This window comes from Bacillus sp. BS3(2021) (assembly GCF_021043345.1).
Taxonomy (GTDB): domain Bacteria; phylum Bacillota; class Bacilli; order Bacillales; family Bacillaceae; genus Bacillus; species Bacillus paralicheniformis.
The window spans coordinates 1-115,343 of sequence record NZ_JAJNDM010000007.1; the positions used below are offsets into that span (position 1 = coordinate 1).

The 115,343-nt window shown below is 46.2% G+C and carries 105 protein-coding genes and 1 pseudogene (1 of these 106 running past the window's edge); 31 read left to right on the forward strand and 75 right to left on the reverse strand.

All coding sequences use genetic code 11. The annotated features are described in order from the left end of the window. Positions 1 to 101: 101 nt before the first annotated feature. The gene (locus LQ247_RS15725) at positions 102 to 1,295 is read right to left on the reverse strand and encodes a macrolide family glycosyltransferase (protein WP_145929900.1); all 1,194 of its coding nucleotides are present in this window, start codon (positions 1,293 to 1,295) and stop codon (positions 102 to 104) included. A gap of 107 nt (positions 1,296 to 1,402) precedes the next feature. Here LQ247_RS15725 and LQ247_RS15730 point away from each other — a divergent pair, with 107 nt between their 5' ends. After that, the gene (locus tag LQ247_RS15730; RefSeq protein WP_231006254.1) at positions 1,403 to 1,978 is read left to right on the forward strand and encodes a TetR/AcrR family transcriptional regulator; all 576 of its coding nucleotides are present in this window, start codon (positions 1,403 to 1,405) and stop codon (positions 1,976 to 1,978) included. A gap of 29 nt (positions 1,979 to 2,007) precedes the next feature. Here the strand turns inward: LQ247_RS15730 and LQ247_RS15735 are convergent, their stop codons facing one another. The 6 genes from LQ247_RS15735 to LQ247_RS15760 all read right to left on the reverse strand — a co-directional run bounded on the left by LQ247_RS15735 (position 2,008) and on the right by LQ247_RS15760 (position 6,792). After that, positions 2,008 to 2,733, reverse strand: coding sequence for a YfjL-like protein (locus LQ247_RS15735; RefSeq protein WP_025810228.1), 726 nt, complete (start codon positions 2,731 to 2,733; stop codon positions 2,008 to 2,010). A 1-nt stretch (position 2,734) separates the two neighbouring features. Beyond that, positions 2,735 to 3,301: a hypothetical protein gene (locus LQ247_RS15740; protein WP_231006255.1), complete on the reverse strand. Its 567-nt coding sequence runs from the start codon at positions 3,299 to 3,301 to the stop codon at positions 2,735 to 2,737. Beyond that, positions 3,288 to 3,782 carry an RNA polymerase sigma factor gene (locus LQ247_RS15745; RefSeq protein ID WP_035339189.1) on the reverse strand — a complete coding sequence of 165 codons (495 nt, stop codon included), beginning with the start codon at positions 3,780 to 3,782 and terminating at the stop codon, positions 3,288 to 3,290. The genes LQ247_RS15740 and LQ247_RS15745 overlap by 14 nt, the downstream gene beginning before the upstream one ends. 216 nt (positions 3,783 to 3,998) lie before the next feature. After that, positions 3,999 to 4,469 carry a DUF6884 domain-containing protein gene (locus tag LQ247_RS15750; RefSeq protein WP_231006321.1) on the reverse strand — a complete coding sequence of 157 codons (471 nt, stop codon included), beginning with the start codon at positions 4,467 to 4,469 and terminating at the stop codon, positions 3,999 to 4,001. A gap of 50 nt (positions 4,470 to 4,519) precedes the next feature. Further along, positions 4,520 to 5,926, reverse strand: coding sequence for a 23S rRNA (uracil(1939)-C(5))-methyltransferase RlmD (gene rlmD, locus LQ247_RS15755; RefSeq protein ID WP_206761258.1), 1,407 nt, complete (start codon positions 5,924 to 5,926; stop codon positions 4,520 to 4,522). Positions 5,927 to 5,928: 2 nt separating this feature from the next. Beyond that, the gene (locus LQ247_RS15760; RefSeq protein WP_105979166.1) at positions 5,929 to 6,792 is read right to left on the reverse strand and encodes a DNA-3-methyladenine glycosylase family protein; all 864 of its coding nucleotides are present in this window, start codon (positions 6,790 to 6,792) and stop codon (positions 5,929 to 5,931) included. Between the two features lie 134 nt (positions 6,793 to 6,926). Between LQ247_RS15760 and corA the strand changes: the two genes are divergently transcribed. After that, the gene (gene corA, locus LQ247_RS15765; RefSeq protein WP_023855875.1) at positions 6,927 to 7,889 is read left to right on the forward strand and encodes a magnesium/cobalt transporter CorA; all 963 of its coding nucleotides are present in this window, start codon (positions 6,927 to 6,929) and stop codon (positions 7,887 to 7,889) included. Between the two features lie 57 nt (positions 7,890 to 7,946). Next, on the forward strand, positions 7,947 to 8,543 hold the full coding sequence (locus LQ247_RS15770) for a hypothetical protein (protein WP_095293049.1): 597 nt from the start codon (positions 7,947 to 7,949) through the stop codon (positions 8,541 to 8,543). 178 nt (positions 8,544 to 8,721) lie between these two features. Here LQ247_RS15770 and LQ247_RS15775 read toward each other — a convergent pair whose 3' ends face one another. The 3 genes from LQ247_RS15775 to LQ247_RS15785 all read right to left on the reverse strand — a co-directional run bounded on the left by LQ247_RS15775 (position 8,722) and on the right by LQ247_RS15785 (position 11,086). After that, positions 8,722 to 9,825, reverse strand: a complete 1,104-nt coding sequence (locus tag LQ247_RS15775) for a glycerol dehydrogenase (protein WP_023855873.1) — start codon at positions 9,823 to 9,825, stop codon at positions 8,722 to 8,724. A 174-nt stretch (positions 9,826 to 9,999) separates the two neighbouring features. Beyond that, a complete protein-coding gene (gene pdaA / locus LQ247_RS15780) occupies positions 10,000 to 10,791 on the reverse strand; it encodes a delta-lactam-biosynthetic de-N-acetylase (protein ID WP_106071183.1) in 792 nt (263 codons plus the stop codon). Positions 10,792 to 10,900: 109 nt separating this feature from the next. Continuing rightward, positions 10,901 to 11,086 (reverse strand): SE1561 family protein, encoded by a 186-nt coding sequence (locus LQ247_RS15785; RefSeq protein ID WP_003179806.1) that lies wholly within the window; start codon positions 11,084 to 11,086, stop codon positions 10,901 to 10,903. A gap of 143 nt (positions 11,087 to 11,229) precedes the next feature. Here LQ247_RS15785 and yfkAB point away from each other — a divergent pair, with 143 nt between their 5' ends. Further along, positions 11,230 to 12,351, forward strand: a complete 1,122-nt coding sequence (gene yfkAB, locus LQ247_RS15790; RefSeq protein WP_020450574.1) for a radical SAM/CxCxxxxC motif protein YfkAB — start codon at positions 11,230 to 11,232, stop codon at positions 12,349 to 12,351. Positions 12,352 to 12,379: 28 nt separating this feature from the next. On the opposite strand, the gene LQ247_RS15795 is transcribed toward yfkAB, so the two are convergent. The 3 genes from LQ247_RS15795 to LQ247_RS15805 form a co-directional block, all read right to left on the reverse strand. After that, entirely contained in the window at positions 12,380 to 13,171 is a 792-nt protein-coding gene (locus tag LQ247_RS15795; RefSeq protein ID WP_020450573.1) for a YfkD famly protein, read from the reverse strand. 66 nt (positions 13,172 to 13,237) lie between these two features. After that, positions 13,238 to 14,293, reverse strand: coding sequence for a calcium/proton exchanger (cax, locus tag LQ247_RS15800; RefSeq protein ID WP_144497558.1), 1,056 nt, complete (start codon positions 14,291 to 14,293; stop codon positions 13,238 to 13,240). Between the two features lie 104 nt (positions 14,294 to 14,397). After that, the gene (locus LQ247_RS15805) at positions 14,398 to 14,778 is read right to left on the reverse strand and encodes an OsmC family protein (protein WP_020450571.1); all 381 of its coding nucleotides are present in this window, start codon (positions 14,776 to 14,778) and stop codon (positions 14,398 to 14,400) included. 100 nt (positions 14,779 to 14,878) lie between these two features. Between LQ247_RS15805 and LQ247_RS15810 the strand changes: the two genes are divergently transcribed. Beyond that, positions 14,879 to 16,057: an MFS transporter gene (locus LQ247_RS15810; RefSeq protein WP_020450570.1), complete on the forward strand. Its 1,179-nt coding sequence runs from the start codon at positions 14,879 to 14,881 to the stop codon at positions 16,055 to 16,057. A gap of 211 nt (positions 16,058 to 16,268) precedes the next feature. On the opposite strand, the gene LQ247_RS15815 is transcribed toward LQ247_RS15810, so the two are convergent. The 3 genes from LQ247_RS15815 to LQ247_RS15825 are packed head-to-tail and all read right to left on the reverse strand — an operon-like array spanning position 16,269 to position 17,924. Beyond that, the gene (locus LQ247_RS15815) at positions 16,269 to 17,084 is read right to left on the reverse strand and encodes a YihY/virulence factor BrkB family protein (protein WP_020450569.1); all 816 of its coding nucleotides are present in this window, start codon (positions 17,082 to 17,084) and stop codon (positions 16,269 to 16,271) included. Beyond that, entirely contained in the window at positions 17,081 to 17,431 is a 351-nt protein-coding gene (locus tag LQ247_RS15820) for a hypothetical protein (RefSeq protein WP_020450568.1), read from the reverse strand. Before LQ247_RS15820 ends, LQ247_RS15815 begins: the two co-directional genes overlap by 4 nt. A gap of 22 nt (positions 17,432 to 17,453) precedes the next feature. Next, positions 17,454 to 17,924: a low molecular weight protein-tyrosine-phosphatase gene (locus LQ247_RS15825; RefSeq protein WP_106071172.1), complete on the reverse strand. Its 471-nt coding sequence runs from the start codon at positions 17,922 to 17,924 to the stop codon at positions 17,454 to 17,456. Positions 17,925 to 18,107: 183 nt separating this feature from the next. On the opposite strand from LQ247_RS15825, the gene LQ247_RS15830 reads away from it, so the two are divergent. Further along, positions 18,108 to 19,466, forward strand: coding sequence for an alanine/glycine:cation symporter family protein (locus tag LQ247_RS15830; protein WP_023855866.1), 1,359 nt, complete (start codon positions 18,108 to 18,110; stop codon positions 19,464 to 19,466). Between the two features lie 91 nt (positions 19,467 to 19,557). After that, complete coding sequence (locus LQ247_RS15835; protein WP_020450565.1) at positions 19,558 to 19,773, forward strand: DUF1128 domain-containing protein; 216 nt, start codon at positions 19,558 to 19,560, stop codon at positions 19,771 to 19,773. Positions 19,774 to 19,811: 38 nt separating this feature from the next. Here LQ247_RS15835 and LQ247_RS15840 read toward each other — a convergent pair whose 3' ends face one another. Further along, complete coding sequence (locus LQ247_RS15840; RefSeq protein ID WP_020450564.1) at positions 19,812 to 20,327, reverse strand: type 1 glutamine amidotransferase domain-containing protein; 516 nt, start codon at positions 20,325 to 20,327, stop codon at positions 19,812 to 19,814. Between the two features lie 229 nt (positions 20,328 to 20,556). Between LQ247_RS15840 and LQ247_RS15845 the strand changes: the two genes are divergently transcribed. Further along, positions 20,557 to 24,894 (forward strand): multifunctional 2',3'-cyclic-nucleotide 2'-phosphodiesterase/3'-nucleotidase/5'-nucleotidase, encoded by a 4,338-nt coding sequence (locus LQ247_RS15845; protein ID WP_231006256.1) that lies wholly within the window; start codon positions 20,557 to 20,559, stop codon positions 24,892 to 24,894. A 41-nt stretch (positions 24,895 to 24,935) separates the two neighbouring features. Here the strand turns inward: LQ247_RS15845 and LQ247_RS15850 are convergent, their stop codons facing one another. Further along, positions 24,936 to 25,619, reverse strand: coding sequence for an NAD(P)H-dependent oxidoreductase (locus tag LQ247_RS15850; protein WP_020450562.1), 684 nt, complete (start codon positions 25,617 to 25,619; stop codon positions 24,936 to 24,938). A 130-nt stretch (positions 25,620 to 25,749) separates the two neighbouring features. Between LQ247_RS15850 and LQ247_RS15855 the strand changes: the two genes are divergently transcribed. Then, a complete protein-coding gene (locus tag LQ247_RS15855; protein WP_020450561.1) occupies positions 25,750 to 26,142 on the forward strand; it encodes a winged helix-turn-helix transcriptional regulator in 393 nt (130 codons plus the stop codon). Here the strand turns inward: LQ247_RS15855 and LQ247_RS15860 are convergent. The 5 genes from LQ247_RS15860 to LQ247_RS15880 form a co-directional block, all read right to left on the reverse strand. Next, the gene (locus tag LQ247_RS15860; protein ID WP_075755089.1) at positions 26,139 to 27,050 is read right to left on the reverse strand and encodes an alpha/beta hydrolase; all 912 of its coding nucleotides are present in this window, start codon (positions 27,048 to 27,050) and stop codon (positions 26,139 to 26,141) included. The genes LQ247_RS15855 and LQ247_RS15860 overlap by 4 nt on opposite strands. An 80-nt stretch (positions 27,051 to 27,130) precedes the next feature. After that, entirely contained in the window at positions 27,131 to 28,426 is a 1,296-nt protein-coding gene (locus LQ247_RS15865) for a nucleotide sugar dehydrogenase (protein WP_095293055.1), read from the reverse strand. Positions 28,427 to 28,511: 85 nt separating this feature from the next. Then, positions 28,512 to 29,576, reverse strand: coding sequence for a Gfo/Idh/MocA family protein (locus tag LQ247_RS22210; RefSeq protein WP_026580659.1), 1,065 nt, complete (start codon positions 29,574 to 29,576; stop codon positions 28,512 to 28,514). Continuing rightward, on the reverse strand, positions 29,573 to 30,682 hold the full coding sequence (locus LQ247_RS15875) for a DegT/DnrJ/EryC1/StrS family aminotransferase (protein WP_231006257.1): 1,110 nt from the start codon (positions 30,680 to 30,682) through the stop codon (positions 29,573 to 29,575). The genes LQ247_RS22210 and LQ247_RS15875 overlap by 4 nt, the downstream gene beginning before the upstream one ends. Positions 30,683 to 30,803: 121 nt before the next feature. After that, positions 30,804 to 31,886, reverse strand: a complete 1,083-nt coding sequence (locus tag LQ247_RS15880; RefSeq protein ID WP_031304956.1) for a glycosyltransferase — start codon at positions 31,884 to 31,886, stop codon at positions 30,804 to 30,806. A 193-nt stretch (positions 31,887 to 32,079) separates the two neighbouring features. Here LQ247_RS15880 and LQ247_RS15885 point away from each other — a divergent pair, with 193 nt between their 5' ends. The 5 genes from LQ247_RS15885 (at position 32,080) to LQ247_RS15905 (ending at position 38,539) form a co-directional block, all read left to right on the forward strand. Continuing rightward, a complete protein-coding gene (locus tag LQ247_RS15885) occupies positions 32,080 to 34,323 on the forward strand; it encodes a glycosyltransferase (protein ID WP_231006258.1) in 2,244 nt (747 codons plus the stop codon). Positions 34,324 to 34,476: 153 nt separating this feature from the next. After that, a complete protein-coding gene (locus LQ247_RS15890) occupies positions 34,477 to 35,850 on the forward strand; it encodes a glycosyltransferase (protein WP_231006259.1) in 1,374 nt (457 codons plus the stop codon). Positions 35,851 to 35,916: 66 nt separating this feature from the next. Next, positions 35,917 to 36,891, forward strand: coding sequence for an NAD-dependent epimerase/dehydratase family protein (locus LQ247_RS15895; protein ID WP_095293063.1), 975 nt, complete (start codon positions 35,917 to 35,919; stop codon positions 36,889 to 36,891). A gap of 17 nt (positions 36,892 to 36,908) precedes the next feature. After that, complete coding sequence (locus LQ247_RS15900) at positions 36,909 to 37,451, forward strand: acyltransferase (RefSeq protein ID WP_026580665.1); 543 nt, start codon at positions 36,909 to 36,911, stop codon at positions 37,449 to 37,451. Next, positions 37,448 to 38,539, forward strand: a complete 1,092-nt coding sequence (locus LQ247_RS15905) for a DegT/DnrJ/EryC1/StrS family aminotransferase (RefSeq protein ID WP_026580666.1) — start codon at positions 37,448 to 37,450, stop codon at positions 38,537 to 38,539. Before LQ247_RS15900 ends, LQ247_RS15905 begins: the two co-directional genes overlap by 4 nt. A gap of 178 nt (positions 38,540 to 38,717) precedes the next feature. Here LQ247_RS15905 and LQ247_RS15910 read toward each other — a convergent pair whose 3' ends face one another. From LQ247_RS15910 to LQ247_RS15940, 7 genes are all read right to left on the reverse strand, one after another. Further along, positions 38,718 to 40,958: an NTTRR-F1 domain gene (locus LQ247_RS15910; protein WP_231006260.1), complete on the reverse strand. Its 2,241-nt coding sequence runs from the start codon at positions 40,956 to 40,958 to the stop codon at positions 38,718 to 38,720. A 482-nt stretch (positions 40,959 to 41,440) separates the two neighbouring features. After that, positions 41,441 to 42,133 (reverse strand): N-acetyltransferase, encoded by a 693-nt coding sequence (locus tag LQ247_RS15915; RefSeq protein WP_023855753.1) that lies wholly within the window; start codon positions 42,131 to 42,133, stop codon positions 41,441 to 41,443. 105 nt (positions 42,134 to 42,238) lie between these two features. Then, positions 42,239 to 42,955, reverse strand: a complete 717-nt coding sequence (gene treR / locus LQ247_RS15920; protein WP_020450546.1) for a trehalose operon repressor — start codon at positions 42,953 to 42,955, stop codon at positions 42,239 to 42,241. A 21-nt stretch (positions 42,956 to 42,976) separates the two neighbouring features. Next, on the reverse strand, positions 42,977 to 44,665 hold the full coding sequence (treC, locus tag LQ247_RS15925) for an alpha,alpha-phosphotrehalase (RefSeq protein WP_020450545.1): 1,689 nt from the start codon (positions 44,663 to 44,665) through the stop codon (positions 42,977 to 42,979). A gap of 71 nt (positions 44,666 to 44,736) precedes the next feature. Next, complete coding sequence (gene treP / locus LQ247_RS15930; protein ID WP_039073274.1) at positions 44,737 to 46,149, reverse strand: PTS system trehalose-specific EIIBC component; 1,413 nt, start codon at positions 46,147 to 46,149, stop codon at positions 44,737 to 44,739. A gap of 188 nt (positions 46,150 to 46,337) precedes the next feature. Next, positions 46,338 to 47,750, reverse strand: a complete 1,413-nt coding sequence (locus LQ247_RS15935; protein WP_020450543.1) for an alanine/glycine:cation symporter family protein — start codon at positions 47,748 to 47,750, stop codon at positions 46,338 to 46,340. 70 nt (positions 47,751 to 47,820) lie between these two features. Continuing rightward, positions 47,821 to 48,198: a J-domain-containing protein gene (locus LQ247_RS15940; protein WP_020450542.1), complete on the reverse strand. Its 378-nt coding sequence runs from the start codon at positions 48,196 to 48,198 to the stop codon at positions 47,821 to 47,823. A 262-nt stretch (positions 48,199 to 48,460) separates the two neighbouring features. Here LQ247_RS15940 and LQ247_RS15945 point away from each other — a divergent pair, with 262 nt between their 5' ends. From LQ247_RS15945 to LQ247_RS15960, 4 genes are all read left to right on the forward strand, one after another. Next, complete coding sequence (locus LQ247_RS15945; RefSeq protein WP_035336953.1) at positions 48,461 to 50,422, forward strand: LTA synthase family protein; 1,962 nt, start codon at positions 48,461 to 48,463, stop codon at positions 50,420 to 50,422. A gap of 125 nt (positions 50,423 to 50,547) precedes the next feature. Then, positions 50,548 to 51,300: a type I methionyl aminopeptidase gene (map, locus tag LQ247_RS15950; RefSeq protein ID WP_035336955.1), complete on the forward strand. Its 753-nt coding sequence runs from the start codon at positions 50,548 to 50,550 to the stop codon at positions 51,298 to 51,300. 83 nt (positions 51,301 to 51,383) lie between these two features. Further along, positions 51,384 to 51,539 (forward strand): hypothetical protein, encoded by a 156-nt coding sequence (locus tag LQ247_RS15955; RefSeq protein ID WP_020450539.1) that lies wholly within the window; start codon positions 51,384 to 51,386, stop codon positions 51,537 to 51,539. A 130-nt stretch (positions 51,540 to 51,669) separates the two neighbouring features. Next, entirely contained in the window at positions 51,670 to 51,801 is a 132-nt protein-coding gene (locus LQ247_RS15960; protein WP_003179731.1) for a DUF2639 domain-containing protein, read from the forward strand. A gap of 40 nt (positions 51,802 to 51,841) precedes the next feature. Here LQ247_RS15960 and LQ247_RS15965 read toward each other — a convergent pair whose 3' ends face one another. Then, positions 51,842 to 52,492, reverse strand: coding sequence for an MOSC domain-containing protein (locus tag LQ247_RS15965; RefSeq protein WP_035336959.1), 651 nt, complete (start codon positions 52,490 to 52,492; stop codon positions 51,842 to 51,844). A gap of 111 nt (positions 52,493 to 52,603) precedes the next feature. On the opposite strand from LQ247_RS15965, the gene LQ247_RS15970 reads away from it, so the two are divergent. The 3 genes from LQ247_RS15970 (at position 52,604) to LQ247_RS15980 (ending at position 53,903) form a co-directional block, all read left to right on the forward strand. Next, positions 52,604 to 52,876, forward strand: coding sequence for an acylphosphatase (locus LQ247_RS15970; protein ID WP_020450537.1), 273 nt, complete (start codon positions 52,604 to 52,606; stop codon positions 52,874 to 52,876). Between the two features lie 107 nt (positions 52,877 to 52,983). After that, positions 52,984 to 53,268: an autorepressor SdpR family transcription factor gene (locus tag LQ247_RS15975; RefSeq protein ID WP_020450536.1), complete on the forward strand. Its 285-nt coding sequence runs from the start codon at positions 52,984 to 52,986 to the stop codon at positions 53,266 to 53,268. Next, positions 53,265 to 53,903 (forward strand): SdpI family protein, encoded by a 639-nt coding sequence (locus tag LQ247_RS15980; RefSeq protein WP_020450535.1) that lies wholly within the window; start codon positions 53,265 to 53,267, stop codon positions 53,901 to 53,903. The genes LQ247_RS15975 and LQ247_RS15980 overlap by 4 nt, the downstream gene beginning before the upstream one ends. 40 nt (positions 53,904 to 53,943) lie before the next feature. On the opposite strand, the gene LQ247_RS15985 is transcribed toward LQ247_RS15980, so the two are convergent. The 4 genes from LQ247_RS15985 to LQ247_RS16000 form a co-directional block, all read right to left on the reverse strand. Beyond that, entirely contained in the window at positions 53,944 to 54,978 is a 1,035-nt protein-coding gene (locus LQ247_RS15985; protein WP_231006261.1) for a glycosyl hydrolase family 18 protein, read from the reverse strand. Positions 54,979 to 54,993: 15 nt separating this feature from the next. Further along, complete coding sequence (locus LQ247_RS15990; protein WP_020450533.1) at positions 54,994 to 56,091, reverse strand: nitric oxide synthase oxygenase; 1,098 nt, start codon at positions 56,089 to 56,091, stop codon at positions 54,994 to 54,996. A gap of 128 nt (positions 56,092 to 56,219) precedes the next feature. Further along, positions 56,220 to 57,863, reverse strand: coding sequence for a M14 family metallopeptidase (locus LQ247_RS15995; RefSeq protein WP_231006263.1), 1,644 nt, complete (start codon positions 57,861 to 57,863; stop codon positions 56,220 to 56,222). A gap of 208 nt (positions 57,864 to 58,071) precedes the next feature. Further along, positions 58,072 to 58,866, reverse strand: coding sequence for an MBL fold metallo-hydrolase (locus tag LQ247_RS16000; RefSeq protein WP_026578896.1), 795 nt, complete (start codon positions 58,864 to 58,866; stop codon positions 58,072 to 58,074). A 104-nt stretch (positions 58,867 to 58,970) separates the two neighbouring features. Here LQ247_RS16000 and LQ247_RS16005 point away from each other — a divergent pair, with 104 nt between their 5' ends. Continuing rightward, a complete protein-coding gene (locus LQ247_RS16005; RefSeq protein WP_231006265.1) occupies positions 58,971 to 59,753 on the forward strand; it encodes an MBL fold metallo-hydrolase in 783 nt (260 codons plus the stop codon). A gap of 46 nt (positions 59,754 to 59,799) precedes the next feature. Here LQ247_RS16005 and LQ247_RS16010 read toward each other — a convergent pair whose 3' ends face one another. From LQ247_RS16010 to LQ247_RS16020, 3 genes are all read right to left on the reverse strand, one after another. Further along, positions 59,800 to 60,378, reverse strand: a complete 579-nt coding sequence (locus tag LQ247_RS16010) for a VanZ family protein (RefSeq protein WP_231006267.1) — start codon at positions 60,376 to 60,378, stop codon at positions 59,800 to 59,802. A gap of 148 nt (positions 60,379 to 60,526) precedes the next feature. Then, the gene (locus tag LQ247_RS16015; RefSeq protein ID WP_231006269.1) at positions 60,527 to 61,963 is read right to left on the reverse strand and encodes an anion permease; all 1,437 of its coding nucleotides are present in this window, start codon (positions 61,961 to 61,963) and stop codon (positions 60,527 to 60,529) included. 110 nt (positions 61,964 to 62,073) lie between these two features. Beyond that, complete coding sequence (locus LQ247_RS16020) at positions 62,074 to 62,421, reverse strand: general stress protein (RefSeq protein ID WP_026578903.1); 348 nt, start codon at positions 62,419 to 62,421, stop codon at positions 62,074 to 62,076. A gap of 195 nt (positions 62,422 to 62,616) precedes the next feature. Here LQ247_RS16020 and LQ247_RS16025 point away from each other — a divergent pair, with 195 nt between their 5' ends. Next, positions 62,617 to 63,000 (forward strand): DUF3212 family protein, encoded by a 384-nt coding sequence (locus LQ247_RS16025; protein WP_065644553.1) that lies wholly within the window; start codon positions 62,617 to 62,619, stop codon positions 62,998 to 63,000. Between the two features lie 56 nt (positions 63,001 to 63,056). Further along, positions 63,057 to 64,079, forward strand: a complete 1,023-nt coding sequence (locus tag LQ247_RS16030) for an NADP-dependent oxidoreductase (RefSeq protein WP_269146022.1) — start codon at positions 63,057 to 63,059, stop codon at positions 64,077 to 64,079. A gap of 43 nt (positions 64,080 to 64,122) precedes the next feature. Here LQ247_RS16030 and LQ247_RS16035 read toward each other — a convergent pair whose 3' ends face one another. Continuing rightward, positions 64,123 to 65,253 carry a DEAD/DEAH box helicase gene (locus LQ247_RS16035; RefSeq protein WP_197406989.1) on the reverse strand — a complete coding sequence of 377 codons (1,131 nt, stop codon included), beginning with the start codon at positions 65,251 to 65,253 and terminating at the stop codon, positions 64,123 to 64,125. A 137-nt stretch (positions 65,254 to 65,390) separates the two neighbouring features. On the opposite strand from LQ247_RS16035, the gene LQ247_RS16040 reads away from it, so the two are divergent. Next, positions 65,391 to 66,947, forward strand: a complete 1,557-nt coding sequence (locus LQ247_RS16040) for an ABC-F family ATP-binding cassette domain-containing protein (protein ID WP_231006271.1) — start codon at positions 65,391 to 65,393, stop codon at positions 66,945 to 66,947. A 221-nt stretch (positions 66,948 to 67,168) separates the two neighbouring features. Here LQ247_RS16040 and LQ247_RS16045 read toward each other — a convergent pair whose 3' ends face one another. After that, positions 67,169 to 68,353 carry an MFS transporter gene (locus tag LQ247_RS16045; RefSeq protein WP_231006272.1) on the reverse strand — a complete coding sequence of 395 codons (1,185 nt, stop codon included), beginning with the start codon at positions 68,351 to 68,353 and terminating at the stop codon, positions 67,169 to 67,171. A 59-nt stretch (positions 68,354 to 68,412) separates the two neighbouring features. Beyond that, entirely contained in the window at positions 68,413 to 68,835 is a 423-nt protein-coding gene (locus LQ247_RS16050; RefSeq protein WP_231006273.1) for a MerR family transcriptional regulator, read from the reverse strand. Positions 68,836 to 69,000: 165 nt separating this feature from the next. Here LQ247_RS16050 and LQ247_RS16055 point away from each other — a divergent pair, with 165 nt between their 5' ends. Beyond that, complete coding sequence (locus LQ247_RS16055) at positions 69,001 to 69,831, forward strand: ion transporter (protein ID WP_035336980.1); 831 nt, start codon at positions 69,001 to 69,003, stop codon at positions 69,829 to 69,831. Positions 69,832 to 69,868: 37 nt separating this feature from the next. On the opposite strand, the gene LQ247_RS16060 is transcribed toward LQ247_RS16055, so the two are convergent. The 9 genes from LQ247_RS16060 to LQ247_RS16100 all read right to left on the reverse strand — a co-directional run bounded on the left by LQ247_RS16060 (position 69,869) and on the right by LQ247_RS16100 (position 80,268). Next, the gene (locus tag LQ247_RS16060; protein ID WP_231006274.1) at positions 69,869 to 71,065 is read right to left on the reverse strand and encodes a cytochrome P450; all 1,197 of its coding nucleotides are present in this window, start codon (positions 71,063 to 71,065) and stop codon (positions 69,869 to 69,871) included. 17 nt (positions 71,066 to 71,082) lie between these two features. Beyond that, positions 71,083 to 72,084, reverse strand: coding sequence for a biotin synthase BioB (bioB, locus tag LQ247_RS16065; RefSeq protein ID WP_020450515.1), 1,002 nt, complete (start codon positions 72,082 to 72,084; stop codon positions 71,083 to 71,085). Then, the gene (gene bioD, locus LQ247_RS16070) at positions 72,081 to 72,788 is read right to left on the reverse strand and encodes a dethiobiotin synthase (protein WP_231006275.1); all 708 of its coding nucleotides are present in this window, start codon (positions 72,786 to 72,788) and stop codon (positions 72,081 to 72,083) included. Before bioD ends, bioB begins: the two co-directional genes overlap by 4 nt. Beyond that, positions 72,785 to 73,936, reverse strand: coding sequence for an 8-amino-7-oxononanoate synthase (bioF, locus tag LQ247_RS16075; protein ID WP_231006276.1), 1,152 nt, complete (start codon positions 73,934 to 73,936; stop codon positions 72,785 to 72,787). Before bioF ends, bioD begins: the two co-directional genes overlap by 4 nt. Further along, positions 73,926 to 75,272: an adenosylmethionine--8-amino-7-oxononanoate transaminase gene (gene bioA / locus LQ247_RS16080; RefSeq protein WP_079289553.1), complete on the reverse strand. Its 1,347-nt coding sequence runs from the start codon at positions 75,270 to 75,272 to the stop codon at positions 73,926 to 73,928. The genes bioF and bioA overlap by 11 nt, the downstream gene beginning before the upstream one ends. Beyond that, a complete protein-coding gene (bioW, locus tag LQ247_RS16085; protein WP_020450511.1) occupies positions 75,269 to 76,039 on the reverse strand; it encodes a 6-carboxyhexanoate--CoA ligase in 771 nt (256 codons plus the stop codon). The genes bioA and bioW overlap by 4 nt, the downstream gene beginning before the upstream one ends. A gap of 181 nt (positions 76,040 to 76,220) precedes the next feature. Continuing rightward, positions 76,221 to 77,423, reverse strand: coding sequence for a GTP-binding protein (locus tag LQ247_RS16090; protein ID WP_231006277.1), 1,203 nt, complete (start codon positions 77,421 to 77,423; stop codon positions 76,221 to 76,223). A gap of 65 nt (positions 77,424 to 77,488) precedes the next feature. Beyond that, a complete protein-coding gene (locus LQ247_RS16095; protein WP_231006278.1) occupies positions 77,489 to 79,162 on the reverse strand; it encodes a nucleoside recognition domain-containing protein in 1,674 nt (557 codons plus the stop codon). Beyond that, the gene (locus LQ247_RS16100; protein ID WP_231006280.1) at positions 79,156 to 80,268 is read right to left on the reverse strand and encodes an NAD(P)/FAD-dependent oxidoreductase; all 1,113 of its coding nucleotides are present in this window, start codon (positions 80,266 to 80,268) and stop codon (positions 79,156 to 79,158) included. Before LQ247_RS16100 ends, LQ247_RS16095 begins: the two co-directional genes overlap by 7 nt. Before the next feature lie 132 nt (positions 80,269 to 80,400). Here LQ247_RS16100 and folE2 point away from each other — a divergent pair, with 132 nt between their 5' ends. Continuing rightward, a complete protein-coding gene (gene folE2 / locus LQ247_RS16105; protein WP_231006281.1) occupies positions 80,401 to 81,303 on the forward strand; it encodes a GTP cyclohydrolase FolE2 in 903 nt (300 codons plus the stop codon). Positions 81,304 to 81,335: 32 nt separating this feature from the next. On the opposite strand, the gene LQ247_RS16110 is transcribed toward folE2, so the two are convergent. The 4 genes from LQ247_RS16110 to LQ247_RS16125 all read right to left on the reverse strand — a co-directional run bounded on the left by LQ247_RS16110 (position 81,336) and on the right by LQ247_RS16125 (position 85,716). Then, complete coding sequence (locus tag LQ247_RS16110; RefSeq protein WP_186440166.1) at positions 81,336 to 81,506, reverse strand: hypothetical protein; 171 nt, start codon at positions 81,504 to 81,506, stop codon at positions 81,336 to 81,338. Between the two features lie 58 nt (positions 81,507 to 81,564). Beyond that, positions 81,565 to 83,454, reverse strand: a complete 1,890-nt coding sequence (locus LQ247_RS16115) for an ABC-F family ATP-binding cassette domain-containing protein (protein WP_231006283.1) — start codon at positions 83,452 to 83,454, stop codon at positions 81,565 to 81,567. 84 nt (positions 83,455 to 83,538) lie between these two features. Further along, on the reverse strand, positions 83,539 to 84,963 hold the full coding sequence (locus LQ247_RS16120) for an SLC13 family permease (protein ID WP_023855784.1): 1,425 nt from the start codon (positions 84,961 to 84,963) through the stop codon (positions 83,539 to 83,541). A gap of 147 nt (positions 84,964 to 85,110) precedes the next feature. Next, positions 85,111 to 85,716, reverse strand: a complete 606-nt coding sequence (locus LQ247_RS16125; protein WP_020450502.1) for a TetR/AcrR family transcriptional regulator — start codon at positions 85,714 to 85,716, stop codon at positions 85,111 to 85,113. A 128-nt stretch (positions 85,717 to 85,844) separates the two neighbouring features. Here LQ247_RS16125 and cyoE point away from each other — a divergent pair, with 128 nt between their 5' ends. Next, positions 85,845 to 86,762, forward strand: coding sequence for a heme o synthase (gene cyoE, locus LQ247_RS16130; protein ID WP_023855785.1), 918 nt, complete (start codon positions 85,845 to 85,847; stop codon positions 86,760 to 86,762). A gap of 157 nt (positions 86,763 to 86,919) precedes the next feature. Here cyoE and LQ247_RS16135 read toward each other — a convergent pair whose 3' ends face one another. The 7 genes from LQ247_RS16135 to pdxR all read right to left on the reverse strand — a co-directional run bounded on the left by LQ247_RS16135 (position 86,920) and on the right by pdxR (position 93,345). Continuing rightward, positions 86,920 to 87,771 (reverse strand): methyl-accepting chemotaxis protein, encoded by an 852-nt coding sequence (locus LQ247_RS16135; protein ID WP_020450500.1) that lies wholly within the window; start codon positions 87,769 to 87,771, stop codon positions 86,920 to 86,922. Positions 87,772 to 87,787: 16 nt separating this feature from the next. Then, positions 87,788 to 89,245 (reverse strand): aldehyde dehydrogenase family protein, encoded by a 1,458-nt coding sequence (locus tag LQ247_RS16140; protein ID WP_095292924.1) that lies wholly within the window; start codon positions 89,243 to 89,245, stop codon positions 87,788 to 87,790. 159 nt (positions 89,246 to 89,404) lie between these two features. Further along, positions 89,405 to 89,719: a DUF2178 domain-containing protein gene (locus LQ247_RS16145; RefSeq protein ID WP_231006285.1), complete on the reverse strand. Its 315-nt coding sequence runs from the start codon at positions 89,717 to 89,719 to the stop codon at positions 89,405 to 89,407. After that, positions 89,712 to 89,921, reverse strand: coding sequence for a helix-turn-helix transcriptional regulator (locus LQ247_RS16150; RefSeq protein WP_095292928.1), 210 nt, complete (start codon positions 89,919 to 89,921; stop codon positions 89,712 to 89,714). Before LQ247_RS16150 ends, LQ247_RS16145 begins: the two co-directional genes overlap by 8 nt. 144 nt (positions 89,922 to 90,065) lie before the next feature. Continuing rightward, positions 90,066 to 90,785, reverse strand: coding sequence for a YebC/PmpR family DNA-binding transcriptional regulator (locus LQ247_RS16155; RefSeq protein ID WP_003179658.1), 720 nt, complete (start codon positions 90,783 to 90,785; stop codon positions 90,066 to 90,068). 119 nt (positions 90,786 to 90,904) lie between these two features. Further along, complete coding sequence (locus LQ247_RS16160) at positions 90,905 to 91,822, reverse strand: DMT family transporter (RefSeq protein WP_231006286.1); 918 nt, start codon at positions 91,820 to 91,822, stop codon at positions 90,905 to 90,907. 101 nt (positions 91,823 to 91,923) lie between these two features. Then, entirely contained in the window at positions 91,924 to 93,345 is a 1,422-nt protein-coding gene (gene pdxR, locus LQ247_RS16165) for a MocR-like pyridoxine biosynthesis transcription factor PdxR (protein ID WP_231006287.1), read from the reverse strand. Between the two features lie 137 nt (positions 93,346 to 93,482). Between pdxR and LQ247_RS16170 the strand changes: the two genes are divergently transcribed. Further along, positions 93,483 to 94,370 (forward strand): DMT family transporter, encoded by an 888-nt coding sequence (locus tag LQ247_RS16170; RefSeq protein ID WP_231006323.1) that lies wholly within the window; start codon positions 93,483 to 93,485, stop codon positions 94,368 to 94,370. Between the two features lie 392 nt (positions 94,371 to 94,762). On the opposite strand, the gene LQ247_RS16175 is transcribed toward LQ247_RS16170, so the two are convergent. The 12 genes and pseudogenes from LQ247_RS16175 to LQ247_RS16230 all read right to left on the reverse strand — a co-directional run bounded on the left by LQ247_RS16175 (position 94,763) and on the right by LQ247_RS16230 (position 111,460). Then, positions 94,763 to 95,521, reverse strand: a complete 759-nt coding sequence (locus LQ247_RS16175; RefSeq protein WP_149169543.1) for a class I SAM-dependent methyltransferase — start codon at positions 95,519 to 95,521, stop codon at positions 94,763 to 94,765. 161 nt (positions 95,522 to 95,682) lie between these two features. After that, entirely contained in the window at positions 95,683 to 95,805 is a 123-nt protein-coding gene (locus LQ247_RS16180; RefSeq protein WP_011197633.1) for a PhrK family phosphatase-inhibitory pheromone, read from the reverse strand. After that, positions 95,802 to 96,914, reverse strand: a complete 1,113-nt coding sequence (locus LQ247_RS16185; RefSeq protein WP_105979195.1) for a Rap family tetratricopeptide repeat protein — start codon at positions 96,912 to 96,914, stop codon at positions 95,802 to 95,804. The genes LQ247_RS16180 and LQ247_RS16185 overlap by 4 nt, the downstream gene beginning before the upstream one ends. Positions 96,915 to 97,162: 248 nt before the next feature. After that, on the reverse strand, positions 97,163 to 98,011 hold the full coding sequence (locus LQ247_RS16190; RefSeq protein WP_231006288.1) for a PRD domain-containing protein: 849 nt from the start codon (positions 98,009 to 98,011) through the stop codon (positions 97,163 to 97,165). A 29-nt stretch (positions 98,012 to 98,040) separates the two neighbouring features. Further along, positions 98,041 to 98,355 (reverse strand): annotated as a pseudogene (locus tag LQ247_RS16195) (family 1 glycosylhydrolase); the annotation flags it as partial. A gap of 405 nt (positions 98,356 to 98,760) precedes the next feature. Beyond that, positions 98,761 to 100,095, reverse strand: a complete 1,335-nt coding sequence (locus tag LQ247_RS16200; protein WP_231006289.1) for a DNA cytosine methyltransferase — start codon at positions 100,093 to 100,095, stop codon at positions 98,761 to 98,763. A gap of 12 nt (positions 100,096 to 100,107) precedes the next feature. Further along, the gene (gene drmC, locus LQ247_RS16205; RefSeq protein ID WP_231006290.1) at positions 100,108 to 100,830 is read right to left on the reverse strand and encodes a DISARM anti-phage system protein DrmC; all 723 of its coding nucleotides are present in this window, start codon (positions 100,828 to 100,830) and stop codon (positions 100,108 to 100,110) included. Beyond that, complete coding sequence (gene drmB / locus LQ247_RS16210) at positions 100,831 to 102,603, reverse strand: DISARM anti-phage system protein DrmB (RefSeq protein ID WP_269146024.1); 1,773 nt, start codon at positions 102,601 to 102,603, stop codon at positions 100,831 to 100,833. It lies immediately after the preceding gene. Next, positions 102,575 to 105,934: a DISARM system helicase DrmA gene (gene drmA / locus LQ247_RS16215; protein ID WP_231006292.1), complete on the reverse strand. Its 3,360-nt coding sequence runs from the start codon at positions 105,932 to 105,934 to the stop codon at positions 102,575 to 102,577. The genes drmB and drmA overlap by 29 nt, the downstream gene beginning before the upstream one ends. Before the next feature lie 4 nt (positions 105,935 to 105,938). Next, complete coding sequence (gene drmE / locus LQ247_RS16220) at positions 105,939 to 108,338, reverse strand: DISARM system-associated protein DrmE (protein WP_269146025.1); 2,400 nt, start codon at positions 108,336 to 108,338, stop codon at positions 105,939 to 105,941. Between the two features lie 779 nt (positions 108,339 to 109,117). Next, positions 109,118 to 110,497: a 23S rRNA (uracil(1939)-C(5))-methyltransferase RlmD gene (gene rlmD / locus LQ247_RS16225; RefSeq protein ID WP_231006293.1), complete on the reverse strand. Its 1,380-nt coding sequence runs from the start codon at positions 110,495 to 110,497 to the stop codon at positions 109,118 to 109,120. A gap of 48 nt (positions 110,498 to 110,545) precedes the next feature. Continuing rightward, on the reverse strand, positions 110,546 to 111,460 hold the full coding sequence (locus LQ247_RS16230) for a diacylglycerol kinase (protein ID WP_023855610.1): 915 nt from the start codon (positions 111,458 to 111,460) through the stop codon (positions 110,546 to 110,548). A gap of 199 nt (positions 111,461 to 111,659) precedes the next feature. Here LQ247_RS16230 and LQ247_RS16235 point away from each other — a divergent pair, with 199 nt between their 5' ends. Together LQ247_RS16235 and LQ247_RS16240 are read left to right on the forward strand one after the other, a co-directional pair. Further along, complete coding sequence (locus LQ247_RS16235) at positions 111,660 to 112,613, forward strand: nucleoside hydrolase (protein WP_025810350.1); 954 nt, start codon at positions 111,660 to 111,662, stop codon at positions 112,611 to 112,613. A 13-nt stretch (positions 112,614 to 112,626) separates the two neighbouring features. Further along, positions 112,627 to 113,169 carry a GNAT family N-acetyltransferase gene (locus tag LQ247_RS16240; RefSeq protein ID WP_095292948.1) on the forward strand — a complete coding sequence of 181 codons (543 nt, stop codon included), beginning with the start codon at positions 112,627 to 112,629 and terminating at the stop codon, positions 113,167 to 113,169. Positions 113,170 to 113,267: 98 nt separating this feature from the next. Here the strand turns inward: LQ247_RS16240 and LQ247_RS16245 are convergent, their stop codons facing one another. Beyond that, positions 113,268 to 113,468 (reverse strand): hypothetical protein, encoded by a 201-nt coding sequence (locus LQ247_RS16245; RefSeq protein ID WP_020450473.1) that lies wholly within the window; start codon positions 113,466 to 113,468, stop codon positions 113,268 to 113,270. A gap of 131 nt (positions 113,469 to 113,599) precedes the next feature. Beyond that, positions 113,600 to 115,343: the 3' portion of an efflux RND transporter permease subunit gene (locus LQ247_RS16250; protein WP_231006294.1), read on the reverse strand. It continues 1,415 nt past the right edge of the window; only the last 1,744 of its 3,159 coding nucleotides appear in the window; its start codon lies off the right edge, out of view; it ends in the stop codon at positions 113,600 to 113,602.

Genomic DNA, 115,343 nt, shown 5'->3' on the forward strand with positions numbered 1-115,343 from the left:
GCGAATGTTGGAATTCGTGAGCACCGACGCGCAGGCCTGACAACGAATGCGAGGGTTTGTCGACACGCTGAAGCCGCTTGGTAAAGCGGCTGGGCTTTCTATTAAGGCTGCAGCGATTTCCGCGCAGTATATTCATCAATGCGCGCTAATGCGTCTTTCATGTCCATGCAGTTGCTGAAGCTTTCATCAATTTTTTGAATACCTTCCTGATATTTTTCGTCAGTGAGTACTTGTTCTGCTGCATCTCTTAATCTTTCAGCATTGACCTCTTCTGTAAACAGCGGATATCCAGCATTCAGTTCTTTCAGGCGCTGGGCGATCATCGGCTGATCTTTATCATGCGGGAGCACGACCATCGGGACACGGTAATGAATGCCTTCATTGACGCTGTTCATGCCGCCGTGGGTGATGAACACATCGGCTTCTTTAAGCACTTCTAATTGCGGCACATATGGTGCAATGATAAAATGCTCCGGCACTTCTTTTATATCCGCGTAGTTTGACTTTTCGCCGGCGGCGATGACAACCTTGCCGTCGAAATCACGGAATGCATCGATGCACATATTGAAAAAATCCTCAGTTTTACCAAGTACGGTTCCCATTGAAATATAAATGACTTTCTCATTCTTTAACGATTCTATCGGAAAATCGGTCTTGTCCAGACGCTTCGGAAAACGCGGGCCGATAAACAGCACATCATCCCCAAAACGGTCGCTGTCAGGCTGAAAATACCGGCTTGTATACACAACCGTCAGCTCCGCCTGATTGCTCATAAACTGTCCTGTATGCCTAGGTGAGACGCCGTACTTTTCTTTCAGTTCACTAAGCATGTCTTCACATTCTTTATCCAATTGCAGCTCCGCACCTGAATCCGGATGCAGCGGCAGAATCTTCATATGTTCTTGTCCGAAGAGAAATGAAGCCGACGAAGCGATTCCCGGAATGTTCAAATAATCCCTGACCAATTCACCTGCACCGAATGTGTCATAATACACGGCATCGAACGAAATGCTTTTGGACAGCTCTTTTACAATGTCTAAAATATACAGCGAGGTTTTGAGATGAATTTTTAAAAATTCAAGAAGGCCGGACGGTGAATTCGGATCAATATGCGCGTTTCTCACCAGATCTTCGTATAAATGGACGGTAGCCCCGACGCCCTCCAGCCTGTCTTTATACTTTTCTGTTGAAAGATAGTGCACATTGTCGCCTCTGTCAGCAAATGCTTTGGTGATCCCTAATGTAGGATTGACATGCCCTTCCGCCGGAAAATTGACGATTAAAATATTTTTCATGATTAAAACTCCTTTTTATCCTTTTTGAAACGGGTTGACATCAATTCAGCGCCTGATTAGACTGGTGTTAGTTACTACTAACTATCATAAAATGGGGGTAAACACCTTTGCAAGAGACGAACGAACGGATCATATCTGCTGCTTTAGACTTAATGCAAAAATACGGTTTCAAGTCGGTGACGGTAAAGGATATCGCGCTCCATTCAGGCGTCAGCGAGATGACGGTCTATCGCCACTTCAACACAAAGCTCGGACTTTTGGAAGCGGCCGTTCAGCAATTTTCTTATATACCAGCCTTTCAGCGCGTATTTGAAAATGATATCACTTGGAACCTGGAGAATGACTTAACATTGATTGCAAAATCGTATTTGCTTCATATGGAAAAAAACAAGCCCCTCTACCTTATCGCTGTTCAAGACGGCGGAAGGATGACTGATCTTTTCGGTTCTCTGTTAAAGCATATGGAAGAACTCCTTCGTTATTTAACAGACTACTTTCAAACGATGCAGGACAAAAGCCTGATGAAAAAGGGAGATGCGGATTCACAGGCCTTCGCTTTTCTGTCATCTTTATACGGATACTTCTCTTCTGGCGCATTGGCTGACGGCCGGTTTCAAAAAGTCGCTAAAGACACTTATATTAAACAGATAACCGCCGCTTTCTGCGGCGGTTTGCACATCTGATCTAACCTTTCAGACTGAAGGATGGATCGCTACTCATTTAGCTCCTCAACATCCTTCAGCCTGGTATCCGTATTTTTTTCAAAGAAGGTGCTGTATTTGACATAGCCGGTCTCGTCGTCTTTGATATCTTCCCCCTCAAAAATGTTGGCATTAATCGTCACGCTTTCATAGTCGTATCTTTCTTCATTCAACAGGCGCTGAATCTTTTGCGCCGTTTTGTATACGTCTTTTCGGTCGGCATTTGCGGCATCAAGTAAAATATGAATCTCCATCGGCCGCTCTAAGCGGAGGCTTTTCTCCCATTTTGCGTCCTCTTTCAGCTTTCCTTTTAATACTTCCACATGCACGTCAACGTCTTTCAGATGGTTTATGTTTTTCGATAAAAACGTTTTGATTTCTTTTCCGGCTTCTTCTCCAAGCCGCTCCATCAGCGGTTCGTTGAGGTTCTCTTCATAGATACCGTCCGTGTGTACTTCTGGTTGAACAAACCCTCTCAAAGAAAACAGATAGGGATCTTTGCGCTTTTGATCGCCGGTATCCGTGACTTCAAATACATATTCGGAGAACTTGAAATTATAAAGCCCGCTGTCGATCCGCAAGTCTTTTTCAGGATAGCGGTCAGTCAAATAATGCTCAAGCGCCGTTTGAGACAGCTTCTTGCTTACGGGATTTCCGTTGAAGGCGTTATATGCGGCAAGCACAAAAGAAACGAGCAGCACGATCAATACGCTATACAAGATTTTCTTTTTCATCATATCAACTACTTTCTTTCAGCTTTAAGAACAGCCATCCGATCATCATCCCGGCCGCGGCGAAAAAACAGTGAATAACAGCAAGCATGAAAGCGCCAAAGACAGAATACAGCAGGTGCTCCACAACCCCTGTACCGTCGGCTGCATCCCAGCCGGCCAGAATATCCCCCATCCCCCAAATGAAAATCGGCGCAAAGGAGAGGAGAATCACAAGTTTCATATCCCGGTAAAACAAGTACACCGCAAGCCCAAGCACGGCGTACCACAAAATAAAGCCGAAGCTCTCATTTAACAGGGATGTGTGAATCGCGAGAAAAAACGAAATGGCTGTAAACATCAATTGGTACAAGGAGAGCTTCCGATTGATTTTTTTAAACATTTGACTTTCATGAACAGTCGATTCGATATGTTCCTTCGGAAGCTCGGCCTCCGTCATCTTCAAAAGCTTTTGAAGCTCTTCATCGTTTTCGGCCGCTTCCTCAATCCATTCAGCCGACTCTTTGCTTAACAGCCCCTCATGGTATAAAGGAAGCAAATCTTTGAATACACTGCGTTCCTTATCCTTCATCATAGCCCTCCATTTCTTGCTGTAGCTTGAGCTTTGCTCTGTGAAACCCGACCCTGGCATAGTTTTCGGTTTTGCCTGTGAGCATGCCGATTTCTTTAAATGATAATTCTCCGTAGATACGGAGGGTGACAATTTCCTTTGAAGCCTCATCAAGCCGGTTGATTTCCTCGAGAAGCCGCCGCTCTTTCTCGGTTTTCAGAAGGTGTTCTTCAGGAGATAAGCAAGCCGCTTCTTCATGCTGAAATATCATGTTTGTCCCGGCTTTTGACGCTCCTGAACGAAAGTGTTTTTTCAACACATTTTTAGCAATCGCAAACACCCATGTTTTGATTGTCGACTTTCCCGAAAATGTATGATAGCCTTTCACAGCCTGATAAAATACTTCCTGTGTTAAATCTTCCGCTGTTTCTTTATGAAATGTCTTAACGTAGAAAAAGGCATAAACGGAAGGCTGAATACTCTTGTAGACTTCCTCAAGCTTCATAAAGCCCCTCCCCGGCTGGGCTGCCGCTATTTTTCCATTCACTTATTAGTACCGCTGAACCTCTTTTTGTTACAAAAAATTGCATAAAAAAAGAGGCAAAAATGAATATTTCATTTTGCCTCCGGATATCCCAGCCGCCAAACAAATGCCTTCCAGATCATGCCCTGCCCTTATTTAGGCAAACCCGCCAGCGATTTTAAAAAACTCACTTTCTCTTCAGTTGTTTTCAGGTTCACTAAGCTCCCGGCCTTCATCGACAGCCCGCTTCAGCGCCTGCAGCATATAGCCGATTCCCCGATAGCCCGCCAGTGGGTAAGCGATCTGCTGGCGGCTGCCAAACACGTTCCTCAAAACAGGCCTGTATTTTTTCCCGCCGAGCATAACGATTTCGTCATAATCCATCAAGTTTTTCCGTTCACCTTGCGCCTTCAGCTCATCATCCGCCATAATCTCCGGGTGGTCCATCCCGAATGTGACATCATAGTTTTCAGGAACGATATCTTCCGGTTTTAAAAAACCGTGTTTTGCTGAAAGAATCACCCAATCCGCAAAAAACGTCTGCGCATATGCGCGGCACGCCCGATGAAACGGACTCAGATAGACATCCTTTGCGGCGGACGGGCCGATGCCCGGATCGACATCCCAGATTTTCTTCGCCCCGCACGGGATGATGCAGAGTCTTTTCATCATATGTCCCCCCTTTTGGTTCCGCTAAAAAACGCCTTTAAAAAGGCGTTTTATTTCAGCTTCAGCGATACGACCGATTCGACGTGCGCCGTCTGCGGAAACATATCGACAGGCTGAATGTATTCGACATGGTAATCCTTCGCTAAGTACTGCAAATCTTTCGCAAGTGTTGACGGATTGCATGAGACATAAACGAACCGCTTCGGCTTAACCTGCCTGATCGTATCAAGGAAGGTGCGGTCACAGCCAGTTCTTGGCGGATCGACGATGACGACGTCAGGCCTGAAGCCTTCTTTAGTCCATTTCGGCAGCCAGTGCTCCGCCGTTCCTGTGACATAACGCGCATTATCAATTCCGTGCTTTTTGGCATTTTGGTTGGCGTCATCGATCGATTCTTTGATAACGTCCATGCCGCGGATTTCTTTTGCTCCGTCGGCGATCCACATTCCGATTGTGCCGACGCCGCAGTAGGCATCGACGACTTTTTCGCGCCCGCTCAGTTTCGCCGCTTTTTTCACTTCGTCATACAGCTTGACCGTCTGGATCGGATTAAGCTGAAAAAAAGCGCGGGCGCTCAGCTCAAACGTAACCTCGCCGAGAAATTCCTGAATGACCATATTGCCGGCTAGGAGCCTTGTATCATCGCCGAAGATAACCGATGTCTTGGCTTTGTTGACGTTTTGAATCACGGATGTCACTTCAGGCAGACGCTTTTTGATTTCTTCTGCAATGAGCTCCTTGCGCGGCAGGTCTTCTTTTGACGTGACAATGACAACCTGCACTTCCCCCGTCTCAAAGCCGACCCTCGTCACGATCGTGCGGACGTCGCCCGTTCGCTTCCGTTCGTTGTAGACGGAAATGCCGAAGTCTTCAAGAATCTGCTTGACGGTTTGTGTCGTTTTGTTCGTCGCCGGATGCTGAACGATGCATTCCGTAATCGGGACAAGCCGGTGTGAGTCAAGGCCGTACAGCCCTGCTACCATCTTTCCATTTTTCGAAAGCCCGAGTTGAAACTGGCTTTTATTCCGGTAGTGCCACGGGTTTTCCATGCCGATCGTCGGCCTGATGTCCATTTTGCCGATGTCAAAACGGGTGTGCCGTTCGAGCGATTGAATGACGATGTCCCGTTTTCCTTTCAGCTGCTCTTCATAAGCCAGATGCTGGAGCTGGCAGCCCCCGCATTGCTCATAGATGATGCAGGGCGGCTTGACGCGGTGCTCTGAACGCTTGCGCACCTTTTTGACCCGCCCTTCGGAAAATTTCGGATGAACCTTTGTCGCCTCGACGACGACTTCTTCACCCGGCAGTGCGCCGGGGACGAAGACGACTTTTTTCTTGAAGTAGCCGACGCCTTCGCCATTGATGCCGAGGCGCTTGATCGTCAGCGGAAATTGCTGTCCGACTTTTAATTCTGCTGATGATCCTTTTTTGTCACGTTTCACTGATGTTCTCTCCATTTCTACTCAATGCTCCTCCATAAATACAAGGAAGCATAGCTTAAATAAGGGTGCCATTCTTTGCTCATTTCAAGCATTTGTTCTTTTGTCGGTTTATCGTTTAAGCCAAAATGGCGTTTGATGGCATTTTGGATGCCGATATCGGCGGCCGGAAACAGATTGGGACGGCCGAGTCCGAACAGCAGAACGTTTTGGACGGTCCACGGGCCGATGCCTCTTATTTTCACCAGCTTTTCCATAATATCTTCATCTGATAATTGATCAAGCTCATCAAGATTTAAACGGCCGTCTGCGATCATTCTTGATGTATCGATGACGTATTCAGCCTTCCGCATGCTGAACTGAAGTTCGCGCAAGTCGTTATAGTCGAGCTGTGCAATCGTTTCGGGAAGCGGATAAAACCAGACCCCGTCCTTTTGCTCTCCAAAAGTGTGAACGAACCGCTCTGTGAGCGTATAAGCAAAAGACAGATTAAGCTGCTGGTGGATAATGCATTTCATCAAGCAATGATACAAATGAAAATCGAGCACCAGCGGCGTTCCGGCATGCTCTGCGAAAATTGATGACAAGCTTGATTGTGAAAAGTGATCCAGTACAGGCTGAAGACTTTCCTCCCATCTGAAGATCCGTTTCACTTCTTTCATCATGGCGTCTCGATCGTCTGTACCGCTGACGGCAAACGCCGGGGCTTCGACAGTTCCCGTCGCCTGCACAGCGACAATCCGGGGCTCTTTGTTTTGATTGCGGAGCGGCAGCTTGACCTCCCTTTTGTCGAGGTTGACCGCATTGAGCGGATCAAGCGAAAGCCTGTCCAAGACGCGGTCAAAATGATACGGCGGTGATACGCTTACAGTTTCCTTCCACATCGCTTCCCATCCCTTTTTCTTCTTTGTCCACAGTATACCATGTTTCAAATTCTCTTAAAAAAGAACAACATTTTATTTTTTCACCGAATGAATCACAGGGCATCGCAGCATCCTATGGAAGCGGAGGGGTGCCGATGATTAAACATTTTGCGATGACAAAGGACGGAAAACTTTTATCTACCGACATCAAAGCAGAAAGGCTGACAGATCAAGATATTGAGTGGTACTGGACGGACTTCGATCAGCCTTCGGATGAAGAAGTCTCTTTACTCAAAAGTCAGTTTCACTTTCACCCTTTAGCAGTTGAGGACTGCGTTCATCATTTGCAGCGTCCGAAGCTTGATCAATACGAAGAATATCTTTTTTTCGTCATACACGCGTTGAATCAAAGGACGCTGGCGTCTGAAGAAGTTGACTTATTCGTTGGAAAAGATTTTATCGTCACATTTCACTTTCATCGTTCAGACGGTATTGAAAAAGTAAGAAGACAGCTTTCGGAAAACAGCGAGTTGTGGAAAAAAGGACCGAGCCATATCGCCTATATGGTCATGGATCAGCTTGTGGACGAATATTTCCCGATTCTTTACAAAATAGAAGACCGCCTCAATGAAATTGCTGAAAGCGACAGCAGAAAAACGTATGGAACGCTGATGAATGAAGTGTTTGATATCCGGAGCGACCTTCTAAAGCTTAGGAAAACAATCATTCCGATGCGGGATTTGCTTTACCGGATTTTAAACATTGAAATTTCAAAAGAAAACCGCGAACGAAAAGCGTATTACAGCGACATTTACGACCACCTCTTGAAGCTGACCGAAATCGTCGAAAACAACCGCGACATGACCGCCGATTTAAGGGACAGCTACCAGACGCTCAACTCCAACCGGATGAACGCCATTATGATGACGCTGACGATCGTCTCAACGATTTTTATTCCGCTCACCTTTATTGCCGGAGTGTACGGCATGAACTTTGACAACATGCCTGAACTGCATTGGCGCTACGGCTATTTTTTCATCCTCGTCATGATGGGAGCCGTTGTCGCCGGCATGATCTTCTGGTTCCGGCATAAAGGATGGTTTGACATTTTCAAGTAAAACCGGAAACCTTTTTCCTCTCTGTTCGACTATTTCTATAACTGAGGGGGGAAAGAAATGAAGGTACATACAGGGCTTGTTGGCATCTTCTTGATCGTTCTCGGCTTGTTGATTAGCGCCGAAAATCATCAAAGCGTGTCTGCTGCAGACGCGCTTTCGGACTTTTTCAGACTGCCTGTCCGCAATTTAGTGGTTCTGATCTGCATGTTGATGCTCATCATCGGCTTCATTATGGCGTGGCGCCATTATTATGGAGTACCGTGGATCCGCTTTAAGCTGTTTTTGTTTATTATCGGCATTTCAGTATTTTACCCGCTGGTCACAGAACAGCTGATGCTCTTTCAAAAATGGAATGCACAAGGCGATGATGCCGTGGAATATATGAAAAAGAGAAGCACTTGCAGCTATCAGAGCGATATGGAGGAAGGAAACATGGACTGTGAGGTGAAAGTGAACAATTACGGAAAAAAGACCGAACGCATCCAGCTCATCCCTGATATAACGAGCGAATTTGACTTTCAGCCGGAAGAGCTGGAACTGTCTCCGCATTCACAAGAGACGTACAGCGTCACCTTTAAGGCTCCGGGAAATGAGGATGTGTATGAATCAGGGATAGAAGAAGAGCCGAGGATGAAGGTTGAAGTGGTGAAATGAGCGACTTCACTCGAGTCAAGCAGCACGCTTTTGGGAACTTTTAAAAATATTACACGGAAGAGAAGGTTTAGAAGTAAAAGGTATACAGAAAAAACGAACTGCAAACAGCCGCTTCACAAACTAATAGACAAACCTCAAAGAAAAAAGCCGCTCCTTCACGGAAGCGGCTTTTCGTCTATTAATCGCGATAAGATTCTGCAATCGCGTTGGCGGCGACGATCGCATTGTAGACATCGTCAGGGGTGACTGGGAACGGCATGTTGCCCATTGTGTCGCCTTCTGCGCAAGCGCTTTGAGCGACTTGGCGCCATTCTTCTTCGATAAATTCGTCGACTCCGAGGTCTTTTAATGTCAACGGCAGACCGACGCCTTTGATAAAGTCAATGACGGTCTCCAGCTCTTCGGCCGGCGCGTTTTCAAGAACGAGCTGTGCCAAAAGGCCGAACGTGACTTTTTCGCCGTGCTGAGCTCTGTGCAGAGAAGGAACGGCTGTCATTCCATTGTGGATCGCATGTGCGGCGGCAAGACCGCCTGATTCGGCGCCGACGCCGCTTAAATAGATGGTCGCTTCAATTGTGTCTTCAACGGCGCGTGTAGAAACGCCATGCTTGATCGCCTGCATCGCTTTTACGCCGTTTTCCAATAGCGTATCATAGCACAGGCGGGCAAGTCCCAATCCAGTTGTTGAAGGCTTCATCAGCACGAGGTTGTCGCCGTTTGCTTTAAAGCAGGCGCGCGCTTCAAAATACGTCGCCAAGGCGTCTCCGATACCGGCTGCGAAAAAGCGCGGCGGCGCGGATGCCAAAATGTCAGAATCCGCGAGAACGACATCTGGGTTCGTCGGCAAAAACAGATATCGATCAAACGATCCGTCATGTTTATAAATGACAGCAAGGGCCGTACATGGAGCATCTGTTGAAGCAATTGTCGGGAAAATCACAACCGGCAGCTTCTCGTAATAAGCGGTGGCCTTTGCTGTATCAAGCGTTTTTCCCCCGCCGATCCCAACGATGATATTAGCGCCTGCATTGCGTGCAAGCTCCCGGTTACGATCGATTTCTTCCTGTGTGCATTCGTAATTGAATTTTTCAAAAACAGCTTGATTGCCGGCTTTCTGAATCGAATTCCCCGCTTCTTTTTGAGCGCGTTCCAAAATGAATTCATCGCAAATGATATATGCGTGATCACCATAATCTTCAATGTAATCGTTCAAGTTCTCAAGGAGTCGTTTTCCTGTAATAAATTTTTTAGGCGATGTGACTGATTTTACTAATTTTGACATGGTAATTCCCCCTTCACTATCAATGATATACCTATTTTCTTTTTAAATCTAGTAATATATGTATATAGAATGGATTTTTATTCTATGGAATTGACTAGGGGAAATAAAAGAGCCTGAACCATCAACTTTTCCGCTCAAAGCAAAAACCCCGTCTCAGCGTCCGGGGCATTTCTTTCAAAAGGGCTTTAGCATCATAGATTTTTCAAACATCAGGTCATCAAGGCTTTTAAATGTATAGCCTTCTTTTTTTAAGTCGGTGATCGCCTGATCAAGCGCTTCGGCATTGTCTTTCGAGACGGTGTGAAGCAAATAGACGGCGCCGGGATGGGCCTGTTTCATCATATTGTCGTACGCATAGCGCCACCCTTTTTGGGCATTGATTTTCCAATCGACAAAAGCAACAGACCAGAATACCGTTTGATAACCGAGCTTTTTCGTTTCTGCAAGCACCCGCTCGCTGAAAACGCCCCGAGGCGGCCTCAGGTAGAGGTTGTTTTTTTCGCCTGTGATTTTGTAAACCTCCTCATCGACCGATTCCAATTCCTCTTGTATCACGCGGCTTGTTTTCGTCGTGAGATCCGGATGGTGATAGGAATGATTCCCGATGATATGTCCTTCCTCGGCCATTCGCTTGATCAGCTCCGGCTGATCTTTGACAAAATGGCCCGTCACAAAAAAGGCAGCTTTGACGTTTTGTTTTTTCAGAACATCTAGCACCTTAGGGGTGTAGCCATTTTCATAGCCGTTATCAAAGGTCAGATAGATCGTTTTTTCCTTTGTGTTGCCCAAATAAAAGGCGTCGTACTGCTGCAAAAGGCTGTTCAGCTCTTGTCCCGCATCTGCCGGCCGATGGTTTTTGCTTTTTGAAAAGCCCCAATGGATCGCCTTGTTGGAAATCGCTTCAGCATTGCCGCTGAAGGCCAGCATCAGCAGGAATCCGCAGCATAAGGCAAAGAATCGTTTCATCATCTTCTCGCTCCCAGTTTTATTTTTTCTTATTGTGCAGAAGGGCTGAGCTTTTCATACCAAGCAACACTTGGAAAACAAAAAAACCGCGGCAAAGAATGCAGCGGTTTTATTTCCAGTCTTTTTTAAAGCGCTCGTATTTGGCTTCCAAGTCGTCGAGCATGCTGATCAGTCTGTCAATATCTTCAAGGTCGGTCGATTCCGGGTCTAAAGAATCGATGACTGACATAAACATATCCAATCTGTTTTTTAAATAATTGACTTGCTGTTCTTTGTCATGTACTGCGTTACCCATGATTCTCCTCCTTTTGTTCCTTTATCGTAGCCTATAAACGGCCTTTTTTCAATCATCCATGACTTGCACGCCTCAAGGATCAGGTCTAAAATGAATAGTTGGGCTATATTAGTATGTCCTATCATAAAGGAGTTAGATATGTCATGACAGAAAAAACGCAGGTTCGTCCGATTACCCCGGAATATGATCCGTGGGAAGCCTACATGGACGTTGACCAATATGGAGATATACAGCTGACGAACGTTGAATTTACGACGACGACTCTTTGCAATATGCGCTGCGAGCACTGCGCCGTCGGGTATACGCTCCAGACGAAGGACCCGGACGCGCTGCCCGTCAGCCTTCTGTTGAAACGGCTTGATGAGATTCCCCGCCTTCGTTCTTTAAGCATTACGGGCGGCGAGCCGATGCTTTCATTAAAATCCGTAAAGGAATATGTCGTTCCTTTATTAAAATACGCTCATGAACGCGGCGTGCGGACGCAGATCAACTCAAACTTGACGCTCGATATCGGGCGCTACGAGCTGATCATCCCCTACCTTGATGTGCTTCATATTTCCCACAACTGGGGAACAGTCGAAGACTTTGCAGAAATCGGCTTCGCCATGATGGATAAAAAGCCGACGTTTGCCCAGCGGGCGCGCTATTTCGAAAAAATGATCGAAAACAGCCGGACGCTTGTTGATGAAGGGGTTATGGTATCCGCCGAGACGATGCTCAACAAACGGACGCTTCCTCACATCGAGCATATTCACCGGCAAATTGTCGAAGACATGAAATGCCAGCGCCATGAGGTTCACCCGATGTATCCGAGCGATTTTGCAAGCGCGCTTGAATCTTTAAGCTTACAAGACATGAGGAAAGCGATCCACCGCCTTCTTGACATTCGCGACGAAAATACGTGGATGCTGTTCGGCACCCTGCCGTTTTACGCGTGCAGCCCTGATCCTGAAGACCACGCTCTTTTACAGCGGCTGCGCGAAGCGAAAAATGTCACGGTCAGAAACGACCCTGACGGCAGATCGCGCCTGAACGTCAATATTTTTGACGGCAATATCATCGTGACCGATTTCGGAGATACTCCGCCGCTCGGCAACATTCAAACCGACAGCCTGCCAAGCGCCTATGCAAAGTGGAGAAAAACAGAGCTTGCCAAGGAGCTCAACTGCCACTGCCCGCACGTCCGATGCCTCGGGCCGAATGTGCTCGTCAAAAACAGCTATTATCAAGATGTTGATTTTACTTCCAGAACAGCAAGAGTATGAAAAAGCAAGCCGCAAAAGGCTTGCTTTTTTATTTCGGCTGATGGCTGAGCTGAAAGCCGAATGTGAGGTGATCCTGTACAGGAATCCAGGCGCCGATTCCTTGCGAGGTGATATTTTTGACGACCAGCTTTCTTTTGTTGCCTTTTAATACAATGTACACTTCACCGTAGGTGACCTTCCCTTTTTCATTGACGGCAGGTGCATAGGCGTGTAAATTCCCCAGCTTTTTCGGCTGCACTTTATAAATCTGATCGCGTTTTGTGCCGGCGCCGACGACTGTTTCAAAGGCGAGCGGCAGCTTTGTTTTTTCCATGGCTTCAAGCATCATCATGTTTTTGACATCGTCCGCTTTCGGGACTTTCGCTGTTAAGCCGCCTTTGATTTTGCTCGTCTGTTCCTGGGAATACGTGAGTTCGGCAGGTGCTTTCCCGCCCCGGTTGTCAAAGCGGTTTGTGTTGATTTTGCGGTATTCCCAGTTCGCAACGGTTTCATTCGAGGTATACCCGAGCGCCCATCTGCCCAAATAGATCGTCGCTCTGTAGCCGATTGCCAGCGGTGTGCCGGAAATGCTTGACTCATTCAGCATTTTGATGAGATGCGGATTTTCAATCGCGATATCGGTTGTTTTCAGCAGCTCTTCGGCCAGTTCGCTCGGCTGCAGCCTCGGCTGATCCTGGGAGGCGTTAGGGTATGTGTTCTCTTTGGAAATATTCGTGACAGAGCTTGGAATCTTGATCGGCTTGGCTGCATCTGCTTCCTGTACAGCGAAAAAACTAAAGGATAAAAACGCAGTTAGCGTAAAACACAAAAGCTTTTTCATACTATCACTCTTTCTGTTTCTTTTCCCTTATTGTTTTCCGGATGCTCTCCGTTTATCCCAATTTTTTTAAAGAAGGAAAAAACCGATTCCCATGATGATATAAGCAGCCAGCAATGTCGCGCCCTCAAACCAGTTCGTATCCCCGTCGTTTGAAATGACGATCATCAAAAGGACGGCGGAAGCCATGGCGACGAGTTCCGGCAAGGTAAAGACGAGCGGCATGCTCACTGGAAAAAACAAAGAGCTGATCACAAGAACAGGTGCGACAAACATCGCGATCTGCAGCGTTGATCCGATCGCAATTTCAACTGCGACATCCATTTTGTCCTTATAGGCCATAATGACGGCGGAAGCATGCTCTGCCGCGTTTCCGACGATCGCGACAATGATGACCCCGATGAAAAGCTCCGACCAGCCGAATTGTTCGGCCACCGTATCAAATGTGTGGACGAGGTGCTCGGAAATGTAGGCAACGGCAACGGTCGCCAAAAATAAAATCAATGTTGCCCTCTTTCCCGACCATTCCGGTTCTTCATGCGATTCTTCCCGCTCATTTTGATTCGTCTGGTAAACCCCGCGGTGGCTGACAAGCTTGAAATAAAGCGCGGCCAGGTAAAGCAAAATCATGATGATGCTGATGCCGACGCTCATCGACAGCTTCCTCGGCTCTGTCATTTCGGCTGAAAATACTTCTGGGATGACGAAAGCGACAATCACCGCGAACATGAGCAAACCTGAATTGTGTCTCGCATCATACACGTTGAATTCCTGGCGCTTATATTTCAGGCCCCCGATGAAAAACGACAGGCCGGCGACCAGAAGAAGGTTGCCGAGGACAGATCCTGTCAGCGATGCGAGCACAATGCCGATCAGTCCTTCCCGCAACGCGAAGATCGAAATGATCAGCTCAACGGCGTTTCCGAACGTCGCATTTAAAAGGCCCCCGATCCTCGGACCCGCAATAATCGCAAGGCTTTCGGTGGCTCTTCCCATATAGCTTGCAAGCGCGATAATCGTCAGGCAGTATATGATGAACAATAAAACCTGCGGCCAATGCAACATGCTCCCTGCGACAGAAAGGGGAACTCCCGCAGCCATCATCCAAAAGAAAAAACGGCCCATTTTTCATTCCTCTTTTCTTTTTTGGTGTAGGTTATTTTTGTGCGAACTTTTCATTTTATATACGGCATACTGATCTATTCCGCATTGACGCAGGTTTTTAAACATCAGCGAATCTGAAATGTTTCGATGATCTTGATGCTGTTTTCAACAGATCTCACCATGGCACAATTTTTCATCGCTACTTTCAGCGCCTTTTGAATTTGTTCTGCACCGAGGTTTTCTCCCTTCAATATGAAGTGAAGATGGATGCTTTTGATGCGGCCCGCCTCTTCGGAAATGCGTTCTTCTTTTGTCTCGATGGTCATATCTTTCAGCTGTATCCTTTTCTTTTCCAATATGTTATGAAGAACGGTTCCGCTGCATGCCGCAATCGAAGCGGCCAGCAATTGATAAGGCCTGAATCCTGCTTCTTCATTGCCTGATATCTTAAGCTTTCCATATTCCAGATCAGCCTCAAAGCCGTTCTGATTCCACACGATTTCCATGATTCACACCTCTTTTGACAGAAAAAGAAAAATCGCCTTGCCTAAAAACTTGTGAAAGTTGTACGATCAAAGAAGGATTACGGATAAGGAGAATCGGCCGATGACTAGATTTCACTTTTTCATTCTCGTTTTGATTGTCAGTATATCAGGTTTTTCGCAAGGGATGCTCCTTCCGGTCATCTCTGTTATTTTCGAACAGGAAGGCCATTCGGCTGCGCTGAACGGTCTTCATGCGACAGGCCTCTACATCGGCGTCCTGATCGCTTCGCCGTTTATGGAAGCACCGCTTCGCAGGCTCGGTTTTAAACCGCTGATCGTCATCGGCGGGGTGATGGTGTGCGCGAGTTTGTTCGCCTTTGTTTTTATTCAGTCGTTTATCGTCTGGTTCTTTTTACGGCTCTTGATTGGAATCGGGGATCATATGCTGCACTTTTCAACGCAAACTTGGGTGACCACATTATCGTCTGAAAAAAACCGCGGCCGCAATATCTCTTTGTACGGCCTTTCGTTTGGTTTGGGATTTGCTGCCGGTCCTTTTTTAACGCCGCTTGTCAACATTGCCCCGTCATTGCCGTTTATCGTCTCAGGTGCATTCAGCCTGCTGGCGTGGCTGTTTATTTTTTGCCTTCAAAACGATTTTCCTGAGAAAAGCGGCTCTGAAAGCCGCAGCGATAACAGCTTGAAGCGCTTCGTTCAAGCCTTTCTGCTAGGATGGGTCGCGTTTTTGCCGACATTCGGCTACGGCTTTTTGGAAACCGCCCTGAACGGCAATTTTCCCGTCTACGCGCTCCGCTCGGGCATTTCCGTCGAAGGCCTATCAATTATTCTTCCGGCTTTTGCGATCGGAAGCATCGTCTTTCAGTATCCGCTCGGCGTGTTGAGCGACAAGTATGGAAGACGAAATGTGCTCCTTGTCATATTGGCTGTCGGGGCAGGCTGCTTCTTTGCGGCGGGCTTTTCCGATTCCGTCCCCTTGCTTGCGGCATGTTTTTTCATAGCCGGAATGGCTGTTGGATCAACTTTTTCACTCGGCATCAGCTTTATGGCCGACCTGCTTCCAAAACGCCTTCTCCCGGCCGGAAACTTGATGTGCGGAATCACCTTCAGCTTCGGAAGCATTTTCGGCCCGGTTGCCGGCGGCTGGTATATGCAGACATTTCATAACAGCAATCTGTTTTATTTGATTACAATCGTGATGGTGTTGATCTGGATCGGGGTGCTCTTTGGCAAAACGAAGAAAAACGGCGCTCTCGAACAATCTGAGGCGGCGCCAATGTAAAAAAGGCCGGCTGCTTACTATAGGCAGCCGGCCTTTTCGAAAACGTCAGGCAGTTTTAATGATATCCGTTTTGTCCGTTGGCGCTTCCGCTCGTTTTGTTTTTCGAACTTTGCTTTGAATTTTGTTTATTATGGCTGCCGCCTTTTTTCGTGTGTTTTGTCATGTTGATCCCTCCGCTTTTGAACTCATGAAACGTTCTTTTATAGATTGCTCATTTCCGCGGATTTTCTTCAGGAATGATTTTACGTTTATGTAAAAGGGCGTTGATCTCCCCTCCAAGAATAATCATCATTCCGCTTAAATAAAACCAGATCATCAGGACGATGATGCCGCCGAGGCTTCCGTATGTTGCGCTGTAGTTTGCAAATTCGCTGACGTAGTATGAAAACAGCATGCTGACGAGGATCCAGCCGGCTGTCGCTGCAACGGCTCCCGGAAGCACGAATTTAAATGACAGCCGCTTATTCGGGGCAAAAAAGTATAAAGCCGTAAAGACGATCAGCAGCACAAGCGGGCTGATTCCCCAGCGGAGCGCTGACCATGCCGCTAGAAACATTTCCGGCGTACCGTCCAGATTGGCGATGAAATGGCCGATGGCCCTCCCGAATACCGGAAGAAGAAGCGCGACCAATATGGTGAAAACCATCGCGGCGGTCAGGAGGAGTGATGTCAGCCGAACCATGATGAATGAGCGGTTTTCCTCCACTTCATAAGCATGATTAAAGGCCCTGACAATCGCGTTCAATCCGTTTGACGCAGACCAGAGCGCCGCGATGATCCCGAAAGAAAGCAGGCCCCTGTTTCCTGTATTGAGCGTCTCTTCAATAACGGACATCGTGTCTTCTGGAGCATACTGTTCAATCAGCCCGATGACATCGCCCGTTTTGACAGGCAGGTAGCCGATCAAAGTCAATAGGAAAATCATAAACGGAAACAGGGACAGCAGGAAAAAGTAGGCAAGTTCCGCCGATTTGCTCGGCCCTTCATGAAGGAAAAAACGCCAAGCCAGCTCTTTCAAAAAGCTCATTCTTTTTCCGGCTCCGTACGCCCTTTGGATTTAGCTGTGAAGTGATCCCTCGTTTCCTCGATCAGACCGATCACTTTTGGCGTCGTCTCTTTCAGTTCTTTCATCTGTTGATTTAAGAAGCTTAAATCGTCCGATATGGAAGCGGTCAGTTTTTTGGCTTCGTCCATTTTTTCTTTCACGCATTCGGTGAACATTCCGGGATTTGCGCGGTAAAGGCGGACTTTGTTTTTGCACGCGTCAAGCTTTGCGCCGCATGCTTCTCTGGTCGGTTTGTGCAGCAGTGACATAACCGCCCCGACCGAAGCGCCGAGGAGGATATTTCTGATGAAAACGCGGTCGTTTTTCATAAAAAATCTCTCCCTTCGTTTTTTATAAATTGTGTTCTTTTCGAATGTCCTTTAGCAATTCGCTGCATCCTTTCGCGACGAGTTCGTACACCTCATCAAAGTTCCCGGTGTAGTATGGATCAGGAACATCTGCCGTCTCACAATCCTCGACATAGTCGAGCAGCCTCCGGATGACGGCTTTGCTCCCGTAGCCGGCAAGGCTTCTCACATGGCCAGCGTTTTCGGCATCCATCGCGATGATATAATCGAACGCTTCCGGGTCTTTGTCGGTAATCTGCCTCGCGTAAAGGCCTTCGCAGCTTATCTTTTTTGCAGATAGCAGCGACCGTGTGCCTTCATGAGGCGGTTTTCCGACATGCCAGTTCCCTGTCCCCGCCGAATCGGCTTCAATTCGGTCCTCCAGTCCGCTTTTTTTGAGCATGTCGTTAAATACAGCTTCTGCCATCGGAGAGCGGCAAATATTGCCGAGGCAAACAAATAGCACTTTGATCATCAAACAAGAGCCTCCTCTATTCTTTCCCCACATTTCAGAAAGAAAAAACACTTTTGCTTTTATACTAAAGATTTTTTTGTTTTTTTCAACTTTGGGAAGAAAAGATGACAATGCTATTGACAAATCTAACAAACTTTCAGAATATTCTAGTTAGACACAAAATTAAAGGGGGATATTTCGCCTATGGATTTTATTTCACATATTGTAGATACAATGAACGGTTTTTTATGGGGACCTCCGCTTTTGATCCTCATTGTTGGAACAGGTATTTATTTGACTTTCAGGCTGGCTTTTTTGCAGATCAGACTTTTGCCTTACTCATTAAAGCTTGCCTTTTCAAGACGTCAGGATAAATCCTCCGAAGGCGATATTTCCCACTTTCAGGCGTTGATGACTGCCCTTGCCGCTACGGTCGGTACCGGGAATATCGTCGGTGTCGCCTCAGCGGTCATTGCCGGAGGGCCTGGCGCCGTGTTTTGGATGTGGCTCGCCGCCTTTTTCGGAATGGCCACGAAATATGCCGAAGCGGTGCTTGCTGTCAGATTCCGCGTGAAAGACAAAAACGGCGAAATGTCAGGCGGCCCGATGTATTATTTGGAACACGGCCTCAAGCAAAAGTGGCTTGGTGTGTTATTTGCCATATTCGGGGCGCTTGCCGCTTTCGGAATAGGCAATATGGTTCAGTCAAATTCTGTATCCGGAGTCATGAGCTCCACATTTTCCGTGCCTGCCTGGGTAACCGGAATCATTGTCACGATTTTTACAGCACTTGTCATTCTCGGTGGGATTAAAAGCATCGGCAAAGTCACCTCGCTGTTCGTGCCGATCATGGCTTTATTTTATGTCATCGCCGGGTTGATCATTCTTGTCACAAACTTTGAACTTGTCCCAGGCGCGGTCGGTTTAATTTTTTCTGACGCGTTTACCGGCCAGGCCGTGGCAGGAGGCGCGATCGGAACCGTGATCCGCTGGGGCGTGGCGCGGGGCGTATTTTCAAATGAAGCAGGGCTCGGCTCGGCGCCGATCGCGGCAGCCGCGGCAAAAACTGATATGCCGGCTCGCCAAGCACTTGTCTCTATGACCCAGGTTTTCATCGACACATTGATTGTCTGCTCGATTACGGGGATATCGATTGTCATGGGAAACATGTATCTGACAGAAAAAAACGATGCGCTGACATCGATGACATTCGCACATTTTCTCGGCCCTGCGGGATCGACAATCGTTGCGATCGGTCTGCTGCTGTTCGCTTATTCGACGATTTTGGGCTGGTCGTACTACGGAGAAAAATGCTTCACCTACCTGCTGAATGAAAAATATGCGATCGTCTACCGTGTCATCTTTGTGATCGCCGTCTTTTTCGGAGCGGTCTTTAAAAATGACTTTGTCTGGGCGCTCGCCGATATGCTGAACGGTCTGATGGCGATACCGAACCTGATTGGCCTGCTCGGTTTGACAGGGATTGTCATCTATGAGTCCAAACAGATCCTTGCCAAAATCAAAGCCGAAAAAGCGGAAAAGCAAAACAGCGTATCCGTTTAAGCCGGAGATGCTTTTTGACAGCCGTCCTTTTCTTCTCGCTTAATTCTGTTACAATAAAGACTACAAAATCAGTGAGAAAGGATGTGCCTTCTTGTCAGAGCAGAAAACAGCCGAGCTGAACAAAATGATCGAAGAGATCTCGCAAAAACTAAACATGCTGAACATCGGCGTCATCAAAGCTGAAGCCTTCAGCAATGAAAAGCTTGAAGATCTTGAATACCTGCACAAAATGGTGATGAAAAAGAAATCTTTCAGTCCGAGCGAAATGCAGGCAATCGCAGAGGAACTGGCTGCACTCCGAAAATAAACATAAAAAAGACCGGAAATCTATTCCGGTCTTTTTCATTAGCCGAGCAGCTTCAAAGATTCGCGTGTAAACGCAGGGATGTCGTCAGGCGTTCGGCTTGTAACAAGCTGGTTCTGGCAGACGACAACTTCCTCGTCCTTAAATTGAACCCCGGCGTTTTCCAAATCGACTTGAATCGATGTGTAGCCTGTTGCACTGCGTCCGTCCAGAGCCTTGGCGGTGATTAAAAGCTGCGGGCCGTGGCAGATCGCAAACACCGGTTTTTTGTCATCCATAAAGGATTTCGCAAACGATACGAAACGCTGGTCGGCTCTGAGAATATCCGGCGAAAATCCGCCCGGAATCAACAGCGCGTCAAAATCGGCCGGGCTGACTTCATCAATGGACGCATCTGTTTCCACTTGCGCCTCGCCTTGCTTGCCTTTCAGCGTTTTGCCTTTCTCTTTTTCAATAACCGTAAGCTGGTGCCCGGCGTCTTTGAACGCTTTCGCAGGCTCGGTATACTCCGAATCCTCAAAGTAATCTGTCAGAACAACTGCAATGTTTTTGCTCATATTGATCACCCTCCCAAAAGCTTCTGTCTACATAAATCCATTTCCCCCTGCCACACTAAATAAAACATCCGCACGTTCCTCGCGACAAAGTACCTAAGTCACCCGGCAGACAGGGACAGACTTTGGAATCATTTTCTGAGTGTTTACAATATTCGCAACGAAAGTTCTACAAAACTTTACAAAAAGTTCTTACAATAGAAATTGTTACTCTAATCTGAAAGGTGGAGAAATGGTGGGAATACAGAAAAGACGGTTTTCAAGGAAAAACATTCTCCGTATTCTGCTAACCTCAGTGATGATACTCAGTTTACTCATTCCAAACACCCAGACATATGCAGAAGAACCAAATGAACACCCGCTGATCAACCTCAGCATCCTGGGTACGACAGATATCCACGCCCATATCATGGACTATGACTACTATGCCGACAAAGAAACGGCAGAATTCGGACTGGCCCGCACGGCTCAGCTGATCGAAAAGCACCGGAGCCGGAATCCGAACACGATTCTTGTCGACAACGGCGACTTAATTCAAGGGAACCCTCTAGGGGAATATATCTTCAAACATGAACGTGAAGCAATTATCTCCGGAACGAAAACACACCCGATCATTGATGTCATGAACAAACTGCACTATGACGCCGGCACGCTCGGAAACCACGAATTCAACTATGGCCTTGAATTCCTTGACGGCACGATAAAAGGCGCCGAATTTCCCATCGTCAATGCCAATATAAAAACATCGGACGGAAAGAACAAATATACGCCATATCATATTGAAGAGCGGACGCTGACGGATGAAAGCGGCCAAAAGCACCAGCTTAAAGTCGGCTACATCGGCTTCGTTCCGCCGCAGATTTTAACATGGGATAAAAAGCATCTGGACGGCAAAATCACGGTGCAGGACATCACCGAATCAGCGAAACAAACGATTCCGAAAATGAAGCAGGAAGGCGCCGACGTGATCATTGCGATCGCCCACTCCGGAATTGAAAATGGCGAACAGGCGGCGGGAGCAGAAAACGCCGTATATGACCTGGCTCTCAAGACGGAAGGAATAGATGCGATCATCTCCGGACACCAGCACGGTCTGTTCCCCGGTACCGACTATCCAGGAAATGGCGTGATCGACAATCAAAAAGGAACGATCAACGGCATCCCTGTCGTCATGCCGAAAAACTGGGGCAGCCATTTAGGAATCATCGATATGCAGCTTGAACAGGACGGCAGCAAATGGACAGTGAAAGATGCCAGCGCAAAAACGGAAGCGATTGCCGGAAATGTGACGTCACGACACGAAACCGTCGTTTCCACGATTAAAGACACACACGAAAAAACGCTTGAATACGTCCGCGCGCCGGTTGGCCAAACGGAAGCTGATATTAACAGCTTTTTCGCACAAGTAAAAGACGATCCTTCGATTCAGATTGTCACAGACGCACAAAAATGGTATGCGGAAGATGTCATGAAGGGAACGGAATACGAAAACCTGCCGATTTTATCAGCGGGCGCGCCATTTAAAGCAGGAGGGCGTAACGGTGCTGATTATTATACAAACATTAAAGCAGGAAACCTTGCGATCAAAAACATCGGCGATTTGTATTTGTACGACAATACGCTCTATATCGTCAAGCTGACGGGAAGCGAAGTGAAGGACTGGATCGAAATGTCGGCCGGGCAGTTCAACCAGATCGACCCTTCAAAATCGGGTGAACAGGCGCTCCTCAACCCCGATTTCAGGTCGTATAATTTCGATGTCATTGACGGTGTGACCTACCAGATCGATGTCACACAACCGGCAAAATACAATGCGTCAGGCGGGGTGAAAAATCCGCAGGCCAACCGCGTCAAACAGTTGTCTTACAACGGAAAAGCCGTCCGCGACGATCAGGAATTCCTTGTGGTCACAAATAATTACCGCGCGTCCGGGGGCGGCGGATTCCCGCATCTGACGCAGGACAAAGTCGTTTATGCGGCGGCTGATGAAAACAGGCAGGTGCTCATGAACTACATCATGGAAAAGAAAACGGTCAATCCTGCCGCCGATAACAACTGGTCGATCGCTCCGATTAAAGGAGCCGATGTGACATTCGAATCTTCTCTCCTCGCCAAACCGTTTGCTGAAAAAGCGAAGGACATCGATTTTGTCAGAGAATCCGAAAACAGCGGATATGGCGTCTATAAGCTGAACTTTGAAGGTACAGAGCCTCCGGTTGATAATGGAAACTGGACGTTAACAGTCATGCACACGAACGACACGCACGCCCACCTTGATGAAGCGGCAAGGCGCGCTGCCAAAGTGAAAGAAATCCGCAGTGAAGCAGAAAACAATGTGCTGCTCGATGCCGGCGATGTCTTTTCCGGTGACTTGTATTTTACAAAATGGAACGGACTCGCCGATTTGAAGCTGATGAACATGATGGGCTATGACGCCATGACCTTCGGCAACCATGAATTTGATAAAGGGCCGAAAGTGCTCGCAGACTTTCTGAGCGGAAACAATGCGGCCGTCGATCCGTTAAACAGACACCAGCTGGAAAAGCCCGATTTTCCAATCGTCAGCTCCAATGTCGATGTATCAAAGGAGCCTCAGCTGCGAAGCTTTCAAAAAGAGCCTGCACTCTTAACAGCGGGAGAAAAGAAAGAAAGCGGCATCTATCCTTATATTCTGCTTGATGTAAACGGCGAGCAAGTCGGCGTATTCGGCCTGACGACGGAAGATACGTCATATACGTCAAGCCCCGGACCGAACATTGCGTTCCATGACGCTTATCTGTCAGCGGAGAAAACGGTCAAGGAACTGAAAGAAAAAGAAAAGGTCAACAAAATCATCGCCCTCACCCACCTCGGCTACAACCGGGATCTGGAGCTTGCCAAAAAAGTGAAGGGCATCGATTTGATTATCGGCGGGCATACGCATACACTCGTCGATCATTTAAAAGTGGTGGAGAGCGAAGAACCGACAATCGTCGCCCAAGTGAAAGACTACGGGCAGTTTTTAGGACGGGTCGATGTTGTGTTTGATGAGAAAGGCGTCGTTCAAACGGATCAATCAAGGTTCAATTTGATCGCGATTGACGGCAAAGTGGACGAAGATCCTCCAGCGAAAGAAGTGCTTGACGGCTTTAAAGAAGATATTGACGAACTGAAGAAGAAAAAAGTAGGCTATGCCGATGTCCCGCTTGACGGAAAACGCGAGCATGTCCGCTCAAAAGAAACCAACCTCGGCAATTTTATCGCGGACGGCATGCTGAAGAAAGCAAAACAAGCCGGCGGGGCTGACATCGCCATCACAAACGGCGGCGGAATCAGAAGCGGTATTGCCAAAGGCGACATCACACTCGGCGATGTGCTGACGGTCATGCCGTTCGGCAACACCCTTTATGCCGCTGATTTGACGGGTGCGCAAATCAAAGAAGCGCTTGAGCACGGGGTGAGCCAAGTCGAAGAAGGCGGAGGCGCGTTTCCGCATGTCGCGGGTTTATCCTTCACATTTACACTGAGCAAGCCAAAAGGTGAGCGCATCCTTGATGTGAACCTTGTCAATGACAAAGGGGATGCTGTTCCGCTCGATTTGGACAAAACCTACCGTGTGGCTACAAATAACTTCATGGGCGGCGGCGGAGACGGCTATTCCGTTTTTAAAGAAGCGAAAAACGGTGTCGATCTCGGTTTTACCGATTACGACATTTTTACAGAGCAGCTTGCCTTGTACGATTCTGTTTCACCGAACATCGAAAACAGAATCACAGAAGTGTTCCTTCCTGACCGTCAGACAGACGGCACTTGGACGCTTGCGGAAAAACCGTTCGAAACATACGCGAAAAACGCAAATCAGGTGATTGCTTATTTCCCTGACACAGAAAAAGACCACATCAAGCTGAATATGACAAAAGCACAGACTGACCTTGTCAAAGAAAGAATTGATGATCCAAGTATCACCCTGAAAAACGATCGCATTGCGATGCAGCTTCCAGCCGTTAATCTGGCAAGCGAAAAGACTAAAATCAGCATCAAAATCGCCAAGAATATCAAACAGGCGGTCACAAAGGTATATGATTTCAACATTCAGCAGAATGGAAAAACGGTCAGCACATTTAAAGAGCCTGTCGGACTGTTTTTCCAAGTCGAGGCTCCTGACAAACATTTGAGCGTCTATTATGTCGACCGCAAAAACAACAGCTTCACAAAAGTGACAAACGGCTATACGAAAGGCCGTACCGTTGCAGGCTATGTCGACCATTTCAGCGAGTATACCGTGATGAATGACAAAGATGCCGGGTCTCCTTCACTTCCGCCGGGTTCAGGCGATGATGACGGTCCGAATGGCGGCAGCGGCGGTCACCCCCCTGCTTCGCCCGGCGCCGGAAGCGGCGGAGACGGATCAGGCGGTCATGGCAGCGGCGGGTCAGATGACGGAAATGAACCTTCAGATGGTTCAAACGGCGGGTTTTTGCCTGACACCGCTTCAAACGCCTATCATTGGCTGATGCTCGGCCTGCTGCTGCTTATATCCGGAAGCGGTCTGTACCTTTACCAAAGGAAGCGGCGCAAACTCCAAATCTAAATAAAAAAGTGCGGTCTGCTAAAGGCAGAACCGCACTTTTTTTATTCAACCCATTTCACGATTTGATCAAGCGCCCGTCTCGTCTTCGGACGCGGTTCTTTCACGCGGTAACCGAAAGCGGCCATGACCGAGATGTCAAAGCGGCCGTCCTCCAACAATCCTTCTTTTTCAAGGATGTCGTGGACTTTGTCGTAATTAAAGCCTTCAATCGGGCAGGAGTCAATACCGATCAAGGCGGCCGCCGTCATCATGTTGGCAAGCGCGATGTACGTTTGCTTTGATACCCAGTCAAACATCGCTCTGTCGCTTTCGTACAAATGAAAATCGCCGTCTTGGAAACTTTTCAGAACGCCGTCTTCTTTCAGCATATTTTCAATGATGTCCTCCGGCATTTTTTTCACATGCTTTAACTGATCTGCAACATACCCGGAATCATGCCGCATTTCCTTAGCCGTGCGTCCGAGCAGCAAAACGAAATGGCTGGCTGTCGGCAGCTGTCCCTGTGCGCCCCATGAGACCTGGCGCAGTTTTTCACGCAGCTCTTTATTTTGGACGACGACGAACTTCCACGGCTCGAGGCCGACAGAGCTTGGCGACAGTCTGCCCGCTTCTAAAATGAACTGAAAATCCTCGTCTGATATCTTTCTGTCCGGATCAAACTCTTTTGTCGCGTGTCTAAATTGGAATGCGTCAAGAATCTCCTGCTTCTTGGATTGCTGTGTCATGTTCTGTTCTCTCCTTTTGTCTATAGTTTATATTCCTTTCTTAATTTCATTCTAATCATTATAATAGCAATAAGAAAGTACGCACATTTTTGTGGCATAGTATCATTTTTTATACTAAGGAGAGAGGAAAATGAACAAGAATCCGAAGGCATGCGAAACACCGGACGGTTATTCATGCCCGGTGGAAGCAACGATCGATATCATCGGCGGCAAATGGAAAAGCGTCATTCTGTATCATTTGATCGATGATAAAAAACGCTTTAATGAGCTGCGTCGTTTAATTCCCGCCGTGACACAGCGGATGCTGACCCTCCAGCTTCGCGAACTTGAGCGCGACGGCATCGTCTGCCGCACGATTTATAAGCAGGTTCCCCCGAAAGTCGAGTACAGTTTAACTGAGTTCGGCAAGACGCTGATTCCGATCATCAGTCAAATGATGAATTGGGGAGCTTCCTATGCCGGCAAAATCAAGGAAGCGCGCCAACGATCGGCTGCCGCTGAAATGCTGGAATCGCAAGGCTAATTGGCCGGCTCGATTTTCAAGAGAAAGTCTTTGATTCTGCTTAAGTATTCTTCAGGATCGTGGCGGAATCCGCCGACATGTCCCGCGCCTTCAATCAAATACAGTTTCTTTATCCCTTTTTTCCGGTCATACAGGCTTTTGGCCATTTCCGGCGGAACAAGCTGATCATTTGTGCCGTGGATGATAAACAGCGGCGTGTCTGACTGCTCAAGATTGCTGACCGGCGATATGTCGGCAAGGCTCCAGCCATGGCGCCGTTTGATCAGCCCGCTTGCCAACGGGATGAGAAACGGCACGGACAATTTGACGGCGGCTTTCAGCTGAAAGCGGCATAGCTCTGTTAAATCGCTGAAGCAGGAATCGGCAATACAAAACTTGATTCTCCTGTCCTGTTTCATCAGCTCGATGGCAGCCGCGGCTCCTAGCGATTCGCCAAGCACTCCGATCCAAAGGTCTTTGCCGAACCTGTTCTCAAGCTCGTCAGCCCACCTCGCCAAATCGTCCTTTTCGTAAAATCCGTAAGAAACGTGTGAACCGCCGCTCAATCCGTGGCACCTGCTGTCGCAAAGCAGAACATTGTAGCCGATGGACTGGAACAGCTCGACGTATTTATACCCTCCAAACAGCGACCACTTGATGCCGTGGGAAACGATGACGGCTTTCCTGCTCTTTTGAACGGGAAAAAGCAGCGCATGCAGCCGGCATCCATCCCCCGCCGTCAAAAACAGCTCTTCTTTGTCGTGTGACTCAAACACATCATCGATGATCTCGCCGTGTTTTAGTCCGCTGAAAAAGGTTTCTTCATATGTGCTCCTGTTCGGCATAACAAACAAATAGCTGACAATCAGACTGACGGCAAAAATACTGATCCCAATTCCAAAGACCATCAACAAAATTCCGATCCACACGGCCCTCACCCTTTACGTTCTTGTTTTAACTTATTGTATTCCGAACGGGTCTGGGCGTGAGTCGCGGAAAAAAATTGGCGTCAAGAGCACCCGTTTCCGAGCTGGATGACTTTCGCTTTTCCTGCTGCTTCTCTCAATACGCCTCTTGTATCAAATATCACGGTTGCATGGTTTAGTAACAGCTCTTTCGGAAGTGCGTCATGATCGGTCAAAACGACAACACAGTCGTACGCTTTCAGCATCTCTGAATCTATCGGCATGCTTGCCAGTTTTTTGCCGCTGAGGTCGAGTTCCGGAACGTGCGGATCATGGTAGGAAACATCAGCCCCCATGCCGATCAGCTTCTCTATAATATCAAGCGATTTTGATTCGCGGACATCCGCTATATTACGTTTATAGGTGACGCCATAGATTAAAATGCGGGCGTCTGTCGCCTTATCTTTCCCTGCCAGTTGCAAGGAACGCTCTGCGATATAGCGGACGATTCTATCATTTGTCGCTTCCGACAGCTCGATAAAGTCGCTCGATAAACCGCTTTGTTTCATGACAAACTGCAAATACAGCGGATCGACGGGGATGCAATGGCCGCCGATGCCGGGACCTGGATAAAACGCCGCAAAGCCGTACGGCTTCGTGCTTGCCGCCTCGATGACTTCCCATACATTCACCCCGAGCTTGTCGCATATCATCGCGAATTCATTAATGAATGAAATATTAATAAACCGGTACGTATTTTCCAGCAGCTTTGTCAGCTCCGCTGTTTCAGGCGATGTGACAGGCACAACCTCTTCATAAATGCCGCTGTATAATTGATGCACCTTTTCAAGGCATGCCTCCGTCGCGCCTCCCACTACCTTCGGCACGACTTCAATCGGAAATTGATTGCCCGGATCAACGCGTTCTGGAGAATAAGCCAAATAAAAATCCTTTCCGCATACAAGGCCGCTTTCTTCGAGGATCGGTTTGACGATGTCCCTTGTCGTACCCGGATATGTCGAGCTTTCCAACACAACGAGCTGCCCTTTTTTCAAGTGCCCTCCAATCGATTGCGCCGCTCTTTTCACATAAGTCAAATCAGGACCCGCATCATCATTCAGCGGCGTCGGTACGCAGATGATGACGGCATCCGCTTCGCCGATTAAACCGTAGTCCGAAACAGGACGAAAGAAACCGGTGCCTATTCCGTCCTGCACCGCTTGATCGTTGATATCTGAAATATAGCTGTTCCCTTTCCGTAATGCCTCGACTTTCTTTTTATCCAAATCAACACCGATAACCCGAATTCCTTTTGATATCAACAACATGGCCAAGGGCAGACCGACAAACCCCAAGCCGATGACCGCTATCGTTTCGTTATGCATTTCCTGTTTGCTCATTTATCAAATCGCCCCTTCTGTACATTCCTTTAATAAACTATGTTTTAAATCTTTTTTTGAAAGGGACGATCTACCAAATCAAAACCTATTTATTTTTCATATCAGATGTTTGAAACGAAGAAAGAGGCAGCTGCACCGGCTGCTTCTGCAGCACAGACTGGTAGATTCCAAAAATCGTTTCAATCGCCCTTTTCCCTTCATAGCCGTCAACCAATAGTGTGTCTTGGCGCTTGACGGCGCTTATAAAGTTTTGGTACATGGCGGTTTGTTCGCCGCCGAGATCAATCAGCTGCGCCGCTTCTTCAGCAGCATCCTTCTCCCCGTGGATATACCAGCGGCTGATCCGGTTTAATGCCGGGCCTTCCAATGAAATCGTTCCATGTTCTCCAAAAATCGAGAGAGAGCTTCCGATATTGTTTGGCTGTGTGACGATATTCGCTTCTACTACTCCTTTCGCCTGACTGGCAAACGTCAGAACACCGACAGCAACATCTTCCGTTTCTTTTGCTCCGGAACCGCCCAGTATATCTCCGTAAACGCCTTTTACATCACCTAAAAACCATTGCAGCAGATCGATCAGATGTATCCCTTGATTGACCAGCATCCCGCCGTCTTTTTCCCAGCTTCCCCGCCAGGTTGCCGCTTCATAATAAGCGGGTGACCTGTTTAAGCGAAGCGATACTGTGCCTAAGTAGATCCTTCCCAGTTTTCCTCTCTCAATCGTTTCCTTCAGTTTTTTCATGATCGGCCGGTGGCGCATCTGGTGGCAGACCATGAGCTTCAGCCCGTTCTGTTCCGCCAGTTCTATCAGCTCATCGGCATCCTGTAATGACAAGGTCATCGGTTTTTCGACGATGACGTGCTTGCCTGCCTGCAGCGCAGCTTTGGCCATTTCGGCGTGCAGTCCCGAAACCGCCGCAATAATGACCGCTTCTATTTTAGAATCTGAAAGAAGCGCTTGATACTGCTGATAACGGGTCATTCGGCTTTCATCTCCGGCGAAGGAAGCATAGTATTGTTCCGCCTCCTTCATCCGTTCTTCCTGCAAATCACTGACGGCCGACAACTTTGCATCACCGCACCCGGCCAGTGCTTGAAGATGTTTTCTTGACATATAGCCGCAGCCGATTAAACCGAAATGAACCGTCACTTTCCCCCTCCTCCTTTTTTCAGCAGCGCGGAAATAATTTGCTCTTGTTCCTCAGCGGCTAGAAAAGGATCCATCGGAATCGCGAAAAGGGTTTCGGACAAGGACTCGGCTATAGGGAAATCGCCTTTTTTGTACTGCAATGAAGAATAGACCGTTTGCAAATGAAGGCAGCAAGGATAATACACGCCTGAATGAATGTTCTGCTCTTTCAGCGATTGAATGAATTCGTCGCGGTCTTTCGCGCCGATACAATAGAGATGATAGATATGTGTGCGGTCTTCTTTCTCAGCCGGCAGTGTGAGATGCTCCGCCGTTTTCAAACCTTCCCTGTAGCGGCTGGCAACTTTTCTTCTTTGTTCATTCCAGCCGTCGATTTTCTCAAGAAGAATGAGCAAAGCAGCGGCATGTAATTCATCAAGACGGCTGTTGAAACCGATTTTGTCATGGAAGTATTTTTTGCTTGTGCCATGGGTTCTGAGTGTTCTTAATTGCCGGGCCGCATCCGGATCTGAAATCGTCACCATTCCCCCGTCTCCCAACGTTCCTAAGTTTTTTGTCGGGAAAAATGAAAAACAGGCGGCATCCCCGATGCTGCCGACAGGCCGCCCTTTATATGAAGCGCCGAACGCTTGGCAGGCATCCTCAATCACAAGCAGTCCGTGTTTTTTGGCAATCGCCATGATCTCGTCCATATCAGCCGGCTGTCCGAAAATGTGGACGGGAATGATCGCTTTAGTAGCAGGGGTGATCTTTTCTTCTATTTTTTTCGGATCAAGGTTGCAGGTTTCACGATCAACATCAGCAAACACCGGCTTAGCCCCCACCCTTGAGACAGCTTCGGCGGTCGCAAAAAAAGTGAACGGCGTCGTAATGACCTCATCCCCTTTGCCGATACCGAAAGCTTCGAGCGTCAGCACTAATGCATCCGTTCCGTTGGCGACCGCGACCGCTTCTTTTACACCAAGCTTTTCGGCTATTCTTTTCTCCAGCTCTTCAACCTTGGGCCCCAATATATATTGGCCGCTGTCCAACACATGCTCAAACTCTTGTAAAATATCTTGTTTTACCGTTTGAAACTGGCGTTTTAAATTGATTAACGGGATCATCTCTGTTCCTCCTCTAAAATCAAAAAGTTCCAAAATAAGTTATGATGCCTGCCGGTAATTTGGCACGGCTTGATTTTTTTCATAAAAAAAGACCTACTTGTTCAGTAAGTCTTGACCATGCTTATTTGTTAATGCCTAATTTCCCTTCCAGCAGCTGTTTGTTATGAAGGACGGATTTGTCATCGGGACGGTATTTTCTCGCCTCTTCATTGTGCTGATACGACTTTTCAAAGTCTCCTAAATTGTAGTAGCACACACACATTTGCAAGTGAGGGTACCAAGTGTAATATGCCGGATAGGTGAAGCTCCATTTATTCGAATCAGGCACCAGTGTTGTCGCCAGCTCATACCAGTAGATAGCGGCATTGTATTCCCGCCGCCGCTGAAAGTTATAGCCGATTCTTGAGCATGTTTCGGCACGAGGCGTTTTGGAAAATTCAAATGACTGGAAGAGCGATCTCAGCTCATTATCCAAGTCGCCGAGAAAGCGGTGGCAGTCGGCTTTGTTGATGCAGGCGTATACTTTGTCTTCAATCCATCCTTCTTTCATTTCAATGTTTTTATTGTAGCTTTCAATTGCTTTTTCGTAGTGTCTGTTTTCTCTTAATTCATTTCCGTAGTAAAAATAGTCGCGCGGGGTAAACGTGTCGCCGCGATCGATCTTCTTTTGGTAAATATTGAGGTTTCGTCCGACAGAGTGGCGGATTTTTTTATGCGTCACCGAGATATCGGCATTGATGATGTTCCCGAATACCTCCAAATATTGATGGCAGTCGCCTTTCCATTTAAAGTTTTTCTCCCTTTTCACCAGGCGGTTGCGGCGGTACCTTAATGTCACATTTCCGAATTCGTCAGTTCCCGCATCATAGTACATGGACACGGAATCAACGGAAGGATCAAGCGTTTCCTTCAACTCTTTTAATTTTTTCTGATCTTCCTCAAGCAACACATCGTCCGCATCCAGATAGAGAATATAATCCTTTGTGGCGTGTTTAAACGATTCATTGCGGGCAGCCGCAAAATCGCCGATCCATTCAAAGAAAAAGACGCGGTCTGTGTAGCGCTTCGCAATCTCTACGGTTTGATCTGTCGATCCCGTATCCACAATGTTAATTTCATCTACAATGTCTTTCACTGTATCAAGGCATCTCGCCAATACTTCTTCTTCATTTTTGACAATCATACATAGGCTGATTGTAACCAAAGCCTTCACTCCCTGAGACTCTTTTTTAAAATCTACCCATAAAATATGAACCAGCAGCTGATCGCGTTTGTGCCGCTGTCACTGTTTTAGCTTTTCAGGCTGTGCCATTTCCGAAGTATTTTTCATAGAACTTTCTTTTCTCGCTTGAATATAGATACTACTAGCGAAAATGTGTTTAACCAGGAGGTTTCAGATGGATAATGAATTGGAATATTTGCTAGACTCTGTTGGGCTTAGCTGGAGAGAAACCGAAATATCCCAACTGATATTTCAACACAAATGGCACGATGCTGCGCAGAAGCTGGAAGAGAGGCTGGAAGCCGCTCCCTTCGATCCCGGCTTACTGATAAGCGCTGCTTTTGTTTATGAAAAAAAGCAGCAGGTTCAGAGAGCGTCTGAATTATATGATGATGCCCTCCTGTTTGTCAGGCGCGAACATCAACATCGCCTCATGAAGGAGAAAGAAGACCTTTTCAAAAAAATGGTCAGGCGTCCAAAGATCATTTTTTTCGTCAAACCGGATTTAGACCGGTTTTTGAATGCTGTCGTTGAGCGCCTTTCCGGAACTTACCGGACCAAAAAAATCGCGGTTCATGATTTGAATCAAATCGACACTGGCATGCAATGGGCGGATATTTGCTGGTTTGAATGGTGCGATGATTTATTGATCCACGGGAGCAAAGTCCCTTCTGCAGCGGCCAAAACATTAATATGCAGGCTCCACAGCTATGAAGCATTTACTTTTTATATTAAAAAGGTATATTGGCAAGCGGTGGATCAAGTGATCTTTGACGGGGAACACATGCGGGAATATGTATTAGATCAAGTTAAATCGTTGAAAAAAGAGAAAACGGCCGTCGTTCCAAATGGAATCAAGTTAGACGAATACACCTTTCAGCAAAGGCAAAAAGGCTTTCATATCGCATATGTCGGCTATATCAACTATAAAAAAGGTCCGATGCTTTTGCTGCAGGCTTTCAAGGCACTGATTGACAAAGACCCAAGATACAAACTGTTCATCGCCGGGACGTTTCAGGACGCCCGCTATCAGTTGTACTTCAAGCAAATGATTGATGAACTCCGGCTGACTGACAGCGTCCAATTTGACGGATGGCAGGATGATATGAATCAATACTTGGAAGATAAGCATTACCTGATTTGCACGAGCCTTCTTGAAAGTCAGCATATGTCGGCCATGGAAGCGATGGCTAAAGGCATAAAACCGCTGATTCACAATTTTTACGGCGCAAAGACGATATACGATGAATCAGTTGTTTGGAATACAATAGATGAATTCGTGGCCATGATCACAAGCGGTGATTATACATCTCTCCATTATCGGTCGTTTATTGAAGAGCATTATTCATATGACCTGAGCATGCGCAAAATTGAAGAGATGATTTCAGGCTTTGCAAAGCAGTCAGAGTTGACGGTTATGCCAAATCCGCCGCTGATTACGGTAGGCATCATCAACTATAATTACAGTAATTTTATTGATGAATGCCTTCAATCCGTTTTAAATCAACTCTACCCTAATATCGACATTCTGATCGTTGACGACCACTCAACTGACGACTCGATGCAAAAAATCAGCAGCTATCAAAAAACGCATCCGCACATTCGAACGATATGCCACAGCGAAAATACAAAACTTCCTGATCTCGCTTTTAAGGAAATCTTCCAAGAGGCAAAAGGCGAATATGTTTTGCTTTTAAGCGCAGATGATTTCCTTCCGCACAATTTGGTGCTCCATGACTTTATGCAGTGCTTTTTTGGAGAAGAGGGATTAGATTATGTGTACGGGGACCTTTTGCTTGTTGATCAACACGGAAAAAATGCGGGGCTGTGGACGTATCAAGAGTATGGCGATGAGGAGCTGGTGAGGACTATTTTTCAAAGGGGCGGCTCAGGCATTGTCCCGATGGTGGGCATGTTTAAAGCATCTTATTATCAGCAAAAAGGCTTTACTTGGCTGGTTGATCCGCAAAAGCCGCTTGCAGGGGATGTGCTGAATTGTTTGGCCAACACGAAGCGCGGCTGGAAGCGCCGCTATTTAAGAAAACCTGTATTGTGCTACCGCCGCCATCAAAACAATATTTCCTACCAATTGCATAAAAGGATTCAATCGCTTGTGTACGTCATCGACTATATTGTGAAAGAATTTGACGAAAGCGTCTATTTTCCCCATATCAAATGGAAGGAGCTTGAGGAAAATCAAAGACAGTCCTTGAAATATTTCAGCATCGGAAAAACCTTTTGGAGAATGGCCCGGAGATACGCACAAAACGGATATACCCGGCATTTAGATCAAGACGCCAAAAAAGAATGCATTCAGCCGCTTCTGGATAAAATGGATGAATACTTCCAATTAAGCCTCGCTTCAGACAATCAGTATGAACGATATATGAAAAATATTAAAAAAATCCAGCTGATATAATGCCTTCCGCTCTGTGGAAGGTTTTTCTCTTATACTCTCGCACAAATACACAGTCATATAGATTCATTTATACGTATGATAGAGCGCACAAAGCGTTTTTATTCTGCCATTAAAAGGAGAAATTGAAAGCAGCGTGATCGATGGGAGGTCATCATGAAAGATTTCAAGTCAGACATCATTCATTGTCTGGAACAAAAAGATTGGAACAAAGCCATGAAGCGCTTAAAAGAGTGGGAAGCCGACGGCTCGCATAACGAGCCCGATTTTTATTTTCTTCAAGCCTCTCTTTCTGTCTATCTCGGCCATGACCATAACGCCTGGCTATGGCTCTGGAGGGGGCTTGACCTTTTTCCTGATAACAGATCTTTAAATCTGCTGATGGGAAAAGTGTGCCTGCGCACCGGAAGGGAAAAAGAGAGCGCGGCCTATCTTCAAAAAGGAGATGGAGCAGAAACCGAAAGCGGGCCAAAGCTTGATCTTCCTGTTCATGAAAAAACCGAGCCTCCGGCTGGGCAAATCCGCGTTTTGCAAGGCACAATGGAAATCGCCAACCAAATGAACACCTTGGCTAAAGGGCTCTCACAGCATGGCGCGCTTGCCCACACTTTAAATTACTATCCTTATTATTTAAATTACGCTGCCGACTACACCTGGTCATTGCTGAAAGAACGCAATACGCCCGCCATGAATGCGAAGCTGAGAAGGCTTGCCAGTGATCTCTTGCCATCCTATGATTTGTTCCATTTTCATTTTGGCACAAGCTTTACGCTGGACATGTCGGATTATCCCATTTTAAAACAGGCGGGTAAACCAATGATCATGCATCATTGGGGCAGCGATGTGAGGCTTTATTCAACATTGGCTAAAACAAATCCATACGCCGTTGTCAAAACGAAAAACGAAGCGCGAATTCGATATCACCTCAAACGAATTTCACAATATGTCCAGCACTGCATCGTCGCCGATATGGAACTTTACGAGTATGTAAAAGACTATTATGAGCATATCCACATGATTCCTACCATGATCCAGCTTGACCGCTATATTCCCGACTACAGATCAAATGAAAAACCGCTCATCGTTCATGCCCCCACCTCTCCAGGAATAAAAGGAACCCGCCATATCCTTAAGGCGGTGGAGTCTTTAAAAGAAAAATACGATTTTCATTTTCACCTAGTACGAGGGGTTTCTCATGAACAGGCAAAGAAAATCTATCAAAAGGCGGATTTGATCATTGATCAGCTTCATATCGGCAGCTATGGATTATTTGCCGTCGAATCGATGGCAATGGGGAAACCCGTTATCTGTTGGGTCAGTGATTTTATGAAGGAGCACTATCCTTCCGAACTGCCTCTCATAAGAGCAAATCCCGACAACATTACAGAAGTGATTGAAAATGTGCTGAAAAACCGGGATATGCTGCCGGAAATCGGCCAGAAAGGAAGAAAGTATGCAGAAGTTCATCATGATATGGTGAAAAACAGCAAAAAAATGCTGGCTGTTTATCAGACGCTACTTTCGGGATGATATTGAACACCTTTCGCGTCGCGGGATTTGTAATTCAAAAAAACGAAACAAGCAGGTGAACAATTGATGAGCGATATGACAGAGTTATCCGGCCAGCATATTTTCATAACTGGCGGAGCAGGCTTTATCGGATCCTCTTTAATAGGAAAACTGATAGAGCGCAACAGCGTCACCGTATACGACAATTTTTCAAGAGACTCCCTCCGGTATAAACCTTACCGGGACCATCCTCACTTGAAAGTGGTGCAGGGAGACATTTTAGATGTGAACACGCTTAAAAAGGCGATCCAGGGAGCCAGCCACATTGTCCACGCCGCCGGCATCGCAGGGATTGACACGGTCATTCAAAATCCCGTTAAAACGATGCAGGTCAACATGATCGGTTCAGCCAATCTGCTAGAAGCGGCTGCAGGTTTAACCGAATGCAAAAGGGTCGTTTGTTTCAGTACGAGTGAAGTGTTCGGCCAAATCGCTTTCAGAGCGCGCGAGACCAGTCATACTGTTTTAGGAGCTGTGGGAGAAGCTCGCTGGACATATGCTGTCAGCAAACTCGCCGAGGAACATATGGCATATGCCTATTTTAAAGAACTGGGGCTCCCGACCGTCACCGTCCGCCCTTTTAATGTTTATGGACCGGAACAAGTCGGGGAAGGCGCCATCAAAACGATGGTTCACAGAGCTCTGTTAGATGAGCCGATTTATATTCACGGCGACGGAACGCAAATCCGGGCCTGGTGTTATGTAGATGACATGATCGACGGAATATTGCGCTGTTTGACGATGAAAGAAGCCATCGGAGAGTCTTTCAACATCGGCAATGAACGGACTGTGATCACTGTATACGGATTGGCAAGCACGATTATCAGAGTTCTTGGATCAAAATCGCAAATCATCTTTGGAGAGAAAAAAGAAGCCGATATTGAACTTCGCATCCCTCAGGTCAATAAAGCAAAAGAAATGCTCGGTTTCAGCGCAAAAGTAGATCTGGAAGAAGGGATCACAAGAACAGCTGAAAGCATTCAAAAAAATTTGGATCAATAAGAAAGGAGGCGCTTTTGTTGAAACAATGGAAAAGCGAAGGAAAAGGTGAATTTACCCTTTCCCAGCTTGGAGGGTGCGGCGAAAATGTCGTTATTGAAGACGGAGTCCGCATTTTTCATCCGGAAAATATCTATATCGGAGATAACGTTTATATCGGCCATGACACGATTTTAAAAGGCTATTATAAGCATGACCTGATCATCGGCTCAAACAGCTGGATCGGTCAGCAATGTTTTATACACGGTGCCGGCGGGGTTACAATCGGAAAATTTGCGGGAATTGGTCCGAATGTCCGGATACACGCCGCCTACCATACCGATCCTGATATACCCGATAGTACCATTTTGTTTTCGCCGCTTACATTTGCTCCAATTCATATTGAAGAAAACTGCAACATCGGGATCGGTGCGTCTATTTTAGCAGGCGTTACGATAGGCGCCCACTCCAAAATCGGAGCAAATGCCGTCGTCAATCGTCATATTCCCCCGTACAGCATAGCGGTAGGCGTGCCGGCAAAGGTGATCAAAAACCGAAGGATGAAAGATGAGGAGCGCTCATGATCAGGTTGATTGAGCCGTATATTACGTTTGAAGAAGTGGAAGCAGAATTAAAAGAAATATTTTCCTCCGGCATGCTGACAAAAGGCCCTTATGTCAGAACATTTGCTGATCATATTAAACAGTATGTAAGTGCAAAGCATGCTTTTTTAACAACATCGGCTACAACGGCTTTATCGATGTGCCTTAAAAGCCTTAACGTCCAACCCGGAGACGAAGTGATCGTCTCAGACTTTTCGTTTCCCGCCACTGTCAATGTAATAGAAGATTTAGGTGCTAAGCCGATTTTTGCCGATGTTGATCTTGAAACATTTAACATGCTTCCAGAAGAGCTGGAAAGTCAAATCACGTCCCGGACAAAAGCCGTTCTTTTTGTAGATGCTCTTGGAAACCCGACAGGCATCACCAACATTAAACACATATGTAAAGAGTATAGCTTACCACTCGTGGATGATGCCGCGTGTGCGATCGGCAGCAGTGAATACGGCTGTAAATCTGGAAAAATTGCCGATCTCACCTGTTTCAGCTTTCACCCCAGAAAGCTGCTTACGACAGGCGAAGGCGGAGCAATTACAACCGACCGGGAAGAGTTGAAAGATTGGTTTTCAGTCAAGTTAAACCATGGCGCCGCTATCTCTGACGGCCAATTGGATTTTATGGATTTCGGCTACAACTACAGATTATCTGATATCCAAGCCGCTCTTGGAATCAAACAGCTCCAAAAACTAGATGACATCATTCATCGCAGAAACCTTCAGCAGAAAGCATATAGTGAACAGCTTGAACCCCTCGGATTCCAAAGTCAAAAAATCGGACCTGACGTTGTACACAATACACAATCCGCCGTTTTCAAAATTCCAAAAAACATCGTTCGCGACGAATTGATTCAATATTTGAGCGACTGCCATATAGAGTCGACTTTCGGCACCTATTGCTTAAGCGGCACTACCTATTACCGCCGCAAATACAGACAGATTAAACCCAATTCCATTTTTCTTGAACAAAATACGATCACCCTCCCCTGTCATGACCAAGTCAATGTGGAGCAGGTAGTCTCAGCCATTCAATCATTTAGCCAACGTAAAGTCTAATCAATCAAAAACATCCCTTTCACAAAATAGTGACAGGGATGTTTTTTTTATTCTTAGAAATAAGCAATAGAAAAAAGGCAGTAAACCATAGGTTTACTGCCCCCTGAATCATTCGCATAGCATTCCAGCGAAGTTCCGGAAAAACAAACGGAAAATATTTGCTAATAGTCGTTAAATATTAAGCGCCGGTTGGACCTGTTGGGCCGGTTGGACCTGTCGGGCCAGTTGGACCCGTCGGGCCAGTTGGACCTGTCGGGCCAGTTGGACCTGTCGGGCCAGTTGGACCTGTTGGGCCAGTTGGACCTGTCGGGCCAGTTGGACCTGTCGCTCCCGTTGCTCCGGTTGGACCTGTTGCTCCCGTCGGACCTGTTGGGCCGGTTGGACCTGTTGGACCTGTTGGACCTGTCGCTCCGGTTGGACCTGTTGGACCGGTTGCTCCTGTCGCTCCAGTTGCTCCGGTTGGACCGGTTGCTCCCGTTGCTCCGGTTGCCCCGGTTGCTCCCGTCGGACCTGTTGCTCCCGTCGGGCCGGTTGCTCCCGTTGGGCCGGTTGCTCCCGTTGCTCCGGTTGGGCCTGTCGGGCCGGTTGCTCCCGTTGCTCCGGTTGGGCCTGTCGGGCCGGTTGCTCCCGTTGGGCCGGTTGCTCCCGTTGCTCCGGTTGGGCCTGTCGGGCCGGTTGCTCCTGTCGCTCCCGTTGCTCCGGTTGCCCCGGTTGCTCCTGTCGGGCCAGTTGCTCCCGTCGGACCTGTTGGGCCTGTCGCTCCCGTTGCGCCTGTTGGACCGGTTGCTCCTGTCGGGCCGGTTGCTCCTGTCGCTCCCGTTGCTCCTGTCGCTCCCGTTGCTCCTGTCGGGCCGGTTGCTCCCGTCGGACCGGTTGCTCCTGTCGCTCCCGTTGCTCCCGTTGGGCCGGTTGCTCCTGTCGCTCCCGTCGGACCTGTTGGGCCTGTCGCTCCGGTTGCGCCTGTCGCTCCCGTTGCGCCTGTTGGACCGGTTGCTCCCGTCGGACCTGTTGGGCCGGTTGGACCTGTTGGACCTGTCGCTCCCGTTGCGCCGGTTGGACCTGTTGCTCCTGTCGGGCCGGTTGCTCCTGTCGCTCCCGTTGCTCCCGTCGGACCTGTTGGGCCTGTCGCTCCCGTTGCTCCCGTTGCGCCTGTCGCTCCCGTTGGACCTGTCGGGCCGGTTGCTCCCGTTGCGCCGGTTGCTCCCGTCGGACCGGTTGCTCCCGTTGCACCTGTCGGGCCGGTTGCTCCTGTCGGGCCGGTTGCTCCTGTCGCTCCCGTTGCTCCCGTCGGACCTGTTGCTCCTGTCGCTCCGGTTGCTCCTGTCGCTCCGGTTGCTCCTGTCGGACCTGTTGCTCCTGTCGCTCCGGTTGCTCCCGTCGGACCGGTTGCTCCTGTCGCTCCGGTTGCTCCTGTCGGACCTGTTGCGCCTGTCGCTCCGGTTGCTCCCGTCGGACCGGTTGCTCCTGTCGCTCCGGTTGCTCCTGTCGCTCCTGTCGCTCCGGTTGCGCCTGTCGCTCCGGTTGCGCCTGTCGCTCCCGTTGCTCCCGTCGGACCTGTTGGGCCGGTTGCGCCTGTTGGACCTGTTGCGCCTGTCGCTCCGGTTGCTCCCGTCGGACCTGTTGCGCCTGTCGCTCCGGTTGCTCCTGTCGGACCTGTTGCGCCTGTCGCTCCGGTTGCTCCCGTCGGACCTGTTGCGCCTGTCGCTCCGGTTGCGCCTGTCGCTCCGGTTGCTCCCGTCGGACCTGTTGCGCCTGTCGCTCCGGTTGCTCCTGTCGCTCCCGTCGGGCCGGTTGCTCCTGTCGGGCCGGTTGCTCCTGTTGGGCCGGTTGCTCCCGTCGGGCCGGTTGCTCCTGTTGGGCCGGTTGCTCCCGTCGGGCCGGTTGGGCCGGTTGGACCTGTTGGACCTGTTGGACCTGTCGGGCCGGTTGGACCTGTTCCTCCGCCTTCTACATCTAATAGTGCTACATCATCTACAATGACATTCGCTGTACCTGCCTGCGGCAAAGTATTAATCAAAATGAAAGCCATAGTAGAGCCAGCTGGAGCTGGGGTCGTCGTTTGATAGACTTCAAGCCATGTATTATTCTCAACAATTGGTAGTCTGTTGAACGGGATATTTAAAAAGAGACCTTGGCCTAGAAAATTAAATGAACTATCAAAATAAGACACTTGAATTTGCACCTGAGGCGATGGAGCAGGAAAACCTTCTTTAGCTAGAGAAACTAAAAATTCCAAACCTTCTCCTGCATCTACTGGAACAAATTGTGCAATAAAAGAAGTAACAGCCCCGCCCAGTAATCTTGCCGACCAAAAACCTGAATGGGAAAATTGAGTTGTGACGGTTGCATTTTGGCCTACCCAGGGTGGAAGTGCCCCGTTTTCAAAGCTGCCGTTTACAACCAAATTTTGGATCGACATCTAGGATTTTACCTCCCTTTCATTAGATTAGCTTCAATTCCCTTTTCGAGAATGAAGCTAACATATACTATGTCTCCTTGCTAAGCTCGGTCACGTTATTTTCCATATGATTAAAACACATTTATAGCAGCTAAATCTGAGAGAAGCAAAATATATTAATTTTAACAACAACGTCCTTTTACTTAATATGAAACTTAAGGGGAAAGCTCCATTTAGCTTTCCCCTTCCCTTCAAGGGAACCGAATAGATTTAAATCTCTATTAATGCTGCTGCGGAGCTGTATCAACAATTTTACTAGCCAATGGAAATCTTTGTGTACCATCCGCTGCGAGACTTCTATTGAATATTCTGATTTGAAATAAAGTTCCGTTTCTATAAACTCTTTCCCTTCACCCCCTCTTGCCGGAACAAATTGAGCAATATATGAAGTGGCTGTTCCGCCATCAGTCACATTATTTAACACGGCTAAGATTGAAAAACCGTCATTTCAGCAACCGGCCTGGATTGCCCACAGCCGTTTTGCCTGCGGGAACATCTTTTGTTATGACGGCGCCCGCTCCGATGACCGCATGCTCCCCGATGACGACCGCCGGCAGCAATGTTGCGTTGTTTCCGATTTTCGCTCCTCTTTTAATAGTTGGACCTTGATACGGGTAGTTTCCCATTCCCATATATTTATCATTTGATGTGGAACAGCAAGGACCGATAAACACTTCATCTTCGATCGTCATATCAGCGGTGATATAACAGCCCGTTTGAATCGTCACTCTCTTTCCAATTTTAGTATTGTTTTCAACCATCGCGTTGCGTCCTATAATGCTTTCTCTTCCGATCGCAACATTTTCGCGAATGCTCGCCATGTCTCCCACAAAAACGCCTTTTTCCAACAGCACGTCCCGGTATATAACAGCACTCGCACCGACTACGGCATCATCTTCTATCCGCAAAGGCGCTCCCGCCTGCTTCGGCTGGCGGGCCATTTTTTTATTTGAAGAAGCCGCTTTGCCAAGGACGGCCAAATCGCCGATTTTCACCCCGCTGCCGATCTGAGTATCCTTTTTAATAATGGCATGATGACCGATTGTTACGTTGTCCCCGATGACCACATTTTCTTCAATGACAGCCTGCTCTCCCAATACCACGTTCTTTCCGATCTTTACGGTTTCATGAATCATTGATACATCCTCCATTTCTCATTTACACCTGCTGTAGCATATTCAATGCGGACGTGATGAGAAACGGCTGCATAAAAAAACACGGCCGCCGTCAGGCGCACCGTGCTACTTTTCTCTTCTTGCAAAATCGACAAAACGGAATTTATCCAAGCGGTGTCTGCTTTCCGTATATTGAAACAAGGTTGTATCATCAAGGAAAACAAAATTCTTCACAACCACAATGTGTTCGTATCCGTTCAAATCCAAATATTCTTGATCCTCAGCCGTACATGGCTCGACCACAATTTCCTTATGGGCATAGCTGATGACGAGCCCGCATTCACCTTCAAGGTATTGGTAGATCGAGTCCTCGCATATTTCTTTCGTCAAGAGCGGCACATGCTTGCGGATAAAATAGTCTTTATCCAGGATGATGCGCTCTCCGTTAATATTCCGCGATCTGACGACCCGCCATACCTCTTCATCTCCAGAAGTGCGAAGCTGCTTTTGAATATATGCATCCGGATGCGTCAAGCCGAACTCGTGGACCGTCGTGCTTGTCTCTTTGCCAAGCGTTTCTGAAAGTTCCTTAAAGCTGACCAAACCGGAAACCGGGAACTGCATTTTCTCCCTGTGCAGCACGACTGACCCTTTTCCTTTGATCTTTTGAATATATCCGTTCTGGGCAAGCACATTCAGCGCTTTCCGAACCGTTTCCCTCGAGGTGTCGTGCTGTTCGGCAAGGTCGTTTTCAGACGGCAGGATATCTCCGGCATTCAGTATGCTTTGATCGATTTGTTCTGCAATTTGTTTGTAAATCATCATATACTTGTTGATCTTCATTTTTTTACCACCACGCTTAGTTTAGCATGGTTTGGCGAGATGATAAACAATCGATTGATACGGTTTCACTTTAAAGCGTGTAAATGACTCGGGAAGATCGGTGTCATTGGAAATGAGAACCTTGGCATCATAGCCGTCAATATCAATATCATCAGGGAGCTGAAACTCGGTCTCTTTCCCGTAAAAATTATTGATCACCAGCAGTTTTTCATCCGCTCCGTTTCTCAAATACGCATAAAGTGCTTGATCGTCTTCCAGAATCAGCTGATAATCTCCGGTTGTGATGATATCGAATTCCTTGCGGAGCTTATTCAGCTTTTTATAATGGTAGAAAATCGAGTCAGGATCGCTGAGCGCTTTTTCTGCGTTGATTTCTTTGTAGTTGGCAGGCACCGAAATCCACGGTGTCCCCGTCGTAAACCCGGCATTTTTTTCTCCGTTCCACTGCACCGGCGTCCTTGAATTATCACGGGACTTCGCTTTCAGGATTTCGATGATTTCGGCTTCCGGCTTTCCTGCTTCTTTCAGCAGACGGTACATATTGAGAGATTCGACATCCCGATAAAGAGAGATGTCATCGAATTTCGGGTTGGTCATCCCGAGCTCTTCTCCCTGGTAAATGTATGGCGTTCCCTGAAGCATATGAATTGCGGTTGCCAGCATTTTCGCAGATTTTATGCGGTATTTTCCGTCGTCTCCGTAGCGTGAGACGATCCGCGGCTGGTCGTGGTTGCACCAGAACAATGCGTTCCACCCGCCTCCTTTATGCATTTCAGTCTGCCATTCAGAAAGAATCTTCTTCAGCTTTAGAAAATCAAAATCCGCCAGCGCCCATTTTTCCCCGTTTGGATAGTCGGCCTTTAAATGGTGAAAGTTAAACACCATATCGAGCTCCCGGCTTTCAGGGTTTGTATACCGGATGCAATCTGCGATTGTCGTCGATGACATTTCCCCGACCGTCATGCTGTCGTATTTTGAAAAGACCTCCCTGTTCATTTCATTCAAAAACTCGTGAACCCTCGGCCCGTCCGTATAAAATCTGCGCCCGTCCCCCTCGTCATCATCAGGGAAACGCTGGTCTTTTGAGATGACATTGATGACATCAAGTCTGAAGCCGTCGATTCCTTTTTCAAACCAGAAATGCATCATCTCGTACACTTTTTTTCTGACTTCATCGTTCTCCCAATTCAAATCCGCCTGTGTCACATCATAGAGATGGAGATAATACTGTCCGGTCTCTTCATGAAACTCCCACGCCGAACCGCCGAACTTCGATTCCCAGTTTGTCGGCGGGGCACCGTCCGGCTTCATGTCCTTCCAAATATAAAAGTCGCGATACGGATTTTCTTTTCCGGACGCTGCTTCTTTAAACCATTTGTGCTCTGTTGATGTATGGTTGACGACAAGATCCATGATCACCTTTATGCCGCGTTTGTGAGCCTCTTCTAGAAGCTCTTCAAAGTCGGCCATTGTTCCATATTCTTCATGAATGTTGTAATAGTCGCTGATGTCATAGCCGTTGTCATTTTGCGGCGATTGATAAATCGGCGTCAGCCAAATGACATCACAGGCGAGCTCCTTGATGTAGTCGAGCTTTTCGATGATGCCGCGAATGTCGCCGACACCGTTACCTGTTGTATCTTTAAAGCTTTTCGGATAAATCTGATAGACGACTGCTTTTTTCCACCATGGATTTTCTTTCGTTTCCATTTTCAACACCACCGTTTTCTTCTTTATGAAATGGGAAAAGGGCTGACAAATATGCGCGCCCTCTCCCTCTCTTATTTCATTTTTAATTTTGCATAGAGGTATGTTCCGGCGAACGGCGCGATCAGCACGATCGCCATCCCGATTGCAAACGCTCCCCAGTATTGGCTCATGATGGAGAAAATTCCGGGTACACCGCCGACGCCGACCGAGCTTGCCAAAACCCCTTGCGAGGAAATGAACATTCCGGCAATCCCCGAGCTGATCATCGCGATCACGAACGGAAATCTGTATCTGAGATTCACCCCGAACAGCGCCGGTTCGGTAATTCCAAGATAAGCTGAAATGCCGGATGTCAAGGACAGACCTTTCTGCTTCTCATCTTTGACAATAAACATCATCGCAAGCGCGGCTGAACCTTGTGCGATATTGGACAGCGCCAGCATCGGCCATAAAAATGTTCCGCCGAGCTTTGATCCGATCAGTTGAAGGTCAACGGCAAGGAATGTATGATGCATTCCGGTAATGACGAGAGCGGCGTAAAGTCCGCCGTATAACAGTCCGCCCAGTACGGCAAATTGTTCAAAGACAGCAATAAGGCCTGATGTTAAGACATTTCCGATGGCAAATGTAATCGGTCCAATGACAATAAATGAAGCAAAACCTGTGACAAGCAGCGTAATCGGCGCCACAACAAGGAGCTGAATGCTCTCAGGCGTCCGCTTTGTCAAAAAGCGCTCAATTTTTGCAAGCAAATAAGATGCGAGCAAAATGGGAAGCACCTGCCCCTGATAGCCGACCTTCTGCACTTCCAGACCGAATAAATTCCAGACAGGAATCTCTCCGCTTTGCTCGGCAGCCCCGTATCCCCAAGCGTTTAACAAATCAGGATGCACAAGCATGACGCCCAGCACGATGCCGAGCAGCGGATTTCCGCCAAACCGCTTGACGGCCGACCAGCCGATTAATGCCGGGAGAAATGCGAAAGCCGTTCCCGCAATCAAGTTAATCATATTGGCGAGATCCGCCCATTCAGGATAGACTTCAACGATCGATTTTCCGCTGAAGAAAATGTCTTGAGCCGTCAGGATATTGTTGATTCCCATCAACAGTCCGGCGGTGACAATCGCCGGCAATATTGGAATAAAAATATCTGCAAGCGTTTTCACAGCACGCTGTAAAGGATTCATATTTTTCTCTGAGGCTTTCTTGACGTCATCTTTTGACGATTCGCCGATTCCTGTGGCCTTCACCAGCTCCGCGTATACATTGTTGACCGTTCCTTGGCCGATCACCACTTGGAATTGGCCGTTCGTTGAAAACGATCCTTTGACAACATCTATTTGCTCCAACACCTCTTGATTGACTTTGCTTTCATCGAGCAGTGCAAATCGCAGACGCGTCACACAATGGGTTACCGCTGCAATGTTGTCCGCACCGCCGACAGCATCGACAATCCGTCGCGCTGATTGATTTAAATCAGTCATTCCAATCCCTCCTTCTCCTCTTATAACTTGTATATACATGTTATACCTATATTGTATTCTTGTATATACAAGTAGTCAACATATTTTTATAGCGCTTTCAAAAATAAAAAAGGCCCGGCCGTTCCCTTCATAAAACGAAGGACAGCAAGGCTTCCTCCGATTTATACGCCGGGAACAACCGGCTGAGATCATAAATTGTTCACTTTTTCATCACGTTCATCTGCGCAGTCCTGCTGACCGATGTCTTTCAAATAATACTTTTCTGATGTAAAAAACTCATCATATAAAGACCTTACTTTTTTGCTCAAGAGCAGCACCGCCAAAATATTCGGAATAAGAATGAAAACGAGCGCAAGATCAAGGAATCCCCATATTGCCTTTGCTCCTCCGGCAGCCCCGATGATGACGGCGCCCAGATAGACGAATTTAATCATATGCCCCGCGAGCCGTCCGAACAGAAATTCAGCTTGTTTTACTCCGTAAAAAATGACCACTGTGATCGTTGATAAGACAAAGAAAACGAGCGAGACGGAGACGAAGTATCCGCCCACAGGGCCGAAATAGCTGCGGAATGCGGCTGCCGCCAGTGCCCCTGGATTGCTCGCAGCATTTTCAGCGGTCCAAACGCCTGATGCGAGCACAACGAAGGCTGTGGTCGTGCATATCAGCAGCGTATCGACCACAATGCCGATCACCGCCCAGAATCCCTGTCTCACAGGGTGGTCGGTCATCGCCGCCGCATGCGCAATCGGCGCCGTCCCCATCCCGGCTTCGTTGGAATAAAGTCCACGTGCAAATCCCCAGCGAACGGTTTCAGCAACCGCCGCACCTGCAAAGCCGCCGAATGCCGAAGAAGATGTAAACGCATTCGAAAAGATGAGAGAGAAAAATGCGGGTACAGAAGAAAGGTTCATGACGACAATCAGGAAACCGGCCCCGATGTACGCCCCTGCCATAAGCGGAACCGCAAGCTCTGTCACTTTTCCAATCCGTTTAATCCCTCCGATCACCACTAAACCGATCAAAAAAGCAATCCCGATTCCGGTGTATAAACGATTGAATGAAAACGACTCAGCTAATGATGCGGAAACCGAATTTCCCTGCACCATGATGCTCGGAACGAGCTCGATCATCAGCGCGACCGAAAAAAAGACGCCGAGCCATTTCATAGAAAGTCCTTTTGTAATGTAATACATCGGCCCCCCGACATATTCGCCTTCTTCGTTTTTTTCTCTGTAGTGGACGGCGAGGACGCTTTCCGAAAACTTGATCGCCATGGCAAACAGAGCGACCAGCCACATCCAAAACACGGCTCCCGGACCACCGAACATGATCGCCGCAGGCACACCGACGATATTGGCGGCGCCGACTGTTGAGCTGAGAGCCGATGTCAAAGCTTGCAACGGTGTAACCGTCCCTTCTCCTTTCGGCTTTTTGCCGACGCTTCCGATCGTCTGCTTAAAGATATAGAGAGGATAGCGAAATTGAAAAAATTTCAGCAGGATCGTTAAATAGACTCCCGTTCCTGTCAGCAGTATGATGAGCGGCGGCCCCCAAAGCCAATCTGATATGTATTCAACCCAGTTCAACAATCGTTCCATCCTATCACCCTTTTATTCGTTTATGGGTCAATACCACTATAGGACAGAAATAAACCTGCTCAGCTCTTTTTTATTTCCCGCTGAGCCTTCGGTACACTTTTTCTTTATAAAACGCTGAGGCAGGTTTGGAAAACATGCCTTTTTTATCGGCGAGCCTGTCGAGCCTGAGCCGCGTTTCTGTTTTTCTCTCAATTAAACGATCGCGCTCGTCTTCATCCGCGCACTTTGCGATTAAGTCGTCAATTGTCATCAGCTCTTTCTTCAAAGCCCCTTCGTCCCCCGTCATTCCGGCGTTTTTCATCACCCGGTAAGCCATGCGGAGATGCTCTGGAACATGGGCGGCATCGTCTTTTTTCAAGGGTTTCCCCATTCCCGGAAGCCCTTCGAATTCGCCGTCCTTAATGGCCCGCTTAATCTTATCTTCTGAAACAATGCTCGAAAAATCCATGGTCTACATCCTCCCCTTTCGTTCATATACTAACAACAGTCTGCCATAAAGATGCGTTCCCGCCAATGCAAGACAAGCGTAAAATATTCCCAAATGTTTTTCAGAAAACTGTAAAACCCTGATTTACCAGGGGTTTTGCGCTTCTTTTCACAAGGTTGATTTCCGCTTTTCTAAATCGGTATTTCATGGTATATTTTATACATTCGTTTTTTTCTTTCGTTCCGATGGTTTTTTACTGATCCGGAAAAAAGGAGTGTAACAATTGAAAAGATTTATTAAGGAAAGAGGTCTTGCCTTCTTCCTGATAGCCGCCATATTGCTATGGCTGAAAACTTATGCTGCGTATGTAATTGAATTTAATTTAGGAATAACCAACACAGTACAACAGATTTTGCTTTTTGTGAATCCGATTAGCTCAAGCTTGTTCTTTCTTGGATTAGGACTCTTGTTCAAGAAAAAAATACAGCAGACAGCGATTATAGTGATTCATTTTTTAATGTCTTTTTTGCTATATGCAAACGTCGTATACTACAGATTTTTCAGCGACTTTATCACGCTGCCTACGATCATGCAGGCAAAAACAAACGGGGGACAGCTCGGTGACAGCATCTTCTCGCTCATGCACCCGCTTGATGTTTTGTATTTCATCGATACCTTTATTTTAATCGGGCTGGCTGTTTTCTATAACAGACCTTCTGAAACAACAACGAAGCGCCCGTTTAAAATTGTGATGGGAACAAGCGTCCTTGTCTTCCTCGTCAACCTGGCCGTTGCCGAGATTGATCGTCCGGAGCTTCTGACCCGTTCTTTTGACCGCAACTACCTTGTGAAATATTTGGGAACCTACAACTTCACAATCTATGATGCGGTGCAGAATATCAAGTCAAACAGCCAGCGCGCACTGGCAAGCTCCAGCGACGTGACGGAAGTAGAGAACTATATTAAAGCCAATCATGATAAGCCGAATGCCGAATACTTCGGAAAAGCGAAAGGCATGAACGTGGTTTACATTTCACTGGAATCACTTCAGACGTTCGCGATCGACTATAAGATCGACGGCAAGGAAGTCACGCCGTTCTTAAATTCACTGGCGCATGACAATGAAACGTTTTATTTTGATAACTTTTTCCACCAAACAGGACAAGGTAAAACGTCTGACGCGGAATTTATGATGGACAACTCGCTGTATCCTTTATCACAAGGGTCAGTGTTCATTAATAAAGCGCAAAACACGCTGCAGTCGACTCCGGCCATTTTGAAGTCTCAAGGCTATACATCAGCGGCATTCCACGGCAACTACAAAACGTTCTGGAACCGCAATGAAATGTATAAAGCCATCGGTTATGACAAATTCTTTGACGCTACGTATTACGATATGAGCGAAGATAAAACGAAAAACTACGGATTGAAAGATAAACCGTTCTTTGAAGAATCAATGCCGCTGTTGAAAAGCCTGAAACAGCCGTTCTATACGAAGTTTATCACCCTTTCGAACCATTTTCCGTTCGAGATGGATGAAGGCGATACAGACTTCCCTGCCGGCGATACCGGCGACAGCGTCGTTGACCATTATTTCCAGTCGGCCAACTACATGGATCAGGCCATTGAACAATTTTTCAACGATCTGAAAAAATCCGGACTGTATGATAATACGATTGTCGTCATGTACGGAGACCACTACGGTATTTCGGAAAATCACAACAAAGCGATGGCCAAAGTATTGGGCAAAGACATCACACCATATGAAAATGCCCAATTGCAAAGGGTTCCGCTGTTCATCCACGCGCCTGGGGTCAAGGGAATCAAATCCAATAAATACGGCGGCGAAGTCGATGTAGCCCCTACCCTGCTTCATTTGATGGGCGTGAATACGAAAGATTACCTGATGAGCGGTTCAGACCTTCTGTCACCGGAACACCGTGAAGTTATTCCGTTCCGCAACGGCGATTTCGTTTCTCCGGAATATACGAAAACGAACGGTAACTACTACGACACGAAAACAGGAGAGCTTCTGAACGAAAAAGACATCGATCCGAACATCGATGAGTCCGTGAAAAAAGAACTCGAAATGTCGGATAAAATCGTCGACGGAGATTTGCTGCGCTTTTATAAACCGAAAGGCTTTAAAGCGATCAACCCGAGCGACTACGACTACACCAACCACAATCCGAAAACATCAGAATCTGATGCGGCGCAAACTACGAAATCAGATTCCGGACAATAAACAGACAGCACCCGCTTATTTATAAGCGGGTGCTTTTTTTTGTCTTGAAGCCGCTCTGTTCCTTTTTCGCAAGCAGATATGGTAAGCTTGAAATGGAATATAAAAAAAGAAAGCGGGAATGAATTGTGATTGTAACAAATGACCAAGAGCTGGAAGGGCTCAAGAAAATAGGCAGAATCGTCGCTTTAGCCAGGGAGGAAATGAAGGCAAAAGCAGCACCCGGCATGAGCACAAAAGAGCTGGACCTCATCGGTAAAGAAGTGCTTGAGGCTCATGGCGCCGCACCGGCTCCGGAAAAAGAATACGATTTCCCAGGAACGACGTGCATCAGTGTGAACGATGAAGTCGCCCACGGCATCCCAAGCGAATCCACGATTTTAAAAGAAGGGGATTTGATCAACATCGACATCTCCGCTGAATTTGGCGGCTACTATTCTGATACGGGCATTTCATTTGTACTCGGAAAAGGCGATGAAACGCTGCACAAGCTTTGCCAAAGCGCGGAAAGCGCATTTCAAAAGGGACTTTTGCAGGCGCGCGCCGGCAAGAAACAAAACCAAATCGGCAGAGCCGTATACAATGAAGCAAAAGCAAACGGATTTACCGTCATTAAAAACCTGACGGGACACGGGATTGGAAAGAACCTCCATGAAGCGCCCAACCATATCTTAAATTACTATGACCCGTTTGATAATGCGCTCTTTAAAAACGGAACCGTCATCGCCCTTGAGCCGTTTGTTTCCACAAAAGCCGAGCATACCATCGAAGCCGGAGACGGCTGGACATTCAAAACGCCTGACGGCAGCTTTGTGGCACAGATCGAGCATACGATCGTCATTACGAAAAACGAACCGATCATTTTAACACAGCTTGACTGATTACGTGAAAAAGCCCGGCTCATAGAAGTCCGGGCTTTTATGCTAAAATAAAAGACAAACTGTGCCGAAAGGAGCTTTACCGCATGCTGTTTGCCATCATCGGGCTGATCTTTTTCATCGAGAGCATCCTGTTAATCGTATATGCTCATAAAAAAAAGAACGGCTTCTTAAAATATATCGGAATCGTCCTCAGCATCTCAATCATTGTGATGATCGTCACCAGTTTGACACACGGCTGAAGCCTTCCTCAAACTTCCAAACTACGACGAAAGACTCAGTTTTTAAAAATTGCCGCCTATCCCTTTTCAGTGTTTTTCTATAGATGTTAGAATGCCAATTGCATCGAATTATAGAAGGGAGTTTTCTGCCATGCATTACGGAAGCAAAGGCTGGTATGTAGAAGAACTGAAAAAGCTGGGAATGACAAAGTATGAAGGAAGAAAGCTTCAAAGCTATAAAAAACACTTTTTGGCCAACCTGCTTGAAAGCGTCAAAAAATAAACATGTTAAAGCCGTGCTCCTTTTCGGACACGGCTTGTTTTTATGCGCTCAGCTCCTTTAAAAATGAGCTTCTCCAGCTTTCCGACAGCGCTTCAACCTCAAGGATCTTCCGAATGGCGGGGTGATTGCCCCTGTCATGGTACATCAAATGGTTGGCGTACGAAACTGTGGCTTCATGCGCATCTCTTGAAACGAGCTGCAGCCCGGAATCGGGCGCAACGATTCCTTCTTCGAGAACCCTGAAATAAAATCCGCTGAACCCGGTGTCCCTCACCTGTAACACCATATCTTTTTGATTCAGCCGTTTGGCAAGCTTGAAACAAGGCTGGCGCGGCTGGCTGACTTGAACAAGAGCCTCCCCCAGCTTGAAGATATCACCGATGCACACATCTTTTTCGGTGAGCCCTTTAACCGTCACGTTTTCTCCAAATGCCGCCTCCGGCAGCTTCCGCTTCAAGACGCTTTCCCAATACATGTAGTGGTCCGCCGGATAGACGCAAACCGCTTTATCCACTCCCCCGTGGTGAATCAGATCCGCCTGCCCGTCCCCTTCAAAATTCGTACGGCTCAAATATACGGGTCCGCCGACAGGCTCCTTCACGATTGCCGTTTCCACCTGTTTTCCGTCGAATTCGTATGTGTGCGGACGGCCTACATGAATAGATAAAATTTCATACTCCTGATGCTCCAAAACCTCACGCCCTTCCTTTATTTTCATATTTTAACGATTTATCCGAAACATGTCTATCCCATGATCTCAAAATGAGAAATATGGTAGCATAAAAGAAAAGGAGTGTTCTCGATGCTTCAATACAGAATCATTGTAGACGGACGCGTTCAGGGCGTGGGATTTCGCTATTTTGTTCAAATGGAAGCAGATAAGCACAAATTGACCGGCTGGGTCCGGAACCGCGACAACGGCACAGTTGAAATCCGCGCCGAAGGACCCGAGGAAAGCCTGAAGCCATTTTTAAAAGCGATTCAAAAAGGAAGTCCCTTCTCAAAAGTAACGGACGTGAATGTCGAAGAAACAAAAGAGATTGACGGATTCCACAAGTTTAATATCAGCTATTGAAAAATCCGCCGGAGATGGCGGATTTTTCAAACGAATCTTGACTAAATTCCTCTTTTATTTTAGTATTTAGTTAAATAGCTAAATACTTAATTCCAAGGATGCTGAATATGAACCAAACCTTTAAGGCTCTAGCTGACCCGACGAGAAGAAAAATTTTAAATCTGCTGAAGGATCGGGATATGACCGCCGGTGAAATATCTGACCAGTTTCAAATGTCTAAACCAAGTATATCTCAGCATTTAAAAATTTTAAAACAGGCTGAATTAATTCAAGATGAAAAAAAAGGCCAATACATCATTTACTCGCTGAACACCACAATATTTCAAGAAATCATCGGCTGGGCTTTCAGTTTTACTGAGCAAGCCGGCAAAGATAAAGGGGATGCCAAATGAGAAAACACATCTTTTCACTCGCTATAATCGCCATAAATCTAATCATGTGGGCCATCGCTTATCCGCACATTTCCGATCAAGTTCCAATTCATTGGTCATTTTCGGGAGAAGTCGACAGTTATGCTTCAAAAATGGAAGCAATGCTTATCATGACCGGGCTGCTCGTTTTTGTGTATGTGTTGATGTTCTTAACGCCAAAAATCGATCCGCGCAGAAAAAACTATCAGCTTTTTTCAAAGACTTATTACCTTCTCATCAATGCCATGCTGATTCTATTTTCCCTGATCAACGTGCTTGTAATCATGACAGGGCTCGGGTATGATCTGCCCGCTGGCAGCATTGTACCGGTTCTAGTAGGCGCTCTACTCATTGTCATAGGCAATTACCTCCCGAGAATCCGCTCAAACTTTTTTTTCGGGATCAAAAACCCTTGGACATTGAGCAGCGATTCAATCTGGAAAAAAACCCACAGATTTGCGGCGAAAGTATTTACTTTAGCAGGACTGCTGATCATTGCGGACGGATTGTTATCTATCAGCCCAGAAATCATGCTTCCGGTTATTTTGGCAACGGTTTTCGCGCCCTATATTTATTCTTATGTCCTGTACCGGAAAGAAATCAATATGAAAAGCTGACATGAGAATAAATGAAAAAGAAGGCTCCGAATTGGAGCCTTTATTTTATTCCCTTCCGCACCGCCTGCCAAAAAGAGGCCGATTCATGTCCCATCGAGTAGACGGAAACTCCTGCGATTTTATATCGCATGGCCAGGCGGCTTTTCGCCGCAATCGTTTTTTCATCTTCATACCAAACGACATGGCGGTGTTTGTGTTGATCTGTATAAGAAAATCTCATCGACCCCGATCTTTTATCATATACAGGCTTAGCCTTCACTTTTTTCTTAAGCGCCTTCACGTCGTTCCACTGCTTCAATTTGCTGTTCTTTCGGGATATTAAATCCCAATCATTCCCGTATGAGGGGATGCCCATAATGACTTTTTCGGCTTTGATCGTTTTCACCGCATATGCTAATGAGCTTTTGACCCAGTTCATTCCGGCAACAGAGCCCGGCTCGCTCCAGATCCCGTGTTCATCGTAGGTCATGACTTGAACATAGTCAGCTGATTTTCCGATTTCCGCATAATCATACGGCCAGCTCCATCCATCTTTTCGGTCATCTGCACTCTTCGCCGGTACCGAAACCATCGTTTTGATCTTGTGTTTTTTCAAAGCGGCTGCGACATGACGGATGAAGCTTGAGTATTTAGCTCTCTCGTTCGGCTTTACAGCTTCAAAATCAATATTAATTCCGGTAAACGACTGCTTCTTCGCAAGCGTAATAAGCTGTTCTGTAAAGTGCTGCCGCGCCGTTTTGTCGGACATGACCGTTGATGCCAGATTCCCGTCAAAATCGTGAATGGATTCGTTGTAGTTTGAAATGACCGCCCACGTCTTGAGGCGTTTCTTCTTTGCAAACGATAATTGTTTTTTCGGAGTGTCTCCGATGATATCTCCTTTTTGATTAAACGCGTAGGTGTCGAGAGCTGCGGCATTGATATAGTGATGGTATGCCGTCAGCGATTGATAGGAAGCTGCTTCCCCTGTTGTATAGCCGAGTACGATTTTGGCCGCTTTTGCTTCTGTTTCTGTATATGTAAGCATCGTTAAACATACAGCGAATACGCTGCATAGCAAGTAGATTTTTCTCATTGTCTATTCGTCCTCTCAATCGTTCGAATAAGGCTTTTCCTGATAAAAGTAATTCGGTTTAAGCGTTTTATTTTCATAATAGCTGTGAAAGATATGGGTCGCTGCCGGAGATAACGGCGGAATCAGCCATGTCCAGCTTGCTGAAAGCTCCCTTCCCGCTTCAGCTTCCTGCTCCTCGAACCGCTTGAATTGGCTTGCCGCGGTATGGTGGTCAACAATGCTGACGCCGGCATTTTTATAAGAGTGAAGCACCGCCGTATTTAATTCAACAAGCGCCTTGTCTTTCCACAGCGAAGTATTCCGTTCCGTATCAAGTCCCATAATGGCTGCCACTTTTTCGAGTACATTATAGCGGTCTGTATCCGCGAGGTTGCGCGCTCCGATTTCCGTTCCCATATACCAGCCGTTAAACGGGGCGGCATTATAATGAATTCCTCCGACCTCCAGCTTCATATCGGCTATAATCGGCACACCGTACCACTTCAGCCCCAGACTTTTAAAGCCTTCAATCTCCGGATGTTCAATCCTGACCTCTTTGACGATTTCGCGAGGCAGCTCATACCACACAGGGGGATGGCCATCTATTTGAAAAACAAGCGGCAAAACGTCAAAAGGCGTACCTTCGCCTTTCCAGCCGAGCGCTTCACACGCTTTTGTCAGTTCCAATGATGCCGGATCGCCGATGACACCTTGCTCCGTTTCATACCCCGCATACCTGATCAGCTGATGGTTCCAAATGGACACTTTTTTTTGCCCGCTTTGTTCCGGGGGAAAAATCGTAATGAACGGTCTGATTTTCCCTCCGTTTGTCGCAAGCTCTATATGGTGAAAAAGCGCATCCCGCACCTCTGCCTCGGTTTGAACGCCTCTTTGATCGATGACAGTAAGAGAGTGCCAAAACAGCCGGCCGATGCAGCGGCTGCTGTTTCTCCATGCCATTTTCGCGCCATGTTCGATTTCTTCTAATGTATGTGTATAGCTTCCGGTTTCTCTGATTTCTTCGTCTATTTTATGTAAGCGCATCCTTGTTTCTTCTTCGGACTTCGACAGTTCCCCGTAGCAGAGCTCGATGAAGGTCTTGGCTTCCCTCCATAATTCTTCATATGATTCCAACCGGATTCTCTCCTTCCAGATTTCAGACTGATATTTATTGTATAGGTTTCAATCTCAGTTTAAAACCATTATGTATGAAAAGACAAAAAACCGCTAAAAAGCATCCGTCAAAGACGGATGCCTGATGATTATTCCTTAATGTTAAGCGTTTTGGTGTTCAGCATGAAGCGGTAAACCGGCAGCTGTTTGCCTGTTTGAGAAGGGATGTAACCCGTGCTTACATAACTGTCAACCGATTCCGGCTCAAGCGCAATCGACAGCAGATTGCTTTGCGGCTGTGCTGTAAAATAGATTTTTGTTCCTTTTGGAAACTCTTTTTTCTGTTTTTTAAGCTTCGTTTCCACCTTGATCACAGGCCGGCCCTCAGATTCTCCCGATGTTTCTTTCGATAAAACCTCATACGCTTCAGCGGTGAGCTTTTGTTTGAAAGGAAGTGTCACGCTTTTTAATCCCTGATCCTTCAGCTTCTGCTCAATATCTTGATGGCCCGGAAGGACAAGGTAAGCGGTCGGACGTGTTCTTGACAGCACAGGGACGGCTTCCGAAGCGCTGTAATATTGGACAGGAACGTCAACTGCTTGTCCTGAAGCGATATCAGCGACTTTCAGCGTTTCTTTATACGGCCCTGCAAACTCACTGTTGATGACCACTTGGTCTTTATCGCTCACTTTTGCACCATTTTTTATCAGCTTTAATTTTTCTTTGGCGACAAGGCGCTTGATCTCGGCTGCATGCTTCACTGTCGTGTCGATGATCGTCTCATGCGTAGCAACCTGAGCCGCGACTCTTCTTGCAAAATTTTCGCGTCCGATGTCTATCCCCCTGCTTTCCACTAGGAAGGAAAGAGCAGGCTGGAGGCCGAATGCATTACGTCCGATTCTCGCTTCAGTACCGCCTTCATAGATTTCGATTTTTCCGTCCTTGCTTTTTCCTGTCGTATAATATGCATCATTAGAAAAACCTTTTTCATCAAGTTTAGCTCTGACGCCGTTCACATAAAGGCTGTCAGACGCATACCTGATCGATTCGGGAATGTTTAAGTTTTTTCCTGATAAAATTAAAATATCATGGTATTTTAATGACCCTTTTTCGCCTACGCTTTGAAATTCGTTTTGGCCGACACCGTATTCATGGGCATCAATAACGACTTCAGGCGAATATTGATTGAACTCCTGGTGAATGGCGCGGACTTCCGGAGATTCAAGCTTAACATGATCCCTGTTTCCGTCGATTCCGCTCGCCAGCCGTCTGTTAAACTGATACGAGCCGTCAGGATTGACCCGCGGAACGACGATGACATTGATCTTGTCCAACACTTTGTCGCCGTACGGCCCGGCCAGTTTTTCAGCCATCGCCAGGACCGATTCTCCCGCTGCCGGCTCATTTCCGTGTATCTGTCCTTGCAGCCAGACGGTCGGTTTTTTTGATATGGAACGTATTTGCTTATCCTTTGTGAAATAAAGCACGGGAATATTTCTTTTTTCAATTGAAAAACCGATATTCCCGATTTTGACATTCGGGCTTTTCTTTGTCAGACTGGTTATAAACTTCATCATTTCTTCTTGTGTCGTAAAGGCTTCCCCTTCTTTCACAAAAGCAGGGGTCGAGAAAGTTTCTTCCGGCTCCGGATATAATGATGACACTTGCTCTGGCTGAGTATAGTTCTTTCCATAGTAAGGGGTTTCCGCAGCGTGAACCGCATCAGACACCATCAGTCCTGCAAACATTGCCGCAGCTGCCAGCAAAGCTTGGACCCTTTTTTGAATGTTCATCTTTTCTCAGCTCCTTTCAGGCATACCTGCATTATAAATGAAATATCAGCTTATTTTGTCTAAAATTTCAGAAAATGATTCCTTTGGTATACAACAACATCCGAAATATAGAACGATGGATGGCCATCATCACATGTAAATGGTTAGTTTTTCCCTATAAAAAAACATTCAGCCTGGCTGAATGTTTTAATGGGCAGCATATGGCATTTTACGAATCAGAAGCGGGAAGGCGGCCTGACAGATCAAGGAGCTCTTTGGAAAAATCGTTTCCTTTCATCGGTACACCGTGTCCCGTCAACAATGCAGCCGGTTTTAATTCCGACAGCTTCCGAACCGAGTCTGCCGCTTTTGTCCAGTCCATTGTGAAATAAGCCGGGGGTCCGTTCAGCTCCTGCTTTTGAATCGCCACTTCAAACAGAGATTCCTGCTCTACAGTTGTAACGGCGTCGCCTGCGATCAAGGTTCTGTCCGACTGCCGGAAAAGCGAAACATGACCCGGTGTATGTCCCGGCGTCTCAATCCATTTCCACCCTTTAAGAAATGGAAGCGAACCATCTTCAGAAAGCTGCTTTACATGGGACGAAATGTTGATTGAGTGCCTCGGAAACAACGGAGACATCTTTGCAACCAGCCCGCTTTTTACTTGCGGTTTGGCAGGCGGATAATCGGCTTTTCCCGTTAAATAAGGCATTTCTTTCTCATGGGCGTAAACCGGAACCGGCCATGTTTCGAGAAGACCTTCCAAAGCGCCGACATGGTCGAAATGTCCGTGCGTCAAAACGATTGCTTTTAGGCTAAAATCGCCGAACCGCTCCTTTGCCTCTCTTAAAATAAATGGAGCGGACTTGGGCATTCCGGCATCGATTAAAACGGCTTCCCGCGAATCGGGATCGAAAATAAAATACACATTGACGATTTGCACCGTCAAACCGAATACGCCTTCGGCATACTCTTCCAGGACCCCGCTGTTGATGGATGTCAAAGGCATGTAAGGATCACTCATTATGTTCACCACACTCACTTATCATATATTTTATTACTTTGCACATTTGACTTGAGGATATGCATGGATAAGCACCTTTGAAAAAATGAAGGAGGGACAAACCAATGGGAGATGGTCAATGGTTTACTGTAACAGAGCTTGATGAATCCACATATGCGATCAGCGAATACGGGCATTGGGAAAATGTGCACTCTTACTTGCTGATTGGGGCGAAGGAAGCCGTTTTAATTGATACAGGTCTTGGTATCGGCAGCATGAAGACGGTAACGGATAGTCTGACCGATCTGCCGGTCAGCGTCATCACAACCCATGTCCATTGGGATCACATCGGAAGCCACGGTGAATATCAGCGCATTTACGTTCATGAAGCCGAGAAAGACTGGCTGACGGACGGAATCAAAGGGCTTCCGATCGAGCACATTCGCCGCGATGTCTCTCGAGATATCACTAAACCTGTACCGGCCGGCTTTTCCGCTGAAACATACACCCCGTTCAGAGGTGAACCGTCGGGAACGCTGCAAGACGGCGACACAGTCGGCTGCGATTCAAGGCCGCTCGTTATTTATCATACGCCCGGACACTCCCCGGGGCATATCTGTATCTTTGATCCGGCGTCAGGCTACTTGTTTACCGGCGACCTGCTGTATACCGGAGCCCCCATCTATGCATTCTACCCGACGACTGATCCGGTCCAATTGATTCAGTCACTTGAAAAAATCTCGGCTATCGGGCGCGTGAAAAAAGTTTTCGGCGGGCATCATCAGCTCGGTCTTAACCCTGACATTTTGCAGGAAGCCGGGCATGCGGCACTGCACTTAAAGAAACACGGGCTGGCAAAGCACGGCACAGGCACGCACCGATTCAAGAACCTGAGCTTTCAATTTTAACTAAAAAAGATGATTGCCCAGCCGGGAATCATCTTTTGCGCTTTCCTCAAAAATGCAGACCTTTCCTGCGGGAACCTGATCCTTTAGCTCCGAACATGAAAGACGTCAGGCAGAAACCGATTACACCGCCGGCCGTATTTAAAATTAAATCATCCACATTAAAGGTTCTCGCCATTATGAATCCAGTCACAGATAGCACAAGCTGGAGACTCTCAATCAAAAAGCTTGTCAAAAAAACAAAAACCGCCGCTTTTTTCAGCGAAATTTTTCTCCATAGAACGGAAAGATACACACCTAAAGGAATGAGCAATAAAACATTAAAAAATGTAAGCTTGACAGAATTCCAAAAAAACCAATCAAACCCGCTCTGCTGATGCATTTGCACCCATTCGGCGACAAAATAAAACGGAATGAGCTGAATGTTCATTTGAGCGTATGCCGGCTGCGGCGGAATGTTGATTCCGCCTATCGTATAGTGATAAACGACGCTCAAATAAACAATAAAACTGGCAAACACCATTTTTCTAAAAAAACTTGTTTTTTCTCGATTCTTCACAATGTCGTACAAAAAGTAGACGATTGCGCACATTAAACCGAGTAGCATTAAATTAACTGACCAAAACATTAAATCCCCCTTACGTCACCATCGTTCAGTGCATACCAGTTATAACTGACTGAAATGCACACTTTTTCGACCATAAATTGTGGAATTTCAAATCAACTGCTTCAAAAAATAAACATAAAAAAGGACAGGATCTCTCCTGCCCTTCATTTTACCATATACCCAATAATTTCCACCATAGCCCTCCGACAACAATCCATGTCACAATATGAACAATCGACAGGATAAAGCCGATTGACCACCATTTGCTTTGCGGGATATAGCCGGCCCCGAAAAAGACGGGTGCCGCTCCAGCTCCGTAGTGTGTCGTCGAAGCAAAAAGGTTGCTGAAAAACGCAAGGCTTAATGCTGCGAGGAGCGGCGGAGCGCCTGCAGCGATAATCACGGCGAGAAAGGCCGAGTACATCGCGCTGATATGAGCGGTTGCACTCGCAAAGAAATAATGCGAATAATAGTAAACCGCAATTAAAATGAGAAATGCGCTGACCCAGGAGAATCCTGAAACATACGATTTCATCGCATCGCTGAACCAGCCGACCATGCCGAGTTCATTCAAGAAGCTCGCCAGCATGACGAGCGCGGCAAACCATGTCAGCGTATCCCATGCGCCTTGCTCTTTCTTAATATCGTCCCACGTCAGAACCTGTGTCAAAAGCAGGACGGCTAAACCGATCAATGCCGTTGTCGTTGCGTCAATTTTCAGGTTTCCGCCGAAAATCCATAAAAAAAGGACGAGCAAAAAGACCGCGACCATCGAGAGTTCCGATTTTTTGAACGGGCCCATTTCTTTCAGCTTCTCTGTTGCGATTTTCGCCGCATCAGGCGTTTCTTTCACCTCAGGCGGATACAGTTTATAAATGACAAGCGGGGTGATGATCAAGCTGACAAGTCCCGGGACGATGGCCGCCACAGCCCAGCTTGTCCAGGTCAGATTCACACCTGCCACATCATGGGCAAGTTTGGCAATCAGCGGGTTTGCCGCCATAGCCGTTAAGAACATCGCTGAAGTGATCAAGTTCCCCTGAAAGCCCACCTTCAGCAAGAAAGCGCCAATGCGCCGTTCCGTGCCGTCCTTGGGCGTTGACTGAAAAGTTTCGGATAACGAACGAATAATCGGAAAAATAATTCCCCCGGCCCGTGCGGTATTACTCGGGATCGCCGGCGACAAAATCAAATCGCTGACAAGAAGTGAATACGAGAGTCCGAGTGTTTTTTTGCCGAACATCCGCACAAATAAATAGGCGATTCGCGCACCTAAACCGGTTTTAATGAATCCCCGTGAAATAAAAAAGGCAATGACGATCAGCCAAATCGTCTTGTTTCCAAAACCGCTGAGCGTTTCTTCAATCGACAGCGTTCCGGTCAGCGCCGTAACCGCCAATGCGAATACGGCGATTGCCCCCATCGGCAGCGGTTTTGATATAAAGCCGATAATCGTTGCCACAAAGATTGCAAATAAGTGCCATGCTTTCGGGTCCAATCCGGCGGGCGACGGAATAAACCAAATCACCGCTCCGACTAAAATCGTGACCGCAAGAGGAATGATGTTCAATGCCGATTTTTGTTCTGCATCTTTTTCTTTAGCCAAAACCTTTTCCTCCTATTCATATCGTTTTCGTTTATTATTCTACTCCTTTCCTGCTATCATTCAAATTTTATTTTATTAAAAAAACTGCCGACCTTGTCGGCAGTCTCAATTTATACCCAAGATTTCACTTTTTCATGATCCGTGACAAAGAGGAGGACTTTTCCTTCATCAAGCTGCTTCTCGAATTGTTCTGCTTCCTGTTTTGAAAAGCCGATCTCATGAATTTTATTGCGGAGTTCGTCCCCTTTTTTGTTGAAGATATTGCCCACGGCATTTTTAAGGCCTGTCTCTTCGGCTCCGATCGTATTGGCATCCGCGTTGTCCGCAAGTCTTTCAGTACGGTCGTCATCATGTGACAGAACGTAAATATCTTCTCTTGCAACTCCGATTTCCCTGAGTTCCTCAACATCCTTCATCAGTTTTTCATCATTAGTATATTGTCTTACTACTGGTTTCATATGAATCTCCTCCCTTTTTTCATGTTGTATTTAACACTTACCCTTTGTTTACGCGGCTAAACGGATGAATGCTCTGTCATGACATTTTCATTTCAATGTTACAATTGTTATAAATTTTCAGACAAAATGTTTGAAAGGATTGCCAATTCAGGTACATTACAAATAGACAAGGCTTTGAGATGGGGTGATTGAAGCGTGTATTATTTTTCACCGGAACAGCAATATAACGCATGGATCATTAGCGATTTGGTCAAGCAGATTTTTTCAAGGGAAGGTCATCAAGAAGTTGATACTCATCGATTTGAATCTTTTGCCGCCAGACGATTCGGCATTAATATCGATTACGTCTTTTCAATCATCATGAACATCGGCGATCCGGAAGAAAGGAGAACGGCAAGCAGCACCGAAGACCTCCTCTCTTCATATCTCCTGTCATTGCTTCCTTTTATCACAAAAGACATGTTTCAATTTTCGAGAGAAAATGCCAATCAATATCTTTTAAATGAAAGAAATGCTGATGTTTTTCATCTTTTTCTGCCCGATGCTGTGCTGAAAAAAACCTTTCATGCAACCCGCTGATCTTTTGCTAAACCTCTTTTTTACGTGGTAAGTTATAAGTAAAAGGAGGAATCATTATGTTGCAAAAACAAATTGAACTCGCAAGACGTCCGCAGGGCATACCTGTTATGGACGATTTTCGCATAAAAGAAACGGAAATTCCGGAAGCAAAAAACGGTGAAGTGCTTGTAAAAACGCTTTATGTCTCAGTGGACCCTTATATGAGGGGAAGAATGCAGGACACGAAATCCTATGTCGAGCCATTTCCGCTTGATAAAGTAATCACCGGAGGCGTGATCGGCGAAGTGATATCTGCAAAAGGAGACAAGCTCAAAAAAGGGGACATTGTTTTGGGCCGCTTGGGCTGGCAGGAGTATTCAGCGGTTCGCGAAGACAATCTGCAGAAAATCGATCCGTCCCTCGCGCCTGTTACCGCTTTTCTTGGGATTCTCGGCATGACCGGTTTGACGGCTTATTTCGGACTTTTGGACATCGGACAGCCAAAAGCCGGTGAAACGGTTGTTGTCTCCGGTGCCGCCGGAGCAGTCGGCTCCGCCGTCGGACAAATTGCCAAAATCAAAGGGGCGAGAGTCGTCGGTATTGCAGGCTCTGACGAAAAAACGGCATACTTAAAAGAAAAGCTCGGTTTTGATGAAGCAATCAATTATAAAACAACGGAAAATATGGCCTTAGCGCTTGAACAAGCTTGTCCGGACGGTGTCGATGTTTACTTTGACAACGTCGGAGGCACGATTTCAGATGCTGTCTTCCCCCTGCTCAATAAGTTTGCACGAATTCCGGTTTGCGGGGCGATTTCTTCTTATAACGTCAAAAGCGCAGAAGATGATATGGGGCCGCGTGTACAAACGGCCTTAATTAAAACAAGCGCCCTGATGAAAGGATTTGTTGTCAACGATTACAGGGACCGCTTTCCTGAAGGAACCAAACAGCTCGCCGAATGGGTAAAAAGCGGGCAGCTTCAATATGAGGAAACGATAACAGAAGGTTTCGAGCGGATACCTGAGGCATTTTTAGGCTTGTTTGAAGGAAAAAACCTCGGCAAACAGCTGATCAAAGTCGCCGATTCCGACAATGCCTGAGCATTCATATAAAAAAGAGGCCTGCCGGCAGCAGGCCTCTTTCTTATCTTTCAATAATCCGTCCTCTTTCATACACGATCCGCTGAAGCGGGATTTCAAGCTTCTTCGCCAGCTTTTTCAGCCTTTCCTCTTCAATGCGGTTGACAAGGCTGATCACGGTTCCTTCATTCCCCGCTCTTCCCGTCCTTCCCGACCGGTGGATATAGCCTTCAATGTTTGGCAAATCGGCGTGGATAACATAAGGGAGATCTTCGATGTCGATTCCGCGCGCTGCGATATCGGTCGCGAGAAGCAGCGTGAATTCGCCTGCTTCAAATGCCTGCAATATTTTGGCGCGCTCGATTTTTTTCGCCTCGCTGTGAAGAACGCCGATGTCGACATGATGAAATTTGAGCTTTTCGGCATACACGTTTAAGTTGCCGATGTCTTTGACAAAGACGAGCGCCTGCATGCCCGGAAGCCGCGAGAATTTTTGCAGGATCTTCACCTTATCCCGCTGGTCGCATACGAGAAATTGGTGTTTGATTTTTGCAGATTCTTCTTTCGACCTCTTGATCCTGAGAACTTCCGCTTCTGTCGTCATACCGCGGAGCTCGCGTTCGGCGTCGTCTTTTAAAGTCGCCGAAAAACAGAGGAGCTGCCTGTCGCGGAGCGTCGATTTGATGATGCTTTGTATCGTCCCGCGATGCTCCGGTGTAAGCAGATGATCGGTTTCGTCAAGGACGATCGTTTTCACTTCATGCATTTTCAGTTTTTTCATTTTAATCAGCTCAAATACGCGTCCAGGTGTGCCCGCAATGATGTGCGGGTGTTTTTTCAGCTTTTCCTGCTGCTTTTTGACATTGGCGCCGCCGATCAGGGAAGCGGCTCTGATATCCGAGCCTTTTTTCCATTCGACGATCACATCAAAAATCTGCATGACAAGCTCGCGGGACGGAGCCAAAATCACAGCTTGCACGTTCTTTTGATCCGCCTCCAGCTTTTCCAGAATCGGCAGGACGTAAGCGAGCGTTTTGCCCGTTCCAGTCGGCGACTCGGCGATCACGTCACGCCCGTCCAAAATCAGATCGACTGCATTTTTTTGGACACTCGTCGGCTCTTGAAAGCCCGATGCCTTCCAGTTTTCTTGAATAAACGGTTTTGCTTTATTTAAAAATGGCCATCTTTCTGTCATGTTTTTCTCCTTTTATCAGGTTGATTCTGCTCCTAGTATCTCAAAACAAAAGCGGCTGCGCAATTTTTCTTTTATTGTTCCCTCTGAGTTCGATATAATCTTATAGAATACAGATTATATTTTTTGAGGTGCAAAACATGAGTTTACTTACAGTCACAAAGCTGAGCCACGGTTTTGGCGACCGGGCGATCTTTCATGATATATCCTTTCGCTTGCTGAAAGGCGAACATGTCGGTCTCATCGGAGCAAACGGCGAAGGAAAATCGACCTTCATGAATATCATTACAGGCAAACTTGAGCCTGACGAAGGAAAAGTCGAATGGTCCAAAAAGGTCCGGGTCGGCTATCTTGACCAGCATACATCACTTGAGCGCGGACAAACAATCCGCGACGTGCTCAGAAACGCTTTCCATTATTTATTTGCGATGGAAGAAGAAATGAATGCCATCTACACAAAAATGGGCGAGGCTGACCCCGATGAGCTTGAAAAGCTTCTCGAAGAAGTCGGAACGATCCAGGACGCCCTGACCAACAACGACTTTTACGCGATTGACGCAAAAGCCGAAGAAATCGCCCGCGGCCTCGGGCTTAACGATCTCGGCCTTGACAGGGATGTCGCGGATTTGAGCGGCGGCCAGCGGACAAAGGTGCTGCTTGCCAAACTGCTCTTGGAAAAGCCCGACATCCTGCTGCTCGATGAGCCGACAAACTATCTGGACGAACAGCATATCGAATGGCTGAAACGCTATTTGCAGGAGTACGAGAACGCCTTTATTTTGATTTCTCACGACATTCCGTTTTTAAACAGCGTCATCAATTTGATCTACCATGTGGAAAACCAGGAGCTGACCCGCTATGTCGGCGACTACAACCAATTCCGCGAAGTATACGAAGTGAAAAAACAGCAGCTTGAAGCAGCCTACAAGAAACAGCAGCAGGAGATTTCGGAGCTGAAAGATTTCGTCGCCCGCAACAAAGCGCGCGTCAGCACAAGAAATATGGCGATGTCCCGGCAAAAAAAGCTCGATAAAATGGATATGATCGAGCTCCCTTCGGAAAAACCGAAGCCTGAATTTCATTTTAAACAAGCAAGAACATCCGGAAAGCTGATTTTTGAAACGAAAGAGCTCGTCATCGGCTATGATGAGCCGCTGTCCCGTCCGCTGAACTTGAGAATGGAGCGGGGCCAAAAGATCGCTCTGTACGGAGCCAACGGCATCGGAAAAACGACATTGCTGAAAAGCCTTCTGGGTGAAATTTCACCACTGTCGGGAGAAGTCGAACGCGGCGAACACCTTCATATCGGCTATTTCGAGCAGGAAGTCAAAGAGACCAACAACAACACATGCATAGAAGAAGTGTGGAACGACTTTCCGTCCTTTACACAGTACGAAATCCGCGCGGCTCTGGCGAAGTGCGGACTGACGTCAAAGCATATCGAAAGCAGGGTATCCGTATTAAGCGGCGGGGAAAAAGCAAAAGTCAGACTATGCAAGCTTATCAATTCGGAAACGAACCTGCTTGTACTCGATGAACCGACAAACCACCTTGATGTTGAAGCAAAAGAAGAATTAAAAAGAGCTTTGAAAGAATACAAAGGCTCCGTCCTGCTCATCTCTCACGAACCTGAATTCTATATGGACATCGCGACAGAAACATGGAATTGCGAGTCATGGACAACGAAAGTTTTATAAACAAAAAAAGCTTGTTGCCTTTTAGGGAAACAAGCTTTCAGATTGTTGACAAAATCCCAAAACGGCTTTTTGTTTTGGGATTTTGTCATCCTTTCTGCGTGATTGAAAACCTTTGCAGTCTAGGAAGGCCGAGCATCGGAGCGGAGCGAATGCAGGAATTCGTGAGCACCGACGCGCAGGCCTGACAACGAATGCGAGGGTTTCTCGACACGCTGTTTTCATTAATGACCGGCTTTGATGCCTGCCAAATAACGGCGGCCTCCAGTCAAAACGGCCATGCCGGCAAGCACGGCGATGCATCCTGCAAAATAGGGAGTATGCGCAGTAAAATGATCGGCTAACACACCGGCGATCCAAGGCGCAATGGCCCCGCCGATGAACCGGATGGAGCTGTAGGCAGATGAAGCGACAGACCGTTCGACAGGCGCAGCTTCCATCACCGCTGTTGTCAAAAGCGTATTGATCATGCCCAGAATCCCTCCGGCTATGATGATCGCCCCGATGACGAGCGCCATGTGCTCCGTCCAAATCCCGATCGCGAGCAAATCAGCTGCAAACAGCATAAACAGAAAGATCAGCGAGCGGACGGTTCCAAAGATCCGCTGTACGGCCGGAGCGATGAAAACGGAAGTGATCGCAAGAAACAGCCCCCAGCCGAAAAAGACGTAGCCGAGGCCCCGTTCATTTAAGTCAAGAACAAACGGCGAATATGCAAGCAGGGTGAAGAAACCGAAGTTATATAAGAATGCGGCGCCTGAAAGCGTCAATAGCCCTTTATAACGAAGCGCTTTGATCGGCGCGCTGACGGAAATTTTCTTCCGCGGCTTTTGGATAGGCGGCAAAAGAAAAAAGATGGCCAAAAGAGCAGCCGCCATTAAAACCGATACGCCGAAAAACGGCGCTCTCCACGATATTGTGCCAAGCTCTCCACCGGCAAGCGGTCCAACCGAAATGCCCAATCCCAAAGCCGCCTCATACAAAATAATGGCTTTTGCGCTTCCGCCAGATGCCACGCTGACAATGACGGCAAGCGCAGTTGAGATAAACATGGCATTTCCGAGTCCCCAGCCGCCGCGAAAGCCGACGAGCTGAGAAATGGAATGCGAAAGCCCGCCCAAGCCTGCAAAAACGATGATCAGGATCAAGCCGCTGATTAACGTCAGCTTTGCCCCAATCCGGCTCGATACGGCGCCTGATAAAAGCATGGCGAAACCTGTGACTAGCAGATAGCTTGTAAATAAAAGCGAAACTTGGCTGGGGGAAGCATGCAGCTGCCGCGCAATCGCCGGCAGAATCGGATCGACAAGCCCGATCCCCATAAACGAGATCACGCAGGCAAAGGCCACGGCCCAGACCGCTTTTGGCTGTTTAAACATACTTGAGTTCTCAGGTGGTTGTTCATTCATGATCTATCAAACCTTTCTTTGCAAATAAAGAAACGCTATAAAAATAGCGTTTTTCTTGTTTAATCAATTGATTGAAGCGCATTCTCAGCTTTTGCCTGCATACCCTCCAAGCGCTTCTTGAATGATTGAAATTTTTCAATCTTTTCATCAATCATTCTCATCTGTTCATTCAGCTTCCTCTGAATGTCTTCGAGCTTTTCTTTTCGTTCCCGTTTGTCCAGCGATAAAAGGTATCCTTCTTTATTCATCTCCAAGTGCTTGCCCGTTTCCATGAACTGCTGGAGCTCCTGCAGCGAGAATCCCAGCACTTCCTTCGCGCTGATCACTCTTTCAAGCTCTTCAAGATCGTCTTCAGAGTAAAGACGGACACCGCCTTCCGTCCGCTTCGGTGAAGAAAGCAGACCGATTTCTTCGTAAAAGCGGATCGTTCTTTTCGTCAGGCCGCTTCGCTTGGCCATTTGATCAATCTTCATCCACTCCACGTCCATATCCCCCCGAGATTTTTCTTCTTTTCTATTATACTACTATTATACTTTTACGTAAACGTTAAGTTTTTTTCGATACAAAAAAAAGAACTGACTTGACATCATCCTGCTGCTGTAACGTATCATAGAATGGACAACTAAACAGGAGGACAAATAATCAGAGTGAACACTCATCAAAATCGATTTTCAGTTCAAAGTAAAGTTTCGGCATTGATTGAAAGCCGGCTGTTTCAGTCATTCATAACGACGGTCATTGTGTTGAATGCCATCTCGATCGGTTTGGAAACTTACGCTTTCTTTAAACCTTATCAAAAAGTATTTTTTATTGTGGATTGTTTGTTTTTAACGATATTTGTCATCGAACTATCTCTTAAACTATTCGTTCAAAAACAGCACTTTTTTAAAAACAACTGGAACGTTTTTGACTTCGTAATCGTCGCCGGCAGTTTGATTCTTTACAATACGAATTTCGTCAGCGTTCTCCGTATCTTCCGGGTGCTGCGGGTGCTGCGGACGATCACTTCCGTTCCCTCATTAAGACGGATCGTCAATGCGCTGTTTATGGCGATTCCGACTATCAGCAGCGTCATTATTCTGATGAGCATCATTTTTTATGTGTACGCCGTCATCGGTACGATGTTCTTTTCTGCTATCGCGCCGGAATACTTCGGCAACCTGCAGCTCAGCCTTCTGACACTGTTCCAAACCTTTACGCTCGAATCGTGGGCAAGCGGCATATTCAGGCCGATTTTTGCCGAGAGCGGCTGGTCATGGCTCTATTTCGTTTCATTTATCATCATTGCGACTTTCATTATGATCAACTTGATCGTCGGGGAAATCGTGAATAATGCACAAAAAATTTCTCAGGAAATAGAAGATGAGACAGGCGAGCTGAAAGAGGATACAAAAGAAATCAAAGAACTGCGCGCGGAGGTTAAAGAATTAAAAACGCTTCTGGAAACCTATATCACGCAAAATGAAAAGAAAGATTAAAAAGGGCCGGCACCTGTAAGCCAGCCCTTTTTTGTCTTTAATTGAGAATGACAGGCAGCTCGGCCAGCGATCTAAAGCCGATTAACCTGCGAAATGGAATGTCTGTTGAAGCAAGCTTCAACTTAGGCAGCCGCTCCAACAATGCGGGAATGGCAATTTGCGCTTCGAGCCGCGCCAATGCCGAGCCTAAACATACGTGTGCACCGGCTCCAAAGGCAAGGTGCGGATTCGGTTTTCTCGTGATGTCAAATACATGCGGATTTTGAAATATCTTCGGATCGCGGTTGGCGGCGCCTAAAAGGATGTATATGCGCTCTCCTTTTTTGATGATCTTCCCGTTGATTTCACAGTCCTCTGACGCGGTGCGCGCTGTCAGCTGTGTCGGACTTTCATAGCGCAGGCATTCTTCAACGGCTGACTCAATCAGCAGCGGATTTTCTTTCAGCGCGCTGAGCTGGCCGGGATGGTTCATGAGCAAAAACAATCCGTTCGTCAAAAGGTTGACCGTCGTCTCGTGCCCGGCAATCACAAGCAGAATGCACGTCGCAAGCACTTCATCTTCGGCGAGCTGCTCATGACCGGCGAATGTGCTGATCAGGTCTTGAGAAGGATGAGCTTTTCGCTTTTCAATCAAATCTTTAAAATACGCCGTCAGCTTGGCAACGGTATCCCCGCCTTTTGCCAGCACCTTTCGTGTGCGGGTCAAATCGATCGTTCGAATGAGATCCGCCGTCCATTGCCTGAATTGATATCTCTCCTCTGCGGGGACGCCGAGCATGTCGGCAATGATAAGGCTTGCCAAAGGAAAGGCGAATTCGGATACCATGTCCGCCGTCTTCTTGTTTTCAAGCTGATCGAGCAATTCATGGACGATTTCTTCTATAACAGGACGGAAAGATGCCGTCTTCTGCGGCATGAATTCTTTGCCGACAATCGTCCGCATCCGCTTATGGCCGGACTCATTTTGAAACAGCATCATATTCCGCTGCAATTCGTGAAGTTGTTCATATTTTGTAGAGGCTTCAGGGAGAGGAACGCGGTTTTTAAATACCGCGTCCCTCAAAATCGCCGCCGCTTCTTCATATCCGGTGACATACCATCCCGGATGCTTTAAAACGGTTCCTTTATATACAGGATGAACGGACCGCAGTTTATCGTAAAACAGATATGGATCTCTCCAAAAATCCGAATCCGATTTCAGACGCGGCCCTGCCTCGTGCAGTTCTGTCGTCATGCTATATCTCCCCCGTGTTACCGCTGTAAACTGGCTTTCATTTCTTCCACCGATTCGACTTCAAATCCTAAATCATGGAGCATCTTATGGTCCTCTGTTTCATTCTGCCCTGCCGTTGTTAAATAGTCTCCGACGAAGATCGAATTGGCGGCATACAGCCCCAGCGGCTGCAAGGAGCGGAGGTTGACTTCGCGCCCCCCTGAAATACGGATTTCCTTTGTCGGGTTGATAAAGCGGAACAAAGCCAAAACCTTTAAACAATAAAGCGGATTTAATTCATTGACCCCTTCCAGCGGAGTTCCGTCGATCGCATGCAAAAAATTAACCGGAATTGAGTCTGCATCAAGCGCCTTTAAGCTATTCGCCATATCGACGACATCCTGCTTCGTCTCTTTCATCCCGACAATGACGCCCGAGCATGGGGACATTCCGGATTTTTTGGCTGTTTCCACAGTGTTTACTCTGTCATCATACGTGTGGGACGTTGTAATGTTTGAATGATTGCTTTTTGATGTATTGATGTTGTGATTGTACCGGTCCACTCCGGCTTCCTTCAGCCGCTCGGCCTGTTCGGGCTTTAGCAGTCCGAGGCATGCACAGACTTTTAAGCCGTACGTTTCTTTAATTTCTTTAACGGCGCCGACCACTTGATCGACATCTCTGTTGGACGGGCCTCTGCCGCTCGCCACGATGCAATACGTTCCGATATTTAAATCGTGCGCACGCTTTGCACCTTCAAGCAGGGTCGTTTTGTCGACCATCCTGTAGCTGTCGATCGGCGCTTTTGATATCGAAGACTGCGAGCAGTAGCCGCAGTTTTCCGGACAAAGTCCGGATTTTGCATTCATAATCATATTGAGCTTTACTTTTTTTCCAAAGTAGCGTTTTCTGATTTGAAATGCAGCATGCATAAGCAGGAGAACGTCGTCATCCGAGCATTCCAAGATGGAAAGCGCCTCTTTTTCAGTTACTTCTCCGCCATCCAACACCCGTTCTGCAAGTTCCATCCACTGATTCATGTTTCTGCCCCCATTTGCATTTGATTCATAATCAAGGAAACATCGACATGCTCCTTGATCATGTGGTGAATTTGTGTTGGTGAAACGTCTTCAAGCTTCGGCGTAACGCCGAGGAGCGGCACACCGCAAAATCTTTCAATCATGTCCGGATTCGTCTGTTCGTCAAGTTCGGGCCGGCTGCTGATGCCGTTGATCACGATGCCGATCACGCGTATCCCCATTTGTTTCGCGTATTGGACGGTTAAATACGTATGGTTGATCGTTCCAAGATTGGGACGCGCCACAATGACAGCCGGCAAATCGAGCGCTTTGATCAAGTCGCTGACGAAATAATCCTCTCCGAGCGGCACCGCAATCCCGCCTGCCCCTTCAACAATGAAGCAATCGTGCCGATCCTTAATCTTTTTCCAATGGTTCACGGCATCTTCCAGCCCGACGGTCCTCCCTTCGAGCTTCCCTGCTGTGTAAGGTGCAAGCGGCTCTTTAAACACGAAAGGTGTGATCTCCTCATCAGCGAGAGATGTTTCAGAGCTGTTCTTCAAAAGTGCTGTATCACTCTGCGGATCGCTGCTAAGCTCTCCGCTCAAAAACGGCTTGAACACGCCGACATCAACATGCTGCTCTTTCAACAAAGCGGCAAGGCCGCAAGCGATAAACGTCTTCCCTACTCCCGTATCAGTTCCCGTTACAAAAAAACCCTTCATTTCACCAAGTTCAACTCTCTTCCCACTAATTTAAACCCCTCTAATAGAGCTTCAATATCTCTTAACTTGCGATCTGCGGTGACGGTCAGCCTGATCCGGCTCTCTCCTTCCGCAACAGTCGGCGGGCGGATGGCCGGGGCCTCAATCCCTTTCTCCTTGAGGCCGTTTGCAAATCGAACGGCTTTTTGAGGGTCTCCGATCATAACGGGTATGATCGGCGTATCTTCTCCCTTGACCGTAAACCCGATATCCTCGAGACCCCGTTTGATCGTGGTCACCGATGATTGCAAAAGCCGGCGTTTATTCCGGCTGTCTTTAATGATGTCTAAAGCTCTGCATGCCGCCGCACAGCTTGCGGGCGGGACAGCCGTTTGAAAGATAAACGTTCTCGCATGATTCAGCAAAAAATCGATCAATGCTTTAGAGCCCGCGACGAAGCCGCCTTCCGCGCCTACAGCTTTACTTAACGTGCCGATCACAACATCTGGGGAGACGCCGAAATACTCGCCCGTTCCCCTGCCGGCATCTCCCAAAACCCCTGTTGCGTGAGCATCATCAACGATGACAAAGGCCCGGTACCGCTTGGCAAGGAGCATGATTTCGTCAAGCGGTGCAATTGTGCCGTCCATGCTGAACACGCCGTCTGTCACAATAAAACGGCGAGCCCGGCTCTGTGCGGTGCGGAGTTTTTCTTCAAGATCATTCATATCCGTGTGGCGGTAAACAACCGTATCAGCTTTTGAAAGGCGGCAGCCGTCGATGATGCTCGCATGGTTCAATTGATCGCTTAATATGACGTCTCCTTTTTCAGGCAAAGACGAAAGCACGCCGATATTGGCCAAATATCCGCTTGAAAACAAGAGAGCGGCTTCTGTCTGCTTAAAACCGGCGATTTTCCGCTCAAGTTTTTCATGCCATTCGGTATTGCCGGACGTCAGCCTTGACCCTGTGCTCCCGGCTCCAAAGCGGCGAAGCGCCGTTTCTGCGGCGTGAACCAGCCGTTTGTCGTTCGCCAGGCTCAAATAATCGTTTGACGCCCAATTCGTACGTTTCGCTTCCGCGACAGCTTGAGGCGGTTTAAGCGAGCGGTAAAGCCCGGCTGCCTTCGTCCTAGCGAGCCGACTGCTGAGCCATTCGTCAATGTGCACAGCCTGTAACCTCTTGAATCGCTTCTTTCATAATGGACACCATGGCGCGCAGGTCATCGGCAGTGCTGGCGAGCGGAGGAAGAAATGCGATAACATCCCCGAGCGGCCTCGTCAGCATGCCAAGCTCCCTCATTTTCAAAGACACCCGGTATCCGATTCGCTCTTCAGGCGGATAAGGCTGCCTCGTTTCTTTCGACTGAACGAGCTCGATCCCGCTCATTAAACCGAGCTGGCGGATGTCGCCGACATGAGGGAGCGCTGCAAGATCATGAAAAAGCGATTCCACTATTTTCGACTTTTCCGCAACTTGAGCGACGATTTTTTCCGATTCGAACAGGCGCAAATTTTCCAGAGCAACGGCACAACCAAGCTGGTTCCCCGTGTACGAATGGCCGTGGAAAAACGTTTTCAGTTTGTCATAGTCATCATAAAATGCCTGATAAATTTCCTCTGTCGCAAAAGTGACGGCGATCGGCAAATAGCCTCCGGTAATGGCCTTTCCAGCCGCCATCAAGTCAGGCTGAACACGTTCATGCTCACAGGCAAACATTTTCCCGGTTCGGCCGAATCCTGTCGCCACTTCATCGACAATCATTAAAACGTCATATTTCGTACAAAGCTCCCGGACGCCTGCCAAATATCCTTCAGGCATCACGATCATCCCCGATGCCCCTTGGACCATCGATTCGACCGACAGCGCGGCGATCTCACCGTGCCGCTCGCTCAGGAGCCGTTCGAGTTCTGCGAGGCATTCATCGCGGCACTCGTCCGGGTTGCCGCTTTTCGAGCGGTATACGTAAGGAACATTTACCTTAAAGCTTTCAAACATAAGCGGCCCGTATACATGGTGGAAGAGCTCGATCGCACCGACGCTGACAGCGCCGATCGTATCGCCGTGATAGCCGTTTTTCATCGAAATGAATTTTTGTTTCTCCGGCTTGCCGATGTTTTTCCAATATTGAAAGGCCATTTTCAGCGCGATTTCCATTGCTGCAGCGCCGCTGTCCGAATAAAAAACACGCGTCAGCTTTTCCGGCGTGATCTTGATTAACACCTCGGCAAGCTCTGTCGCCGGAACATTTGTCATCCCCAGCAATGTCGAATGAGCGATTTTGCCGAGCTGTTTATTGATGGCTTCATCCAGTTCCTTCTTGCGATGGCCGTGGACATTGAGCCATACTGAAGAAAATCCGTCATAGTACTCCCTGCCGTCGATATCTTTCAGTTTGATGCCCTCCCCGCTTTCGATGATCAGCGGGTTTTCGTCATAGTCTTTCATTTGGGTAAAAGGCAGCCAAAGATATTTTTTGCTTTTTTCAACGAATGATTGATTCATGTTTTACCTCCCGACCGAATGAATACAGGCTGTTTTTCCAAGCCGTCTATACAGCTCTTGATATCTGTTAATCCATCAACAAAAAAAATCCGGCAGCCGCTCTCGTCTCCATGCTCTTTCATCCTTGTTATCCGCTGATAACCCAGCTTTTTAGCGGCAACATAGCCCGTTATGTAATCAGGGTCATCTGACCAGCATAATTCGGCGACGACAGCCGGATGCTCACATACCTTAGAAGCGATGGCAAGCGCCTCTTTCAACCGCGGATTCGGCGGCATTCCGCACAAAGCCGCCCACATTTGAAAATCGGCTTCCGGCCAATCGAGCCGTGAGACGCGCACTCCTTTTTGTTTTCTTCCGTCAATCCTCCGGCCTGAATGAATGTCAAACAAAACGGCGCCCCTTACGTCCGAGTATTCGGCAATGCCTTGAAACGCTTTGTCTACCGCGTTTTTCGGTACGCCGGCGCGGCTGATCAGCTCACGGGCAAGCGCTTGTCCTTCTTCCGCTGATTTTGTTTCATTCGTTTCAATGCGCAGAGGCTGGACAAACTTTATCGGTTCGTTTACAAGATCGAAGCGAATTTGCATAAAGTCCGGCTTGCCCCGCGAATGAGACAATGCTTTTTCCAATAAATCGCTGACGGCATCCTTTACACCGATGAAAGGCGCAAGCCGCTCTCCTCCGGATATGTGTTTTCCCCCCTCTTCATGGGGACCGTTCTCGGAGGCTCTCATTCTCACACTGTAATACGCTTCTCCCTTCATGCTTTCATCTCCCCTCTAAACACCGCACTCATATGTTAACCTATAAATAATTTAAGTTAACATTACAATAAAATATTAGTATTCCTTTCCTGATATGTCAACATGGTGTACAAAACACCGGTTTGTTTGAAATAAAAAAAGACAAAAGAGATATCTCTTTTGTCTTAATATGGAAATTCATTTATCTAGCTCTTTCAATCTGCCAATCGAACGGGTCAGATAAAAGCGACCAGTCGTCCGCCATCTCCGAATCTGTCAAAAGGCATCGATCCGCTTCGGCGGTAATTTCTGACGGGGACAGATCCAATCCGATAAAGACGAGCTTTGTGTGGCGGTCTCCGAATTCTTCATTCCATTCTTTTAATAGCTCTGGATCCTGTCTGAGGATTTGCTCCTGTTCCGCCTTGGACAGCGCGGCCACCCAATAAGAGATCGGTTCCAGCGACACGGATGGCCCTGCCTGCGACATCAAAAGGGCAAGGCTGTTGCGCGTCGCACACCAGGCGATTCCTTTCGCCCTGACGACGTTTTCCGGCAGCGAATGAATCCAGTTATAAAACCGCTCGGTATGAAAAGGACGGCGCGCTTCGTATACAAACGAAGATATTCCGTATTCTTCAGTCTCAGGCGTATGCTGGTGGTGTCCTTCGTTTAATTCCCTGATCCAGCCTGCTGAGCCGCTTGCTTCGTCAAAATTGAAAAGACCGGTGTTTAAGATGACCTTCGGATCGACCTCTCCTTTGACCGCTCTGATGATGTTTGCTTTAGGCTGCAACGTTTTCAGCACTTTCTCAAGCTTTTCCAGATCTTCCTCGGAGACAAGGTCGCATTTATTCAAAATCAGCACATCGCAAAATTCGATTTGATCGATGAGCAGATCGGCGATATCACGTTCATCCTCTTCACCGACAGCCTCTTTCCGGTCCAGCAGGCTGTCCCCCGACTGAAAATCGTGCCAAAAACGATTGGCGTCGACCACCGTGACCATTGTGTCCAAACGGCAGAACCGCGTCAAATCAATACCCAATTCTTCGTCGATGTAAGAGAACGTCTGAGCGACCGGGATCGGTTCGCTGATACCGGTCGATTCGATCACGATATAATCGATATTTCCTTGCTTCGCCAGTTTTTCGACTTCAACCAGCAAGTCCTCTCTGAGTGTGCAGCAAATGCAGCCGTTTGACATTTCGACCAGCTTTTCATCCGTCCTCGACAGGCCACCGCCTTGCTTGACAAGCCCGGCATCAATGTTGACTTCGCTCATGTCATTAACGATAACGGCGACTTTCAGCCCTTGGCGGTTTTGCAATATGTGATTCAGCAGCGTCGTTTTACCCGCCCCCAGGTATCCGCTTAACACTGTTACAGGAATCTTTTTACTCATTTTTTCATTCTCCTTCCTCTTATCAAATCGTAATTATTACGATTTATATTTTATTTCACCACAATTTATTTAAAAATGCAAAGTGTCAGCTTACAGATGATCATGATGATCAAAACTGACACGACTGAAGTGGCCATCTGTTTTCCCATAATGGCTGCCGCCGTTTTCATCCCCAGTTCCTTGGCAATTGTCCAAACCGTCACCATGCATGGAGTAAAGGTTGATGCCAAGTAAATGAGCAGAAAGAGCGTTGCCCCCGGCAGCACATCAAGAAGCGCTCCATTCCCTTCATTGAACAAGAGAATGCCGTCTTTCCTGATCAGAGAAAAAACAAGGCCCGGCGCCGCATCTTCCGCAGCACCGAACAGGCTTAAAACAGGCGAGACAAGCAATGTCACAAGACGGATGACACCGAGTTCATTCAATACTGTCGCCGCCAGGCAAATGATGAGAAAGATCGGCATCGCCTGAAAGATAAATTGCTGGAGCACTTCTTTTACTCGAAAGACGATCCCTTTCCAGGACGGCATCTGTAAAAACGTTTGCCGGCGCTCGAAGTAAGCGGCCCATTTCTGATCGATGCGATACCATATCCGGTTATGAGCGGCTGCTGCGGCAACAAGAACAGCGAGGTAAGGAATAAACAGCCACTCCCGTCCCGCAGCATGAAAAATCGACAGCGTCGCGCCGATTTGGTAGCTGCACGCTGATCCGAAAGAAATAAATGATACACAGCGCTTTCTCGTACACATGCTGCACGACCGCGTCTGCTGAACGGCAACGACATTGCAGCCAAATCCGGTCAAAAGCGGAACTAAATCGCGGCCGTTCAGACCGATCTTCCGCATCAGCGGGTCCAGTGAATCGACGATCCGGTCCTTTAAACCCGAATCATCTGCTGCCGCATTTGCTATAGACATAAACAAAACGACAGGAAACGCCCAAACAAACGAGTAAATGCCAAGGGATAACAGGCCATAATTCCCCGCCAATGCCGCGCTCAGCCATGACGGCAAGCCTCCGACCGCATTTTGGAGAGGTTCAACCGCCCATTCGTCCGCGTATTGCTGCATCCACTCTGATGTATGATAAGCCAATACGATCGGCACCATAAATAACAAACATAAAAGTGCAGTACTCACAACAGGCCCAACTACGGGACGATGACACACAAACTGCTGAACAGCCACACTTTCAAGTTCAATCTGTTTCATCCGTTTCCGTTTCAGCGGATGAAATTCAGCCTCTTTTCTTAAAAAAGCGATGATATGCTCTTTTTTATCGTCTGTCACAGTTCTCGTATCAACCAGCAGGACCGGGAGACTGTGCTTGGCCACTTGCTCAGAAAGCGTCCGGCGCATGGCGTCCGTCATTTTGTCCTGAAACGTAACGATAAAGCAGACGCGCCTGGCATCCGGCGGAATCAGGTCCAAGACCGCGTTCACCTCTTCTGAAAAATGGGTGCCGCGCAAGACGGCAACCACCTCATCGGCCTTTTCGATCTCTTTTTTCAGCGCTCTTTTCGACACGCTGTCATCCTCCCGAATGCCCGGTGTATCAATGGCTTGCCAGCCCGGAAGGCTTTTGATCTCCCGTTCAGCCGCAAATATCGTCGATCCTTTCACATTGGCTGCTTCGCCTGCTCTCTGATCTGTGATCGCGGAAAAAAGCGTTGTTTTCCCGACCGATTCGAGTCCGATGAAGAGCATGCGCTGCCGCCGCGTTGGCTCTTTCAGCATTCACACTGCACCTCACAGCAGCTCAAATCCGTGAGAAACATTTGATTTCCCCTGTATTCTGTCAGCACCTTTTCATCGATCGAAAACTTTCGTTTTTCCAACAAATGCTCGGCGATGACGGCGAATCGCTGCCTGAATTTATAAATGAAACAAAAGACGGCGTTTTGGTGCTGAACGCTCGGCCCGATTAAATAAAGACCGTCCGTCACGGTCGACATATCTTTATTCGTTAAAAGCGGTTTGCCGTTCTCTCCCCATTCAAACAAAAGCTCGATTTGTTTTGCCCCGGAATGAAAGCCTGTCGCAATAATCGGCCGTGTTTCCGAGCGTATTTTCCTCCCGTCTGACAAATATAAATCATAGGCTGGTCCATTTTTCGCCAGTTTTTCTACCAGGGCTTTTTCCAAAAACTGAACCTTCCCTTTGTCATATGCATCTTCAAGACGCTCCCATGTATAAGGTGAAAGCGACCTGCTTGGATCGGCTTCAGCGTTTTCGCGGAGCGAATTCGGCATCACAACCGTCACATCGCTGCCATAGGACGCCAGTTGAACCGCCGCATCCATTGCGCTTTCATAGCCGCCTACCACGTAATAATGGGCTTTTTCAAATTGGCTCCATCTGGCGACCTTGCTGTTGTGGATGCCAATCTCTGCACCATGAAACGAATATTTCGGGAATTGGAATTCACCGGCTCCCCAAATAACGTCTTTGGCCATCATCATGCCTTTATTAGTTTCAACTGAAAAACCGCCGTCGTCTTTATAAACATTGCGAACCGATGTGCCTTCTTGAATTGGAAGCTGAAAATGATCGGCCAAAAGCGCCAAATAATCTCCATACTCCTGCCCGCTCAAGTGCTCGCGGTGAAAAGTAAAGGCAGGGGATGTTCCCGGAGCAACAGCATTTAAATCCAAAGCCCCGAATCCCTGCCCGGTAAAGGACGGTGTTATCAGTTTCATTTCTTCAGGCCAGCTTCGAAATGAAGCTCCTGCACGGTCTTTTTCCAAAATCGTAAACGATTGAAAACCGAGTTTTTTCAGAACGATTCCCATTCCAATACCTGCGGGTCCCGCTCCAACAATGACGATTTCGCTATGCTGCAAAACAACCACTCCCTAAACGAAATCATTTCGATTTAATTTGCATGCTTTAGACATGACCACTTGATTTTATCACAGCATTCCCTCAAAATAAATAGGAACTATTTCGATTTACTACAGAAAGGGGTCTCATCAATGGAACGTATACTGCATTTGCCCGCAAAACCCGAACGCCACCGCCGCTTCGGATCTGTCGAAGCCGTGAAAGGAATAAAACCGAACGATAAAGAACAGATGAAGGATATTCAAAATACACCGAACGACTATTTTTTTGACATTGACCATGTCGGTGTCTCAAACGTTTCGCATCCGATTTTGATTGCATCCTCGCTCAAGCCGTCTACACAAACGACGATCGGCGCTTTTTCCTTTACGACGAGCCTTGCGCGCGGCCGCAAAGGAATCAATATGAGCCGCCTGACAGAACAGCTGCAGCGCTATCACGAAGCAAACTGGACGATTGATGTCCATACACTGAAAGATTTTGTAAAGGATTTAGCCGACAATATGGAACAGCAAAGCGCATCCGTCTCTGTCAGTTTTCCATGGTATTTCGAGCGCCTTAGCCCGGAAACCAAACTGTCAGGATTGATGCACGCCGATATCCATATGACAGTCTCTTATCATGAAAACAAAGGCTTTTCACAAACCGTCGGCATCACGGCCCATGTGACGACGCTCTGCCCGTGTTCAAAAGAAATCAGCGAATACAGCGCCCATAACCAGCGCGGCATAATCAAGATCACCGCACATATCAATGAGCAGGCGGAGATGCCGGACGATTTCAAAACCGAGCTTCTTGCCGCAGCGGAAACGAACGCAAGCGCAAAGCTCCATCCCGTCTTAAAAAGGCCCGACGAAAAAAGAGTGACTGAACAGGCTTATGAAAATCCAAGATTTGTAGAAGACGTCATCCGCTTAACGGCTGCCGACTTATACGAAATGAACTGGATCTCCGCCTTTGAGATCGAATGCCGGAACGAAGAATCGATTCACATGCATGATGCGGTGGCGCGGCTGTCGTTTTCCAAATGTTAAAAAGCTCGGCCGAAAGAATGGCCGAGCTTTTATCAATGAACAGGAATTTTAATGATGAGCGTGATCAAGCAGACGATGCTGAATATCATAAAGGACGCCATTAAGCCTCTTCTGTTTTCTTTGCGGTAACCCATTGCTTTTACAAACAAGAGAACACATAATGCGGCCATCAGCAGACAGCTGAGCAATTCTTCAAAAGGCATATTTGTTCAAACTCCTTTTTTCCACATCAAAACCGCCGGGATTTCCCGGCAGTCTCACTTACGATTGTTCCAGCTCCTCGATCATCAGAGACAGCTCGGTCCAGCGCTCCATTGCCGCATCGAGTTCTGCGGCTGTTTGCGCCTGCTCTTCCATCAACGTCTGAATCTTGGCGAAGTCGCTGCCGGCGGCGGCGATTTCCTCTTCAAGCCGTTTATGCTTTTCTTCCAGAGCGGCGATTCTGTCTTCGATGCCGTCCCATTCCAGCTGATCTTTATAAGACAGCTTCTTTCTTTTCTTTTTCTCAGGTTTGACAGGTTCTGCGGCTTCAGGCGCCGGCTTTTGACGGCTGGTCTCCTTTTGCTTCTCCATATATTCGCTGTATGAACCTTGAAAACGCGAAACGTTTCCGCTGCCTTCAAATACAAGCAGCCTGTCGACGACACGGTCAAGGAAATAGCGGTCATGGGAAACGGTCACGACAACGCCGGGAAACTGTTCCAAATAATCTTCCAGCACTCCGAGCGTCTCGGTATCAAGGTCGTTTGTCGGCTCATCAAGGAACAGGACGTTCGGCTCTTCCATCAGCACTTTCAAAAGATAAAGGCGCCTCTTTTCTCCGCCTGACAGCTTGCGAATCAAGTTGCGCTGCATGCTCCGCGGAAAAAGGAACCTTTCCAGCATCTGCTCAGCTGTGACCACTTGTCCGTCGGCCGTTTTGACGACCTCAGCCGTCTCCTTAATGTATTCGACGACCTGCAGCGCATCGTTCATTTCGCTGTGATCCTGTGTATAGTATCCGATTCTTACAGTCTGGCCGATCGTGATCTGCCCTCCATCAGGCTTGACGCGGCCGGCAAGCGCGTTTAAAAGCGTTGTTTTGCCGATCCCGTTCGGTCCGATGATGCCGATCCGGTCCCCAGGCACAATCAGTTCATCGAATGAACGGACAAGCTGATTGCCGCCGCGGCTGATGTCAACACCTTCAGCTTCAATTACCTGCTTGCCGAGACGATGGGAGCCGATGGCAAAATCAAGGGAAGAACCGGTTTCAGGCGCATCTTGTTCCTTTAGTTCCTCCACCCGCTGGATTCTTGCTTTTTGTTTTGTCGAACGGGCTTTAGCTCCCCTTCTCAGCCAGGCAAGCTCCCTTCTGAGAAGGTTTTGCCGCTTCGTTTCGCTTTGTTCGGCGAGCGCTTCTCTTTCGGCCCGCTTTTCCAAAAACACTTCGTAGTTCCCTTTGTATGTGTATAGGCGCCCGCGATCCAGTTCATAGATCCTGTTTGTCACCCGGTTTAAAAAGTAGCGGTCATGGGTGACGAGGACGACGGAGCCCGGATACCCGCTCAAATAGCCTTCAAGCCATTCGATCGTTTCATTGTCAAGGTGGTTTGTCGGCTCATCCAAAATGAGGAGGTCAGCAGGCTGAATCAATGTTTTTGCGATCGCAACCCGCTTTTTTTGCCCTCCTGATAGCGAGGTTACTTCTTTTGCCACATCCGCGACGCCAAGCTTCGTTAAAATCGTTTTTGCCGCCGTATTCGCGTCCCAGGCGCCGTGTTCGTCCATTTTCCCCTGTGCCGCCAGCAGGTTTTCCTGCTTCTTCGGATCATCAGGCGAAGCATTCAGCTCCTGAAGCGCCTGCTCATACGCCCTCATCGTCCGCATCATCACGGAATCTCCCGAATAAATGTGCTCAAGTACGGTTTCCGGACCCTCCAAATCAGGATCCTGATCCAAGTACTCGATATGGAGGCTGCCAGGCTTGGTGATGTCTCCTTTTTCGGTCGATTCATGGCCGGCGATCACTTTCAGCAAACTGCTCTTTCCCGTTCCGTTCGGTCCGATCAAGCCGATCCGTTCGTTTTCTTCGATATGAAACGATATATGGTCAAATAATGTTTTATCTCCGTAAGTTTTATATAAACCTTCCGCTTTAAAAATGCTCATCTGTCTACCAATCCTAACGTAATGTCATAACCTTATTTTAATGCAGATGATGCAAGAAAACTAGTGAGAGCTTTTTCACGGACATTACAGGAAGACGGCCGGAAGCCAGAAATATACGCTGATCACGATCAAGACGACACCTGCGATATTGAGCCAAAAGCCCGCCCTGACCATATCCTTCATCGTCAGCAGATTGGAGCTGAAAACGGCCGCATTCGGCGGGGTGGAGATCGGGAGCATAAAGGCGCATGATGAAGCAAGCGCAGCTGCCGCCATCAGCCCGTACGGCTCGACCTGAAGCGCGGCGCCAAGACCGATCGTCATCGGAATCACCATATTGGCGACAGCCGTATTAGACATGATTTCGGTCATAAATAAAATCGCAGCCGTCAAAATGATCAGTACAAATAAGTAAGGATGGCCTTCCAACAGCTTGAGCTTGCCGCCGATCCATGCCGTCAGATTGGTCGCCGAAAAACCGGCCGCAAGCGACAAGCCGCCTCCAAACAACAGAAGAAGCCCCCATGGCAGCGTCTGCATATCCTTCCATTCCAAAATCCGTTCATCCTTTGTACTCGGAATTAAAAATAGCAAAACCGCTCCGAAAATCGCAATCGACGTATCTGAAATTTGAAACGGCAGGATGAATTTGAACATCCACAAACATGCGGTCAACAAAAAAACGGCAAAAACCGATTTTTCCTCCCTCGTCATTGCGCCAAGCGCCTTTAAATCATGATCGATAAAATCAGGTTTTTTTCCTTGAAAGGCGCTCACTTTAAATTTTATTTTCGTTAAATAAACATATAAAATAGCAAGAAACAGAACGGAAACCGGGAACCCGAATAAAAACCACTCAAAAAACATAATTTCGTGATTGAGCATCTGTTTTGACATCGCGGCAAAGACCGCATTCGGGACGGAACCGACCAATGTGGCAAGTCCGCCGATCGAAGCCGCATACGCGACAGCCAGCAAAATGCTTTTGCTGAACTTCTGCAGCGATTCGCCTTTTAAAATTTCTTTTTCCTGCACTTCTTTAATAACTGCAAGCGCTACGGGAAGCATCATCAAAGCGGTGGCAGCATTCGAAATCCACATCGATAAAAATGCCGTCGCCGCCATCACGCCGAGCACGATTCGATGGCTTTCAGCCCCGATCCGCTTCAAAATATGCAAGGCCATCCGTTTATGAAGATTCCATTTTTCGATGGCGATCGCAATGATAAATCCCCCCATATACATAAACACAATCGGATCGCCGTATGCTTTGGCCGTCGTTTCCATATCTAAACCGCCCAATGTCGGCAGCAAAATGACTGGCAAGAGCGATGCCGCCGGAATCGGCACGGCTTCCGTAATCCACCAGACGGCCGTCCAAGCTGTAACCGCAAGAACGATCCGCGGCGCGTAAGCCAACTCAGCTTCCGGTATCAAGCCGAGAATCAGCAAAAAACTGATCGGCCCCAATAACAATCCGGTCAGTTTAGTCGGTGTATATACTCTCATTTACCCCTTCCCCCTTTGAAAGCGATTTCCCATTCATCACTTTCGCTTCGCCCGGGGAAAATTCCTCTAAAAAATTTAAAATAAAATTTAAATTAATGTATGACACTGAGCCTAGAAATTGAAAAGTACAACTTTTCTATTAAAAAGTCACTCAGAGGCTGAAAGCAAATTTTTTAGCGCTTTTCCATATAAATTCATCGGGACGCTTTCTCCATTAATAAAATTGAATATCGCAAGACCATTTTCAAGTGAAAAAATAGTCCAAGCGATTTCTTCCGAAGATAGCGTAACCTCATGATTCTCTTTCAACATTAGTTTCGCGACAGACTTGGAGATCCGGTCCACAGACTCCCTGATCATGCAAGACCATTTGTAGCGCACTGACTCATTACGCATCACATAAAGAAGAAATTCCATATTTAAAATCATCCACTTTTGATTTTCTTTCACCACTGAGACAAAATGATCATTCATTGTTTCAATAAAATATGAAAGTGAATGCTGATTATTTATGATTTGATCGATGTTATTCACTTGTAAATTCATTTGTTGTTCCAATAAGGCCAGAAAGAGCTCTTCCTTAGATTTAAAATTGGAGTAAACCGCTCCTTTGCTAAATCCGGCATGTTCAGCAATTTTTTCAACAGAAGCCCCATGAAAGCCAAGCTCCGAAAAAATCTCAACAGCCGATTCTAACAACAATTGACGTGTTTCCTCTTTTCGCTCTTTTTGGGTTAGCCTTCTTCTAAGCATTCTTCTTCCTCCTCTTATTGACAATCATACTGTTCAGAATATACATACCATATAGTATGTATATTCTAAAAGGTATCACTAGCACTTCACTAAATCAACGTGTGGCCATTAAAAAGAGGAGAAGAATCATGCAAATTGAAAATAATATCAAAACGGATAAACGACCTGTGTCCATCATATTGTCAAAAACCATTAAAACAGGAATTATTAAATCTAACCTTATTCCGATGTTTTCTGGATTAACATTATCTTTATATACTTATAAAATCAGCCTTTCTGAGAAATTACCAGAAATATTTTTTGCATTAATTGGGTCTATTTTAGTAATGGGAGCGGCAGGAGCTTTTAACAACTTATATGACCGGGATATAGATTCTATTATGGAGAGAACCAAAAACAGACCAACCGTTACAGGAGAAATAAAGCCTAAAACAGTTCTATGGCTCGGTATCTTTATGATGATTTTTGGTGTAATAATCCTTGGTTTCACCACCTCTCTGGCAGCACTCCTAGGGTTTCTAGGATTGTTTTTTTATATTGTCCCGTATACCATGTGGAGTAAGAGAAGAACAGTTTACAATACAGAGGTCGGGAGTATCGGCGGAGCTATGCCGCCTCTTATTGGATGGTCAGCTGTCTATCCGGACATCACACATCCTGCTGTTCTCGGTCTTTTTGTGACATCTGTGATATGGCAAATGCCTCATTTCTATGCTATAGCCATTCGAAAAAATGATGAGTATAAGGCTGCGAAAGTTCCAATGCTCCCTGTTATCAAAGGAGTTAAAAGAACATATATACAAACTAATATTTATTTAATCATCCTCATCGGGACAAGTCTCCTTTTTATTTCTTTGAGCCTCGGCATTATGCTTGTTTCCCTTATATTAGGTGTCATATGGTTGGTTCTTAGTGTGTATGGTTACAAAAAAATGGATTCAGAGAAATGGGCAAAATCCATGTTTATTTACTCTCTGATTCATATGACAATTCTTTTTTCGACTGTCATTATCTATTCTCTTATCGGAGTTATTTTCAATATATAGTTATTTGATTTCGTCTCTTTTACACGTTTGAAGGAATTGCAGTGTGACGGGAAAGAGCATACTCATGAGCCATATTTACGGCAGTCATTTCAATCGCTAGTGTAGTAGTGTTAGTAAAAAAACTGCCGACACATTGTCAGGCAGTTTTTTTCTATATCTAGTCTTCAAAATGATGTTCCGCCATCTTGGCGAGGTTATGCGCGTTGCTGCTGATCTCCTGCATGGTGGCGGAAATTTGTTCAACGCCGGCGGCCTGGCCGCTCGTATGTTCATTGATGACTTCGATCGAATGCTCAAGGTCTTTCAATAACGCGTGGATTTTCTTCGTGATTTGGTCAATCTGCCCGACGTTTTCTTTTGAGTGTGTCGCGAGCTTGCGGATTTCGTCGGCGACGACGGAGAACCCTTTTCCTGACTCTCCGGCTCTCGCCGCTTCAATCGCCGCGTTCAGTCCGAGCAGGTTGCTTTGATCTGAAATGCCTTTTACGGTAACTGAAATTTTCTCAATTTCTCCGGCGCTTTCACTGACTTCTTTCGCCTGCTTGGAAATGTCGGACATTTGTCCGGAAAACCCGCTGACAGATTCGGCGATATCCTGAATGGCTGAGGCCGTCTGCTCGACGATGACCGACAGGCTTTCTGCGACGCGGTGAAGCTGATCCGATTTTTCAAGACTCGTACCGAGTCCGACTCCGCCGATAACCCTTCCGTTCTCGTCATGGAGCGGGATCGCTCTCGCCGCAAGAGGGAAGCCGAACAGTTCCTTAGGCACCATGCTCACTTTCTTTTTGTTTTGGCGGATGGCGTCTGTAATAATATCGCCTTCCTGCAAAGGATCACCCGCTTTGACATCAAGGGAAAATGTCTTTCCCGGAATGTTGACGATCAGCTTTTCAGTATCGTAAATCCCCACTGTCACATCGTCCTGAATCAGCTGATTCAGAAACGGCGCCACTTTCACAAAAGCATCCAGCAGCGGGTGGATGTCCGTTTTTACTGCTTCATTCATGTATCAAATCCTCCTTTTAATATGGAAAAATCCTTTTCTGGTGCTGGACGGAAATCCATTTTAACGTTGTAAATTCGTCAAGGCTCCACTCACCGTTCAGCCTGCCGATTCCAGATTGCTTTTCACCGCCGAAAGCGACATGTGGCTCGTCGTTGATCGTTGTGTCATTGACATGGATCATGCCCGTCTCGATTTGCTTCGCGATGGCAACGCCGCGCTCCACATTTCCCGTGTGTACGGCTCCGCTCAGTCCGAACGAAGTGTCATTCGCGATCTCAACCGCTTCTGCTTCGGTCTCAAACGGCATGACGCACACAACCGGGCCGAACAGCTCTTCCTTGGCGACAGACATGTCAGACGTGACATCCGCAAGAATCGTCGGCTCGACGAGATTGCCTTTAATATCGCCTTTCAGAAGCGGTGTGGCGCCTTCTTCGATGCCTTTCTCAATCGATTTTCTTAAATGTTCAGCTTGGCGTTCATTAATGACAGGGCCGATCACAGTTTCAGGATCCAGCGGATCACCCGTTTTAAACCCGGAGATTTTTTGGCTGAACAGCTTTAAAAATTCCGGATACACTTCTTTTTGAACGAGAATCCGGTTGGCCGACATGCAGATTTGCCCCTGATGTGTGAAGCGGCTGAAAGCCGCGGCATTGACAGCGTATTCCAAATCGGCATCCTCAAGAACGATCAATGCGCTGTTTCCGCCGAGTTCAAGCAGCGGTTTTTTAAAATGTTTGATCGCCAGCTGCCCGATATAGCTGCCGACCTTCGTTGATCCGGTAAACGAGATGATTCTCGGAATCGGGTGCTCAACGAAGCTGTCGCCGATTTCCCCGATATCCGTGACGACAACATTCAGAAGTCCCTCCGGAAGACCGGCTTCTTCAAAAATCTTTGCAATCAGCGTGCCGCCGCAAATCGGTGTTTCTTCATGCGGCTTTAAGACAACGCCATTCCCTGCGCCAAGCGCAGGTGCAACCGATTTTACAGATAAAAAGAACGGAAAGTTGAACGGACTGATGACACCGACCACTCCCGCCGGAATGCGGTATATCCGATTTTCTTTCCCATCAACCGGTGAAGGGAGAATTTTACCTTCCATTTTGAGCGGGAAACCTGCCGCTTCTTTGATCATATTGACGACAAGATCGATTTCAAAAGCCGCTTTCAGCCGTGTTCCGCCAAGTTCCTCCATAATGAGGTACACGATCGCTTCTTTATTGTCTTCAATATAAGCCGCGGCTTTTTCTAAAATCGCTCTTTTTTCATAGGGATTGACGTTATCCCATTTCTTTTTCGCCTCAAGCGCAGCTTTGTACGCCGCATCGACATCCTCCCGCGTCGCTTTCCGAAAAGAGGTAATCGTTTTATGGGTAAAAGGATTCAGATCGGCCAAGACGCTTTCACTTTGGCCGTCTCTCCATTCCCCTCCTATGTATTGACGGTTGAGGTCAGTCATTTGAATCATTCAGTCCATCTCCTATCAAACAGTTTTGGGAAAAGTTAGACTACATCTTATGTATCGGCAGTCTTTCAAGAAAATTCAATCTCATGAGTCTTTTGGATATAAAAAAGGATTTTACCGATAAATCGGTAAAATCCGGATACAAAGGGGAACAGCACCATCTTAGTTTTTCTGCGCAAGGTAAACGGTTGTGATCAGCATTGATAAACATTGCAGGATATATAAACCTGTTATTAAGAAAAATGAAAAGGAAATCCCTTGGAAAATAATTGCCAATGTCCAGGCCATTAAAATAGCCGCCATTGTAATGTTCCAGGAGAGCGCCTTAGCCTGATAATTAATTTTCTGCTGGCGTTCATCGAACAGCCTCTCTTTTTTTCCAATCCGTCTGTTTACACTGTAAATAATTCCGATCCCGAGCACACCTATTCCTAAACCTGCTAAAGCGATCAGTGTGTTTGTCATCGTTTCAGTCAATATTTTCATCCCCCTCAAAAATAAATAAATCTTCAATCAGACATTCAAAAATTTGAGCCAGTTTATGCGCCAGAACAAGTGAAGGTTTATACTTCCCCTTTTCAAGGGAAATCACCGTTTGCCTTGACACATCGAGCCTTTTAGCCAGTTCTTCTTGTGTCATGCTCAGCGAAGTGCGCTTTTCCTTTATTAACGTTTTCATCTTTCCTCCATCGGAATGTAAAGTTTACTATACGTAAAGTATACTTAACAAAAAATCAGGTGTCAAGTTAACTTTACAAATAAAAAAAGATAGACAAAACAGACTTTCGCCTGTTCATCTATCTTTTTACTTCACGATTTCTTTTTACGCCCCTAAATCGACATTATGGTAAACTTGCTGAACGTCTTCCAAATCTTCCAGCGCGTCAATCAGTTTTTCAAACTGCGCACGCGCATCCTCAGGAAGGGCGACGTCATTTTGCGCGAGCATGGTCAGCTCGGCCACCGTGAACTCTGTGATGCCGGCGTTTTGCAGCGCCTCCTGTACGGCGTGGAACTGATCGGGCTCGGCATAGACGATCACCGCATCGTCTTCTTCTAAAATATCACGGACATCAATATCCGCTTCCATCAATAATTCGAGCGTCTCATCAGCCGTTTTCCCTTCAAAGCCGATGACGGCCGTCGGATCAAACATGTAAGCGACAGATCCGCTCACACCCATGTTTCCGCCGTTTTTGCCAAATGTGGAGCGCACATCGGCAGCCGTGCGGTTGACGTTGTTTGTCAACGCGTCAACGATCACCATCGCTCCGTTCGGCCCGAAGCCTTCATAGCGCAGTTCGTCATAATTTTCTTCAGAACCGCCCTTCGCTTTTTCAATCGCCCGCTCAATAATCGCTTTCGGGACATTGTATGTTTTGGCGCGCTCTAGCACGAATTTCAGGTTCTGGTTCAGTTCGGGGTCGGGCTCTCCCTGCTTTGCCGCCACATAGATTTCGCGGCCGAACTTGGCGTAGATTCGGCTCGTATTCGCATCCTTGGACGCTTTCTTCTCTTTTATATTGTTCCATTTACGGCCCATGATGTAACCACTCTCTTTCAACATTGAATCTTTCATTCACAAAATCTATTATACCGCAGGGCCGGGCGATTTCATCAAATTGATGCATCGAATTTACGACATTTTTTTGGAAATCCGTCTTAAGATGCGAGTTTTCCGCTGTCTTTCTTCTGCTCTTTTTTCAAAACAGTAATGAAAATTCCTGCAATTACAAACACGATTCCGGTCAAATGAACCAGTGTGAATTGCTCCTTCAAAATGACGCCTGAGAGCACAACGGCCGATACGGGGAGAACCGAAGTGAAAATCCCGGAAACGCTCGCCGGCACTTTCGTCACGCCATTGTACCATAAGTAAAAAGCAAGCACCGTAACAATCAGCGCGTAATAAAGGACATATGACCAATCAAGAAGTCCGGGACCGCTAAAATCAAACGAGACAGCCTCAATGACCGCAAACGGCAGAAAAAACAAAAAACCGAACAAGGAAACAAACGCCGAAATCGCCAATGCGGAAATATGGGGCGACAGCAATTTTGCCATTAGCGTAAACATCGCTTCACCGATCACTGCGGCCGCGATTAACAGATTTCCCATCAATGCATAAGGGCTCCCCGCTTCGCCGCCGGCCCCGAACAGGTTGATCGCCATCACGCCGATAACGGCCAGCACGATGCCGGCAGCCATTCTCTTTTCTATTTTTTCTTTTAATAAAAAGAAAGCCAAAATACCGACAGCCATCGGCGTCGTGCTCGTAATAATGCCGCTTTCCATCCCCGTCGTCAGCTTAACCCCGTAAAGCATGCAGATGCTGAACAGAAAGACACCCGTAAAAGACTGCAGCAAAAGAACAAAGACATCTTTTTTCGATAGAGCGGGAATGCCTTTCTCAATCCAAAAAAGCAAGATCATTAAAACGGCAGCCGCGATAAAAAAACGAATGCCAGACGACAAAAACACCGGAATCGTCTTCACCATCAGCTTGCCGACAACAACCGAACTCCCGACGATCGCCATGGCGAGAGCTAAAGAAAAATAAACTGAAATTGGGTTCCGCATAAGGTTTCTCCTGTCATGATGTATTTAAAATCCTTTTTAAGTTTAACAAAAATAAGGTAAAATTTATTTCTTTTGGAATAAATATTTTCAACTCATGCACATCAACCAGACAGCATTTTAATCAGTCCGCTTAATTGCGTAATCCCTTTCTTCAGGTCTTCACAGGAAGCAAATGCATATGACAGCCTCATGTAATCGCCTCTTTCCTGCCCGTATATGGCGCCGGAATTAAAGAGAATTCCTTTTGAAAGTGATTTGGCATAAAGAGTTTTCATGGATACCGGCGGCAATATCTTCAGCCAAATAAAGAAGCCGCCTGCTGGAACGCTCCATTCCGCGAGTCCTTCCAACTCTGTTTTTAACACATGCAACACAAAGTTTCTTCTTATTTTTAGCTGTTCTCTGACGTTTTCCAAATGTTTCTGATAAAGCCCAGATGTCAGCCATTCGGCTGCGACTCTCTGAGACAGTGAACTCGAGCCGTAGTCCGTCTGCATTTTAATATCTGATAAACGTTCAATGACCGGCTCCGGGCCGACGATCCAGCCGATTCTTAATCCCGGGCTCAACGTTTTCGAAAAACTGCCAATGTATAAGACGCGGCCGTTTTTATCCATCGCTTTCATTGGAGCAGGCGGCGGGGCATCAATCCATAATTCGCGGTATATATCATCTTCAATGATAGGCAGGTGCTGTTGTTCGCTGAAAGCCAGAATCTCTTCCCTCCGCTTTTTGGACATTAACACTCCGGTCGGATTTTGAAAACAAGGGTTGGTGTACAAAATGGCTCTCGTCCGCATGTTTGGCGTCATCTTGATGCTTTCTGGCATGAGGCCTTCTTCATCCATTTGCAATCCGGCCATCCTCATTCCCGCAGATTGAAAGACATGCAGCGAATAAAGGTAAGACGGCTGATCAAGAAAAACGGTTGATCCGCTTTGCAAAAGCCCCATTGCGATTAACTGCAATGCTTGCAGCGCGCCGGAAACAATTAAGATGGAAGACGGGGAAGCGTGGATGCCGACCGTTTGTAAATAGCTGCTCAACGCCTCTCTTAAAGGAAGATAACCTTTCGGCTCCTCATACCCAAAGGCATCCATGTTATGAGCAACCTTCTCCATCATCTCTTTCATAATGTCCAGCGGAAACAATTCATTTGAAAGTTCGCCTTTGCTGAGCTGTATCAATGTTGAATTCGATTCAGATTGATTAATCTCCTGAACCGTTTTCCGGCTGGGCTGCTGGAATCCGGCTGCCACGTATTTATCCCAATCAGGGGTCGAATGTTTGGCCAACAATGTCCATGTATTGTTTATAACGATCGTGCCTTTCCCCATTCTGCCTTCAATTAATCCATCGGCTATTAATTCTTCCAAAGCTGTAATCACCGTGCTTCTGTTCACAGCAAAATGTTTGGCCAAAGAACGCTGACTCGGAATTTTGGTGCCGATCGGCCATTCTCCATTTGCAATCTTCTCTTTTATAAATTGAATGATTTGTTTGTATTTTGGCGCGCGGGGCATAAATGGATCTCCTTTTATCGATATGTGGTTGGGTTTATATTCTCAAAACTGGTTGAAGCCATTTTACCAAACGTCCATTAAGATGGATACACACATTTAAACCGGTTGGTTTTTTTAAAAAAGGAGATTGAAAAATGATGAAGAAACAGAGGATGTACATCATATTGTCATATTGCCTGATGATCGGCTTTTGGGCTTCGGCTTTTCCGGGGATCCGAGTCGGGCTGGAGGATTATACGGCTCAGCACCTTACATTGCTTCGGCTGCTGTCAGGTTCTTCGGCTCTAATATTGCTGGCTGCTGCCGTCCGGATGCGCCTGCCGGAGGCAAAGGACATCCCCATCATTTTGCTGCTCGGTTTTTTAGGATTTTCCGCTTACCACACATTGCTCAATCAAGGCGAGGAAACGGTCAGCGCTGGAATGGCAAGCCTCCTGGTCACGACAACGCCTATTTTTTCAGCATTGTTAGCGAGGCTGTTTTTCGCAGAACGATTTGATGCAGCGAAATGGCTCGGATCAGGGATCAGCTTTTTAGGCGTCATGCTTATATCACTCGGCGTCGGAAACTTTGAAAACACGGCGGCTGGGGTGTTGTCCATTTTACTGGCCGCCATATGTGAAAGCATCTATTTCGTTTTTCAAGAGCGCTACATTCAAAAATACGGTTTTATCCCATTTGTTTCATACGCGATTTGGGGAGGAACGATCCCCATGCTGTTCTTTTTGCCCGGGCTTTTCGAAGAGCTTTCTCATGCTTCCACTCAATCTACTGCAAGTGTCGTTTATTTAGGATTGCTCCCTACAGTTGTCCCATATTTCGCGCTTGCTTATATCACCTCACACAGAGGATCTTCAGAAGCCGCGATTTCGCTTTATTTAACGCCAGCCGCAACACTTTTCATATCATGGGTATGGATAGGCGAAATTCCCGCTTTCCTATCACTTGCCGGGGGAATCATAACGATAGGCGGTGTACTGTTTACATACAGAGGAACGAAAAATAGCATTTACAAACTCGAATAATTTAATTCTGCTTATCTCCAAGAAAACTAGAAAGGATGTCCGGACCCGGGGGCATCCTTTTTCAATGGAATGGGCGCCGCTTGCGAAAACGAAAATTTCCCAATGGATGCTGCACGCTCGTTTCATCTTTTAATCGATCAGTTGTCAGGCAAAAGATGGCCTTCAAAATCGGAAACCGACATTCTTCCTTCTTCTTGCACTATAAAAAATCGAACGCCAATCGCTTTGAGAGTTGTTCATGAAAGGAGAAGAAACACTGCGCAGATAACGGGAGAGCACTTGGGGCGGACGGATTTACAATCGTATGCCTTTAAAGATTCGACTTGATTCCTGGTACTCCTTCTGTAGAATGAAAAAGAGCCTTTTCGAATGTCAAAAGGCTCTTTTGCTTCTTAAATCGCTTCCGCTAAAATCATAAACCGGTACTGTGTGACGTCAAAATAACCCTTTTCTTCAATCATTTTATGAATCTCATACAATTCATCCATGTATTGATTCACTTCAAAACCGGGCGCCTGCCAGGGAATGGCTTTTAAGTAATAGACCAGAGCCCCAATATCATAAAACCTTTGAGTCGGACACTCTTCCCTGCTTTTCAAAACCTTAAAATCATGTTTTTCTATTTCTTTTAACGCTTTTTCCAAGTTCCAGTCCTTAAATTCTTCATTTAGCGGTACACCAAGTTTTTCATTGATTTCTTCGCAATCATGCCCGCCGACTTGCTGAGTGAGAAACAGTCCTCCTTTTGAAAGGATTCTCCTCACCTCTTGTGCTGAATATGACTCGTGTTTATTGATGACCAGGTCAAATTGGCCGGATTCAAATGGAAGATCTTCATCATCATCAATTTGGACGACCTGAACCCCTAAAGGCGTCAATCGTTCCTTTGCAACTGGCACATTGGGCAAATAGCATTCAGTAGCGTATGCTGACGAAGGAAACGGCCCCAATTTCGATAAAAATTCTCCGCCGCCTGTCCCCATATCGAGCATGGATTTGGAATCTTGAATAAGAGACAGAGCCATGCTTCCGTATGACCATGAAAGCAGGTCGCTTTTCATTCTTCCCGTATCGTCAATGAAAGAAAAATCCCAGCCGCTGAAAGGCTTATCTGCGTGTTTTAAATATGAAAGAAATGTTTTGTCATTCATAGTATTCCCCTCCAATTTTAATGTTTAAATATGTTTTAAACGATTGGAGGGCCTCTCGCGAATATGGAAGGTTTTTATATTTCATGCTCTTGCAGATTCACTGTAATCGCACCCCATTTCATGTCTTTAAAAAAGAAGCCCTGTAAAAGGACTTCAGAAACTTAACCCCCAACCGGCAGCTCCGCTGTTTGAACGCCGCCTGACGCCTGATTGTGGCTTTGGGATAAAGCTGCTCCGCCTAAGACCATAGCAGTTAACGACAAGCAAAGAATCAATTTTTTCATGACAATACCTCACTCCCTAATGATCTCATTTTGTTTTCGGCTTTCATGAATATTTTAACAAATTCCAGCGCTTTCTTGTCATCTCCTTTTTTCTCGAAATAGCTTGAGATGAGCAGAGAAAGGTCGCAAACACCGTCTAAATCATTCATCTCGTCCAAGGAATCGATGTCGTCTTTGATGCTTTTTACGTTTTCATGGCAATACAGCTCATACATAATATTTATTTTCTTTTCATAATGCTTATTCCCGTGTTTCTCTAATTCCTCCTGTCCTTTTTTATAATAGAACAGGGCCGCTTCTGTTTCGCCGATTTTGAAAAACTCTCTGATCAGCATGTAAAGCGAGTTGATATAGTAGCTTGACTCGCACCATTCGGCATTGCTCAACGCATGCTGGACGGCGAGAATGCATTCCTGAGACCGGCCGGAATTGGAATATAGAATGCTGATATTGTGGTGAAGCATCGCTTCTAAAAATGAATCGTCAATTTTTTTGGAAATTTCGATCGATTCTTCAAAGTACTTCTCCGCATCTTTAAAGCGCTGCATCTGCATGTAATTTGTCCCCATTACAACCTGGGAAATCGCCAACTTTTTTTCGTACCCGTCATGCATTTTGTAAATATTCATCGCGTCTCTCGCATAATTGAGAGAAACCGCATTTTGCCGGAGAGACATATACAGCCATGACACTTTTAAATAAAACTCGGCCGCTTCGATCTGATCGGGCACCTTCGCCAGTTTTTTCTCGGCAACCTTGTACAGGCTGATCGCCCGCTCAACATTCTTGTTGTACGCTTCATGCATCGCCTCAAAAAAGTAGAAATAGTAATCGATCATATGATCCGTCTGCTCGATGCACTCGATTTGCAAATCATTAAAGTAAGACTCCCGCGGCAGCCGCTCTCCTCTCGCATCATAAAGCATCATCCGATACCGCTCCTCAAGAAGCGAAAAATAAGCCAGTACATTCTGATCCTCTTCCATCCCGGAAAACATCGACTTTGCCTCTTCAAAAAGATGCTTTGCCTGCTCAATATCATGCTTTTTAATGGCCAAATGGAATTCGTTCAACACCCCCGCAACCACTTCTGAAGCGACCTTGCTCATGCCGAACCCCCTCTTTCTCTTTAAGATTGTTCTCTATCTGTAAAATGATCTTATCACATGTGTAAATTTTTGTAATGACCTTTTGTCAATTAGTGATATGTTTTTGTCAACAATTGAAAAAGCCTTTTGTTGTCAATTTTAACTGTTGGTATAGATCAACAACTCATCTTGCCTATAAACAAAAAACGCTCCTTCTTTTTCAAAAACAAGAAACCACTCGCCTTCCACAAAGGCAAGTGGTTCTTCATTTATTTTAATTGCTGATAAGAAATCAATCGATGAATATGGACTCCCAAGTATGTTAGTTCATCGTTCGGAATGACGATTCCGTGTACCTGCTTGATATAGTCCTTAATTTTGAAAGCGACATCCATTGCTTGCGGATATAAATTAGCAATTTGCTCAAACAATTCATTCTCCTGATCTGCCAGCAATTTATCAGCGTAAAATCTTTCAACAAAAAATTTAACGTGTGTGATAAATCGGCTGTAATGGATATTTTCTTGATCCCATTTCATATTTAATGTGTACCGGACAAGATTGACTATGCTCCCGATCATTTTTGCATACTTCATTCCATTTTTTGATTCTGTTTCTTCTCCTAATGCATTAATTAAGTGGAACGCAATATTTGCCGCTTCCTCTTTCGGTAATTGGATCCCCAGTTTTTCATTGATGAGCTGCAGCGCATAATTCCCTCCCTCAAACTCTTCCGTATAGTAGTTTTTAATTTCCCAGTAGACGCGATTCGTAATATTGATGTTCTTTTTATAACGCTCTACTGCAAAATTCAAGTGATCCATTAATGTAAAGTAAACGCCGGAATTTAGCTTTGTTTTTAATTTTTCTTCTGCATAATGAACAATTTGCTGTGTCAATTCAATAAATTCTTGCGGTATTGAATCCAACAGTTGGAGAAATTCTTTTGCCTTCATATTGTCCACTGGCATAAACACTTGATCAGCCTGTTTTTCTTCAATCATATGCCCAGGTTTTCGTCCGTAACCGATGCCTCTGCCGCATAAAACCATCTCCTGTCGGTTCTGATCTTCAGCCAGTACCACACTCGAGTTTAAAACCTTTTTTATTTTAAACATCGCCATCACCTTTTCATGAATGCGGTTTTTTAGTCTAATACTTCTCCATTTGACTCGATCACTTTCTTATACCAGTAGAATGAATCTTTACGTGAGCGCTTCAATGTCCCGTTGCCATCGTCATCTTGATCAACATGGATAAATCCATATCGTTTGGACATTTGAGATGTTCCCGCACTAATAATGTCAATGGATCCCCAGCTGGTATATCCGAAGAGATCTACACCTTCTTCAATGGCTTCTTTCATCTGACGGAAATGTTCTCTGAAATAGTTAATACGATAATCATCATGGATCGATCCATCGCTTTCAACAACATCTTTCGCACCCATGCCGTTAATCACCTGAAAACAATGCAAAATTTACCCCAACTTTAAAACAAGGAACTCATTTTTAGAGCTCCTTGTTTTGATTTCAATTACAAAAATTTCATACTAGAGATGAATTATTAAAACCACTAAAAGATAGACCAAGAATCAGTCACAATCCAAAAATATTCTTGTGTCCGTTCCTTACTTACATCTCATTTATAAGATCCTGTGGTCTGTCTCTCATTTTCTAAAATTCTGGTGGGGATTATTTTACTCTTACATAGTAAAAAACACTCGCCAAAAGGCTAAGTGTCTTCCAGTATCACTTCATCTTTTCAATAAGAAAACTATTTTAACAATTTTAAGTCACGTTACTGGGTCTATTCCAATTTCATGAAACATCTACTTTTGCAGGTACAAGAATTACTAGTCAGTCTTTTAATGGTGACCATTAATAACATCTTTCACTGCTCTCGCAATTATTCCAGACATGAGAGGCGGCACAGCATTTCCGACCTGTGTATACTGAGCGGTACGCGGACCTTCAAACTTATAGTTATCAGGGAAACCCTGTATCCGGGCAGCTTCTCTTACCGTTAGAGACCTGCACTGTTTAATGTCAGGGTGAATGTTATAATGACCATCTTTTGATATATGAGCAACTACAGTGTGTGGAATAATATCCCACCAATGCACCTTAAATCGGTCTAGAAATGCCTTCTCATTCTTATGTGTCTTCAATCTCTCGGGCAACTCATTGTACTTGATTTGTCTTCCTTGGGTGGCATGTTCTATAGCAATTTGATATATTTCTGCATCACGCTCTTTAATAGGTCTTGCAAAGTGATTAGTAAATCCAATACTGTCCTCTCTCATCATCAGTTCATAAGGCGACAAATCAACACCCTGTGTCGTATCATACTCTAAAAGTCGAAGATCATGACCTTGTTTTGGCTTCAAGACCGGTAGGTCTGAAATAACATCTCGGGTGGTTAAAGGACTATTCCAAGATAATTTATGTCTTTCAAAGTTAGGGTACTCATAATTTAATTTCTTTTGAAAGCCAAACAAGATAACCCTTTTTCTTCTTTGAGGTACACCAAAATCAGCAAAATCGATTACATTACTCCTGTCTTCTTGGCTTGTTCCCGATAACACTGTGTAACCAATTTGATCAAACGACTCTTTAATCTCTTGGTACACCTTCCCCTGCTTAGCAGTAAGTATCCCCGGAACATTTTCAAACACAAACGCTTTGGGTTTAAACTCATCAACAATTCTTTTATAATACTGGAATAGATAGTTTCTTGAGTCCTTATCTACACTCTCTTTCATCCTGCTTCGCCCAACTAAAGAGTAAGCTTGACATGGCGGTCCACCAATAATTAAATCTACACTTGTAGCACAGCTATACTGTAGCGAATTCTGAATAAGTTGTATCATCTGTGTTGAAGAAGTCGCTGTTGGGTCATTATGGGGATTGCCAAACTTCCGGTTTAGTACTTCCATCTCAAGCTTCTCCCTCAACTCAGGATAACGTTGAAAGACAAAAGCTCTCGATTGTTCAATATTGCGGTAATTGTCTGATATCCTTAAGTATTCATGATATAATTCTAAATCGTTCTGTGCTTTTAGAAAATGGTAGAACAAACGCGTTTTAATTGTTTCACAAGCCCAGTATTCTTTTTCAACATGCGACACAATTTTAAAGTCGTGCGTATGAAATCCCTCACTCAGCCCTCCTGCTCCAGAAAATAAATCAATTACAATCATTTTCAATCTCCCTTATGCAAACCATATAATTTTTTCGAAATAATTATTCTTAACCAATTCTAGTAGAACACTTTTTATTACCAAAACTTTTTCTCCGTCAACCAATGTACCTATTTCTATATTATTTACTATCCCATTATAGGAAAGATTTGCGGATGAGACAAAGGCTTTTTCTTCGTCAACCATAATTACTTTTGCATGCAGAGATGAATATCCTTGAGAACCTTTATATACATACACATTAAAGTTACTCGGAAGATTTCTCCCTCTTATGTTTTCTATATAGCGATCAGTCTGGGGATTCCGGTCAAGAAAAATATCAACATTAACTCCAGCAAGTGCCTTTTCTAAAACCCTTTCCATAATTTCATCTACATACTCTGACACTGCATATCCTGTAACAAGAATAGTATTTTGTGCACCGTGAATCATTTCTCTAATGACAGCAATAGTTTTTCTAAGCCTAACGTCTACTTCACTTGGAACTGTTGCAACAAACTCTATGCTACTCTGTTGTTGCTGGTCACTGTAGAGCTTAAAAAGCAAGAGCAGTTCTGAAAACTGCTCTTCGGAAACACTCAAGCGTGATAAATCGACTGATCGTACTCCAAATTCTCTTTGTACAGTCCCTTTATCTAAGGACTCATATAATTCTTGTGCACTAACTTCCTCATACTTTTTTAGTACGCTTTGAATTTGGTGAAGTACCATATGCGAACGAGTCACATTCCTCATCTACAATAACCCCTTAAAGAATGGTGAGTACTTGCTGTCTATTGTTTTTACCAATAGTGATCGGTCTAATAATCGGTTTCCTGTTTCGCAAGAAGTTTCAGCAACCATTGAACAAGCAAAGCAGGCACAGCCGTTTAACTGGTTATCCTCACTCGGCTCTAAGCTCGCACAAGATGGGTCGTTAGAACAGAATACTGCCTCTTCAAGTGCATTTACAATTAGTGGTCGAAGTTTATCTATACCGCCCATTTCGACAAGACCACCTAAGGAACCTTCTTGATCAGTACTACCAGTGTACAAGAGAACACCAGCCATGTTCTTTCCACAATATATTCTTTCTTTAATTGCCACTGACGAGTACCCCGATTGCAACGATAACTGTTTAATCAATAGATGGGCAAATGTATGTAGCATAACGTACACAATATCTTTTTCATCACGTACTTCCCATCCTTTACTTTCTATCCAACTTGCGTACAAGGATGAAAACTTCTCTGATCGCTTAGGAAGTTCGCTGTTTTCTTCGAGCCACTTGCTTATAGTCGTATGGTTAAATTCAATAAAGATCCCTTCTCCGTGAACTTCAATTGCTGGTAACCAGTTTTCATACCCATCTGACTCTAACCATTCAATCCTCTTCGGTTCATTGACATCCGGTTCAGGACTGTCATTCCTCATAAACCCTAGAAGGACAAGAATTTCCTTTAATTTATGAGCCTTTACAATTCTCTTGAAGTAAGGCTGAAAATCATCTGGAACTGTTTCAACTTCTGCCTCGAAGTCTCCCATCTTTACCTTCCTATCAAACGCAGTAAAAGCCCTATATTCAGCCTCCTTAATCTGGTTATACTCTATTTCTTCACCTGAATCAGCATTGTTAAGATAAGCAGTCCACTTTCTGATGAAATCCTCAGCATCTGAGAACTCACTATGACCGGTTAAACGATCACTGTAGAATTTATAATGCCAGTTTTCACCTATAAGATCAGCATAAATATTGATAACTTCCTTAACTGAAGTAAAAAAATCATCAAGATTGTTATCCTTACTGGTGTTGTCAGGAATAACAATAGCACTTCTTAGAGCAGGAAAATATACATTTGATGCCCCGCGTTGTAATGGAATTACAGGCTCAGGCTGCTTACAATTCGACTTTTTATTCAGTTTATGAGGGTGATTCCCTGTACACTTGTAGCCTTCAAAAGAACTGTCTTGCATTGCTCCTCTAAGACTCTTCTTCTTTTTACATTCACACTCTACAAACAGAGAATCCAAACTAGATGTATTCCCTGTACTCCACAGACGCAGTTTTCCTTTACATTCCGTATCTTGCTTACCATGCGCCCACCATCTCCAAGGAAAATCATCTAAATGGTTCTCTTGACACGAGACCACGAAACGGGCAGGATACGATTTCCGTGAGCAATCAGGACACTTGGGACCACCTTTAAGATAGTCGCTCATTACAAAATTATCTCTAATATCAAAGAGACGTGAGCATTTAACATTGCTACACACGTGGTAGTTTGGAAACGGAATTGCTGGCAAATCCTTATATTTCGTAGACGGGATTTTCTTAAAATAATCCTTTTTCAGGAACTTCATCAAGTTTTTATCATATATCTTCTCATTACAATTAGTCCAGTACTTTATATCCAAAACCACAAGTGAGTCATTTACGGAATCCATAATTGCTCCTGGACCGTATGTTGTAATTAATTGTCCTGGTCGGACTTCCCCTACTTCATTCTTCACTGCTATTCCACCCTTCATAGATGTACAAGGAAGATGTACCCTCTACTTGCCTCATTGAATCGAGAGTTGGCTTTCCGCCATGGTCTTTTTCCTCAGAAAAACGTGCTAATAAACGACGTTGGTTTCCTATTCTTGCGCTTCTTGTCTTAGGGTTGAAGTAATACTGCAAATTGTCTTCCGATGCGGCCCGACTTATCCACTCGTCTAGGAAATGTTGCAAATACTCCATAGTATCCGAGACATTTCGATATTCCACAGTGGATACACGCTTTTTAACTACATCCTTGAGATAGTTCAAGTCCATATCCTTTATATTCTTTGCATCCAAGTTCTTTGCCAACTCTGGATAGCTCAACCTCAGCAAAGCAACTGCAATAGCGTGCAAAAAGCGGTCCCTAGCCCTAGAAGCATATGGAGTTGCTGTAGTTCCCTCTACAAAATGGTATAATCGCTGGTGATAACCCTTGAAATTCTGATAATGTGACATATCACGAGCCCGGTAAGGGTTGTACACAGTAATTACGAGTCCTGGCTTACTACGACCCACACGGCTAGATGATTGTATATACTCAGAAGTTTGCTTTGGTTGACCTGTAATTACCATAAGTCCTAAACGGTCAACGTCCATCCCAACAGAAATCATATTAGTAGCCAAAACCACATCTAGTTCCTCGTTGCCTATCTCCTTTTCCAACTGCTCCAATACCTTAGGAATTCTACTTGATGGCACACGGGAGGTGAGTTCTGGCTTACGGCTGATGTATCTCTGCTTACTGTACTTATACTTCTTCTGCAGGGTTTGAATTCTCTTTTTTATGTCATCCTCTAACAAACGCACTGCACCACCTAGTTCCCTGATACTGTTGAAATAACCAACAAGGGTTCTATACGGATCAATATATTTTGAAAGTTCTTCATCTTCCAAAAGGTGCTCTGTTGTTTGAAGTAGCACCGCATATATCCGTAACAGGACTGTCTTCATTGAGTGACCAGATACACAAACACCTGCATAAAGCCTGAAGGGAAACTCATCTAAGTTTCTTTCTCGCGCAAAAAAAGAATCCTCTACCTTCAATCCAGGAGGCGGGAATTGCTGTGTGAGTTTCCTTCCGAACACCTTTTCGACTTGCACCTCAGCATTCTTAATTGTAGCAGTCGCAGCAATGTACTTAGGCTTGAGATAATCTTCGCCCTCATGAGCTGTACTTAGCTCTTCAATAACCGTTTCGTACCCGCCGTACACAGTTCCTAGTGGCCCAGTTATGAGATGTAACTCATCCTGAATTATAAGTTCTGGTGGATAAAATGGTTTAACATCGTGAACACTAGCCTTAGGGTTTCGATGAGATTTTTCATGCTTTTCCCCCTCAGCAATATAGCCACAGCGTTCACAAAACCTATTTACTTTTCCGAATAAAGCTGCGGTCTTTTCATCCCAAGGTAGCCGCGTAAACTTATCAACTGTAGATATAACCACAGTAGGCAATTTACGATAAATCTCTTCGTCCACCAAGTAGACTGGGATATGTGTTTTTGAAAAGAAGCATGACTCATTTGTGCAAAAGATTTTAATTCCGGTCTTTTTTGTCTTGGTGTCTCTACTTGGCAAAAACTTATACTCTAAGCCCTTTGTCCCACAGCAAGGGCATTCAATTACTTGCTTTTCAATCTTTTCATATTCCTTCAGCACCTTGTCCCTGTCAAGGTAGTACTCGTTCTCAGTAAGGTCATCTAGCTTATTTACCGTCACTTGTGCCCCTACCCAGAAGCCAACCGAAAACTCTGACTGTCCAAAGGCATTGGTTTTTTGACGTGTATACTCACATGCGCTTATCATACGCATTAATCTATCACGTTGCTGAGTAGTTAAAAGGCGGAGAGTGTATCTTAGAAGAATCGTCACACCGCCATCACGCTCATAGGCGCTGCTAGTAGAAGCAAATAGTCGTCTATATCCCAATAGGAAAGCACAAATGCCTAGGTATGCCTCTGTCTTTCCTCCACCTGTTGGGAACCAAAGAAGGTCTACAATTTTACGATCTTTTGATTTTAAATCTACTAACCCTTCTAAGTTGAGCAAAATAAACGCCAACTGAAAAGGCCGCCATTCAAGATTTTCCTTGCGTATCTCTGTCTCGAGTGTGGTGGTCTTATTATTCCTAGAATATCTTTTCATGGCATCCTGTGTATGCATGACTGTATTCATAAATTTGAAAGCAACAAATGCCTTATTATTCTCTTCGTTCGCTAACAGCTGAATGCCTCTTCTGATACGTGTTAGAGTTGCTTGACAATCTTTAATAACTCGCTCAGTTGCTTCTTTATTTGCTACCTTATCAACAGGCAACTTGTTGATCCAGCTCTCATACCTATTCGCTAGGTTATTCAGCTTGTCTATAGTCTCACGTTGGTCATTAGCCTCTGCAAATTGCTTAATGGAAAAATAACCTTTAGGGAGTTCACCATAATTTTCATCGTACGGTAAGTCTGTGCTCATACTCTCGACTTCATGTTCTGGGATAAAGGCTGACTTTAATTCACTTGCGTAGTTGCTGCTCTCTGCTTTCCAGGTAACAGCACAGCCAAACCCTTTTGCAAACACAGGCTTATTCCGATATAGGAACTCACTAAAGTCATTTTTATCCTTCCTTGCTTCGTTTTCACATAGGAAAATACCTTTACCTTCTTCATGAGTTAGAGTAAGCTCACACTGGAACATGGCATTATTGCTATTTTTATCAACTCGTTTATTTACAAGGAAAACTGAAACAAGGAATACATCTGTACCTGAAAGCTTTTTTTTGCTAACAACAAGTGATACTTCCTGTGTAATAGGGATATCAATATTCTGATCGAATGAAGACAAGGAAATATACTCCTCAAAACACTCAATTTGACGTGTCCATAAAATAACTTCTCTTTTCCTTTCGGAATCAAATTTCTTAGATGATGTGTACCGCCCCCATGCGATTGATGCACGTATATGATCAGTTGTTTCTCGCACATAGCACCTTATTCCCAGAGAGTTTTGATGCTTGAATTTCTTGTTCGGTGTAATCTTCTCTTCTTCAGCTTCTTGTTCAAGTTCAGAATTTCTTTGTTGTTTTACATCTTCTCCCATTCCCGACTCAGGTTCATCGTACACGTCAGCAAATTGAACATCTTCTAAAGATTCTTCTGTTTCTACCTCGGATTCGAGAGGATATAAAATTCCCGTAATATATGCCTGGGATGGTGCTTCATAAATCACATCAGACTCGTCATGTGCTGGTCCAATTAAATCCCTTTTTAAATCACTAACCATAATACGGCGAACTTTCTTGTACATTTCACGTTCTGCTTTACTCATACTGTCACTCCTTGGCATCTACATTGTATAAAAGGCCAACTTCCGCAGGTTTTATGTAATACATCCTGTCTGAAACAATTTCCTTAATGCTTTTGGTAACTAACGATTCATTTAACTGCTCTATAGTAAGATTGTATCTGGCCAATATAGCTGAGTCCTCATTACCAAGTACTTGTTTTGAGGAATAAATCAATTTATTTAAAATTCTAGAAGCTTTGCGTCGCTCCACCCTAATTTTCGACATTGCATTATAGTAGGTTTGGACATCTTCCACAAAAGTATTTATTCCAAGTACCTCACCCAATACCATAATGTCCTCCCTGTCCCGAGGGCCATAGCTATATCCCGTTCTCCAGTTTCGCAGAACGGATTTTGTGGTTTTATTCCAACCTGCAGTTCGCATCAATCGGAAAAGCCTATCATCGTCCATCCGTTTTTCCATAAACTTTTCTTCATATAATTCTCTCCACTTTTTAATAGACAGATATGCTTGTTTACTAGTGTCCTTCGCGTCAACAGATTGAATGAATATCCTATACAAATCTTTCCTAGCATCGTTATCGACAAAAAGAATAGTGTCTTTTAATCCTATTTCGTGAAAATGTTTATGTGTAACTCGTTTATTCTTGTTATCTAGCACATAAACTGCACTGTTCTTTGTAAAGAAGGATACGCTTCCATCTGTAAAATGAACCAAAGTTGCTTTAACAGCATCTGTACCTTTATAATCCTTCTCTCCACGGTAAACAGCAGGGGACACTGTTGTACTCTTCTCTAACAAATCAGCAGCAGCACTATTTAAACCAATGACTTTCTGACGAGCAAACTTGTTGAATCGATTATAGAGATACCTATAAAAGTTAGTGCTATCCTGTTGAGTTGAGTTCTGAACAAAATGCCTTAATGCATAATTTTCCGCTTCCAATATCGTTTTCAATTTTTGAGTAATTAAGTTAATTTCTGAACTGTACAAATATAATTTGGCTCTCTTATAAGAAATTTTCAACAATGACTGTAAATCTCTAAAATTTATTGCAGAGTACATGACAAGAGAATCACAATGTACAGTAATATCTTGGGCCCAAATATCTTTAGACACAAAGAATTGCAAATCGTATTCAGCCAATTCCTCTATTGTCATTCCCATTGCCAACGAGATGAACTCTTTTAGAGCAAGTTGGTTCTTTCGACTATTGGAGACCACACAAACACTCTTGCCTTGCTTTACTTCGTTTAGAATGAATGCCTTCAATTCATCCCCCTTAGGGTTAGAACGGTCAAGAGAATGTTTGTACAAAATATCCTCAAATAATGACACCATTTCCTCAAAAGAATCATTTTCATAACGACTTTCGCTATCCTTTAATTCTTGGAGTAATCCGAGAACAGTGTCCCAATATGGCTGCATTGATGCAATTAAATCGTAAAGTCCAGCACCGATAGGAAGTCGGATTAAAATATACACCAGCTTTGCCGCAACATTCGTATCATATCTTGAAAATTTCCCCTTTCTTAATTTATCCAATAGGTGGATTAGTCGCTCAATTTCCTGCTCAAAACTACTTTTAACATACTCTACATCCAGCGAATGAATGCTCACTTTATGTAGCAATTCTTCTATATTAATCATAGGTTGCTGTATTTCTTTTTCATCAATATTCTGGAGACAATTCCCATCAACTATATAATTCTTAACAGCACTTTTCTGTAGATATGGGATGCGGTCATCTAAAAGGTTGTCAAAGAACAACAAAGTGCCCTTAGGTAAGTTCGATAAGCCCTTTTTAATGTAAGAACAATCCACAAAAATATAATCAAAACTATGTTCCTGCTCATTGAGCATGTCCAAATTCTCCGTTACATAAATTGTGGGATTTTGACTATCCTTCCTCCCCAATATATTTCTGTTCCCCCTTGAAAGGGCATTAAACTTGCGGTAGCCTGATGCAACAGGATATATGTAGTGCAAGGGAACATCTTGGGGTAACTTGCCTTCGTAGTAATGGTAAAGAATGTGCCTCCAATACACTCGAGCAAAGTAGGTATCCCCCATATTGCAATACCCAATATATTGATGAATATTACTGCATATTTGAAAGAGCCTCTCCGCATTCACACGGCAAGTCTCCAAGAAGGCCAGCATCTCTAAGCGATTGGTTACCACCAAGATTTCCGCCCTTTTAGATGGATTCTCTCTTTTCTGAAACCCCATTGTTTCATCCATATTAAGCGCTCTCAATACTAGATGTGGAAATATGTACTTTCTCGGTGTACAGAGCAATATGTTTTCCTTGCACAACAGGGACCCAACAATTTCATCACCCATACACTCTTCGGCTCGATAAAATATCTGCTGAGGTACACTACAATGTACTAAAGACTTGTCTGATGTGCTATACAACATCTATCTCCTTCTCTCATTTGTAAATTCACCATACAAATTACAAAAAACTTAAATTTCATAATACTATTATACCAACAGAATTAGAGTACTTCTATATGTATATTAGAAGAACAGACCAATTGTGCCAATTTCCTTGTAGCGTTTTTTAACTGAGATTTCTCCCCACTATAAAGTTATTATTTTAGCTATCTATAACGATTTCAGTCCGCCTCGCTGAGGTACTCTGGTTTTCCTCCACGCAACTGCTACCACCTGTTATTTTCTTGGGGGGCACAAAAGGCAATTAGCCAAAGGCACTATAAAAACCTAGTACCCCAGAAATTTTTTTATCTATACAAGGAATTTTTAAGAATAATGGAGAAAATTAGAGGATTTATCTTTGTGAACTTTAAAGTTGGTATCGTCACACCTTTAATCATTTGTGAATACTCCTCACAACCAAGTAAAAATATAGTCGTATTTTCAGATTGTTTTTATAATTACTACTAAAAATCAGCTGAGATTACAGGAAATCATTCAAAATTTGGTCTAGACCTCTTTATAAATTAAGGAGGATATTCATATGAAATATGAAAGTTGAGCGTTTTTTAATGAGAACAGCTCTTGAAACTAAATAAGATCATTAGCATTACTTGAACTAAACAACAGCTTTGACGGATACGTTGATTCCCAAGAACTAACACCTAATCTTTTACACCGCTTACTTAAATAGAAAGGATTGAAATAAAGGCAGACGGAAGTCCGAGAATTCTCTATCGATTCTCGGACCCTTCTGCTAATTATTTAATTAATTTTATAAACGCACAACACTCCACATGGCTAGTATGCGGAAACATATCAACAGGCTGCACCTCAAGCGTCGAATACCCGCCATCCTCAAGCACCCGCAAATCGCGCGCCAAGGTTCCCGGGTTGCAAGACACATAAACCACACGCTTCGGCTTCATCTCCAAAATCGTCCGCAGCAATGCCTCATCGCAGCCTTTGCGCGGCGGGTCAACCACAAGCGTATCAGCCTTGATACCTTCCTTATACCACTTCGGAATCACGACCTCAACTTCGCCAACTTCAAACTCAGCGTTCTCAATACCGTTCAACTCGGCATTCCGCTTCGCGTCCTCAATCGCTTCCGGCACAATTTCGACGCCGTATACTTTTTTCGCCTGCTTCGCCAGAAACAGCGAGATCGTGCCGATGCCGCAGTAGGCGTCGATGACGGTTTCTTCGCCGTTCAGTTCGGCGTATTCAAGCGCTTTGTCATAGAGCACCTTTGTTTGCTCAGGGTTGACTTGGTAGAACGATCTGGCGGAGATGGCGAATTTGATCTCTCCGATTGTGTCGTAAATGTATTCTTCTCCCCAGATGACGGTTGTTTCGTCGCCGAAAATGACGTTTGTTTTTTTCGGGTTGATGTTTTGGACGATCGATTTGACGTGCGGGAATGCCGCGGTGATCTCCTCGACGATTTTCGCTTTGTGCGGGAAGTCGTTTGTTCTTGTGATGAAGACGACCATCATTTCGCCTGTGACGGCGCCGTATCTGACCATGATGTGTCTGAGCCAGCCTTTGTGGCGTTCTTCGTTGTACGCTTTGATGCCGTATTTGCCGCAGATCTCTTTGATTGCTTGAACGACGCGGTCGTTTTCCGTCTGCTGGATCAGACACTCGTTCATATCGATGATTTCATGGCTGCGCTGCTGGTAGAAACCTGCGATCAGACCGCCTTCTCTTTCGCCGACAGGGACCTGCGCTTTGTTTCGGTAGTTCCACGGGTCTTCCATGCCGAGGGTCGGGTGGACGGTGATCCGGCTTAAATCGAGCTTGCCGATTCGCTCGAGCACGTCTTTGACTTGCTTCTGCTTGTAGAGAAGCTGGCCTTCGTAGTTGATGTGCTGAAGCTGGCAGCCGCCGCACTGCTTGTAGATCGGGCACGGCGCGTCTGTACGAAAGCGGCTTTCTTCTTTCAAGTCGATGAGACGGCCGAAGGCGAAGCCTTTTTTAACCCGGGTCACTTTGATCTGCGCCTTTTCGTCAGGGAGCGCGTTCGGCACGAAAATCGGGAAGCCGTCGACTTTGGCGACGCCGGCTCCTTCGTGTGTTAAATCTTCAAATACGACATTGTAATATTCATTTTTTTGAACGGGGGCTTTTTGTTTCATCTTTTTCACCTGCTATAAGAAAAACTTGGCCAGCTCTTTAGACCAAGTTCAATCATCCAATTTTCTCGCTTTTTCTTTTGACATGACGACATCGATATGGCGGTAGAGGTTTTCGAATTCGCCCGGCAGTTCGCCGCCGTATTCGCCGTCAAGGTTGAGGAGCATTTTGTCTTTGACCGTCACTTTGACGCGGTTTGCTTTCGTGTAGATGATATGCTCGTCATTGATATGTTCGCCGCGGAGGGCAAGTCCGACAAGTCTGATGAATTCGGCGAGGTTTGCCCGTTTTAAAATAACGAGGTCAAACATGCCGTCATTCAAGCTTGAGTCTGGAGCGAGCTTCTCAAAGCCGCCGACGGAGTTCGTCAGCATGACGAGAAACAGCATCACTTCTCCTTCAAACAGCTTGCCGTCGTATTCGATTTCAACCTCGGTCGGCCTCAGCGAAGGAAGGAGCATTTCCATTCCTTTTAAATAATAGGCGAGGTGGCCGAGCATCGTCTTCAATTTGCTTGGTACGTCATATGTCAGTTCGGTGAGGCGTCCGCCGCCGGCAATATTGATGAAATATTGGCCGTTGACGCGGCCGATGTCAATCGGACGGGCTTCTCCCTCTAGTATTGTGTTTACCGCCTTTAAAATATCCTCGCGCGGAATGCCGAGCGCTCTCGCAAAGTCATTCGTCGTTCCGACCGGAATGACTCCGAGCTTGGGACGGTGTTCCAACGGCGCCAGTCCGTTGATGACTTCATTTAATGTGCCGTCTCCTCCGGCCGCAACAATCAAGTCAAATTCCCGCTCAGCGGCGTTTCTGGCGGCCTGTACGGCATCCCCTTCCCCTGTTGTCGCATGGCAAGACGTTTCATAGCCTGCCTGCTCGAACTTCTGCAGAACTTGGGCAAGGTTTTTTTTGAAAATTTCGCGTCCGGAAGTCGGATTGTATATGATTCGTGCACGTTTCATGTTTTCATCATCCTATTAGAGTATCCGTATCATTTCTTTACCAACAACCTTTAATTATACTAGTTGTTGAAAAAATCGCAACAAAATGGGTTTTATTATTTGTTTAATTTTAGATAAAATGCCTCAATTCATGGTAAAAAAGACTTCGGGATCTAATTGATGTAAAATAATTAATATTAAGAAAAAAGGAGATGTTGCTGTGAAAAAGCCCGTTTATTTTAACCATGACGGAGGCGTCGATGATCTCGTCTCTTTATTTCTGCTATTGCAGATGGAAGATGTCAAATTGATCGGAGCATCCGTCATACCGGCGGATTGCTATCTGGAGCCGGCTCTCAGTGCCAGCCGAAAAATCATTGACCGCTTCGGTTCGTACCAGGTCGAGACTGCGGCATCCGATTCGAGAGGGGTGCATCCGTTCCCGAAGGAGTGGCGCATGCACGCTTTTTATGTCGACGCCCTGCCGCTTTTAAATGAAAAAGGCGAAGTCCGGACCCCTGTGTCAGACCTGCCCGCTCACCTCCATCTCATTGAATGCGTCAAACAGAGCCCGGAACCGGTGACGCTGCTGTTTACCGGCCCGCTGACAGACTTGGCGAGGGCGCTTGAGGAAGAACCGGCGATCATCAAGCACATTGCCAAACTTGTCTGGATGGGCGGTACCTTCCTTGAGAAAGGAAATGTGGAAGAGCCTGAGCACGACGGGACGGCGGAATGGAACGCCTTTTGGGACCCTTACAGCGTCAAGACGGTGTTCGAACGCGATATTCAGATCGAAATGGTCGCGCTTGAAAGCACGAACCAGGTGCCATTGACAAACGATATCCGCTCCCATTGGGCAAGCCTCAGAAAGCATGTCGGGATCGATTTTATCGGCCAGTGCTATGCGATGTGTCCGCCGCTTGTCCATAACGAGACGAATTCGACATACTACCTTTGGGATGTGCTGACGACGCTGACACTCGGCACAGTCGATATGACACGCTCGCGCAGCGTCAAGGCGGTTGTCCATACGGAAAGCCCGCGCCAAGGAACGACAGAAGAGCATCCTCACGGCAGAATGGTCGAAGTCGTCGATCAAGTCGACAGGGATCAATTTTTTGCGTATTTTGAAGAGTTGATGAAAAAAGCCGACCGCATTCCATCTTTATAAAAGGAGACTTTCCATGATCAAAAAAGGGACAAACATTTATATCAGGCCGCTCACGGCTGAAGACGCCGAGGCTTGCCTTGACTTGCAGAACGCAAACCGCCCGTTTTTTGAACAGTTTTCAATGGAGCGGAACGAAGAGTTTTATACAATCGAAGGACAACAGAAGAGGCTTCAAAGTTTATATGAAAATATGCAGAACGATGTAGATTATTATTTTGGCATCTTTGATCCTGCAAACGATACGCTGATCGGAACGATCAACCTTTTCCAGGTACTGCGCGGCTCCTTGCAAAGCGCCTTCATCGGCTATTTTTTGGATCAGAAACACAACGGCAAAGGCTACACGACAGAAGCCGTCAAGCTGATGGTCGAGTTCGCCTTTCAAGATCTCAAGCTCCATCGCATCGAAGCCGGCGTCATGCCCCGTAATCTTGCCTCGATCCGGGTGCTGGAGAAGGCGGGCTTTCACAAAGAAGGCATCGCCCGGAAAAACGTTAAGATCAACGGAAAATGGGAAGACCATCAGCTGCTGGCGGTAATCAATCCGAATGATTAACCGCTTCTTTGCGGGGCTGGAAAACGAAATCAGCAGCATTAAAAAAGCTTGTCGATGAAGATCATTTCAACCTTTATCGACAAGCTCATAACATGCTTTCATCTGCTTTTTGTCTCTTTCATGATGCTGAAAATGACTAAGGCGATAACACCTGCACATACAATATAAAATAAAACATCAGTCACAGGATTTCTTATATTTTTCAAGAGAAAAATGACTCCGATCAACACGATCGGTATGATCCAGGTGAGCCGCTTTACGGCTTTGGGGCTTGGTTCGTTGTTTCCTTTCGATTCCATTCACTGCCTCCTCTGTTGCCTTTTTTAAACAAAGCATAACACAGGATATATTTGTTAAACACCGACGATCGTCTCATCAAAGAAAAAACCCCTTGGAAAGGAGCATTCCAAGGGGTTCATGTTTTATCGACTTACTCTTCTTTCATACCCGGTTTTTTCCGGCGGAATTTCGCCAGCACTTCGTATACGATCGGTACGATCAGCAGGGTAAGGAGCGTCGAACTGATCAAACCGCCGATAACGGTGACGCCTAGTCCTTTTGAAATGACCTGGCTGCCGCCTTCAAATCCGAGCGCCAATGGAATCAGGGCGCCGATTGTGGCGATGGCCGTCATCAGGATCGGACGGAGCCTTGTAGAGCCAGCTTCAAGGAGTGCTTCTCTCGTTGAGAGCCCTTCCGCTTCCTTATGGATGACGCGGTCGATTAAGACAATCGCGTTTGTAACGACGATACCGATCAGCATCAGCATTCCGATCATTGCGTTCAAGCTGATTGTTTCTCCTGATACGTAAAGTCCCACCAAGGCGCCGATAATCGTAAACGGCAGCGAGAACAGGATCGCAAATGGCGCCAGTGCTCCGCCGAATGTAATCACAAGCACGAGGTAGACGATCGCAACCGCCGCAAGCATCGCGAGTCCGAGTTTTGTAAAGGAATCTTCGATATCAGCGGATACGCCGCCGGTATCGATTGTGACGTTGTCAGGCAGGTCGATCTTGTCGATGTTTTTCTGTACGTCGACTGATACGGCCGTGACGTTGTCCGATGTGACTTCCGCCGTGACATCGGCATAGATTTTGCCGTCGCGTTTTGAAATCGTGTCAGATGTCGTGCCTTCCTTCACTTTCGCGACATCGCCGATTTTCACTTCCTGGCCGGTCGGAGTTGTGATTTTCTTGTTTTCTAAATCTTTGACGCTTTTATATGTTTCTTCTTCTGTTTTAATCGTGACATCAAGATCTTTTCCGTCTTTTTTCACGGTTGTAAGCGGCGCCTGCGATGTTTCTTTCATGAGCGCCTGAGAAATCTGTGATGCCGTTAACCCGAGTTTGCTTAATTTCTCCTGGTCAGCGACAAAAGTAAATTCGTCATATGTGCTGGACAGGCCTGAGTTTACGTTCTTCAGGTCTTTTTGGTCTTTCATAATCTTTTCGATCTCTTTTACAGTGCCTTTAATCTCTTTTTCTGAATCTCCGTACACATAATACGTTAACTGATTGTTATTGCCTGAAGAGCTGAAATCCTGGGTTTTCCATTCTCCGCGTTTGGATTGCTTCTGAATGTCTTTTAGGACGTTGTCTTTTTCTTTATCAAAATCAGGTGTGTCTTCCTCATATTTGATATAGAACAACGCGCCGTTTGAGCTTCCGCCCATCAGCGGATTTCCCGCTCCTAACGTATATTGAACCGTATCGACGTGTTTGCGGTCCAATAGGACTTTTTCAGCTTTTTGCGCTTCTTTTTCCGCTTCTTTTTTCGTTTCTCCCGGTTCAGGAGTGTATGTGATTTGCACCATTTTATCTTTTGTAGCAGGCAAGTAGCTCGCTCCGATTAGCGGCACGAGGAACAAGCTTCCGACCAGCATCAGAACCGCGATGATCGAAGTGATCCATTTATGGCTGAGCGACCAATTCAACACTTTTTTGTAGAAGTTGGCCAGTACCCCAGGCTTGTGTTCTTTCGCCTTCACCGGCGCACCTGTCAACGACTTTTTGAAGAGGGTGTGCGCAAGCATCGGCACGAGCGTGATCGCGATCAGCAGGGATGCGGCAAGCGCGAATACAATCGTTAAGGCAAACGGCAGGAACAATTCGCCGATTTGACCGCCGACGAGTGCGAGCGGCAGGAATACCGCGATCGTCACGATCGTTGAT

Bases quoted from the DNA above. Each gene is read 5' to 3' on its own strand.
- LQ247_RS15795 (WP_020450573.1), bottom strand. From the start codon at position 13,171: ATGAAAAAGCTTTTGTGTTTTACGCTAACTGCGTTTTTATCCTTTAGT.
- LQ247_RS16245 (WP_020450473.1), bottom strand. From the start codon at position 113,468: ATGGAATCGAAAGGAAACAACGAACCAAGCCCCAAAGCCGTAAAGCGG.
- LQ247_RS15820 (WP_020450568.1), bottom strand. From the start codon at position 17,431: ATGAAAAACGACCGCGTTTTCATCAGAAATATCCTCCTCGGCGCTTCG.
- corA (WP_023855875.1), top strand. From the start codon at position 6,927: ATGATTAAACATTTTGCGATGACAAAGGACGGAAAACTTTTATCTACC.
- LQ247_RS16240 (WP_095292948.1), top strand. From the start codon at position 112,627: ATGATCAAAAAAGGGACAAACATTTATATCAGGCCGCTCACGGCTGAA.
- drmE (WP_269146025.1), bottom strand. From the start codon at position 108,338: ATGTTGTATAGCACATCAGACAAGTCTTTAGTACATTGTAGTGTACCT.
- LQ247_RS15785 (WP_003179806.1), bottom strand. From the start codon at position 11,086: ATGGGTAACGCAGTACATGACAAAGAACAGCAAGTCAATTATTTAAAA.
- bioA (WP_079289553.1), bottom strand. From the start codon at position 75,272: ATGAATCAATCATTCGTTGAAAAAAGCAAAAAATATCTTTGGCTGCCT.
- treC (WP_020450545.1), bottom strand. From the start codon at position 44,665: ATGGAAACGAAAGAAAATCCATGGTGGAAAAAAGCAGTCGTCTATCAG.
- LQ247_RS15775 (WP_023855873.1), bottom strand. From the start codon at position 9,825: ATGTCAAAATTAGTAAAATCAGTCACATCGCCTAAAAAATTTATTACA.
- LQ247_RS15740 (WP_231006255.1), bottom strand. From the start codon at position 3,301: ATGATGAAGGATAAGGAACGCAGTGTATTCAAAGATTTGCTTCCTTTA.
- LQ247_RS15885 (WP_231006258.1), top strand. From the start codon at position 32,080: ATGGATAATGAATTGGAATATTTGCTAGACTCTGTTGGGCTTAGCTGG.
- LQ247_RS15975 (WP_020450536.1), top strand. From the start codon at position 52,984: ATGAACCAAACCTTTAAGGCTCTAGCTGACCCGACGAGAAGAAAAATT.
- LQ247_RS15995 (WP_231006263.1), bottom strand. From the start codon at position 57,863: ATGAACATTCAAAAAAGGGTCCAAGCTTTGCTGGCAGCTGCGGCAATG.
- LQ247_RS15845 (WP_231006256.1), top strand. From the start codon at position 20,557: ATGGTGGGAATACAGAAAAGACGGTTTTCAAGGAAAAACATTCTCCGT.
- LQ247_RS15825 (WP_106071172.1), bottom strand. From the start codon at position 17,924: ATGATCAAAGTGCTATTTGTTTGCCTCGGCAATATTTGCCGCTCTCCG.
- LQ247_RS15910 (WP_231006260.1), bottom strand. From the start codon at position 40,958: ATGTCGATCCAAAATTTGGTTGTAAACGGCAGCTTTGAAAACGGGGCA.
- LQ247_RS16010 (WP_231006267.1), bottom strand. From the start codon at position 60,378: ATGTTTTGGTCAGTTAATTTAATGCTACTCGGTTTAATGTGCGCAATC.
- LQ247_RS16160 (WP_231006286.1), bottom strand. From the start codon at position 91,822: ATGCGGAACCCAATTTCAGTTTATTTTTCTTTAGCTCTCGCCATGGCG.
- treR (WP_020450546.1), bottom strand. From the start codon at position 42,955: ATGAAGATCAACAAGTATATGATGATTTACAAACAAATTGCAGAACAA.
- LQ247_RS16120 (WP_023855784.1), bottom strand. From the start codon at position 84,963: ATGAGAGTATATACACCGACTAAACTGACCGGATTGTTATTGGGGCCG.
- LQ247_RS15725 (WP_145929900.1), bottom strand. From the start codon at position 1,295: ATGAAAAATATTTTAATCGTCAATTTTCCGGCGGAAGGGCATGTCAAT.
- LQ247_RS15895 (WP_095293063.1), top strand. From the start codon at position 35,917: ATGAGCGATATGACAGAGTTATCCGGCCAGCATATTTTCATAACTGGC.
- LQ247_RS16030 (WP_269146022.1), top strand. From the start codon at position 63,057: ATGTTGCAAAAACAAATTGAACTCGCAAGACGTCCGCAGGGCATACCT.
- LQ247_RS15875 (WP_231006257.1), bottom strand. From the start codon at position 30,682: ATGATCCCGTTAATCAATTTAAAACGCCAGTTTCAAACGGTAAAACAA.
- LQ247_RS15980 (WP_020450535.1), top strand. From the start codon at position 53,265: ATGAGAAAACACATCTTTTCACTCGCTATAATCGCCATAAATCTAATC.
- LQ247_RS15865 (WP_095293055.1), bottom strand. From the start codon at position 28,426: ATGAGCAAACAGGAAATGCATAACGAAACGATAGCGGTCATCGGCTTG.
- LQ247_RS16045 (WP_231006272.1), bottom strand. From the start codon at position 68,353: ATGAATGAACAACCACCTGAGAACTCAAGTATGTTTAAACAGCCAAAA.
- LQ247_RS15915 (WP_023855753.1), bottom strand. From the start codon at position 42,133: ATGATTCATGAAACCGTAAAGATCGGAAAGAACGTGGTATTGGGAGAG.
- LQ247_RS15905 (WP_026580666.1), top strand. From the start codon at position 37,448: ATGATCAGGTTGATTGAGCCGTATATTACGTTTGAAGAAGTGGAAGCA.
- LQ247_RS16125 (WP_020450502.1), bottom strand. From the start codon at position 85,716: ATGCTTAGAAGAAGGCTAACCCAAAAAGAGCGAAAAGAGGAAACACGT.
- LQ247_RS16135 (WP_020450500.1), bottom strand. From the start codon at position 87,771: ATGAATGAAGCAGTAAAAACGGACATCCACCCGCTGCTGGATGCTTTT.
- LQ247_RS15830 (WP_023855866.1), top strand. From the start codon at position 18,108: ATGGATTTTATTTCACATATTGTAGATACAATGAACGGTTTTTTATGG.
- LQ247_RS15770 (WP_095293049.1), top strand. From the start codon at position 7,947: ATGAAGGTACATACAGGGCTTGTTGGCATCTTCTTGATCGTTCTCGGC.
- LQ247_RS15935 (WP_020450543.1), bottom strand. From the start codon at position 47,750: ATGGAACGATTGTTGAACTGGGTTGAATACATATCAGATTGGCTTTGG.
- LQ247_RS15840 (WP_020450564.1), bottom strand. From the start codon at position 20,327: ATGAGCAAAAACATTGCAGTTGTTCTGACAGATTACTTTGAGGATTCG.
- cyoE (WP_023855785.1), top strand. From the start codon at position 85,845: ATGCAAATTGAAAATAATATCAAAACGGATAAACGACCTGTGTCCATC.
- LQ247_RS15760 (WP_105979166.1), bottom strand. From the start codon at position 6,792: ATGTGGAAGGAAACTGTAAGCGTATCACCGCCGTATCATTTTGACCGC.
- drmB (WP_269146024.1), bottom strand. From the start codon at position 102,603: ATGAAGGGTGGAATAGCAGTGAAGAATGAAGTAGGGGAAGTCCGACCA.
- LQ247_RS16200 (WP_231006289.1), bottom strand. From the start codon at position 100,095: ATGATTGTAATTGATTTATTTTCTGGAGCAGGAGGGCTGAGTGAGGGA.
- LQ247_RS16035 (WP_197406989.1), bottom strand. From the start codon at position 65,253: ATGACAGAAAGATGGCCATTTTTAAATAAAGCAAAACCGTTTATTCAA.
- LQ247_RS15850 (WP_020450562.1), bottom strand. From the start codon at position 25,619: ATGACACAGCAATCCAAGAAGCAGGAGATTCTTGACGCATTCCAATTT.
- bioB (WP_020450515.1), bottom strand. From the start codon at position 72,084: ATGAATCAGTGGATGGAACTTGCAGAACGGGTGTTGGATGGCGGAGAA.
- LQ247_RS16115 (WP_231006283.1), bottom strand. From the start codon at position 83,454: ATGAGCATTTTTAAAGCGGAAGGTTTATATAAAACTTACGGAGATAAA.
- LQ247_RS15735 (WP_025810228.1), bottom strand. From the start codon at position 2,733: ATGATGAAAAAGAAAATCTTGTATAGCGTATTGATCGTGCTGCTCGTT.
- LQ247_RS16090 (WP_231006277.1), bottom strand. From the start codon at position 77,423: ATGAGTAAAAAGATTCCTGTAACAGTGTTAAGCGGATACCTGGGGGCG.
- LQ247_RS16170 (WP_231006323.1), top strand. From the start codon at position 93,483: ATGAAGAAACAGAGGATGTACATCATATTGTCATATTGCCTGATGATC.
- LQ247_RS15985 (WP_231006261.1), bottom strand. From the start codon at position 54,978: ATGAGAAAAATCTACTTGCTATGCAGCGTATTCGCTGTATGTTTAACG.
- LQ247_RS15960 (WP_003179731.1), top strand. From the start codon at position 51,670: ATGCATTACGGAAGCAAAGGCTGGTATGTAGAAGAACTGAAAAAGCTG.
- rlmD (WP_206761258.1), bottom strand. From the start codon at position 5,926: ATGGAGAGAACATCAGTGAAACGTGACAAAAAAGGATCATCAGCAGAA.
- LQ247_RS16040 (WP_231006271.1), top strand. From the start codon at position 65,391: ATGAGTTTACTTACAGTCACAAAGCTGAGCCACGGTTTTGGCGACCGG.
- LQ247_RS15955 (WP_020450539.1), top strand. From the start codon at position 51,384: ATGCTGTTTGCCATCATCGGGCTGATCTTTTTCATCGAGAGCATCCTG.
- LQ247_RS16230 (WP_023855610.1), bottom strand. From the start codon at position 111,460: ATGAAACGTGCACGAATCATATACAATCCGACTTCCGGACGCGAAATT.
- LQ247_RS15805 (WP_020450571.1), bottom strand. From the start codon at position 14,778: ATGGAAATCGTGTGGAATCAGAACGGCTTTGAGGCTGATCTGGAATAT.
- LQ247_RS16190 (WP_231006288.1), bottom strand. From the start codon at position 98,011: ATGTTTAAAATAAAAAAGGTTTTAAACTCGAGTGTGGTACTGGCTGAA.
- LQ247_RS15745 (WP_035339189.1), bottom strand. From the start codon at position 3,782: ATGAAGCTTGAGGAAGTCTACAAGAGTATTCAGCCTTCCGTTTATGCC.
- yfkAB (WP_020450574.1), top strand. From the start codon at position 11,230: ATGACAGAAAAAACGCAGGTTCGTCCGATTACCCCGGAATATGATCCG.
- LQ247_RS16005 (WP_231006265.1), top strand. From the start codon at position 58,971: ATGGGAGATGGTCAATGGTTTACTGTAACAGAGCTTGATGAATCCACA.
- treP (WP_039073274.1), bottom strand. From the start codon at position 46,149: ATGACTGATTTAAATCAATCAGCGCGACGGATTGTCGATGCTGTCGGC.
- drmA (WP_231006292.1), bottom strand. From the start codon at position 105,934: ATGAGTAAAGCAGAACGTGAAATGTACAAGAAAGTTCGCCGTATTATG.
- LQ247_RS15940 (WP_020450542.1), bottom strand. From the start codon at position 48,198: ATGGATTTTTCGAGCATTGTTTCAGAAGATAAGATTAAGCGGGCCATT.
- cax (WP_144497558.1), bottom strand. From the start codon at position 14,293: ATGGGCCGTTTTTTCTTTTGGATGATGGCTGCGGGAGTTCCCCTTTCT.
- LQ247_RS15890 (WP_231006259.1), top strand. From the start codon at position 34,477: ATGAAAGATTTCAAGTCAGACATCATTCATTGTCTGGAACAAAAAGAT.
- LQ247_RS15810 (WP_020450570.1), top strand. From the start codon at position 14,879: ATGACTAGATTTCACTTTTTCATTCTCGTTTTGATTGTCAGTATATCA.
- LQ247_RS16180 (WP_011197633.1), bottom strand. From the start codon at position 95,805: ATGAAAAAATTGATTCTTTGCTTGTCGTTAACTGCTATGGTCTTAGGC.
- LQ247_RS16155 (WP_003179658.1), bottom strand. From the start codon at position 90,785: ATGGGCCGTAAATGGAACAATATAAAAGAGAAGAAAGCGTCCAAGGAT.
- LQ247_RS15815 (WP_020450569.1), bottom strand. From the start codon at position 17,084: ATGAGCTTTTTGAAAGAGCTGGCTTGGCGTTTTTTCCTTCATGAAGGG.
- bioD (WP_231006275.1), bottom strand. From the start codon at position 72,788: ATGAAGGGTTTTTTTGTAACGGGAACTGATACGGGAGTAGGGAAGACG.
- rlmD (WP_231006293.1), bottom strand. From the start codon at position 110,497: ATGAAACAAAAAGCCCCCGTTCAAAAAAATGAATATTACAATGTCGTA.
- pdxR (WP_231006287.1), bottom strand. From the start codon at position 93,345: ATGCCCCGCGCGCCAAAATACAAACAAATCATTCAATTTATAAAAGAG.
- LQ247_RS16095 (WP_231006278.1), bottom strand. From the start codon at position 79,162: ATGCTGAAAGAGCCAACGCGGCGGCAGCGCATGCTCTTCATCGGACTC.
- pdaA (WP_106071183.1), bottom strand. From the start codon at position 10,791: ATGAAACGATTCTTTGCCTTATGCTGCGGATTCCTGCTGATGCTGGCC.
- LQ247_RS16020 (WP_026578903.1), bottom strand. From the start codon at position 62,421: ATGAAACCAGTAGTAAGACAATATACTAATGATGAAAAACTGATGAAG.
- LQ247_RS16175 (WP_149169543.1), bottom strand. From the start codon at position 95,521: ATGAATGACAAAACATTTCTTTCATATTTAAAACACGCAGATAAGCCT.
- LQ247_RS16060 (WP_231006274.1), bottom strand. From the start codon at position 71,065: ATGACGACAGAACTGCACGAGGCAGGGCCGCGTCTGAAATCGGATTCG.
- LQ247_RS16000 (WP_026578896.1), bottom strand. From the start codon at position 58,866: ATGAGTGATCCTTACATGCCTTTGACATCCATCAACAGCGGGGTCCTG.
- LQ247_RS16150 (WP_095292928.1), bottom strand. From the start codon at position 89,921: ATGAAAACGTTAATAAAGGAAAAGCGCACTTCGCTGAGCATGACACAA.
- LQ247_RS16110 (WP_186440166.1), bottom strand. From the start codon at position 81,506: ATGCCTTTTGAAGAATTGCTCAGCTGTCTGCTGATGGCCGCATTATGT.
- LQ247_RS16140 (WP_095292924.1), bottom strand. From the start codon at position 89,245: ATGATTCAAATGACTGACCTCAACCGTCAATACATAGGAGGGGAATGG.
- folE2 (WP_231006281.1), top strand. From the start codon at position 80,401: ATGGAACGTATACTGCATTTGCCCGCAAAACCCGAACGCCACCGCCGC.
- LQ247_RS15750 (WP_231006321.1), bottom strand. From the start codon at position 4,469: ATGAAAAGACTCTGCATCATCCCGTGCGGGGCGAAGAAAATCTGGGAT.
- drmC (WP_231006290.1), bottom strand. From the start codon at position 100,830: ATGAGGAATGTGACTCGTTCGCATATGGTACTTCACCAAATTCAAAGC.
- LQ247_RS16185 (WP_105979195.1), bottom strand. From the start codon at position 96,914: ATGAGCAAGGTCGCTTCAGAAGTGGTTGCGGGGGTGTTGAACGAATTC.
- LQ247_RS15855 (WP_020450561.1), top strand. From the start codon at position 25,750: ATGAACAAGAATCCGAAGGCATGCGAAACACCGGACGGTTATTCATGC.
- LQ247_RS15970 (WP_020450537.1), top strand. From the start codon at position 52,604: ATGCTTCAATACAGAATCATTGTAGACGGACGCGTTCAGGGCGTGGGA.
- bioW (WP_020450511.1), bottom strand. From the start codon at position 76,039: ATGAAGGGAGAAGCGTATTACAGTGTGAGAATGAGAGCCTCCGAGAAC.